At 62.5% G+C, this 115,343-nt stretch carries 89 protein-coding genes, 1 tRNA gene and 1 riboswitch (2 of these 91 cut by a window edge); of the genes, 45 read left to right on the top strand and 45 right to left on the bottom strand.

Annotated features, from left to right (window positions below):
- The 5 genes from QRN54_RS01050 to QRN54_RS01070 form a co-directional block, all read right to left on the bottom strand.
- A protein-coding gene (locus QRN54_RS01050; protein WP_202426978.1) for a GNAT family N-acetyltransferase crosses the window boundary here: on the bottom strand, positions 1 to 760 show its 5' portion. It extends 179 nt beyond the left edge of the window; 760 of the gene's 939 nt are visible here — the first part of the coding sequence; the start codon lies at positions 758 to 760; its stop codon lies beyond the left edge, outside the window.
- A 2-nt stretch (positions 761 to 762) separates the two neighbouring features.
- Positions 763 to 1,857, bottom strand: a complete 1,095-nt coding sequence (locus tag QRN54_RS01055; RefSeq protein WP_285181461.1) for a M20 family metallopeptidase — start codon at positions 1,855 to 1,857, stop codon at positions 763 to 765.
- A gap of 143 nt (positions 1,858 to 2,000) precedes the next feature.
- The gene (locus QRN54_RS01060) at positions 2,001 to 2,858 is read right to left on the bottom strand and encodes a tryptophan 2,3-dioxygenase (protein WP_003945883.1); all 858 of its coding nucleotides are present in this window, start codon (positions 2,856 to 2,858) and stop codon (positions 2,001 to 2,003) included.
- A gap of 14 nt (positions 2,859 to 2,872) precedes the next feature.
- Positions 2,873 to 4,153, bottom strand: a complete 1,281-nt coding sequence (locus QRN54_RS01065) for an MFS transporter (protein WP_285181462.1) — start codon at positions 4,151 to 4,153, stop codon at positions 2,873 to 2,875.
- A 208-nt stretch (positions 4,154 to 4,361) separates the two neighbouring features.
- Positions 4,362 to 5,207, bottom strand: a complete 846-nt coding sequence (locus QRN54_RS01070) for a M55 family metallopeptidase (RefSeq protein WP_007734371.1) — start codon at positions 5,205 to 5,207, stop codon at positions 4,362 to 4,364.
- A gap of 203 nt (positions 5,208 to 5,410) precedes the next feature.
- Here QRN54_RS01070 and QRN54_RS01075 point away from each other — a divergent pair, with 203 nt between their 5' ends.
- Positions 5,411 to 6,886 carry an amidohydrolase family protein gene (locus QRN54_RS01075; protein WP_058039182.1) on the top strand — a complete coding sequence of 492 codons (1,476 nt, stop codon included), beginning with the start codon at positions 5,411 to 5,413 and terminating at the stop codon, positions 6,884 to 6,886.
- Between the two features lie 47 nt (positions 6,887 to 6,933).
- Complete coding sequence (locus QRN54_RS01080; protein ID WP_285181463.1) at positions 6,934 to 8,244, top strand: alanine racemase; 1,311 nt, start codon at positions 6,934 to 6,936, stop codon at positions 8,242 to 8,244.
- Between the two features lie 24 nt (positions 8,245 to 8,268).
- Here QRN54_RS01080 and QRN54_RS01085 read toward each other — a convergent pair whose 3' ends face one another.
- Positions 8,269 to 9,720 (bottom strand): sensor histidine kinase, encoded by a 1,452-nt coding sequence (locus tag QRN54_RS01085; protein ID WP_064111860.1) that lies wholly within the window; start codon positions 9,718 to 9,720, stop codon positions 8,269 to 8,271.
- Positions 9,717 to 10,433 (bottom strand): response regulator transcription factor, encoded by a 717-nt coding sequence (locus QRN54_RS01090; RefSeq protein WP_007734368.1) that lies wholly within the window; start codon positions 10,431 to 10,433, stop codon positions 9,717 to 9,719. Before QRN54_RS01090 ends, QRN54_RS01085 begins: the two co-directional genes overlap by 4 nt.
- A gap of 372 nt (positions 10,434 to 10,805) precedes the next feature.
- Between QRN54_RS01090 and QRN54_RS01095 the strand changes: the two genes are divergently transcribed.
- From QRN54_RS01095 to QRN54_RS01110, 4 genes are all read left to right on the top strand, one after another.
- The gene (locus QRN54_RS01095; protein ID WP_285181464.1) at positions 10,806 to 12,077 is read left to right on the top strand and encodes a hypothetical protein; all 1,272 of its coding nucleotides are present in this window, start codon (positions 10,806 to 10,808) and stop codon (positions 12,075 to 12,077) included.
- Between the two features lie 43 nt (positions 12,078 to 12,120).
- Positions 12,121 to 12,186, top strand: a riboswitch (guanidine-III (ykkC-III) riboswitch).
- A gap of 14 nt (positions 12,187 to 12,200) precedes the next feature.
- A complete protein-coding gene (locus tag QRN54_RS01100) occupies positions 12,201 to 12,515 on the top strand; it encodes a DMT family transporter (RefSeq protein WP_007734365.1) in 315 nt (104 codons plus the stop codon).
- 47 nt (positions 12,516 to 12,562) lie between these two features.
- Positions 12,563 to 13,378, top strand: a complete 816-nt coding sequence (locus tag QRN54_RS01105) for a hypothetical protein (RefSeq protein ID WP_003945831.1) — start codon at positions 12,563 to 12,565, stop codon at positions 13,376 to 13,378.
- A 478-nt stretch (positions 13,379 to 13,856) separates the two neighbouring features.
- Complete coding sequence (locus QRN54_RS01110; RefSeq protein WP_285181465.1) at positions 13,857 to 14,654, top strand: GAF and ANTAR domain-containing protein; 798 nt, start codon at positions 13,857 to 13,859, stop codon at positions 14,652 to 14,654.
- Between the two features lie 1,209 nt (positions 14,655 to 15,863).
- On the opposite strand, the gene QRN54_RS01115 is transcribed toward QRN54_RS01110, so the two are convergent.
- The gene (locus tag QRN54_RS01115) at positions 15,864 to 17,168 is read right to left on the bottom strand and encodes an IS256-like element ISRer3 family transposase (RefSeq protein WP_042927240.1); all 1,305 of its coding nucleotides are present in this window, start codon (positions 17,166 to 17,168) and stop codon (positions 15,864 to 15,866) included.
- A gap of 710 nt (positions 17,169 to 17,878) precedes the next feature.
- Here QRN54_RS01115 and QRN54_RS01120 point away from each other — a divergent pair.
- From QRN54_RS01120 to QRN54_RS33570, 3 genes are all read left to right on the top strand, one after another.
- A complete protein-coding gene (locus tag QRN54_RS01120) occupies positions 17,879 to 19,492 on the top strand; it encodes a hypothetical protein (RefSeq protein ID WP_285181466.1) in 1,614 nt (537 codons plus the stop codon).
- Between the two features lie 395 nt (positions 19,493 to 19,887).
- Positions 19,888 to 20,355 (top strand): AMP-binding enzyme, encoded by a 468-nt coding sequence (locus QRN54_RS01125; RefSeq protein WP_285181467.1) that lies wholly within the window; start codon positions 19,888 to 19,890, stop codon positions 20,353 to 20,355.
- Between the two features lie 35 nt (positions 20,356 to 20,390).
- The gene (locus QRN54_RS33570) at positions 20,391 to 20,516 is read left to right on the top strand and encodes an acyl carrier protein (RefSeq protein ID WP_350318866.1); all 126 of its coding nucleotides are present in this window, start codon (positions 20,391 to 20,393) and stop codon (positions 20,514 to 20,516) included.
- 430 nt (positions 20,517 to 20,946) lie between these two features.
- Here the strand turns inward: QRN54_RS33570 and QRN54_RS01130 are convergent, their stop codons facing one another.
- On the bottom strand, positions 20,947 to 22,233 hold the full coding sequence (locus tag QRN54_RS01130; RefSeq protein WP_285181468.1) for a sigma-70 family RNA polymerase sigma factor: 1,287 nt from the start codon (positions 22,231 to 22,233) through the stop codon (positions 20,947 to 20,949).
- On the opposite strand from QRN54_RS01130, the gene QRN54_RS01135 reads away from it, so the two are divergent.
- Genes QRN54_RS01135 through QRN54_RS01155 form a run of 5 tightly spaced genes read left to right on the top strand, consistent with a single transcriptional unit; the run spans position 22,217 to position 31,473 of the window.
- On the top strand, positions 22,217 to 23,935 hold the full coding sequence (locus QRN54_RS01135; protein ID WP_285181469.1) for a nuclease-related domain-containing DEAD/DEAH box helicase: 1,719 nt from the start codon (positions 22,217 to 22,219) through the stop codon (positions 23,933 to 23,935). The two genes, QRN54_RS01130 and QRN54_RS01135, sit on opposite strands and share 17 nt — an antisense overlap.
- Positions 23,932 to 27,168: a helicase-related protein gene (locus tag QRN54_RS01140; RefSeq protein ID WP_285181470.1), complete on the top strand. Its 3,237-nt coding sequence runs from the start codon at positions 23,932 to 23,934 to the stop codon at positions 27,166 to 27,168. The genes QRN54_RS01135 and QRN54_RS01140 overlap by 4 nt, the downstream gene beginning before the upstream one ends.
- Positions 27,168 to 29,042 carry an MrfA Zn-binding domain-containing protein gene (drmB, locus tag QRN54_RS01145; protein ID WP_285181544.1) on the top strand — a complete coding sequence of 625 codons (1,875 nt, stop codon included), beginning with the start codon at positions 27,168 to 27,170 and terminating at the stop codon, positions 29,040 to 29,042. The genes QRN54_RS01140 and drmB overlap by 1 nt, the downstream gene beginning before the upstream one ends.
- 20 nt (positions 29,043 to 29,062) lie before the next feature.
- Positions 29,063 to 30,133 carry a 3'-5' exonuclease gene (locus QRN54_RS01150; protein WP_285181471.1) on the top strand — a complete coding sequence of 357 codons (1,071 nt, stop codon included), beginning with the start codon at positions 29,063 to 29,065 and terminating at the stop codon, positions 30,131 to 30,133.
- Positions 30,130 to 31,473 carry a hypothetical protein gene (locus QRN54_RS01155; protein WP_285181472.1) on the top strand — a complete coding sequence of 448 codons (1,344 nt, stop codon included), beginning with the start codon at positions 30,130 to 30,132 and terminating at the stop codon, positions 31,471 to 31,473. The genes QRN54_RS01150 and QRN54_RS01155 overlap by 4 nt, the downstream gene beginning before the upstream one ends.
- A 329-nt stretch (positions 31,474 to 31,802) precedes the next feature.
- Here QRN54_RS01155 and QRN54_RS01160 read toward each other — a convergent pair.
- Positions 31,803 to 31,877: transfer RNA gene (locus tag QRN54_RS01160), tRNA-Thr, on the bottom strand.
- Between the two features lie 122 nt (positions 31,878 to 31,999).
- Here QRN54_RS01160 and QRN54_RS01165 point away from each other — a divergent pair.
- Positions 32,000 to 33,427: a threonine/serine exporter family protein gene (locus tag QRN54_RS01165; RefSeq protein ID WP_007734361.1), complete on the top strand. Its 1,428-nt coding sequence runs from the start codon at positions 32,000 to 32,002 to the stop codon at positions 33,425 to 33,427.
- Between the two features lie 83 nt (positions 33,428 to 33,510).
- On the opposite strand, the gene QRN54_RS01170 is transcribed toward QRN54_RS01165, so the two are convergent.
- From QRN54_RS01170 to QRN54_RS01185, 4 genes are all read right to left on the bottom strand, one after another.
- A complete protein-coding gene (locus QRN54_RS01170) occupies positions 33,511 to 33,759 on the bottom strand; it encodes an MbtH family protein (RefSeq protein ID WP_003945538.1) in 249 nt (82 codons plus the stop codon).
- The gene (locus QRN54_RS01175) at positions 33,756 to 35,102 is read right to left on the bottom strand and encodes a lysine N(6)-hydroxylase/L-ornithine N(5)-oxygenase family protein (protein WP_007734359.1); all 1,347 of its coding nucleotides are present in this window, start codon (positions 35,100 to 35,102) and stop codon (positions 33,756 to 33,758) included. Before QRN54_RS01175 ends, QRN54_RS01170 begins: the two co-directional genes overlap by 4 nt.
- A gap of 150 nt (positions 35,103 to 35,252) precedes the next feature.
- A complete protein-coding gene (locus QRN54_RS01180; protein ID WP_502944038.1) occupies positions 35,253 to 51,962 on the bottom strand; it encodes an amino acid adenylation domain-containing protein in 16,710 nt (5,569 codons plus the stop codon).
- 85 nt (positions 51,963 to 52,047) lie between these two features.
- Entirely contained in the window at positions 52,048 to 52,632 is a 585-nt protein-coding gene (locus QRN54_RS01185; RefSeq protein WP_003945672.1) for a class I SAM-dependent methyltransferase, read from the bottom strand.
- A 143-nt stretch (positions 52,633 to 52,775) separates the two neighbouring features.
- On the opposite strand from QRN54_RS01185, the gene QRN54_RS01190 reads away from it, so the two are divergent.
- The 3 genes from QRN54_RS01190 to QRN54_RS01200 all read left to right on the top strand — a co-directional run bounded on the left by QRN54_RS01190 (position 52,776) and on the right by QRN54_RS01200 (position 55,797).
- Positions 52,776 to 54,923, top strand: coding sequence for an MMPL family transporter (locus QRN54_RS01190; RefSeq protein WP_285181474.1), 2,148 nt, complete (start codon positions 52,776 to 52,778; stop codon positions 54,921 to 54,923).
- Between the two features lie 103 nt (positions 54,924 to 55,026).
- Positions 55,027 to 55,437 (top strand): DUF302 domain-containing protein, encoded by a 411-nt coding sequence (locus QRN54_RS01195; protein WP_003945447.1) that lies wholly within the window; start codon positions 55,027 to 55,029, stop codon positions 55,435 to 55,437.
- A gap of 90 nt (positions 55,438 to 55,527) precedes the next feature.
- Positions 55,528 to 55,797, top strand: coding sequence for a metal-sensitive transcriptional regulator (locus QRN54_RS01200; RefSeq protein WP_007734349.1), 270 nt, complete (start codon positions 55,528 to 55,530; stop codon positions 55,795 to 55,797).
- A gap of 59 nt (positions 55,798 to 55,856) precedes the next feature.
- Here QRN54_RS01200 and QRN54_RS01205 read toward each other — a convergent pair whose 3' ends face one another.
- Positions 55,857 to 56,660, bottom strand: a complete 804-nt coding sequence (locus QRN54_RS01205) for an alpha/beta fold hydrolase (RefSeq protein WP_003945829.1) — start codon at positions 56,658 to 56,660, stop codon at positions 55,857 to 55,859.
- 110 nt (positions 56,661 to 56,770) lie between these two features.
- Between QRN54_RS01205 and QRN54_RS01210 the strand changes: the two genes are divergently transcribed.
- Positions 56,771 to 57,706, top strand: a complete 936-nt coding sequence (locus QRN54_RS01210) for a methionyl-tRNA formyltransferase (protein WP_007734348.1) — start codon at positions 56,771 to 56,773, stop codon at positions 57,704 to 57,706.
- A gap of 44 nt (positions 57,707 to 57,750) precedes the next feature.
- On the opposite strand, the gene QRN54_RS01215 is transcribed toward QRN54_RS01210, so the two are convergent.
- Together QRN54_RS01215 and QRN54_RS01220 are read right to left on the bottom strand one after the other, a co-directional pair.
- Positions 57,751 to 59,538 (bottom strand): ABC transporter ATP-binding protein, encoded by a 1,788-nt coding sequence (locus tag QRN54_RS01215; protein ID WP_374104630.1) that lies wholly within the window; start codon positions 59,536 to 59,538, stop codon positions 57,751 to 57,753.
- 11 nt (positions 59,539 to 59,549) lie between these two features.
- Positions 59,550 to 61,304, bottom strand: coding sequence for an ABC transporter ATP-binding protein (locus tag QRN54_RS01220; protein WP_285181475.1), 1,755 nt, complete (start codon positions 61,302 to 61,304; stop codon positions 59,550 to 59,552).
- Between the two features lie 156 nt (positions 61,305 to 61,460).
- Here QRN54_RS01220 and QRN54_RS01225 point away from each other — a divergent pair, with 156 nt between their 5' ends.
- Both QRN54_RS01225 and QRN54_RS01230 read left to right on the top strand, forming a co-directional pair.
- Positions 61,461 to 61,634, top strand: a complete 174-nt coding sequence (locus QRN54_RS01225; protein ID WP_164490548.1) for a hypothetical protein — start codon at positions 61,461 to 61,463, stop codon at positions 61,632 to 61,634.
- A gap of 103 nt (positions 61,635 to 61,737) precedes the next feature.
- Complete coding sequence (locus tag QRN54_RS01230) at positions 61,738 to 63,201, top strand: alpha,alpha-trehalose-phosphate synthase (UDP-forming) (protein ID WP_085989962.1); 1,464 nt, start codon at positions 61,738 to 61,740, stop codon at positions 63,199 to 63,201.
- An 88-nt stretch (positions 63,202 to 63,289) separates the two neighbouring features.
- Here the strand turns inward: QRN54_RS01230 and QRN54_RS01235 are convergent, their stop codons facing one another.
- From QRN54_RS01235 to QRN54_RS01290, 12 genes are all read right to left on the bottom strand, one after another.
- Entirely contained in the window at positions 63,290 to 63,838 is a 549-nt protein-coding gene (locus QRN54_RS01235; RefSeq protein WP_285181476.1) for a twin-arginine translocation pathway signal, read from the bottom strand.
- Complete coding sequence (locus QRN54_RS01240; RefSeq protein WP_083059395.1) at positions 63,835 to 64,653, bottom strand: Rv1363c family protein; 819 nt, start codon at positions 64,651 to 64,653, stop codon at positions 63,835 to 63,837. Before QRN54_RS01240 ends, QRN54_RS01235 begins: the two co-directional genes overlap by 4 nt.
- The gene (locus QRN54_RS01245; RefSeq protein ID WP_020906318.1) at positions 64,653 to 66,047 is read right to left on the bottom strand and encodes an MCE family protein; all 1,395 of its coding nucleotides are present in this window, start codon (positions 66,045 to 66,047) and stop codon (positions 64,653 to 64,655) included. The genes QRN54_RS01240 and QRN54_RS01245 overlap by 1 nt, the downstream gene beginning before the upstream one ends.
- Positions 66,044 to 67,291, bottom strand: a complete 1,248-nt coding sequence (locus QRN54_RS01250; RefSeq protein WP_285181477.1) for an MCE family protein — start codon at positions 67,289 to 67,291, stop codon at positions 66,044 to 66,046. The genes QRN54_RS01245 and QRN54_RS01250 overlap by 4 nt, the downstream gene beginning before the upstream one ends.
- Positions 67,291 to 68,595, bottom strand: a complete 1,305-nt coding sequence (locus QRN54_RS01255) for an MCE family protein (protein ID WP_007734341.1) — start codon at positions 68,593 to 68,595, stop codon at positions 67,291 to 67,293. Before QRN54_RS01255 ends, QRN54_RS01250 begins: the two co-directional genes overlap by 1 nt.
- Positions 68,592 to 69,650 carry an MCE family protein gene (locus QRN54_RS01260; protein WP_285181478.1) on the bottom strand — a complete coding sequence of 353 codons (1,059 nt, stop codon included), beginning with the start codon at positions 69,648 to 69,650 and terminating at the stop codon, positions 68,592 to 68,594. Before QRN54_RS01260 ends, QRN54_RS01255 begins: the two co-directional genes overlap by 4 nt.
- Positions 69,647 to 70,666: an MCE family protein gene (locus QRN54_RS01265; protein WP_054188084.1), complete on the bottom strand. Its 1,020-nt coding sequence runs from the start codon at positions 70,664 to 70,666 to the stop codon at positions 69,647 to 69,649. The genes QRN54_RS01260 and QRN54_RS01265 overlap by 4 nt, the downstream gene beginning before the upstream one ends.
- Positions 70,666 to 71,850, bottom strand: a complete 1,185-nt coding sequence (locus tag QRN54_RS01270; RefSeq protein ID WP_050655760.1) for an MCE family protein — start codon at positions 71,848 to 71,850, stop codon at positions 70,666 to 70,668. The genes QRN54_RS01265 and QRN54_RS01270 overlap by 1 nt, the downstream gene beginning before the upstream one ends.
- Positions 71,851 to 71,861: 11 nt before the next feature.
- Positions 71,862 to 72,713 (bottom strand): MlaE family ABC transporter permease, encoded by an 852-nt coding sequence (locus tag QRN54_RS01275; RefSeq protein ID WP_003945759.1) that lies wholly within the window; start codon positions 72,711 to 72,713, stop codon positions 71,862 to 71,864.
- A 64-nt stretch (positions 72,714 to 72,777) separates the two neighbouring features.
- Positions 72,778 to 73,542: an MlaE family ABC transporter permease gene (locus QRN54_RS01280; protein WP_003945687.1), complete on the bottom strand. Its 765-nt coding sequence runs from the start codon at positions 73,540 to 73,542 to the stop codon at positions 72,778 to 72,780.
- Positions 73,543 to 74,044: 502 nt separating this feature from the next.
- Positions 74,045 to 74,962, bottom strand: a complete 918-nt coding sequence (locus tag QRN54_RS01285) for a 3-oxoacyl-ACP reductase (RefSeq protein WP_007734334.1) — start codon at positions 74,960 to 74,962, stop codon at positions 74,045 to 74,047.
- A gap of 109 nt (positions 74,963 to 75,071) precedes the next feature.
- On the bottom strand, positions 75,072 to 75,263 hold the full coding sequence (locus QRN54_RS01290; RefSeq protein ID WP_007734330.1) for a ferredoxin: 192 nt from the start codon (positions 75,261 to 75,263) through the stop codon (positions 75,072 to 75,074).
- 265 nt (positions 75,264 to 75,528) lie between these two features.
- Here QRN54_RS01290 and QRN54_RS01295 point away from each other — a divergent pair, with 265 nt between their 5' ends.
- The 3 genes from QRN54_RS01295 (at position 75,529) to QRN54_RS01305 (ending at position 79,537) form a co-directional block, all read left to right on the top strand.
- Positions 75,529 to 76,710 carry an acyl-CoA dehydrogenase family protein gene (locus QRN54_RS01295; RefSeq protein ID WP_003945878.1) on the top strand — a complete coding sequence of 394 codons (1,182 nt, stop codon included), beginning with the start codon at positions 75,529 to 75,531 and terminating at the stop codon, positions 76,708 to 76,710.
- Positions 76,711 to 76,722: 12 nt separating this feature from the next.
- Entirely contained in the window at positions 76,723 to 77,844 is a 1,122-nt protein-coding gene (locus tag QRN54_RS01300; protein ID WP_064443137.1) for an acyl-CoA dehydrogenase family protein, read from the top strand.
- Between the two features lie 61 nt (positions 77,845 to 77,905).
- Positions 77,906 to 79,537 (top strand): long-chain-fatty-acid--CoA ligase, encoded by a 1,632-nt coding sequence (locus QRN54_RS01305; RefSeq protein WP_285181479.1) that lies wholly within the window; start codon positions 77,906 to 77,908, stop codon positions 79,535 to 79,537.
- A gap of 9 nt (positions 79,538 to 79,546) precedes the next feature.
- Here QRN54_RS01305 and nagB read toward each other — a convergent pair whose 3' ends face one another.
- From nagB to QRN54_RS01350, 9 genes are read right to left on the bottom strand one after another with little or no spacing between them, the layout of a single operon-like run.
- Entirely contained in the window at positions 79,547 to 80,326 is a 780-nt protein-coding gene (gene nagB / locus QRN54_RS01310; RefSeq protein WP_081557385.1) for a glucosamine-6-phosphate deaminase, read from the bottom strand.
- Positions 80,327 to 80,337: 11 nt separating this feature from the next.
- Positions 80,338 to 81,522 (bottom strand): N-acetylglucosamine-6-phosphate deacetylase, encoded by a 1,185-nt coding sequence (locus QRN54_RS01315; RefSeq protein WP_285181480.1) that lies wholly within the window; start codon positions 81,520 to 81,522, stop codon positions 80,338 to 80,340.
- Positions 81,519 to 82,211, bottom strand: coding sequence for an SGNH/GDSL hydrolase family protein (locus QRN54_RS01320; protein ID WP_070161473.1), 693 nt, complete (start codon positions 82,209 to 82,211; stop codon positions 81,519 to 81,521). Before QRN54_RS01320 ends, QRN54_RS01315 begins: the two co-directional genes overlap by 4 nt.
- On the bottom strand, positions 82,208 to 82,915 hold the full coding sequence (locus QRN54_RS01325; RefSeq protein WP_063315004.1) for an N-acetylmannosamine-6-phosphate 2-epimerase: 708 nt from the start codon (positions 82,913 to 82,915) through the stop codon (positions 82,208 to 82,210). Before QRN54_RS01325 ends, QRN54_RS01320 begins: the two co-directional genes overlap by 4 nt.
- Positions 82,912 to 83,841, bottom strand: a complete 930-nt coding sequence (locus QRN54_RS01330) for an ROK family protein (RefSeq protein ID WP_007734314.1) — start codon at positions 83,839 to 83,841, stop codon at positions 82,912 to 82,914. The genes QRN54_RS01325 and QRN54_RS01330 overlap by 4 nt, the downstream gene beginning before the upstream one ends.
- A gap of 1 nt (position 83,842) precedes the next feature.
- Complete coding sequence (locus tag QRN54_RS01335) at positions 83,843 to 84,772, bottom strand: dihydrodipicolinate synthase family protein (protein ID WP_285181481.1); 930 nt, start codon at positions 84,770 to 84,772, stop codon at positions 83,843 to 83,845.
- A 46-nt stretch (positions 84,773 to 84,818) separates the two neighbouring features.
- Positions 84,819 to 85,877 (bottom strand): Gfo/Idh/MocA family protein, encoded by a 1,059-nt coding sequence (locus QRN54_RS01340; RefSeq protein WP_285181482.1) that lies wholly within the window; start codon positions 85,875 to 85,877, stop codon positions 84,819 to 84,821.
- On the bottom strand, positions 85,874 to 86,869 hold the full coding sequence (locus QRN54_RS01345) for a Gfo/Idh/MocA family protein (RefSeq protein ID WP_042449501.1): 996 nt from the start codon (positions 86,867 to 86,869) through the stop codon (positions 85,874 to 85,876). Before QRN54_RS01345 ends, QRN54_RS01340 begins: the two co-directional genes overlap by 4 nt.
- Entirely contained in the window at positions 86,866 to 87,924 is a 1,059-nt protein-coding gene (locus QRN54_RS01350; protein ID WP_042449499.1) for a Gfo/Idh/MocA family protein, read from the bottom strand. The genes QRN54_RS01345 and QRN54_RS01350 overlap by 4 nt, the downstream gene beginning before the upstream one ends.
- Positions 87,925 to 88,198: 274 nt before the next feature.
- Here QRN54_RS01350 and QRN54_RS01355 point away from each other — a divergent pair, with 274 nt between their 5' ends.
- The 6 genes from QRN54_RS01355 to QRN54_RS01380 all read left to right on the top strand — a co-directional run bounded on the left by QRN54_RS01355 (position 88,199) and on the right by QRN54_RS01380 (position 94,741).
- Positions 88,199 to 89,824, top strand: coding sequence for an ABC transporter substrate-binding protein (locus tag QRN54_RS01355; protein WP_003945716.1), 1,626 nt, complete (start codon positions 88,199 to 88,201; stop codon positions 89,822 to 89,824).
- Positions 89,825 to 89,867: 43 nt separating this feature from the next.
- Positions 89,868 to 90,827, top strand: a complete 960-nt coding sequence (locus QRN54_RS01360; protein WP_003945671.1) for an ABC transporter permease — start codon at positions 89,868 to 89,870, stop codon at positions 90,825 to 90,827.
- The gene (locus QRN54_RS01365) at positions 90,827 to 92,905 is read left to right on the top strand and encodes a dipeptide/oligopeptide/nickel ABC transporter permease/ATP-binding protein (RefSeq protein ID WP_039973385.1); all 2,079 of its coding nucleotides are present in this window, start codon (positions 90,827 to 90,829) and stop codon (positions 92,903 to 92,905) included. Before QRN54_RS01360 ends, QRN54_RS01365 begins: the two co-directional genes overlap by 1 nt.
- A complete protein-coding gene (locus tag QRN54_RS01370) occupies positions 92,902 to 93,720 on the top strand; it encodes an ABC transporter ATP-binding protein (RefSeq protein ID WP_065456127.1) in 819 nt (272 codons plus the stop codon). Before QRN54_RS01365 ends, QRN54_RS01370 begins: the two co-directional genes overlap by 4 nt.
- 60 nt (positions 93,721 to 93,780) lie before the next feature.
- The gene (locus QRN54_RS01375) at positions 93,781 to 94,518 is read left to right on the top strand and encodes a FadR/GntR family transcriptional regulator (RefSeq protein WP_007734278.1); all 738 of its coding nucleotides are present in this window, start codon (positions 93,781 to 93,783) and stop codon (positions 94,516 to 94,518) included.
- Between the two features lie 67 nt (positions 94,519 to 94,585).
- Complete coding sequence (locus tag QRN54_RS01380) at positions 94,586 to 94,741, top strand: hypothetical protein (RefSeq protein WP_003945810.1); 156 nt, start codon at positions 94,586 to 94,588, stop codon at positions 94,739 to 94,741.
- A gap of 54 nt (positions 94,742 to 94,795) precedes the next feature.
- Here the strand turns inward: QRN54_RS01380 and QRN54_RS01385 are convergent, their stop codons facing one another.
- The gene (locus QRN54_RS01385; RefSeq protein ID WP_003945863.1) at positions 94,796 to 95,911 is read right to left on the bottom strand and encodes an NAD(P)H-dependent flavin oxidoreductase; all 1,116 of its coding nucleotides are present in this window, start codon (positions 95,909 to 95,911) and stop codon (positions 94,796 to 94,798) included.
- Entirely contained in the window at positions 95,911 to 97,584 is a 1,674-nt protein-coding gene (locus QRN54_RS01390) for an acyl-CoA synthetase (protein WP_039973409.1), read from the bottom strand. The genes QRN54_RS01385 and QRN54_RS01390 overlap by 1 nt, the downstream gene beginning before the upstream one ends.
- 79 nt (positions 97,585 to 97,663) lie before the next feature.
- On the opposite strand from QRN54_RS01390, the gene QRN54_RS01395 reads away from it, so the two are divergent.
- On the top strand, positions 97,664 to 98,488 hold the full coding sequence (locus tag QRN54_RS01395; RefSeq protein WP_007734275.1) for a crotonase/enoyl-CoA hydratase family protein: 825 nt from the start codon (positions 97,664 to 97,666) through the stop codon (positions 98,486 to 98,488).
- A 137-nt stretch (positions 98,489 to 98,625) separates the two neighbouring features.
- On the opposite strand, the gene QRN54_RS01400 is transcribed toward QRN54_RS01395, so the two are convergent.
- Entirely contained in the window at positions 98,626 to 99,600 is a 975-nt protein-coding gene (locus QRN54_RS01400; protein WP_285181483.1) for a hypothetical protein, read from the bottom strand.
- 173 nt (positions 99,601 to 99,773) lie between these two features.
- Positions 99,774 to 100,811: an LLM class F420-dependent oxidoreductase gene (locus tag QRN54_RS01405; RefSeq protein WP_019746980.1), complete on the bottom strand. Its 1,038-nt coding sequence runs from the start codon at positions 100,809 to 100,811 to the stop codon at positions 99,774 to 99,776.
- A gap of 73 nt (positions 100,812 to 100,884) precedes the next feature.
- Here QRN54_RS01405 and QRN54_RS01410 point away from each other — a divergent pair, with 73 nt between their 5' ends.
- The 6 genes from QRN54_RS01410 (at position 100,885) to QRN54_RS01435 (ending at position 105,998) form a co-directional block, all read left to right on the top strand.
- On the top strand, positions 100,885 to 101,862 hold the full coding sequence (locus tag QRN54_RS01410; protein ID WP_021342921.1) for a Zn-ribbon domain-containing OB-fold protein: 978 nt from the start codon (positions 100,885 to 100,887) through the stop codon (positions 101,860 to 101,862).
- Between the two features lie 10 nt (positions 101,863 to 101,872).
- Positions 101,873 to 102,943, top strand: coding sequence for a thiolase family protein (locus QRN54_RS01415; RefSeq protein ID WP_007734273.1), 1,071 nt, complete (start codon positions 101,873 to 101,875; stop codon positions 102,941 to 102,943).
- The gene (locus QRN54_RS01420) at positions 102,943 to 104,124 is read left to right on the top strand and encodes a thiolase family protein (RefSeq protein ID WP_007734272.1); all 1,182 of its coding nucleotides are present in this window, start codon (positions 102,943 to 102,945) and stop codon (positions 104,122 to 104,124) included. Before QRN54_RS01415 ends, QRN54_RS01420 begins: the two co-directional genes overlap by 1 nt.
- Positions 104,125 to 104,160: 36 nt before the next feature.
- The gene (locus QRN54_RS01425; RefSeq protein WP_019746978.1) at positions 104,161 to 105,024 is read left to right on the top strand and encodes a TIGR03619 family F420-dependent LLM class oxidoreductase; all 864 of its coding nucleotides are present in this window, start codon (positions 104,161 to 104,163) and stop codon (positions 105,022 to 105,024) included.
- 9 nt (positions 105,025 to 105,033) lie between these two features.
- On the top strand, positions 105,034 to 105,444 hold the full coding sequence (locus tag QRN54_RS01430; protein WP_007734269.1) for a nuclear transport factor 2 family protein: 411 nt from the start codon (positions 105,034 to 105,036) through the stop codon (positions 105,442 to 105,444).
- A gap of 173 nt (positions 105,445 to 105,617) precedes the next feature.
- Positions 105,618 to 105,998, top strand: a complete 381-nt coding sequence (locus QRN54_RS01435; RefSeq protein WP_020906296.1) for a VOC family protein — start codon at positions 105,618 to 105,620, stop codon at positions 105,996 to 105,998.
- Between the two features lie 194 nt (positions 105,999 to 106,192).
- On the opposite strand, the gene QRN54_RS01440 is transcribed toward QRN54_RS01435, so the two are convergent.
- Positions 106,193 to 107,443 carry a cytochrome P450 gene (locus QRN54_RS01440; RefSeq protein ID WP_007734267.1) on the bottom strand — a complete coding sequence of 417 codons (1,251 nt, stop codon included), beginning with the start codon at positions 107,441 to 107,443 and terminating at the stop codon, positions 106,193 to 106,195.
- 174 nt (positions 107,444 to 107,617) lie between these two features.
- Here QRN54_RS01440 and QRN54_RS01445 point away from each other — a divergent pair, with 174 nt between their 5' ends.
- From QRN54_RS01445 to QRN54_RS01460, 4 genes are all read left to right on the top strand, one after another.
- Complete coding sequence (locus tag QRN54_RS01445) at positions 107,618 to 108,781, top strand: steroid 3-ketoacyl-CoA thiolase (RefSeq protein ID WP_003945509.1); 1,164 nt, start codon at positions 107,618 to 107,620, stop codon at positions 108,779 to 108,781.
- Position 108,782: 1 nt separating this feature from the next.
- Positions 108,783 to 109,271 carry a nitroreductase family deazaflavin-dependent oxidoreductase gene (locus tag QRN54_RS01450; RefSeq protein WP_047269597.1) on the top strand — a complete coding sequence of 163 codons (489 nt, stop codon included), beginning with the start codon at positions 108,783 to 108,785 and terminating at the stop codon, positions 109,269 to 109,271.
- A 57-nt stretch (positions 109,272 to 109,328) separates the two neighbouring features.
- Positions 109,329 to 109,742 carry a hypothetical protein gene (locus QRN54_RS01455; protein ID WP_007734258.1) on the top strand — a complete coding sequence of 138 codons (414 nt, stop codon included), beginning with the start codon at positions 109,329 to 109,331 and terminating at the stop codon, positions 109,740 to 109,742.
- 94 nt (positions 109,743 to 109,836) lie between these two features.
- The gene (locus QRN54_RS01460) at positions 109,837 to 110,508 is read left to right on the top strand and encodes a GNAT family N-acetyltransferase (RefSeq protein WP_003945460.1); all 672 of its coding nucleotides are present in this window, start codon (positions 109,837 to 109,839) and stop codon (positions 110,506 to 110,508) included.
- 67 nt (positions 110,509 to 110,575) lie between these two features.
- On the opposite strand, the gene QRN54_RS01465 is transcribed toward QRN54_RS01460, so the two are convergent.
- Positions 110,576 to 111,490, bottom strand: coding sequence for an SDR family oxidoreductase (locus QRN54_RS01465; RefSeq protein ID WP_003945561.1), 915 nt, complete (start codon positions 111,488 to 111,490; stop codon positions 110,576 to 110,578).
- Positions 111,491 to 111,592: 102 nt separating this feature from the next.
- Between QRN54_RS01465 and echA20 the strand changes: the two genes are divergently transcribed.
- The 4 genes from echA20 to QRN54_RS01485 are packed head-to-tail and all read left to right on the top strand — an operon-like array spanning position 111,593 to position 115,095.
- On the top strand, positions 111,593 to 112,369 hold the full coding sequence (gene echA20 / locus QRN54_RS01470) for a (7aS)-7a-methyl-1,5-dioxo-2,3,5,6,7,7a-hexahydro-1H-indene-carboxyl-CoA hydrolase (RefSeq protein ID WP_003945611.1): 777 nt from the start codon (positions 111,593 to 111,595) through the stop codon (positions 112,367 to 112,369).
- A gap of 7 nt (positions 112,370 to 112,376) precedes the next feature.
- A complete protein-coding gene (gene ipdA / locus QRN54_RS01475; protein WP_285181484.1) occupies positions 112,377 to 113,285 on the top strand; it encodes a cholesterol ring-cleaving hydrolase subunit IpdA in 909 nt (302 codons plus the stop codon).
- Positions 113,282 to 114,037: a CoA-transferase subunit beta gene (locus tag QRN54_RS01480; protein WP_003945796.1), complete on the top strand. Its 756-nt coding sequence runs from the start codon at positions 113,282 to 113,284 to the stop codon at positions 114,035 to 114,037. The genes ipdA and QRN54_RS01480 overlap by 4 nt, the downstream gene beginning before the upstream one ends.
- Positions 114,034 to 115,095, top strand: a complete 1,062-nt coding sequence (locus QRN54_RS01485; RefSeq protein ID WP_285181485.1) for an NAD(P)H-dependent flavin oxidoreductase — start codon at positions 114,034 to 114,036, stop codon at positions 115,093 to 115,095. Before QRN54_RS01480 ends, QRN54_RS01485 begins: the two co-directional genes overlap by 4 nt.
- Before the next feature lie 78 nt (positions 115,096 to 115,173).
- Here QRN54_RS01485 and QRN54_RS01490 read toward each other — a convergent pair whose 3' ends face one another.
- Positions 115,174 to 115,343, bottom strand: the 3' portion of a protein-coding gene (locus QRN54_RS01490; protein WP_007734248.1) for an IclR family transcriptional regulator. 550 nt of this gene lie beyond the right edge of the window; the window shows 170 of its 720 coding nt (coding positions 551–720); its start codon lies off the right edge, out of view — the gene reads right to left on this strand; the stop codon is at positions 115,174 to 115,176.

A 115,343-nucleotide genomic window follows, 5' to 3' on the forward strand; every position in this document is an offset into this window, starting at 1 on the left:
TGTACACGTCATTCGGTGTAGCCACCGTGACGAATCGATTCTTGGTCGACTTCAACACGGGCAGGCCGGCTTCGGAGACGGACAGCAGTTCGCTCGCCCCCAAGGACTCGGGAGTCGGGACTTCTCCCGAACCGGCGACGACGTCGGCAACCTTGCTACTACCGATTTCCCAGTCGATCAACAACCGGTCGCTGTCTGCGCCGCCGTTGAGGCTGTCGTTCATCGGCGCGTAGAAACGCGGCAGATACTGGATCGGGAACGCACCGAGTTTCGAGACGTTGAAGTAGGCATTGCGTGCGACGAGCGGGTCGAAAGTCCACCGCACGTGGAGAATTCCCCGTTCCAGTGCCCACGCACGCTGGAACAGTTTCAACGCGAGGCCGATGTGCCCGTTCTGCACGTTCGGGAGGATCCCCGTGATGTGCGAATGCAACGAACGGTGTTGCGGTTCCTCGAAGAATGCAACCGAGCCGCCGATCAGATCCCCGCCACGAAACGCGCCGGCGACGTAGTTACCGGAGTGTGCGAGCGCTTTCATCATGTCCCGATGGACGGGAGGGTTACCGCTCTCCGGCTGCCATACCTTCTCGAACAGACCGAATACCTGTTCCAACTCGGCATGCCCGGTGACGGTTTCGATAGTCACACATGCAAGCAGGGCGGCCTGCTCGGCCTGGCTGATTGCTTGCCGCATCCGTGAAGGCGATACACCTCCGAATGGTTGAACGGTCTTGCGTTGGACATTGTTCGGCGACGTCATAGTCACAGTCCTCCCTCCAGGATTCGAGTCACCAGACCGGCCAACAAGGTGGCGCGCGGGATCATCTGATCTATCTCTACGTGTTCTGTCGCTGCGTGGGCGCCACCGCCGACGGCACCGAGGCCGTCCAACGTGGGAGTTCCTACTGCGGCAGTGAAATTTCCGTCCGATGCACCGCCGACGGCGCAGTCGCGCAGCATCCTCAAACCGCTCTCACTGCTGACCTGGTGAGCGAGAAAGTACAGCTTCTCCGAAGACACTGATTCCAGTGGTCCACGGTTGGGGCCTCCGGACACCGAAATTCGACTTTCGGCCAGCGCCGGTGTCAGTGCACGGATCGAACGGTCGATGCGTTCCTGTTCCTTCGCCGACCACATGCGAACGTCACACCACAGTTGCGCTTGCGCTGCAACAGTATTGGTGGTCGTGCCGCCACTGATCACGGACGGCACCACCGACGTTCCCGCCACCGGGTCCGCGAGCTCCACCACGGCCTGAATCTGGTGTGCGAGCTCCACTACGGCGTTCACACCTCGTTCCGGTTCCAGTCCGGCGTGTGCAGCGCGTCCCTCGATGTCGACGCAGTACAGCGACATACCCTTGCGCGCGGTCTTCACTGCGCCGTCGGCTGCGGCTTCGAGGACCAGCACCGCGTCGACCTGACGTGCTTGCTCCTCGATCAGTGCGCGCGAGGTCGGGGAGCCGATTTCCTCGTCGGAATTGAGGAGCACGACCACCCCGTCGAGCGACGGAAGCGATGCGAGCGCGTGGAAGAGCTGGACGATGCCGGCCTTCATGTCGAAGACTCCGGGTCCGGTGGCGATGTTGTCGGTGACAGACCAGGGCAACTCCGCGAGCGTTCCGAGCGGCCAGACGGTGTCGAAGTGGCCCAGGAGCATCACCTTCGGCTCCGCGCCGAACGACCAACGCAAGTGCTGGCGGCCGTCGATGCGGATACGTTCGGGGGTGCTTCCGAGGTGGCGTTCGCCGATTTCGGCCACCACGTCCGCACATGCATCGACTGCGCCGAGATCGGAACTGGGCGACTCGGCGGTTACCAACGCCGCCAGGTCTGCCACCATTGATTTCTTGTCCACTCCGACGCTCTCCTGTCACCGACTTGCAACTTCGCAGTCAAGCTTGGTCGAAGCGACCCTGTCGGATCTTGTCCAAGACTCCTGTCCTTCGGGCTCGGATTCGTCGTGTGTCACGAACAGCTGGGTGCCATCAAGCAGGTGTGTCAGGTACCGATCTCTGTTCGGGCGGCAAACAGCTCGGGAAAGAAGCTCAACTCCAGCGCACGTTGCAGGAAGCCGGCACCACCACTCGAACCGCCGGTCCCCTTCTTCATGCCGATCACCCGCAGCACGGTCCGAAGGTGCCGGAACCGCCACAGCTGAAAGCTCTCCTCGAGGTCGACCAACTCCTCGAACGCCTCGTACGCCGTCCAGTGCTGTTCGACGTTCTCGTAGATTGCTTTGACCAGCGGAATCAGTTCGTCGTTTCGCACGTAGGGCGCGCTGACGTCTCGTTCGAGAGCCGACGCCGGAACGTCGTACCCCTGCCTGGACAGGTACCGCCAGAACTCGTCGTACAGTGTCGGCTCCCCGAGCAGGGTCTCCAACAATCGATGGGCGGACGGATCCGATTCGAACACCTTCAGCATGCCCGCGTTCTTGTTTCCGAGCACGAATTCCACGGCGCGGTACTGGTACGACTGGAACCCCGATGAGTTGCCGAGAACGCCCCTGAACTCCGCATACTCCGCCGGCGTCAGTGTCGCCAACACCGACCACTGCTCGGTCAAGGTGGCCTGAATATGTTTGACACGTGCGATCCGCTTGAACGCAACCCGAATATCGTCGGCAGCGATCGCTGCTCTGGCCGCCCGAATCTCGTGGAGAAACAGCTTGAGCCACAACTCGCTGGTCTGGTGCTGAATGATGAACAAGAGTTCGTCGTGGTGTTCCGGCTCGCTCACCGGGTGCTGCGAATCCAGGAGGGTGTCGAGTCCGAGGTAGGCCCCGTAACTCATCTTCCCGGAAAAATCGGTGACGACGTCGTCTTCGATCTTTCGTGTGCCGTCCGTTGCCGACATCTTCGGTCTCCTTGTCAGAATTTCGCCGGGGTCTGAGGAACGATCATGGCCACCAATGCGGCAGCGCTCGTCGCTCCGACCAGGACTCCGAATGCAGCCATGTACGAGAACTGGTCCACCATCCATCCCATCACGAGCGGGGTGATGAAACCGGCGAACTGACCACAACCGTTGATCAAACCCATTCCGGAACCGAGGAATTCGGCCGGAAGTGCCCGCAACGGCATCGCGAAGATCGACATCGAACACAGACCGCTGATGCCTAGAGCCAACGTCTCGTAGAACGTGAACATCGCGACGGTGTCAGCGGTGGTCATCAGGAACAAAAGGACTGCCGACGTGGCCATACACGGAACCAGAAGGATCCTGGCCCGGTCGTGGAAGTACTTGTCCACCAACCGCCCGCCCACAATCGTGGCCAGCGCCGTGACGATGAAGGGGATTGCGGCAAAGATTCCCGTGTCGATCAGCGAGAGTCCCTTGTCGTTGAGCAGATAACTCGGCACCCAGGTCATCAGCCCGTACGCGGACATGTTGGCCAGGCAGAACAGAATCGCGAACTTCCACACCGACGCGGACTTGAACACGGCGGCGCGAGAGTGCTCGCTCGCCAGAGGTTGCAAGGCTGCCTCGGGATCTTCCGAGATTTCCGTGTCCAGCGGTGCGGGCAGCACCAACCACACCACCGTGCCGATCACTGCGCCGACGATCGCCACCAGCCAGAACGCGTCACGCCACCCCACGGCCATGAGGACCGGCGCGATGATCAGCGGTGCGATGCCGGGGCCGAGGTTGTTGGCGCCGAGCATGAAACCCATCGCGGTCGCCCTGGTTTTCGGACGCGTCCGCTCAGCCAAAGCCTTGAACGACGCCGCTGGAAAGAGCCCCTGGCTGATGCCGAACATCGCACGCATGACCATCAGCGAGACGAGACCCCACGCGAACCCTGTCAACGCTGTGAACACCGACCACAGGATCAAAGCAACGATCAACAGGGGCCTGGGTCCGAAGCGGTCGGCCAACATTCCGCCGGGGACCTGCCCGAGCATGTAGAAGATCGCGAATACCGAGACCACGCCACCCAACTGCGTACTGCTGAGCGAGAATTCGTCGCCGATCATCGGAAGCGCAAGCCCGATCATGACGCGATCCACCATGTCGATCAACCAGATGGTACTGAGCAGCCCCACCGTAACGGTGGTCGTACGACGAATCGACCTGTTGTCCATCATATTTCGAACCGAACCGTCGCTCGCCCGCGACGGTCCTTCCACTGTGACGCGTTCCGCCTTCATCAAGCCTCCCGAATTGTCTTGTGCCGCATGGACTGGAACATTGAAAAGACTGATGAAGTGTGACAGCGAACACGTCTACCGCATTGGTCCGTTTCACCAATAGCCGAAGCAACGATTGGTCGGTCGGAACATGTTCTGCCCCAAGAGATGACAAATGCCGCCGGCGCACACGGCGTCGGCGGCATTTCGCGATGGAGTCGCTACTTCACTACGTGCGATTGGCGACTGCCACGATCGTCGAGACGCCTGCGGCTGCAAGCCGGGCATTGACAGTGATCAGACCGAGAATGTCGTCGACGCTGCCGAGTGTGTGCGAAATCGTACGATCCGAAATCCGTCGCGAGCCGGGAACAGCCTCGGCGAGTTCAGCTCCCGTGGTGGTGGGGTGAACGATCTCGAGGGTCCATTCGTCACGCAGCTCGACCGGCTTCAGTGTGTCGGCCTTACGCACTGCGCGCTCGGCTCCTGCTCGGATCTGCTCGCACGCCAGCGACGGCGGCAGCGAATTGGTTGCCGACCATCCATGTGCCTTCTTGACCTCGACGGTCTCGGTTGTCGGCGAGGCCGCGTCGACCAAGCCGCAGATGATGTCGTCACCCGTCACCAGGCCGACGGGAACGCCCTGGGTGGCAGCGTAGAGGGTGTTGACGTCGGTCTCCGAGACGGACTTGCCGTCGAGGCGGACGTCGGCGAACAAGCTCGAGAACGTGTGCGCCAGGACGCCGGGCCCACCGGCTGGTGCGTGATAGCCGACAAACAGAGCGACGTCGTGATCGGACGTCAGTCCCTCCGCCATGCACTGCATCTTCGGGGTTCCGAAGATCAGACGCGCCCGTGGATCCAGGTCGGCGTGAAGCAGATTGTCCATCGTTCCGTGGCTGTCGTTGACCAGGACGCTCGTCGCACCGGCGTCGAACGCACCGGCGATCGCGGCATTGGTCTCGGCGGTCATGAGCATCTGCGCACGGTGGTAGCCGCCACCGCCGCGGATCGTCTGATCGAGCGTCGCGATACCCGCGATACCCTCCATGTCCACCGAAATATAGACGTGCATTCCTGTCCTCCATCGATCTCAATCGGCTGAATTGATAACTTCGCTTTCACCTTCACACTCGAGCGCATCCGTTTCTTGTCCGCTCGAACGGTGAGTCGGCCTCCATTTGGGACGTTCACACCAGATTCCGATACCCGAGCCGTGAAACCATCGGGACATTCGCCGGGCCAGGCGGTTCGACCAACGACAGGAGTGCAGCGCTGATGCAGGTCCACGACATCGTGTTCACCGGCGGCCGTGTCGTCGATCCCGCATCGGGGACCGACGAGGTTCGGGGCATCGCGATCACCGACGGCAAGGTCTCGGCGTGGGGTCGCGACGCGATCGAAGCCCGGCAGACGATCGACGTGACCGGTCAGGTCATCTGCCCCGGATTCATCGACCTGCACAGCCACGGACAGGAAATCGCCGAGCAGCGACTTCAGGCATTGGACGGAGTCACGACGGCCCTCGAACTGGAAGCCGGCGTCATTCCTGTTGCAAAGGCATATGCCCGGGCCGGCGCCGAGGGCCGCCCGATCAACTACGGCTACGCGACGTCGTGGGCGCACGCCCGAATGATCGAACTCTCAGGGGCCGATCCCGACGGCGACATCAGAACGCTCCTGCACCATCTCGGTTCCCCGAGCTGGCAGGGCGAGCCCACCGCCTCCCAGCGCGCCCACATTCTCGAACTCCTCGAAAACGATCTGGCCGCAGGCGCTCTCGGCATCGGCGTGGTGGTCGGGTACGCGCCGAAATCCGATCCGGTGGAGTACCTACAGGTGGCGGATCTCGCGGCCCGAGCCGGCGTTCCCACCTATACCCATGCGCGCCCGCTCATCTCGGCCGATCCGTCGAGCCCGGTGGATGGTGCCGTCGAAATCGCCCGTGCAGCAGCCGAAACCGGCGCACACATGCACTACTGCCACGTCAACAGCACCTCGGGAATGCACGTCGACCACGCGCTGTCGGTGGTGGCGCAGGTTCAGGCAGCCGGATCGCGCGTCACGACGGAGGCGTATCCGTACGGTTCCGGGTCGACGGCCGTCGGAGCTGCGTTTCTCGATCCCGACAAGCTGCACCTGATGAATCTGACACCACGGTCGCTGACATTCGTACCCACCGGTGAACGTATCGCGGACCGCAAGCAGCTGGAACATCTTCGGGCCACCGACCCCGGTGGGTTGGTGCTGGTGGAGTTCCTCGACGAGAACGACACCGTGCAGCGCGAATTCCTCGAACGGGCGATGACTTTCGATCGCGCCGCCATCGCGAGCGACGCGATGCCACTGACCTGGCCCGGCCGTTCGCCTGCCGACTCATTGCAGTGGCCACTGCCGGAGAAGGCACTCGGCCACCCCCGCGGCGCAGGCACCTATGCACGTGCGATTCGTACGCTGTACCGCGAGCGTCGGCTGCTGTCGCTGTCGGAGATAATCGCGCGCTGCTCGTTGATCCCTGCGCAGATTCTGGAGGAGTCGGTTCCCTCGATGGCGACGAAAGGTCGGATCAGCCCCGGTAGCGACGCGGACATCCTCGTTTTCGACCCCGAGCGAATCACCGACAACGCCACGTACATCGACGGCACCCGCCCCTCCACCGGTATCAGCCGCGTGCTGGTCGGCGGAGTACCCGTCGTCGAAGACGGTGTCGTGGTCCAGGACGCGTTGCCTGGTCGCCCGGTACGCCGCTCGTAGCCGGATCTCATTCTGACCTGCATAGTTCTGACAGAAAGTCACCACACATGAACACATCGTCTGCAATCAACGGCACAATCGATGCCATGACGGATTTCGCGAACCCCCCGATCGGTTGGCAGCACAAGGCCTTCGGCACCGACCTCGAAGGTCGCGACGGTTCCGACCTCGAGCCGCTGGGGATCTCGGCACTCGACGGCAACCTCCTGCTACCCGTGATGACACTCAACCGTGCAGCGATCGCGCACAATGTCGACCTCATGGCGCAGTTCTGCTCCGACCACGATGTGGATCTGGCGCCTCACGCGAAGACCACGATGAGCCCCGAACTGGTTCGACGGCAACTCGACGCCGGGGCTTGGGCGATGACGGCGGCAACCGTTGCGCAGGCACGCATTCTGCGTGAGTTCGGTGTGGACACCATCATCATCGCCAGCCAGGTTCTCGATCCCGCCGGTATTCGGTGGATCTGCGACGCCCAGGCCACCGACCCCGATTTCTTCGTCACCACCCTCGTGGACTCGGTCGAGAGCGTCCGCCTGATGGAACAGTTGATCGCGAAAGTCTCACCGGCCAGCCGTATCCGGGTTCTCGTCGAACTCGGCTACGACAGCGGACGCGCGGGCGCTCGCACTGTCGAGCAAGCACTCGACGTCGCACGCGCAGCATCGCAGGCACCTTCGTTGATACTCACCGGAGTCGAGGGGTTCGAGGGCATGATGCCCGGAGCCTCGGTAGCAGCCCGCCGTATCTCCGTCGATTCGTATCTCAAATCCGCTCGGGTTTTCACGGAAATCTGTGTGGCCGAGTACCTGTTCGAGAACAACTCCGCGAAGGCTCCCCAGCCACTGGTCACTTTCGGCGGCAGTGCGTTTCACGATCTCGTTGTGCGCGAACTGGCCGGACGGTGGGCACTCGACAACGGTGTACGCATCGTGCTGCGCAGCGGTTGCTATATCACCCATGATCACGGTCTCTATGCCGAAACTTCGCCGTGGGCTGACGGTCCGCGAACTCTGCAGGGAGCCGCAGAGGTCTGGGGTGTAGTGCTCTCCATACCTGAACCCGGACGGGTGATCCTGGGCTTCGGCCGCCGCGATGTCGGTTCCGACGCAGGCTTTCCCATCGTCCTGTGGCGCCGACGCGACGGATCCAACCGATCAGCACGAGAGCTGACGATCACCGCACTCAACGACCAGCACGCGTACGTCGACGTTCCGGCTGACTTCGACGTGAAGGTCGGCGATCTGCTCGGTTGCGGAATCTCGCATCCCTGCACCACATTCGACAAGTGGTCACTGATTCCCGAGGTCGATTCGGATTACCGCGTCGTCGGTACAGTGCACACCTACTTCTGAGGGGCCGGTTGCGGTAATCCGGCGTCAGTCGTCCTTCGGGTCACGCGGCAATTCGACGCGGAACGTCGTCCCCTGCCCGAGGGAGGTCTCGACGCTGACGGTTCCGTCGTGCGCTGCAACCAAAGCCGAAACGATGGACAGGCCGAGACCGGCGCCCCCGGTCTCACGGGTGCGAGAGGTGTCGGCGCGGTAGAAACGCTCGAAGATCCGCGCGGCATCCTCGTCACTCAAACCCTGACCGGTATCCGAAACCTCGACCACCGCGGAGTTCTCGGTCGTACCGACACGAACGGTGACCTGCGCATCCGGCGGAGTGTGTTTGATCGCGTTGCCCACCAGATTGGCAACTACCTGACGCAGCCTGGCCTCGTCACCATGCACTTCGGGCAGGCCTGGGCCGCCGGCCATCTGAAGTTCGACAGTTCGGTCCGGTGCGATCGCTCGTGCCGCCTGTACCGAATCCGCCGCAACTGCAAGCAGATCCACAGGCTTGTTCTCGAGTGGACGCTGTTCGTCGAGTCTTGCCAGCATGAGCAGATCTTCGACCAGAAGTCCCATCCTCGACGCCTCGCCCTCGATCCGGTTCATCAGCGTTTCCGTATCAGTCATGGCGCCTTGGCGATACAACTCGGCGAACCCACGAATAGTCGTCAAGGGTGTGCGCAACTCGTGGCTCGCGTCGCCGACAAACCTACGCATCTTCTCCTCGGAACGCCGGGCCGATTCCTCCGAAGCCTCGGTCGCGGCAAATGCGTGCTGAATCTGCGCGAGCATTCCGTTGAGCGCCACGGACAGTCGACCGACCTCGGTGCGGTCATCGCGCTCCGGAACACGTCGATGAAGGTCGCCGGCGGCAATGGCAGCGGCAGTCTCCTCCACCTCGACAAGCGGACGGAGGCTCCGACGAACCACGAAATACGCTGCGCCGCCGAGGATCAGCAGGACAACCAGGCCGATGCCGAGTTGCAGGCCGACCAAGTCGTCGACGGTCTGCTCGTTATCCGTCAGTCGCACACCGATAGTCGTGGTCGTGCCGTCGCGGACCGTCGTGAGAACCCGCCAGTTCACGTCCGAACCGTCGCTCGATCCGACGGTGATCGGGCCGTTGGTGGAATCTTTCGACAGGTCGGGTTCGGTCGTCGTCGACTTGTCGTTCAGGATGATCACCCGTCCGTCCGGGGTCACGGTCCGAACGAAGAAGGGGCTGGGTGGGCGGGTGCCCGGGCCGACGTCACTGGGCGGCTGCAGATCTCTGCTGTGCGGCTTTGCCCAACCGTCGACCGCTTCGTACAGCGTTTTGTCGGTTCGCTGGGTCAGTGAGTTCTCGAGAGCAGAAGTGACCGCTACACCCGACGCCAACAGACCCAGCGCGGCCAACACCAGCAAGGCCGCAACCAGGGTGAAGCGCAGCGGCAGTGAATGGAGACGGAAACGACCCCGCTTCGGAAGCTGATCGTTTTCCGCGGCGGCGATCATTGCCGCGGTTCACGCATCACGTAGCCGACCCCACGCAATGTGTGAATCAGCGGTGTCTCCCCCGTGTCCACCTTGCGCCGCAGGTAGGAAACGTAGGACTCGACAACTCCGACCTCCCCACCGAAGTCGTAATTCCAGACGTGGTCGAGAATCCGCGGTTTGCTGAGAACCGTCCCGGCGTTGACCATGAAGTATCGGAGCAGTGTGAACTCGGTGGGCGAGAGTGCAACCAACTCGCCCTTCTTCCAGACCTCGCGGGTGTCGTCGTCGAGTTCGATGTCGGCGAACTTCACCCGCGGCGACTGCTCCGGCGCGACACCGCGACCGGCGCGGCGCAGGATGACCCGCAACCGCGTCACGACTTCTTCGAGGCTGAAGGGCTTGGTCACGTAGTCGTCCGCGCCGAGGGTCAGGCCGCTGATCTTGTCGTCGAGCGAATCCTTCGCCGTCAGAAACAGGACGGGCGCGTCCACACCGTCGGCGCGCAGGCGTCGAAGCAGACCGAAGCCGTCCATCCCGGGCATCATGACGTCGAGAACGATCGCGTCGGGACGGAATGTCCGTGCGACGTCCAGGCCTTGGGCGCCGCTCGAAGCAGTTGCCACCTCGAAACCCTGGAATCGGAGGCTCACGGAGAGCAACTCCACGATGGTGGGTTCGTCGTCGACAACGAGGATGCGGGCTTCGGGGGTCTTGTCGGTCACGAGAACCATCTTCTCCCCTGCCACTGGATTCCCGCTGTATGTTCCCTGGGAGCTTCCTGTGAACGGCCGGGTGCAGGTGAAAAGCTGACAGCAGGATCCCGGCAAGGATCCAGGCTTCGATCGGCTGGCAAGGCACACGTGACATCAGCGGATTCAGCTACTTCAACGCACTGTCGATGGAGACTGCATTCGCGGACGCTGCGGTGTGGGTCGCCGACGCAGTTCAGACAAATTTGGCCGGCTACGACTTCGTTCAGTGGCCGAGTCGAGGACGCCATCTGCTGGTTCCTCGACTTCGAGACGGGGAACCGGTGTGGATTGATCCGCACGGCGATGTGACGATAAGTCGTATCGGCGAGTTGTGCAAAAATTCGACGAATTATGCAGCAACGTAGCCCAGTTCAAATCGCTCAGCTCTACGGTCCTGTGGCGTCCGCGCTGGTCGGCGGTGTGGTAGCCGCGTACGCAGTGGCCGAGTCCCGAGTTGACGACTTCTCCTTCTCCGACGCCGGCGTTATCTCGGTGGTGATCACGCCGCAGTGGGCGGGAGCAACTGCCGCTGTGGTTGCGGCCGTCGGCGTAGCGCTACTGCATCGCTGGGGACGTGGCGGTCTCGCGAGTGTCTTCGCTGTAGTCGGCGCCCTCGCCATCGCGCTACCTGCATTCGTCCCCGTCTCCGCCCAGATTTCGGTGACTCTGAACGCAATCGGAGCAGGCGCTTTCCTCGCGGCAGCGGCATTTCCGACGAAGGGTCACCGCGGAGCACAAACCGCTCTCGGACTCGGCGTAACCACGACGACCCTGTACTTCGGCGCAGCGGACTTATGGCGCGATCGCGTCCCCAGGTGGTCGCTCACACTTCCGGGCGATTCCTACCCCGTGCCGTCCACGGTTCCCGTCTGGATTCTGCTCGCCGCAACTCTTCTCGTGGGTGGAGTCGCCGCACTCGCACGACCGAATCAGGAGCCGGGCGACATCGACGCACGCCTGGTGAAGCTGGGAGTTGTTCTGCCCCTGGTATTCACGGCCCTCTATGTGTGGTTGGGCTCGACGACATCACCTGGGTCATGGGTGATCGCGGTGGTATTGGCGGTTGCCGTTACCGTCGCACTGGCTTGGCGGTTGCCGCCACACGACGGTCGTTTCGTACTCGTCGGACTGGCAGTCAGTGCGGTTTCGGTCAGCTCGATTTCCTTTCCATCCGACTGGACCTGGGCGATGCCCGCGGGAGCTGCTGCCCTGGCGTTGGGCGTCGTCGTCGGCTGGAGAAGACCGATGCCGCAACTCGGGCTGGGACTCCTTGCCGTGACTGCACTCTCGGGATTGCTGGATGCCGCCCCGACCACGGTTGCCTACGTCCTCGTCCTCCCGCTTGCGCTGGGACTGGCCGTCACGTCATGCATGCCTGTTGCCGTCGGAGCAGTCTCGAGCGGGTCCGTATTTCCCTTCGCTCTTACCTTGTTCTCGGTTTCACCGACCTTCTTGGACCCGGGCTCGCGGGAATTCGGGTGGTCTACCGGTGTGCTCGTCGAACACGGACCGGCCGCCGTGAACACGCCGATTCCTCTGACTGTTCTCGCTGCGACGGCGACGATCGTGGTGTCCGTGTCGACCATCCATCTGAAGAGAGTTCGAACGGCGGTGGTGACCTAAATCGCCAGCTGATCGGGTCGGAACGCAGAATTCTGTTGCTATGGTTGGGTGGTCAACGACGACATCCGGACGAGCGCACCGTACCCGGCCAGCGAAAAGACGGTGCCTTGGGAGTTGTTCACCATGGCATGGATCGTGCTCGTCATTTCCGGACTTTTCGAAGCTGTCTGGGCTACCGCACTCGGTAAGTCCGACGGATTCAGCAAGATGTCGCCCACCATCGTCTTCGTCCTCGGCCTGATCGTCAGTATGGCCGGCCTCGCGTATGCAATGCGTACCCTTCCCATCGGGACTTCCTACGCGATCTGGGTCGGCATCGGCGCCGCCCTGACCGTGGGATATGCGATGATCACCGGCGCGGAGTCCACGTCGATCGTCAAGATACTGCTGATCCTGGGCATCGTCGGCTGTGTCGTCGGTCTGAAGGTCCTTCACTGACCGGCGATCCTGGTGAGTGTTTGTGTGTTACCGGTTACAGTTAACGCATGAAACTGCTGGAGATGCTCACGCTTCCCCTACGCGCGGGCATTGCAGCCGCAGAGATCAGTTTGGGAATCGCCGAGCTGACGGTCACGACAGTTCGTATCGCCGTCGGTAATACCGGCGCGGTGACGGCGGGTGCTGCCGGCTTGGCAAGCCCCCGCGGACCCATGCAGATGATCCAGCAGTTGTCATCGCTCACCGCTGACGATCGGCCCATCGGGCAGGCCTTGGCCCCCGGTGGGCCACTCGATCGACTTCTCTCTCCCGGCGGCCCGGTCGACAAACTGACTGCACCCGACGGCACTCTCGAACGACTGCTCGCTCCCGGCGGACCACTCGAAAGACTTCTTGCCCCCGGCGGACCGCTGGATAGGGTGCTCGCCGAGAACGGCGCATTGGAACGCTTGCTCGCGCCGGACGGTCTCCTCGACCGAATGATGGCGGAGGACGGTCCGCTGGAACGCCTGACAGCGCAAGACGGTGCCGTCGAACGCCTGACTGCCAAGGACGGTGTCATCGATCGCGCACTGGCCGAGAACGGCATCCTCGAAACACTCCTGGCAGAGAACGGCGCCTTCGAACGGCTCATCGCCGAAGGCGGCCCGCTTGACCAGATCGTTGCACTGTCCGACACCTTGACTTCCCTCGCCCCCAACCTCGAGCGGATGAGCGCGAGCATCGAGGTCCTTCAGGAAACCGTCGGAATCCTCAGCGCTGCAGTCGGTCCACTCGGAGAACTTGCCGGCAAACTTCCCAACCGGTGGCTCAAGAGCAAGAGCGACCGCCCAGGGCCTGACCTTCCGATCGAATCGGCATAACAAACGGTTACTCGACGATTACGCGGTCAGTTGTTGATCACGATGTTGAGGTTGATGATGATTCCGCCGAAAGTCAGGATCGTGTTGGCCAAGCCAACGGTCATTCCACTGTTCAGAGCCGCGATCAGTCCGTTCATCGTCGTATCCCCTTCACTGTCTACGGGTTACGCGTACAAGATTGTGCGCTGGCGCTGACAATAGGCCAAGTTCGTGACCTGCGCGCCATTGCGGAGAAAACTTGTACCCCGGTCGCAGTTTCCACGTTAACTGTTGCAGGACAACATAATTCCAAGATCGGCGCACTACCCGCTAACGGCCGAATCAAACATCACGATTGGGCATACGCAGTCCACTTCACATAACCGTCCGCCCCATCAGACACTTGTCCACCGAAACAGAGTGCACAACAGTTAGTCCGGTGCAACAATAAGACGAATCGGACATGCCTGCGACGTGATGGGGAAGGGTGGTTGAGACAATGACGGCGCCGCGCATCGCCAGAGGACACCGCGGCCCTACCGGGGGCCGAAATTCCGCGTCGCAGGACAGCCTGGACGCCGCCTCGGACGCCCTGCAATCGCTGTACGCGCACCTCGATCCACATGCCCAGGCCGAGCAATTTCTCGAACAAGTCTGCAGGCATGCCGTCGATCTCATCGCCGACGCCGACATGGCCGGAATTACCATCGGCGGTTCGGACACGACATTCCGAACCGTCGCCGCCACCCACCAACTTGTTCGCACCGTCGACTCGATCCAATTCCGACTGGACTACGGACCGAGTGTGACGTCGTCACGCACGGGAACCGTTGTCCGCGCACATGCCAGCGAAGCCCACAGCCGGTGGCCTCAATTCGCAAGCGCGGCAAAGGCAGTCGGCGCCGTCAGCTTCTTGTCCATGCCACTGCCTGGCCGGGAACGCCCGCTCGGAACCCTCAATCTCTACAGCCACGACCTCCGAGGTTTCACCGGCGCCGACGTGGCATTGCTCCAACTGTTCGCCGTAACCTCGGCCTACGCGCTGCACAGCTCGCAGCGCCTCGACATCGCCAGAAAGCACGCAATGGACCTCGAGCGAGCACTCGAATCGAGAGGCGTCATCGAACAGGCCAAGGGCATCATCATGGGCACCCACCGTGTCGACGCCGACCGAGCTTTCCGCATCCTCATCCAGGACTCGCAGCGCAGCAACGTCAAACTGCGAGTGATCGCCCAGCAGTACATCGACGGTGCGATCGACCCGCGCCAGGCTACGAACAAGCCTGAGACCAACTGAACCTGGCAGGCAGCCGAGAGACCTGGCAAACACAGTAAGAGATGGTCCTATGTGAAGGCTTGAGCTACCCTCCCCCTCCCACGGAGCACCGCCTGGGCGAAGCCTGATGTCCGCTTTCAATCGACCAATGCAGAATCCACCCCGGACAACCACCGCCGTCCGATGCCATTCGATGACCAAATTGCGCAATGTGTCCACTGACTTCTTCAACGCTGACGGTTGGCGTGACCGCTAACCATGAGCTTGGACCCAACGCGGCCGATCAGATTGCCGGCGTGCAAGCAGTTTGCCGAGACCTGTTCACGCTCTTGGACCCTGAGTGGCCAGACGCCCCAGTCGGAGGCTGGGAATGTCTTGGAACATGAGAGGGGAGCAATGCGACACCGTTCTCGTGAATCTGGCAGGGGTAATTAGTCAAGTCAGCCGCAATCTCACTCAAAAGTCACAACAGAGGTTTCACGACAAACTCAACTACTGTGACCGACGACAGGCACGACCTTGAACGAAGTCCTCGTAGAACTTGAGGTAGCTGCCGCTCTGACCGGTGCCGCGAGCCCAATCGTTTGAGCCACTGGTTCCGGAGCATCTACTACATGGGACTGCGAACCAACCACCGTCGCCGGACTTTGGACGACTCGCCTAACGATGAGTCGAGCATCGAAGTCGAGGCGCGCGCTCACCTCAGACTCCGATGGTCGCCACTTCCTCACTTCGACAGCGACGACACTATCGACAGGGATGCGCTGACAGCGAGCAAGTCGACCAGTTGACCGTCGGGCCGAGCATCGGCGACGCCATCGCCGTATCTGTCGATCCATGCCTGGAACCACTCGACATCGAGTCAGCATTCAAATCGCTTAGGCAATCTATCGATCGAAAGAATCGGCAGCGCGTTGCAGCCATTCCGCATGTCGCGGCTGTCAGCCTGGACCAAACGAGGATCGGGTGGGACATGCTCAACCCACTGATCGCGACGCTGTTGTGGACCAACCCAAAGTATAGGTGGCTTGCTACGCTGGCCGAAGTAGTAGACACCCGAGTAGTGCCCAGCTACACCGGGGAACGGTTGATGTTCAACATAACCCCGAGGCTCTTCCTGCGATTCCTGCCTCGATGATGCGCGCTGCGGGGCGAAGTACAGTTTCGTCTTCCGTAGCCCCTCTTCAGCCGCGTCCAGAGATATTGTCAAGACCTGTGGATGAGGGTGTTTCAGGCGACCTCCGTTTCGCTTGATTCGTCGGGCTCAGCGGGTGAGATGTCGATGGGTCGTTCGAGCAGCTTGCCTTTGTGGAACACCGCGCCGGCACGGACCAGCGCGACCAGATGGGGGGCGTTGACCGCCCGCCAGCGGGCTTGTGCGGCGTCGATCAGCTTGTAGGCCATGGCAATCCCCGCTGCGCGTGACCCAGGGCCCTTGGTGACCTTGGTTCGCAACCGCACGGTCGCAAACGTCGATTCGATCGGATTCGTAGTGCGCAAGTGGATCCAGTGCTCGGCCGGGTACCGGTAGAACTCCAGGAGCACGTCGGCGTCGTCGACGATCTTGGCGACCGCCTTGGGGTACTTCGCGCCGTAATCTACCTCGAAGGCCTTGATCGCGACCTGGGCCTTGTCGATGTCCTCGGCGTTGTAGATTTCCCGCATCGCCGCGGTCGCACCTGGATGAGCCGACTTGGGCAGCGCAGCAAGCACATTGGCCTGCTTGTGAAACCAGCAGCGCTGTTCACGGGTATCCGGAAACACCTCCCGCAGTGCCTTCCAGAACCCCAGCGCCCCATCACCGACGGCCAGCACCGGGGCGGTCATCCCGCGGCGTCGGCATGAGCGCAGCAGATCAGCCCACGACTCTGTGGACTCCCGGAACCCATCGGTGAGCGCGACGAGCTCCTTGCGGCCGTCGGCGCGGACGCCGATCATCACGAGCAAGCACAGCTTCTCCTGCTCCAGGCGGACCTTGAGATGGATGCCGTCGACCCATAGGTACACGAAATCGGTGCCCGAGAGATCCCGGTCGGCGAAGGCCTTCGCCTCGTCCTGCCATTGCGCGGTCAGCCGGGTGATCGTCGAGGCCGACAGCCCGGCACCAGTGCCGAGGAACTGCTCCAACGCCGCACCGAAGTCGCCGCTGGACAGCCCGTGCAGGTACAGCAGCGGCAACACCTCGGTCATCTGCGGGGACTTGCGTGACCACGCCGGCAGGATCGCCGAGGAAAACCGTTGCCGTTCACCGGTCTCGGCGTCGACACGGCGGTCGTTGACCCGCGGTGCGGTCACCGTCACCGCCCCCGCCGCGGTGAGCACGTCACGCTCGTGGTGATAGCCGTTGCGGACCACCAGCCGCCGGCCGTGCTCATCGAGATGCTCGGCGAACTGCTCGATGTATGCGGCGACTTCGGCGGCCAACGCCGCCGCGAGCATCTGCCGGGCACCGTCGCGAACGATCTCGTCAAGCAACGACCGACCAACACCGCTGTCGTCGTTGGAGGATTGCTGATCCTGAACTACCGTGAGCATGGGCGTACCTTCCCGAACCAGCGCGCCAACGCCGGTCCTGATCAGAGCTGATGGAATTTCAGATCATTCCCGGGAAGGTGCGCCCACTCACGCCGCCTCGCCGAGAACCATCCACAGGTTCTGATCATTGCTCCCGCGTCCAGAACTGATGTCAGTGATGCCTTGACTTTGCGCGGTCACGGGTCCGCGGGTGCGCGAGCGCGTCAGTTCATTGCACAAATGACGTGAAATATGCAAGGTGATTCGGTCAGACTGTTGCAGTGCCGCTAAGTACACAAGTGCGAGTTCGCGCGACCGTCGTGCTAGACCATGCGATCTCTTGCAGGACAGATCCGCCGGTCGGCGCGATCCCCATCGACGACGATCAATGGTCGTTGTTCGTCGGACGGCTGCAAGATGTTCGGGACTCGTTCGTCGCCACGACCGAGGTCGTAGACGCCGCTGTCGAGTCGGAGACCTTCAATGACCTGCGCGCGGCGGCGGAAATGGCAGCGTCAGCACTACTCGCCGCAGACCGCGCATGTTACCCCGGCTTTCTATTCACCCATCCTCACCGAAGCGAATTGATTGCCCTCCATAAACTCATCGGCGAATCTGCGCGCTCCTGGAGCGCATCACTCATCGGCATACACAACGATTCGCTATCTGGTCGACTATCCGGCGAGCCGGCGGCCACTTCGATACACGCACCCACACCGATCGAGGAGGTCTTGCGGCAGCTGCAAGCAACGGGAGAGCACCAGGTCGAAGACTCGTGGATGGCCGCATACAGCGTCGACTCGGACAGCCTCCGTGACTCCAACGGCGCCTTCTCCTCCTCGCTACTCATCGCCCAGTTCCACGGCCGATTCGACGAGTTTCAGCAGCGACTCGACCGCCTCTATGCACCCTTCGGATTCCCCCGGCTCGAACCAATCAAGGCGGTTTCCTTCAGTCGCGTATTCCTTGATCTGAGGGACCCTACCGAAGCAGTGCAGGCAGCCCTCCACGTCGCCGATCTGATCTCGGACCGCTTTGCGAAAGATCCAGACCACACCGCCCTCGTGCTGAGAGGTCTGCTCGACAATGTCGACATCAGCTATGCGAACTCGATCATGATTCAGGACACTCAAGCGCGCATCGGATCCACTGTCCGACTCGATAAGAAAGCGATGCTACATCTGGAAATGTACCGGCGGATGGCCGAGGGGCAGATGAAACCGTGGGCATGGGTACTGGTCTGCCTGCACACTGGCACAGTGGGTGGGGCCCCCACCCTGTCTCAGCTCGGCGACCGGCTGCGCGCTACGAACGACCCAGTTGCTCAATCTTTTGCGGAATGTATTACGGCCGAGCCACGCAACGCGGCAGCCCATGAGGATTACCACTGGGATACACGTCGAAGACGACTGGTCGGCGGCGGGATCGATATCGACCCGGACGCTCTCACCCAACTCACTGTCCGGGGCCACGGGTTGATGTGCGGCGCCGAACTGGGCTGGGCTTTCGCCTGTGCGACCACCCCTGCACTGACGACAGCAATGGGTAAAGCCAGCGACAGGCAGTTCTCATCCATTCTTCAGATCGACGCAGCACTCTCCCGATTCGCGACCAATAACCTGCGCGTAGACGACTGGGAATTCGATCTCGACGAGCTCGCTATCCGGCTGTCGGAGCTCGCACCTGGGGGATACAACCAGTGCGCTCAGGCCATGCTCGAGGCGGGCCTCGCGCTCCCCGAGATCGGACGGTTCTCGGTGCGCGTTCCCTCAATCGACGGTCCTGCGATGGTTGTCGATCGGTACGCTCTCAACGCGATGCTGCCGGCGTGGTTCGAGTCTCAACGGCTTTACAGCGCAACGCCGACGGCGATTTTCGTGCCCGTTATGTTCCAGTCGCGACTCCTGGTCGAGACACCCGAAGAGGCCGTGCGATCTATCCTGTGGTTGGCTCTCAATGAAGCAGTGCTCTTCATCGAGAGCTACCGAAAAAGCCCACCTGCTGATCGGGCCACTGGATTGAACGGCCTCTCCCGAGGACTGGCCATGACCTACTGCGCGTTGGAGACGTGTGTGAACGCCGCCCCCGACCACCGGCCGAGCCTTATCGGACGCGCCTACCGGGCGATACGTGGTGCCGCCACCTACGCGGACGCGGCAGGCTCCGACCCCACACGACTAGGGCAAGCCGGCGCCGAAAATGCATTGGCACGTCTCGAGACCAAGATCTACGCTTTGTGGGAGGACCTTCCTCCGTGCGCTCCCTTCCCCACCCTCAACGCAACTCCTCTACAACTCGCATCGGAGCGAGTGGGCTCCGTGCTTCCTTGGTCCGATCATTACTAGCGGCACACAAACCCTCGGCCGAGGATGGACCCTCCTCCGACGCCTCGGGCTCAACACCCCGGCCTAAAAACCGAGACGAAAGTTGTTGATGACCAACCCACCTGACCGACATCCGGTGTCGATTGACGGAGCAACAAAGCAAAACAAATTGTTGCTGAGGCGTTTACGGCAGCATCAGATCAAGCATCGCAACTAGTCGACGATCGCAATCGTGGAATCCCAGAGAAATTTTAAAACGAAGTCGTCGAATTTGGCGAGACCCTCGAATGGAGAAACGACGAGCTCGGCTTCGAACTGGGTAGCAATCGTTTGACCGCCCGGCCGACGTTGCAGACCGAACTCGACACATTCGTCGGATCATACGAGAGAGAGTTCTACGGCGACCACACGATCGCTTGGCTCAGGCCGACGGCCAGACGACGCTCACCCAGCAGCAGATCAGCACATCCTCGATCGCTGCGGTCATACCTCATCAGTGTCATCTGCTGGGTCAAAAACTCGGCTACGACGTGGCAGTGACTCCGTCGCCGACACCCGGCCTGATGGATCTCGTACACCTACATGCCGACGATTCACCGGACCACACACCACGGACGGTGATATCAGACATCCTCCGACCCACCAGCCACGTCGATGGTTTGTCCGACTACGTCAACGATCCATCGGCTATCGAACTGCCCGCCGAGTTACGCCGGTTCGTTGGTGAACAACTACCGGAATTCATCGTGCCAGCAGCGGTGGTGATAGTGGAGTCGTTGCCGCTGACGGTCAACGGCAAAATCGATCGGCGAGCGTTGCCACCCCAGAGTTCGCAAGTGAGATCAAATATCGGGGAGCACGGGACCGGCGCGAGGAAGTACTGACCTCTGTATATGCCGAAGTCCTGGGCTTGGCGCCGGTGGGCACAGACGACCGCTTGTTCGACCTCGGTGGCCACTCGTTATCGGCTACCCGGCTGGTGGCACGGATCCGGGACGAACTCGGCATATCCCGATACAGGTGGTCTTCGAAGCACCCACGGTAGCCGAACTCAGCAACTGGATTAGGAAGCCCAATTAGTATGTCGATCGTTTGCTGGCACCAGGAGCCTTTTTTGGCGAGTCCAGATTAGCAAACAGACGTTTGATTGATTCCTTCTAATGCTTGACTGAAATGTTCTATTATTGCTGCGCAATTAGCCTATCCACCGGGAGACGCCCACCCACTACACTGTCGCTGAACACAACCGCCCCGACGGACACGCCAGCAGATGCGATTTTGGGAACGCCAGAACTTGTTAACGTCTCCACCACAATCCCCCTATACAGTTGTTTAACATGTACACCTCAATTACTTAACTGGGGATTCCGCCCCCATTTTGGTCTTTTTGATGCACCTCGACGCCTTCCGGTCGCACACCAAATTCTCGCCAACGGCCGCCGGGGACAGTAGCAATTTAGGTAACAGCTGCAGGTTCAACTTTCTCTGCCCCCCTTGTCTGACGCGCGAGTACCGAGGCCTCCCTCTTCCAAGAGCAGGTCACTGTCCATTAAGAGTGGCCGCAGAAACTGCGCCCTCGACGATTCTCTCAATTTTTCTATTGTCTTCTTCTCAATTTGCCGGATCCTTTCCCGGCTGACACCATACGCTTTTCCAATCTCTTCGAGTGTCATTGCATCGTCGCCAGTGAGCCCGAAACGCATAGCAATGACCCCGGCCTCCCGCTCGGTCAGTGTCTCCAGCACCACCTGGACGGCAACCTGGATGTACGCCTCCTCGACCACTCTGTATGGACTCAGCGACGGATCCGCGAGATCGAGAAGGTCAGCGAGGGTGGATTCACCGTCGCCGATGTGCATGTCGAGCGAGGTCAAATTTGGGGGACCCAGTCTCAAACACTCAATGACAGCATCCTCGGTGAGTTCGCATGCGCGCGCCAGCTCGTAAACGGACGGTGGTTGGCCATCTATCGTCAGTGTCTCTCGTTTGGTCCACACCTTTCGGAGCCTCTCGACCATGTGAACTGGAAGCCTAATCAAGCGAGCGTCATTTGCGGCGCCTCTCGTGATGCTCTGACGTATCCACCACGTCGCATAGGTGGAAAACTTGTTCCCCTGCGCCGGGTCGAACATTTCGACTGCCCGGATAAGGCCCACACAACCGTACTGAAATAAGTCATCGTAATCCATCCCTGTTTGCGGGAATTTTCTAGCGATCGAGTGAACCAGTCTTTGGTTATGAAGAAAGAGGCACTCGGCCGCTTCCCTAGCCTTTCCTGCCAGTCGGCCGAACTCACCTTGCGCGAGAGGACCCTCGTGCCTACCCCGAATCAGTAGGCCGAGACCTACCTCTTGCTGCGCCGTTAGCAGCACATTGGCAGGATTTCCAATTATCGAGTCCTCCGTAATTCGCCACTTTGCGTCAGTTACGGCCCGCTTGGCCTCCATAGTTGTGAGCGCTCGCCGCTCACCTTGGAGTGCTTCTTCTGCAGGCGCAATGTAGGATTCGCTATCGTCCTCAGGTCCCCGTTCGTCGTTGGAGGGAGCGGAGGCGGCCATCGACCGAGCGTCGGCCGTCGTGGAGACGTCCTCGGTGATGCGGATACCACCTTTGCACAGCAGCCGTTCAATTTCGGGCCGAACTGCGTCCGCTGGCACCTGTAGTGTCCCGAGGACTCGTTCGAGCCGGGTTCGCTGGATTACACCGTCGCGAGTGAAAGGCCGGAGCCGCATGAGGACACGAGACATGTACTCCAAGTCCATGACTCCTCCTTTCAAAAGCGCGCGGCAGATTCAGACATCCGGCACGATGATCGTGACACTGAGAATACGGAGTAGATCATTGCGGATGGTGCCGACAGAACTCGGAATTGACGAAGTCACGTCCTCCGAGCGCCGAGTCTTCGAGTCCCTGGCGTCGAGCGGGGTTCGCGGTACGGCTCTTCATTCACTCAACCTCCCTGAGCACGCCTACAAGCGCACAGGAGAACTCGACTTCGTGATTGTTCTCGACGACATCGTGCTGGTCGTCGAGGTCAAGGGCGGCCAGGTGTCCTGCCACGATCGCGTATGGACCTACCGAGACAGGGCAGGCAACCACCGAACTTCGCACGAGGGACCGTTCAAACAGGCACAAAGCGGCATGTACGCGCTTCGTGACCGGCTGCGTGAACGCCTTGGCCAAATAGTCAATGACGTTGCGTTCGGCTTTCTGATAGTTACCCCCGACGTCGACATACCGAGTGGCTTCGAGTGGGCAGAAGAGACCTACTGCGGAAGAGGTGCGTACAACCGGGGGATCGACAAGGCTATTCAACGTGCGCGCTCCTATTGGCTAGCCAAGGAACCTCGCCGGTTTTCGATCGACTCAAGCCTCAACTCTCGTCTGATGAACGACCTGCGGCCGTCATTCGACCAGTCACCCTTGCTCGACGCCCGCGCAAGCGCGCTAGATGCGTCCATGGTTCGACTCACCGACGAGCAGTACTCAAGGCTCGATCTCATCAGCGACGAACCGCGCGTAATCTGCAACGGCGGCGCGGGCACTGGCAAAACCTTTCTTGCGGCCGAGGTTGCACGCCGCCAGGCATTGGCCGGGCGTCGTGTCCTTCTTACTTGCCGCAGCAGGGTGTTGGCAGCATTCGTACAGCAGCTGTTGGCCGGAACTGGCGTCGATGTCAAGGCCGTTGAAGAAAGTACGGTCGCCGGTCCTTACGACGTCCTGGTGGTCGACGAAGCTCAAGACGTAATGACGTTTGACATGCTCGACCACCTAGAAAAGGCCATTGACGGCGGGTGGGCCGACGGGCAATGGGTGATGTTCCTTGACCAAAACGCGCAGGCTCACTTTTACGGCGACTTCGACCCGGACGCACTCGGATACATCGATTCTTTCCGGCCAGTCAGGGCAGCTTTGAAGTTCAATTGTCGCAACACCCGGGAGATCGCGTTCCAAACTCGCGCGTACACCGGAGCCGATACGGGCGTCGCAACGGCAGGGGCCGGTCCCGAAGTGGTCTTCGCGAAGGTCGCCGATAAAGAAGCCGAAACGGCCGCGCTCGAAGGTCATCTGCGCTCGCTCCGAGAAAACGACGTTCGCCCAGAGAACATCACGATCGTCTCTCTACGCGGTGACTGGGAATCATCGGCCGCCAAGAATCTTCGGGACACCCGCAAAGGCCGGGTCAGACGACTGACGACCACAGGTGCGGCCGAGTGGCCGGGGAAGAGCATGACCTGGGCCTCGGCTGTGGACATCAAAGGGCTGGAAAACCGGTTCGTATGCGTGATCGACATCGACTCGGTGGTTTCCGAGCTGGAGGCCAACCTGCTTTATGTTGCGCTCAGCAGACCGCGGGCCGGTCTCTGGGTAGCCGTCAGTCCATCGGCGGAAAACCACCTAAACTACCTCTTCAAAAAGCACGGCATTAGCGCGCTGGAGGCTTATCAGAAGGCAAAGGCATGACATCAATAGCAGACGTTCGGGACGACTTCGTCACCTACGTGCGGCGACAACTGGTAGGTCCCTTTGACGGTCCTGCCGAAATTATCCTCGACCCTCCAAACCGCCGCTACCTTATGGGCATCCTGTTCCCACGGCAGGTCTCCTTCGCCGGCTATGTCGAGCAGGAAGGTGAGAAGGTCGACGAGGCGGGAACCGACGCGGGTGAGGAGAACAGGTACAGCGACGACCCTGTTTCGGCAGCGAACGACTTCCTGCCCGCTTCCCAGGGCATGTCGTTTTTCACCACCGCGTCCGAAGTGACGGTGCATGCCAGGGCTGCGCACTACGAGACACTGAGCGGTTCCGCGGCAGAAGCAGCAATCGCAGCCGTCGGGGCGAAAAGTGGTCCAACGGGACCTCCCCAGGACAGTGATACAAAGGGTCAGGCGGTGAGCTCGCGTAAGGTTTGGCGGCGTCGCCAACTCGAAGAAGCGGCAGTCAAACTTACGGCGGGAAGCAAGAGCCAACATGTCTTGGAGAAACGTGCCGAGGTGCACGTCCGCTGGCGCACTTACCCTCACGGGTCCCTGGTGACGGTGACGCTTGTGAACGCCAAAAAGGCTACCGACGAGCATCCTGAGCGGAATTGGGACAGCATGCTGCTCCAGTCGGAGTTTGATGTGACGGTTCCGACCGGGACCTGGGTAATGGAGTACCCGAACGTTGCTCTTTCCTCACACGACCCGGAAGAGGAGGAGCTCCGCCTCATTCACCGAGATGCGCGAGTGTTCGCGATCGGTCACGGTTGCTCGCCTGAGTGGAGGGAGACCGACGGGCGTATCACGAAGCTCATTTCGGAAGTGATGCCCTCGTATGTCGTGCCGAAAGTGAGTGCGAAAGGCGACGCCTCGCAGGCACTCGATATCGCATGGCTTGCGGACTCGTCGGTGCCCTCCGAAGCACTTGTAGCGGAGCTGAACCTGTTCATCGATCAATATGAGGCGTGGATCGGCGCTGTCGAATCGAAGGCGAAGGGCCTGCCTGAACGCTACGAGAATGCATCGGGGCCGGTGATCGCCCGATTGAATCGAGCCAAGAATCGGATGCGGTCCGGAGCCTTGGTATTCGCCGACCATCAGGACCGTGGAAGCATTGTCAAGGCCTTTCGCCTCGCCAACGAGGCGATGCTCTTGCAGATGCGACACAGCAGCAAGGACCTGGCTGGTAGCCGGCACGCCAGAGAGTCGGCACCCGAGATGCCTGCAAGCTACGAAGCCGGCGCGCAGTGGCGCCCGTTCCAACTCGGATTCTTCCTCACCACTCTGCGTGGCCTCGTCGATGACCAACACGAGGACCGCGAGACTGTCGATCTCATTTGGTTTCCGACGGGCGGAGGAAAGACCGAGGCCTATCTTTTGGTCGCGGCATTCGAGATCTTCCGCCGACGGCTCTGCCTCGGAGGCTCGGGGCTCGGGACCGCGGTCATCAGTCGCTACACGCTCTCGCTACTCACCGCCGACCAGTTCAAGCGAACCGCCTCCACAACAGCGGCTTGCGAGTACCTGCGCCGACGCAACCCCGACGAACTGGGCGGTGAACACGTCTCCGTCGGACTGTGGGTAGGAGAAGCAACCTCGCCTAACGACTACGGCAAGGCGAAAGAAAGGTACGACGAGCTACGCGATTCAGGCGAGACCGACGAGCGCTTTCTCCTGGATCGATGCCCCTGGTGCGGCACCGAGATCGTGCCTCGCAAGCACCATGAAGACGACGGTTTGTACGGTATCGCCGCGACCGACTCGTCATTCCGCTTCAATTGTCCCTCGTCCAAATGCGAATTTCACGATTACATTCCGGTCCAAGTAGTCGACGAGGCCCTTTTTGACCACCCACCGACCTTTCTGCTGGGAACCGTCGACAAGTTCGCCCAACTGGCATGGGTTCAGAAGTCAGGAGTGCTGTTCGGGCATGCGATATACCGTCGGCCACCCTCCCTGATCATCCAGGACGAGCTTCATCTCCTTACGGGTCCACTCGGCACCACCGTCGGGCTGTACGAAACTGCGATCAACCTGCTGTGTGAGTACGACGGACGCCCACCCAAAGTGGTGTCGAGCACTGCAACGATCCGCCGCGCCTCGGCACAAGTCATGGGCCTGTTCGGCCGACAGGTCGATCTGTTTCCACCAACGGGAATCGACGCAGACGACTCCTATTTCGCTCGGGTCGACAGGGATTCACCGGGACGATTATATGTCGGCTTGATGGCGCAGGGGCACACCTCTGACACCGCGGTCGTACACACAGGCTCAGCTCTCTTGCAGGCACCGGTTGATCTCGCTCTCGCCGGTGCTGCACAGGATGCGTATTGGACCGTAGTGGCGTACCACAGTTCGCTCAGAGAGCTCGGCCGCACGGTCACGATTGCGCGTGACGATATCAACTCCCGGCTCTCTAGCCTGGTCGTGGACAGACCCCGTCGCGAGTACGAGGTTGAGGAACTGTCGTCCACAGTGCCGAGATCCTTGCAACCCCGACTTCTTGAGCGACTCAACCTGCCTGTGCAGAGCGGCTCCGTCATCGACTTCATCGCGACGACGAACATGCTGTCGGTTGGTGTCGACGTGCCCCGCCTTGGCCTGATGCTGGTCAATGGCCAGCCCAAGGCAACCGCTGAGTATATCCAGGCGACAAGCCGCGTAGGTCGAGACACGGCCCCAGGCCTGATCTTCGGGCTGTTCCGGTCCACCAAGCCTCGGGATAGATCACACTACGAGAACTTCCGTGCATATCACTCCGCGCTCTATCGCCACGTGGAACCAACGAGCGTGACGCCGTTCTCGCCACCGTCTCGTGACCGCGCGCTCCATGCCGCCCTCGTGATTTTGGTACGACACAGGGTCGGGATGTCGAGCGATGGCAGCGCCGGACAGATACTCCAGAGGCGAGCCGAGGTCGAGCAGATGGCCAATAGGCTGGTCGCAACCGTAGGTCGGGTCGAGCCCCGGGAAAAGAAGGGTGCCCAGGCGTACCTCGATCGGTTCATCGAGGACTGGGTAGCGAAAGCCCAGCGGGCGGACGAACAGAAGAAAATCCTCTACTACCGGCCCAACGGCAAGGGACAAGTGAACCTCATCAGGCAATTCCACACCAAGGCTGAGGGCTGGCAAACACTTGGATCCATGCGCAATGTCGATGTCGAGTCGCTCGTCGAGATTGCCAAGAGCGGCGGAACCACAAGGAGTGGTGCGTGATGCAAAGAAAGATCCGCCAGTCACAAACGATCGTTCCATTCGGGGTCGGTGCCATATTCGACATCCAGGGCGAATCATTGGTCGCCTGTGACACTTTCCGATGGGGACCCCGTGGCGAGCGGATTCAAAGTGAACGGCTCGCCTCCGCGCTCGGCGTCGCGGAGTTCCGAGCCGCGCCGGCGGTCGCGAGCAACGCCTGGGCGGCGACGTCGGCTGGCATACCTTACTCACGCTTTCCCAGCTGGCTGTTCTGTCAGCACTGCAGACGCATGACGAGGTGGACGCGCGCCCTCGAACAGGCGGACAAAGCCCCAACCTGTGGATCTTGCCCGGGAAAGAAGCAACTCGTCCCAATGCGCTGGGTGCAAATCTGTCCGATCGGACACATGGACGACATCGATTGGAAGCGGTGGGCGCACTCGCACAACCCCAACCCCGAGGCGAGACAGTGCCAGAAAGAGAACCTCTTCTTCGAGACGGTCACGGCCAAAGGTGCAGGCGGCCTGGATACGCTCCAAGTGCATTGTCATAGTTGCCATAGTCGGCGGAACCTGATGGGAGTCACTTCGCAGGGATCCCTGAAGTCGATTGGCATCAAGTGCTTGGGTCGTCAGCCCTGGCAAAGATGGGATGAGCGGACCGACTGCGACGAAGTCCCGCTCGCAGTCCAACGAGGCGCGAGCAACGTCTACTTTCCGTCGGTTCACTCCTCGATTGAAATCCCGAATCCGTCGCGGGCGGACAGTCAGAGCGATACGGCGCTCGCTGTCAAAGCGGACAATTTGTTCCTCGCCCTTATGGGCATGAACGACAGCGCTCCGATCTACGACCAGATGGTCCAGATGCTCGCGGATGCGCACGACGCCAGCTCAGATTACGTAGCTGCCTTGGTTCGAGATGAAAAGCAGCGAGAAGCTGGCAAGGGGACGACGGTCGAAGCGACGCCCGGTGACCTACTCGGCGAGGAATGGGCCGCATTTCTGACAGAGATGGACACCAAAGATGACCCCTATTTTCAGACCCGCCATGTCGACTTGGTCGCAGGAGCGTCCACCGATGTGACCTCGGCTCTGACCGACAAGTTCCACAAAGTGGTTGTCGCGGACCGGCTGAGGGAGGTGCGCGCATTAGAGGGGTTTCACCGAGTCACGCCCGCGGGCAGAGAGAAGCTTGTTCCGGTTGCACTGAACCACAAGTCCAGCGTCAACTGGCTGCCCGCAATAGACGTTCGCGGCGAGGGGATCTTCCTATCGCTCGACGAAGGGCGTCTCGCGGTGTGGGAGGAGGAGGACCCTGTTCGCAGTAGGGTAGCTGAGCTGGAGAAGCGACTGGACCACTCTTTTATGGCACCACGGCTACGGGAGCGCACCGGGCCAGTCTTGTCCCCTAGATACGTACTACTTCATACGTTCGCGCATCTGCTCATCAGGCGACTGGCGTTCGAGTCCGGATACGCAGCGACAAGTCTGCGCGAACGCATTTACGCTCGCACCACGCCCGGCGTGCCAGTCGCGTCCAAGCAGGCAGGAGTTCTGATATATACGGCAGCCGGTGACTCGGAGGGAACTCTGGGAGGGCTTGTGCGTCAGGGTGAGCCGCCTCAGCTCCGGGGCAGCATCATGGAGGCGTTGCAGGACGCCATGTGGTGCTCGTCCGATCCGCTGTGTAGCGAAAATCTGGCCTCGACGTTCAACAGCTTGAACCTAGCTGCTTGCCATGCCTGCACCCTCCTCGCGGAGACGAGCTGCGAGAGCGGCAATTACCTGCTGGACCGTGCGCTCATCGTCGGCAGTGGTGAGGTCCGTGGCTACTTTCAAGACGTACTGGATGCTGCTGTGTGTGCTGCGGGCGAGGGAGTCAGGGGACTGAATTGAGGCTCCCTGCATTCGAAGACGTGTCTAAAGAACAGGACCTTGTTTACAACCTCGATCTGGACGGCAATTACCTCGTGACCGGCCCGCCTGGAACGGGCAAGTCGGTGATGGCACTCTTCCGTGCGCAAGCGCTCTCGTTCGATGATCGCGAGCCAGCAGTACTGATGTACAACAGAATGCTGCAGCAATACACCGAACAGGCGGCCAACGAGTTAGGGATCGGGGGGTACGTCACGACCTTCTACACCTGGCTCGGCAAATTCTGGTGGTCGAGCTACAAGGAGAAAGTGCCCAGTCTGCATCCTTATGCTCCAGACTGGCCGATCATCTGGCAACGCTTCGTGGCGGAACCCGTGAAGAAGGTAGTCCTTCGAGACGTCTTGGTGGACGAAGGACAGGATCTTGCCCTTGACTTCTACCGTCTGTCGCGTTTTCTATCCAAGAACATCACCGTGTTCGCCGACGAGAACCAGCAACTCTCGGAACAGAGCACGACCATCGACGAGATCGCGAAAGCGATCAAGCCGAAGGAACGGTTGGAGCTGAAGCGGAACTATAGAAATACCGTCGAAATTGCGAGGGTTGCAGCGACTTATTACGCGGGTTCGCCGACCGGTATCCCGGAATTGCCGACGCGGCACGGCGAGCAACCGACCTTGAGGCGGCACGAGAGCGATGAGGCGCTGGCCGATTATGTCGCGCGATATGTCAAGGCCCGTACCAATCTTGCAATAGGCATTGCCTGTGTAAGCAAACGACTTCAGTTCAGGCTCCTTCGGCTGCTGGAAGCAAAGAAGCTGCCACTCCGGGTGCAGATGTACGTCTCCGGCGATAGCCGCTACGACAACGTCAGTTTCGAGACTCCCGCAGTCACGTTGTTGAATCTCCAGTCCCTGAAGGGCCTCGAGTTCGACGCGCTGTTCGTTCCTGAACTACAACAGGCCACACACGATCCGTCCTCAGCCACTACACGAATGCTCTTCTATGTTGTGATGTCGCGCGCGCGAGATGAGCTGCATCTGTCTTACAGCGGCGACGGTGAGGTTCCCGCGATCCTCGGTTCCGTCAAAGGACTGGTTCGGGAGCTATGAAGGAAGATGACGGTTTGCCGTCCGACGGGCCACAACAGAAAACTGCCCCAGAGAAGCTCAGCTCCGCCGCCTCCGGGCAAGGCGCCGGGTCGACAGATGCAAAGACGTCTGAAGCGGACGCGCCTACGGTCCCTCCGGTGCTCTACTTCCTCACCAACCGCATGAATCTCAACGGAATACTCGGCTCCCGCGTTGTCGCCCCGCGAGAGTCATATGGGAAGTACTACTCAGATCTACTCGAACGGGCACCCGGCTGGGTTCCTCTCCTTACACAGCGGCCGTCCGCGGCTCTCATTCAACTTGTCACGGCCGAGCGGGGAGCTGGTGGACCGGTGCTGATCGAATTGGCACCCGACGGCGTAGAGGGACTGAAGCACGACGGCGCCGTGGTCTACGTGTCAGCAGTTGCGCTCTCCAAGGCGGTGGCAATCCACCTCCACGACGAGCGTGAACTACGCGAGCACCGGGTGCGGGCATACAGCAACATTTATCCGCACGAAGGACTGCTTAGGGTTTCACCCGAACTCTTTGCAGGCGCGCCATCTTCAATGGCTGAGCTCAAGCCGCCGACGCGAGATCGTATATTCAGCTGGCGACGTATCGACCGAATTCGAGGGGCTATGAACGCAGCTCTCGCGTCGGTCCAAAGCGGCGAGCAGCTATCAATTGTGGCGGGGTTCCTTGGTGCGTCGCATTCCTCGACCGAGTTCCTGCTGCCCGAGTGGGTAAGTACGACAGAAATAGATGACCACGACCAGACGGTCCCTCGCGATGCTGCGAACACTAACTCGCCGGACCATGCCCTTTTCAGCGCTGCCTACAGCGCCCTAGGAGACCAGGACGCAGCCGAGGCGTGGAGCCCGAATGCCGTGCTGGATGCGGTGACGAGCAACGTGCTGGCATTGGAACTCACCGAACAAGCATCCGGCAAGATCGCTCGAAACCTCCAGAGGGTCAGGGCTATTGTCAACGTCGAGGCCGACTTCGAGCCTTTCCGTCCCACTGATCAGGCCCTCGTTAGCGCTCAGGCACTGCTGCTGGTGCTCTTACGGCCCGATTTGCAGCAGCTTCTTGCGTGGCCCGCCACAGAAACCGCAGCGGACGACCTGACTAGGACTACCGCCGCACTCCTGGCAGGCAGGCTCCGTGGCCTGGCACGGGAAGCGACGGAAGTCCGCTCTGTTGAGTTCGATGACATCACCGCAGAGTGGGCGGTACGCGCCGCACAAGGCCAGGCGGGGCCGATCGGCAACGTCCATTTAGCTATGAACAGTCGCGGAACGACGCTATCGCTTGACGGTATCGAGCTCGCAACCGCAGGTCCCGTTGAGCCAAACTAGCTGCCTCGTAAGCTAACTCACCGAAAGTCGTGCAAATTCGCTGTCGGACGCGGTCAGCTGATGTGCGACCCGCGGCAGAAGTAGAAACTGACCGCAGCCACCACAAGCGACTACCCAGGTGAGCTCCGTGAGGACTACAGCTGGGGCACTGGGGCACCTCACGAGCCGATCGAAGATGGTTCGCGGGTCGCTTGAGTGGCCAGTCCTCAAGGATCACAACCGGGGTCACGAGCACACCGCGAACGGCGCCGGTCACCCCGCCGCCCGCGCCGGAGCAGCATCAGTACCTGGAGGGCTACCAGCAAGGCCAGTTCAGAGCCCATTTTCAGTGGAGCCTCCTGTCGGGATTGAACCGACGACCTTTCGCTTACAAGGCGAGTGCTCTACCACTGAGCTAAGGAGGCGAAGACCGACGCGTTGCCGCGACTGACTTTGCGGAGCCATCATATCCAAGCCGTCGCGGTGGCCGCGCGCGGGTCACGTTAGATAGCGTGGGCCCCATGCGCAACTCCCACTCCGCCCCCTGATGGCGAAATTCACCGAAGTACTCACACGCCTGACGGGAAACCGGCAAGCCACCGTCGACACGGTCACGTCAGCTCCCGCACCGCTTCAACCGATCGACCTGACAGACGACGCCGTCGTCGCAGAGGTCCTGGACCTCGCGGTTCGGGTGGGCGAAGTCCTCCTCGCATCCGGAACCGCGGCCATGGACACCGCTGAGCAGGTGCAGTTCATCGCCGCCACGTACGGCCTTGCCCAGTGTGACGTCGACGTCACTTACAACTCGATTGTGCTCTCTGCCTATCGCGGCCCGACGCGACCGCCGGCGAGCACGATGCGCATCGTCCACTACCGCTCGATGGACTTCACGCGGCTGGCGGCCGTCGACCGTCTGACACGTCGTATCCGCCGTGAGGCGATCACACCGGACCAAGCGCACGACGCGCTCACAGCCATCACGACGGCGCCGCACCCGTACAACCGATGGACCGCGACCATGGCCTGGGCTGCGATGGCGGCTTCGGTCTCCGTCCTGCTCGGCGGCGGGTTCCTCGTTGCTACAGTCGCGTTTCTGACGACGATGGTCATCGATCGAGTCAACCGCGTACTGAACCGGTTCGGATTACCGTTCTTCTTCCAGCAGGTTGTCGGTGGTCTCATCGCGGCTGCGCCCGCCGCCACGCTCTATACATTTCAGGACCAGCTGGGGATCAGTATCCGGCCGTCGTTGGTCATCGCGGCCGGAGTGGTCGTTCTACTGTCCGGGCTGTCGTTGGTGGGCTCGGTCCAGGACGCGATCATGGGTGCACCCATTACAGCTGTCGCGCGATTCTTCGAAGTGGTGATGATGACGGGCGGCATCATCGCGGGCGTCGCAATCTCGTTGAGAATGACCGGGATGTTGGGTTCGACGCTTCCACCGATCAATGTGGAAGTCTCCACCATCACGCAGTTGCCGATCCTCATGCTCTCCGGCGCGTGTGCGTCGGTGTTCTACGCGCTCGCCTGCTACGCCGAGAGGCGTGCACTCACCGCGGCGTTCCTGGGCGGTGCGGCAGGCAGTGGTGTGTCGATCTTCGTGCAGACACTCGACGTCGGTCCCGTGATCGCCGCCGCAATCGCCGCAACCGTGGTCGGTCTTGCCGGTGGTCTGATGGCTCGCCGCGCACTGACGCCTCCGCTGGTTGTCGCGGTCGCAGGCATCACTCCGCTGCTCCCCGGTCTGTCGCTGTACCGAGGCCTGTACGCGCTGCTCAACGACCAGGTACTGATCGGATTGACTGCCTTGCTGTCGGCCTTCGGCATCGGCTGCGCCCTGGCCGCGGGCGTCACGCTCGGCGAATGGGGAGCGCGCACGCTGCGTCGTCCACGGATTCTGATGCGCGTGGACTCGCTACGTCGCCCGATGGTCCGCAAGCGCAGGCGTCGAGTTCCCGTCACCGAGAAGTAGGCGTCGTTCAAGCAGAAAGAGCTGGGCACCTGACGGTGCCCAGCTCTTTTCTGTTCACTCGGGGGTTCCGAGCGGTGAGAGAATCAGCTCTCGACTGCGTGCTTTCCACCGGCAGCCTGATCGGCTTCCATCGCCTCGCGCAGGCTCTTCGGACGCATGTCGGTCCAGTTCGCCTCGACGTATTCGAGGCACGCCTTGCGGCTGTCTTCGCCGAACACCACGCGCCAGCCGGCGGGGACCTCGGAAAACGTGGGCCACAGCGAGTGCTGGTCCTCGTCGTTCACCAGCACGTAGAAGCGGCCGTCTTCGTCATCGAAAGGGTTAGTGCTCATCTCGCCTCACTCGTTACGTACGTGTCTTGTGCGCCCAGACTAGCAAGCGCACCAGTTCGGTTCTGGTGGCTCAGCACCGACGCCAGAATCTCCCCCGCCCGCACTGCCACGTTCGACAGCAGCGACGACGTCAATCCGTGAGTCTGTTCTGTCCCACCCTGCAGATAGATACCGCCTGTCACGTCCTCCGTTACAGCCAGTCGATAATCCCGACTGACGTTACGCGGAACGGACGAATCCGGCACGAGTTCACCCAACAAATCGTCCAGAGGTGCCGGGGTGAAACCCGTGGCCAGAATGAGTGCGTCGCACGCCAGCGTGTCGGTCAAGCCGTCGAGATTGCTACGGACAGCCAGTTCGATGCCGGATTCGGTCTCCACGGCACTCGTGATCTCCGAGGCCCGACGCATGAACAGTCGCCGCGGCCCACGAACCATTTCCTGATACTCGGTGGCATACAGCTTGTTGATCAGTTCGATGTCGACGACCGAGTAATTGGTACTGCGGTGCAAATCGAGAAGTCGGCGTCGTTCCGCGGCGTCTGCACCGTGCAGCTGATCGACGGCTTCGGGATCGAAGATGCGGTTCGCGTACGGGCTGTCGTCTGCCGGGCTGTAGCCGTAGCGGGCAAAAACACTGTGAACTTCGGCGTTCGGGTAGTTCGCGTGCAGGTAGTCCACGATCTCCGCGGCACTCTGGCCGGCGCCGAGAACGACGAACCGGTTGTGTACGGGCTCCGGCATTGCTTCGAGATGGAAGAGGAACTGGTGATTGTGGAAGCACCGCGACGAAGGCGTCGCCCACTCCGGGATCCGCTCTTTCAGTCCGGCTCCGACAACGATGTTGCGCGCGATCACCGTTTCACCGTCGGCGGTGCGAACCGCAAAGCGATCGACAACGCCGTCGGAGTTCTTGATGCCCTCGACCCCGTCGACGGTTGTACCGAACTGCACGTCCGCGTCGACTCGTCGAGCTGCCCAGCACAGGTAGTCGTTGAATTCGTGGCGCGTGGGGAAGAAGGTCTGGTGGTTGACGAAGTCGACCAGTCGACCCTGCTCGAACAGATACGAGAAGAAGCTGTATCCGCTCTGTGGATTCCGGAACGTCACCAGGTCCTTCGGAAACGCGATCTGCATGGTGGCACCGTCGAGCAGCATCCCGGGATGCCACGCGAACTGAGACTGCTTTTCGAAGAACCGCGCGTTCACCCGATCAACGGCCGCACAATTTGCATTGTGTTCTTCGACAGCAATGGCCAACGCGAGGTTGGCCGGACCGAACCCGACGCCGACGATGTCGACAATGGCAGGTTCGGCGCTGGAGTCTCTTGGTGATTCACTCATTACAGGTAGTCCATCCCCGACGGAACGACCTGGTACGGCCGCCAATCGATGTCCCGAAGTAAGTAGCAAAGGCTACCCTTAATGAGGTGAGGGTATCAACACTGTGAGCCCCCGTATAGCGGTCGACCCCACGGAGCGATGCGACGTATGTCATAGTTTCGCCCCCTCGCTCGCGTCATCCCCTTCGGCGGCAACTGCAGCCTCGATCACGTCGACCAACTGACCTGCCCATACGCGGACTGCACCCGCATCGACGCGGTCGGCACGGAACCCGAGAGTTGCAAAGACAGGCCCATCGCCCACCGGCTCGTAAAAACTCAACGTCACATCCACATGGGGCACTCCCACCGGAATCGGTACGAGAGAACCGAAGTCGCCGAGCCCGTCCAAATCCGCCTGCTGGTGATGGATCACCATCACCTGAGGTCTCATGGACGCCGGATTACCCAGCGCCTGCTCGACATACACATATGAGACGTCCTGATTGCTCAGCGCTTCCAGATTGTTTTCCCGGATGCGAGCCAGCAATTCTGCAAACGTCGGACTACCGGACGTATCCGTGCGCAGGAGAACAACATTGAAGAACGATCCGATCATCGGTTCGAGACGGGGATCCGACCTGCCCGCAACCAATGAACCGATGGGAAGATCAGTACCCGCGCCGGCCTTCGTGAGAACGCTGGCCAGTGCGGCCTGCAGGACCATGAACATACTCGTGCCGGTGCGCGCAGCCAGGGCGTCGATTCCGGCGTGCAGACCCGCGTCGATGTCGACGGCGATCACGTCACCTCGAGGCTCCGAGTCACCTTCCGGCAACGGAAGATTCACACTGGTCGGTATTCCGTCGAGCGCATCCCGCCAATATGCAAGTTGCTTCGACGCACGGCTGTCGACGTCTCGGGGGTCTCCCAACAGCTCGTCCGACCACACGGTGTAATCGGCGTACGTCAATGCAAGCTCGTCCCAAACCGGTTGATCTCCCTGCGACCGGGCTGCATAAGCAGAGACCAGATCTCCCAGCAGCGGCACTACGGACCACTCGTCGACGGCGATGTAGTGCATGACGAGAAGCAGTGTCCTAGAGCCGTCTTCACCAAGCACCAGATGAACCCGCAACGGTGATTGCTCACGCAGATCCATCGGAAGTTGAGCCAGTTCGAACACCACTCGACCCACATCGCCGGCGCCGACATCGACCACATCGACAGTCGGACGCACCGATTCTCTTGCCACGACGATGCCGTCGACCTCGACGAAGGTGGTCCGCAGGGGTTCGTGCCGCGAAGTCACATCGTCCAAGGCGTGCCCGAGAATCTCCGGATCGATCTTCGATTTCAGGGTCAGCGCCAGAGCGTGGCTTGCTTGCGGTTGTGCGCCGGACGCGCGGAACAACTCCCATTGACGACGTTGCGGCGCAGACAGACCCATCGTCTCGGGACGTTTCACCGCCGGCGCCAGGATCGGACGCCCACCTTCCGAACGCGCGACGACGGCCGCCAACTCCGCAACACTCGGCGCGTCGAATACGTCTCGAATACTGACGTCCACGCCGAACGCTTCACGAATGCGACCGACCAGTTTCATCGAAGCCATCGAATGGCCGCCGAGTTCGAAGAAACTGTCGTGGACTCCGACGCTCGGTAACTGCAGGATTTCCGCGAACGCAGCCGCAACCGTGGACTCCACTGCCGTGCGAGGAGCAACATCACCCGCCAGCTCCGACCAGTCCGGAGTGGGCAACGACTTGCGGTCGAGCTTTCCGTTGGGCGTCAACGGCAGCGGACCGTCAAGGGCGACAACCATGGTCGGAACCATGTAGTCGGGCAACGACAGTGCCGCGAGGTTCCGCACTGCCGTCGTGTCGACGACGACACCGGGTTCCGGTGACACGTAACCGACCAGGCGCGTGATTTCGCCCTGCCGATCCGCGACGACCGTTGCCTGCTTCACCGAAGGATGGGCACTGAGAGCTCCGATGATTTCGCCCAACTCGATTCGGAAACCGCGGATCTTGACCTGATCGTCGACGCGGCCGAGGAAGTCGATGTTCCCGTCAGTGCGCCACCGCGCGCGGTCCCCGGTGCGATACATGCGATCGCCCGCGGTGAAGGGATCGGCGATGAATCTCTGCGCCGTCAGATCGAATCGGCCCAGATAGCCTCTCGCCAGGCCGCGTCCCGCGATGTACAGCTCGCCGGATACTCCCGGCGGAACCGGACGGAGTTGATCGTCGAGCACGTACGCCTGTTCGTTGGGGTCAGGGATTCCGATGGGCACGGGACCGTTCCAACCGGGTTCCGCCTGCCACAGTGTGTTGTTCACCGTGGCTTCGGTGAGTCCGTACGCGGCAAGCAAATTCAGCCGCTCCGCCCATCGCCCGATCAGCTCCGGTGGCACCGTCTCGGTTCCGACCAACACGGTGCAGCCCTGCGGCACTTCACATCCTGCCGGCAGAGCGGCCAGCAACGAGGGAGGGATGATCGCGTGGGTGACACGATTGCTCGTCATGAAATCGGTCAGCGCCGGACCGGCAACTCGTGCATTCTGCGGCACGATCACCAGGGTGCTGCTCGTGCACAGTGCCATCGCCAGCTCGAATACCGCGACGTCGAAGCCGACCGAAGCGAACTGCATCACCACCGAACCCGATACCAGTCGCATCCGAACCTCGGCTGTGGCAACAAGACTCGGAATACCGTCATGGGAGAGGACGGCTCCCTTCGGCTTTCCGGTCGATCCCGAGGTGTAGATGACATAGGCAGCGTGGCTGACGCCAACTGGTGGCCGGGGAGTTTCGACGATCACTGCCTCGTCCAGTTCCGCACGGATCAGCGGATCGTCCAGGAGAATTCGCTCGACGCCGACCACATCCTCGATCCGCGAGCTTTCCTCCGCAGTGGACAGAAGTACCGAGGCGCGGGAATCGGTGAGCATGTATGTGATGCGCTCGCTCGGGTGACTCAAATCCAGGGGTAGATACGCGGCCCCCAGCTTGAGCACGGCGAGGACCGACGCGACCATTTCCACCGAGCGCGGGACGGCAAGCCCCACCACGTCTTCGACCGACACTCCGCGGCGATACAGCACGCCGGCGATCCGATCACACTGCTCGGAGAGTTCGCGGTACGTGGCCTGCCCCGCCTCGTCGCGCACCGCAATCGCCTCGGGCGTAGCAACGACTCCACGCGCGAAAGCGTCGTAGAACGTCTCTTCCGGCACGTCGACGGCGGTGTCGTTGAACGAGGTGACAACCTGTTCGAGTTCGCCTGGCAAGAAGATGTCGATATCACCGATCTCGATGTCGGCCGATTCCACGACGGCCGCGATCACCGATTCCAATCGGTTCGAAATTCGCTGTGCCGTTTCGCGATCGAAGAGGTCGCTGCCGTACTCGAGCCGGACGTCGATGCAGCCTTCGTCGCCGAGGTACTCGGTGAAGTTGAACACCAGATCGAACTTGGCTGTGTACTCCTCGAGTTCGAACGAATCGCCGCCCATCTCCTCGCGGCTGTGATAGCCGACCATGACCTGGAACAGCGGATTACGTGCCAAAGTACGCGACGGATTGAGGCGCTCCACCACCGTTTCGAAGGGAACGTCGGCGTTGGCGAAGGCCTCGAGATCTCCCTCGCGAACGCGATCCACCAACTCCCGGAACGTCGGATTACCTGACGTATCCGTGCGCAGCACAATCGTATTGACGAAGAAGCCGACCAGTTCGTCGAGTCCATGCTCACTACGTCCGGCGACGGGAGCGCCGAGGGGAAGGTCCTCACCCGCTCCGAGCGCAGTCAGCAACGCCGCCGACGCCGCGTGCAGAACCATGAACATCGAACTCCGGCTCTCGCGCGCCAGATCTCGCAGTGCAGCAGTTGTCTCCACGCCCAACCGTGTCACCACTGCACCACCGGAGAAACTCGGTCTGGCCGGTCGACTCCGGTCGGCGGGAAGCAGCAGTTCTTCGGGGGCTCCGTCCAAACTCTTCGCCCAGAAGTCCAACTGCGTGCTCAGGATGCTCGACGGATCGTCGGCGCTGCCGAGTAATTCCCGTTGCCACAGAGTGTAATCCGCGTACTGAACCGGAAGCGGTTCGAAAATTGGATCTTCGCCCTGGATCCGAGAGGAGTAGGCCGACATCAGATCGCGCAGGAATGGCCGATCGGACCATTCGTCCGTTGTGATGTGATGCAGGACGATCACGACCACTACGGCACCGTCCACCTCGGCACCGTCCACCCGGATCAGACGTGCGCGGATCGGAATCTCGTCAGACAGGTCGAACGGACGACCCACTGCCACGGCAATTTCACCGGCGACACCGGATTCGTCTCGATGAACTGTCTCGACCGGAATCGTCGCCGATTCGAGAATTATCTGCTCCGGCGATCCGTCCACCAACCGGAACACCGTACGCAGGGATTCGTGTCGTTCCACGACGTCGCCGAGCGCCGCGGCGAAGACGTCCGCGTCCAGTGCGCCGTCCAAACGGAGCACGATCGGGAAATTGTAGGCCGCGGAGTTCTCCTCCATCTGTCCGATCAGCCACAATCGCTGTTGAGCGGCAGAAAGAGGAAGGTGGTCCGGCCGCGGCTTCGCTACCAGTACCGGTCGCGTCGATCCCTGCTCGGCCGCAATACGTTCCGCGAGTTCCGCCACCGTCGGCGCTTCGAAGAGATCACGCATGGTCAGACTGTTCGGAATGGCGATCCGAGCTCGACTGATCAGCTTGGTGGCCAGAAGCGAGTGCCCACCGAGGTCGAAGAAGTTGTCGTCGACCCCGATATCGTCCACATCGAGTACGTCGGAGAAGAGGTCGCAGAGGACCTCTTCCGTGTGGTTACGCGGTGCGATCGACTCCCCACTCCGCTCCCCCAGCACCGAATCGGCGGTGGGCAGTGCCTTGACGTCGAGCTTGCCGTTGACGGTCATCGGTAGTGTCTCCACCTCGATCACCACGGCCGGAACCATGTAGTCGGGTAGGAGAACTCGCGCCTGCGCGCGGTAGTCGTGCCCGGCGCCGAGTCGCACGGGTGTCACGTAGCCGACGAGCCTCTTGACTCCACCTGCCCCGACGTCGACCACCACTGCCGCTTGCCGCACATGTTCGTCGGATTCGAGAACGGAGACGATTTCGCTCGGCTCGATGCGGTGACCTCTGATCTTCACCTGATCGTCGGTGCGGCCGAGGAAATCCAGGTTGCCGTCACCGCGTCGCCGCACGAGATCCCCGGTGCGGTACATACGTTCTCCGGTCCCAGCCGGATCTGCGACGAAGCGCTCGGACGTGAGCGCGAAGCGTCCGAGGTAGCCGCGAGCCAAACCGGCTCCGGCAATGTACAGTTCGCCGGCAACTCCATCGGGGACCGGGCGCAGCCAGCCGTCGAGAATATGCGCGGCCGTGTTCCAGATCGGTTTGCCGACGGTCGGGGTGTCGCTGTCGAACGTTCCGCCACCGAGCGTGTTGATCGTGTATTCCGTCGGACCGTAGAGGTTGTAGCCCACGGTTCCCTCGGTGTCGCGCAGCCTGTTCCACACCGAATCCGGAACGGCTTCACCGCCGAGCAGGACCAACGGCGGGCGGTGGTGTCCCACACCGTCGTCGAGAAGCCCGCTGTCGATCAGGTGCGTCGCGTAGGTCGGTGTCACGTTGACGACGTCGATGTCCAGTGCGTCGCAGTATGCAACGAGTGCCTCGGCATCACGACGCAGATCTTCGTCGCAAATGTGCACCTCGTGGCCTTCCACGAGCCACAGAAGTTCCTCCCACGACATGTCGAAGGCGAAGGACACGGTGTGCGCGATCCGCAGGCGCCGGCCCGCCGCGGCGATCACGGGTTCGAAAATCGCCTCGCGGTGGTTGAACTGCATGTTCGTCAAGCCGCGGTAACCGGTGACCACGCCCTTGGGCTTGCCGGTCGAACCGGAGGTGTAGATGACGTACGCGGGGTGGTCGAGTCGATGCGGTGCCCCCGGGGCGAATGCTCCGAGTTCCGACGCGGAGAGTGCCCGCGCCGAGATCGTCAGTCTCCTTGCTGCTGTATCAGGTTCGTCGATCACGATAGTGCGGACGTCCGCACCTTCGAACCTCGGTGAGGCCGAAACGGTTGTCAGCAACACGACAGGATCCGCGTCGTCGATCATCACGGCCAACCGTTCGGCCGGATGGTCGAGTTCGAGGGGTAGGTAGGCAGCACCCGTGCGCAATACCGCGAAGAGCGCGACGACCATGTCCACAGAACGTGGTAGGCCAAGAGCGACAATCTTTTCCGGGCCGGCGCCGCAATTGATCAGCAACCGCGCCATCCGGTTGATCTCGCCGTCGAGATCGGCGTAGGTCATCCGGCGCTTCCCGAACACGAGTGCCGTGTCGTCCGGTTGCGCCGACGCGACTTCTTCGAACAGGTCGGCAATGGTGCGCTCCGGCAACTCCCGGATCTGCGTCTGCTGCGCTACTGCGGGAACCGGAGACGCAACAACCGATCCCGTCATGTCCTGCGACCAACTCTGCAGCAGGTCGACGAAGTGACCCAGTAGGTCCTCGGCCCGGCGCGCGGTCACCAGATGCGGATGGAACTCGAACTTGACGTTGACGGTGGCACCCGGTGTGACCACGACAGTCAGCGGATAGTGCGTGTGATCGATACTGTCGCTTCCACTCACGTCGTGAGCGGCGTTGAGCGCGTGGACTTGCCTCTCGTCCACGAAGTTCTGCAAGACCATCAGCACGTCGAAGAGTTGACGATGCTCGGAAACACGCTGGATCGATGCCAAACCGAGGTAGTCGAAGGGCATCAGCGAAAGTCGATCCGCCTGTGTCCGACGAAGAAGTTCCTCGACGCTCTCGTTCGGATCCAGTTGCAGCCGAACGGGAACGGTGTTGAGGAACATGCCCACCACGGTGTCGATTTCCGGTACCTCCGGCGGCCGTCCGGCAACCGTGGAGCCGAAGACGACGTCCTGTCGACCGGTGGCCGACGCCAGCACGAGGGCCAGCGCTGCATTCAGTACCGTGTTGAACGTGACGCCGGACGCGGCAGCGCGCTCACGCAACGCACGCGAAAGCGTTTCCGACAGAACCGCATCGCGGCGATCCGGAAGCTGAACTTCGACGCCGGGCGCAGGCTCGGCAACAAGCGTCGGCTCCTCGAGTCCTGCGAGCGCTCCGCGCCACCCCTCGTCGGCGGCTGCACCGTCGCGATCGGCCAACCAGGCGAGGTATGTCTCGAACGACCCCTCGGGTTCGCCGAATGCGCTGTCGTCGCCGCCGGTATCGTAAAGCGCCAGAAGCTGACTGACGACAAGGCCGTTGGACCAGCCGTCCCACAGCAGGAACTGCCTGTTGATCACCAGACGATCCTGGCCGCCAGGCAGATGCAGCACACTCATACGCCACAGCGGCGGCGCGGTCAGGTCGAATGGCGTCACTCGGTCTTGGGCGGCGACGGCCTCGGCACGCTCACGAGCAACCGAGTCGTCGAGTTCACGGAGATCGTGGACGACGACCGGAACATCGAGTCCAGCGCTGAAGAACTGCACCGGCTCGTTCAGCCCTTCGCTCACGAAACCCGCTCGCAACGTGGGATTTCGTCGTTGAAGTGTCCGGGCGGCCGCAGCCAATCTGTCGACATCGAGGGTGTGCCCGAAGTCCATCGAGAACTGTGCCGTGTAGATGTCCCCACCACTGCTGCTGTCGCTGCTGCCCGCGTAGCCGGCTTGGAAGTACAGGCCTTCCTGCAACGGTGAGAGTGGGAGGATGCTGCTGACACCTGCCGGACTCGCATCGGCTATCGCGTCGATCTCGGTCTGACTCAGGTCGAGCAACGTCACATCGGACGGGGTCAGAATGGGAGGCCCGGCGTGACGCGCGGCCGCAGCCGCCAGATCGCCGAGGGCCGAAACCCAGCCGTCGGAGAGTGACTGCGCGTCCTCCTCGGACAAATCTTCACTTGCCCAGGCAAACTCGGCGCGGAGCCCCGAATCCACGCTGACGACATTCACGATCAGTCGGTACGGGCCTCCCATGTCTGCGTCGGGATCGGTGGACAAGGCTTCGGATTCCGCTGCCAAGGACCATGCTGTCGATCCAGCTGTCGTCGTACGTCCGAGATAGTTGAACAGGATCTGAGATTCGGAGCGCCCCGCCAATGTCGATGCCGTGCGGGCATTCACGTATCGCAGCATCCCGTAGCCGATACCGCCGTCCGGAGCCGCCCGCAGGCTCTCCTTCACCTCGCATAGCGTGTCCACCGGGTCGATTCCGCCGTGCAGTCGCATCGGGGCAATCGTGGTGAACCAGCCGACTGTTCGCGACAGATCGATGCCCGCCACCACCTCCTCCCGGCCGTGCCTTTCCAGATCGACCAGCAATTCGTGCTCACTGCGGCCGGTGGAGCGGCGCCAGCGATCGACGGACATCGTCAGCGCTGCCAACAGAACATCCGTTCCCTCGGCACCCACCATTGCCGCAACCGATCCAAGTGCTGCCTCGGAGATTGCTCCGTCCACCGTGACCGTGCGCCTCGAGCCTCCGGATACGACGGCATCGCCCGCGGCGTCGGGGATCAACTGCGCGCCCGGAGCGGTCACGGTCAGCCAGTGATCGAGTTCGGCGAATCGATGAGCACTGTATGCGTGTTCGGCCACCGTACGGGAGAAGGTACGCAGCGAAGTTCCGACGGCATCCAGTGCGGCGGGCTCTCCGGCTTCGACTGCCACCCAGGCCATCGCGAGATCCTCGAGCAGGGTTCCCCAGGAAACCCCGTCCACGACCAGGTGGTGCGCGACTATCGCGAGTCGGCCCAGACTCTCAGCGCCGCAATCGAACCAGACCACCGAGACCATCCGCCCTGCAGACGGATCCAATCGACTGGTCGCAGTGTCAGAGTGCTCAGTGACGAGTCTTCGCAACTCGGAGTCATCCAGTCCCCGAGCATCAACGCGTTCGACCAGGTTCGCTGCCCGGACACTACCGGGTTCCTCGATCCGCGCCGACCACATCCCGCGGTCATGTCGGATCAAGGTTTGGCGAAGTCCGTCGTGGTGATCGAGCACGGCCTGCAATGCGCCGGTGATCGAACCGAGAGATGTTGCCGGAGAGTGGATCAGAACTGCCTGGTTGAAGCGGTCGGTACCACCCGTCCATTCGGACAAGCGGTGAACCACCGGCAGCGGAACCAGCTCACCCACGCCGATGTCGGCCGTGACGGTGGCATCCGAGGTGGCGACATCACCCACCGCTGCAGCGATCGCAGCGGGAGTGCGCAATTCGAAGATCTGACGCGGGGTCAGCACTACCGAATCACGACGAGCCAGGTTGACCAGTCGGATCGCCAGGATACTGTCGCCGCCGAGAGTGAAGAAATCGTCGCGCACCCCGACACGGGGCAGTCCGAGAACCGTCGCGAAATGCCCGGCGAGGAGGTCTGCAACGCCCGAGGAAACCACTCCCGTCAAGTCGCCCACCTGTGCCGCAAAATCCGGTGCAGGTAGTGCTTTTCGGTCGAGCTTGCCACTCGGGCTCAGCGGCAGCGACTCGAGCCGCACGAAGGCACTTGGCACCATGAACTCCGGTAGCACTGACAACAACTGAGCTCGAACCGCAACATCATCAGCATCTCCGACCAGGTAGGCGACCACCTGTGCGCGGTTGCTCGGACCGTCGGTTCGGACGATCACGGCACTTGCCGTGACTCCGGGGCACAGCGCCAATTGCGCGTCGATTTCGCCGAGTTCGATTCGGAATCCACGAACCTTCACCTGCTCGTCGGCACGGCCGAGGTACTCGAGAACGCCGTCGGCATTCCACCGCACGATGTCACCGGTCCGGTACATCCGCGAGCCGCCGTCGCTGTACGGATTCGCCACGAATCGTTCGGAGGTCAATCCCCCACGTCCGTGGTAACCACGTGCCAGTTGTGGCCCTGCCAGATAGAGCTCACCGGTGGCACCGGCCGGGACGTTCTGCAGGTAGGGATCGAGAACCAACAGGCCGGTGTTGGCGGCAGGTGCGCCGATCGGGACGCTGACGGCGTCTGCCGGAGTTTCCTGCACCGACGGCTGCCAACTGACGTCGACGGCGGCCTCGGTGGGGCCGTAGAGGTTGTCCACCAGAGTATTCGGCAGGATCTCGGAGACCTTGCGTGCAACGTGAACGGGCAGTGCCTCACCGCTGCAGTTGACGATCTCGAGCGAAGAGCACAGTGCTGCTTTCGGCTCCGCGAGAAACACGTCGAGCATCGACGGAACAAAATGCACTCGGGTCACGGAATGTTCGACGATGACGTCGGCCAGATAGCCAGGGTCCTTGTGCCCGTCCGGCTCGGCCATCACGAGAGTTGCCCCCACCAGGAACGGCCAGAAGAATTCGGGAACGGAGACGTCGAAGCTCGACGGGGTCTTCTGCAGCATCCGGTCGGAGACGTCCATCGGACGTATCTGCTGTGCCCAGAGCAATCGGTTGACCACACCCTCGTGGTTGACCACAACGCCTTTGGGGCGACCGGTCGAACCCGAAGTGTAGATCATGTACGCGGCATCCGCGGGCGATCCTGGCACACTCAGCGGATCGGCGGGGAACTGCGCCGACTCCGATACCGTCACCCGCGGAACCGAACCCGAATCGCGTGAAGAGTCTTCCGACACCACGACGCACACAGGATCGGCGTCACCCAGCATGTACGTCAGCCGCTCCGCCGGGTAGCCGGTGTCGAGGGGAACGTATGCTCCCCCGGCCTTTCCGATGCCGAGTATCGCGACCATCAGATCAAGAGAGCGAGGCAAGGCAACCGCTACCAACGATTCGCGTCCGACGCCACGTTCGCGCAGCAGATGCGCAAAACGATCAGCACGAGAGTGAAGTTCGGCGTAGGTCAACGACTCTTCACGGAAGATCACTGCGGTGGCTTCGGGCGTACGCCCGGCTTGATCCTTCAGCAGCTCGGTCAGCGTTGCGCGCGGCCGATCCAAGGCCGTGCCGACGCTCCCCGGCTGTGCGGGTGCCAGCGCGATCCGGCCGATGACCTGATCGAGATCGCGCGAGAGCTCGGTGAGTACGACTGCGAGAGTTTCGGCCAGCGACGCAGCGGCATCGCCGTCCACCTGAGCAGCGTCGTACTTGAGCTCCAACGCCAATCGATCGCCGGGGACGACGATCAGGGTCAACGGGTAGGCCGGTCGCTCGTCGAATCGAATTCCCGTCAGTCGCACCGAGTTCGTCGGATCAGCGATTGCCGTGTCACCGAGTGGATAGTTCTCGAACACGACGAGTGATTCGAAGTCCTGCTCCAGTCCGCCGGTCCGTCGCAGTTCGGGTAACCCCAGGTACTGATGGTCGAGTAGTTCCGATTGTTCCCTCTGCCAACGGGAAAGCGCTTGCGCGGCTGTCTCTGCCGGATCGAACCGCAACCGAGCCGGCACGGTGTTGATGAACAAGCCCACCATGGACTCGATGCCGGGCAGGTCTCCACCGCGTCCCGATACGGTCGATCCGAACAGCACGTCTGTTCGGCCGGTCATTCGGCCGAGCACCAGCCCCCAGGCGCCGTGCACGAGCGTACTCAGCGTCAGGCCATGGGAGCGTCCGTTGATCGCCAGTGCGCGAGTATCACTGTCGGACAGCTCGACTCGGGTGGCACAGACGCCGCTGCTGCCCGCGCTCGGCGCGGGAAGTTCGACCGCGGGCCCGGGAGAGTTCAGCGCTTCTCTCCACACCGCTGCCGAGGCCTCGTGATCGTGGCGGGCCAACCATTCGAGATAGCTGCGGTACGGCGCCGGAGTCGGGAGCACCACGCCGGAGTCGCCAACGCTGTACGACGCCATCAGCTCCCGCAGCATCACCGGAACCGACCATCCGTCTGCGACCGCATGGTGAATCGACTGCAGCAGAAGGTACTTCTCCGAAGAGGCACGGACAAGCGTGTAACGGACGAGCGGCGGTTGCGCCAGGTCGAACCCGCGCGCGCGGTCGGCGGAAAGCAGTTCATCGACATCGGCGCCGGCCACCTCGACTACCGCCATCTCCACGACAGCGCTCGGGTGCACCACCTGCACGACCCGGCCGTCACCCAGGACCGAGAATCCGGTGCGCAGCGCCTCATGCCGATCGACGACGGATTGCAGCGCGCGGTGCAGCGCCGCACTGTCCACGGCTCCGGTCAGTTCCACAACCTGTTGCACGACATACTGATCGGCCCCCGGATCGGCAAACGCCGAATGGAAGTAGATCCCTTCCTGCAGCGGAGTGAGTGGGAGAATCTCTTCAGCCTTCGGTAACCCGTCCACGTCTGCCTGAGCGAGCGCCACCAGAGGGTAGTCCGAGGGTGTGGCTCCGCCGAAGGCTGCGAGCCCGGACACGGCCTCGAGCGAGTCCAGCCACAACCGCGCAAACCTGTCGATGTCGCTACGCAGGAAGATGTTCGACGCCCAGGTCAGGGTGGCTCGCAGGCGTGGTCCACCGGCGGCGTCCTCGGCTACGACGTCGACAGACAACGCGTGACCCATCGGCATGGACGGATCGGCAGCACCGTCCATCGACACCGGGAACCAGTCCCCCTCCGCTGCGGCAGTGCGTCCCAGATAGTTGAGCACCACCTCCGGCGCTGCGAAACTACGCAACTGATCCGAGCCGCCGAGGTATCGCAATGCTCCGTACCCGAAGCCGGCGTTCGGGACCCGTCGAAGTTGCTCCTTGACGCTCTTGAGAACCCCCGCCAACTCGCCGCTCGCATCGAGATCGGGAGCGGCTGTACCGATCTCGAGCGCCACCGGAAACACTGTGGTGAACCATCCGACGGTACGAGTCAGGTCGACGTGCGCATCGCCGTCACCGCGAACGATGTCTTCGTCGCGTCCGTGCCCCTCCAGGTCGATCGTCACCGATCCGGCACCGCTCCAACGGGTCAGCGCCACGGCAAGTGCGGTGACCAGCACTTCGCTCACATCGGCTCCGAACGCCCGTGGGACACTGCCCAACAGCTGATCTGCAAGTTCTGGAGGTAGGGTGATCGACCGCGCCGCAGCGGTGCGCGCGAGGTCAACTGCCGGGTCGAGTGCCCGACGGCCGAGAGATGCCCGTTGTGCGGACGTCACCGAGTCCCAGAACTCGATTTCCGAGTCCAGTCGCCCGGCTCCGACCGCCTCCGAGACGAGTTCGGCGTACCTTCGCACCGACGTGCCGACCGGAGCGAGTGCGGGTTCGTCGCCATTCATCGCTGCGATGCCGGCGCGCGCGAGGTCCTCGAGGATGATGCGCCACGAGACGCCGTCGACCACCGCGTGGTGGATGACCAGCAACAGCCGTCCGGGACCGGTCACAGGGCGGAACAGAACAGCGCTGACCATCGTGCCGTCGGCTGGATTCAGACGGCCGACAGCTCGCTCGGTCTCGGCGACGATCAACGGTCCGCATTCTTCGAGCGGTGCCGGTGTTGCACGGGTCTCGAAGACCACAGCCACTTCGTTTGTCTCCGGGACGAGCAGTCTTCCTTCGGGCGTCAACGTCGCACGAAGTGCATCGTGGCGCGCCACCAGGGCGTCGAGCGCCGCCTGGACATGCTCGGACGTCAAGGCTGACGGCGTCTGAATCAGCGCTCGCTGGTGGAAGGTTCGTACTGCGTCCGACACTCCGAGAACCCTGGCGGCAATCGGCGTCGTGGCTACGTGGCCGATCGGTTGGTCCGCGTGGTCGACGATCTCAGCCACTCGGGAGGACTGGGCACGCGCCATAGCCTCGGCGGTGCGCAGTTGGAACACCTCGCGAGGACTGATCGACAAACCGGCAGCACGAGCCGCGGTCACGAGTGAGATCGCGACGATGCTGTCGCCGCCCAGTGCAAAGAAGTCGTCGGTAACGCCGACCGAATCGAGGCCGACTGCCGACGCGATCAACGTGCAGAACTGTTGTTCGACTTCGTTTCTCGCAGCGACATGTGCACTCAGTTCGGCGAGATCGGGCTCGGGTAGCGCGCGACGGTCGAGTTTGCCGTTTGCCGTGAGCGGAAACTTGTCGAGGACGGTGACGGTGGTCGGGACCATGTAGTCGGGCAGCTTGCTCGCAGCCCACTCGCGAAGCTCACGTGAGTCGATCGCGAGGTTCGTCCCCGACGCTGCGCTCACGTAGGCGGCGAGATACTTTGCACCTGTTGGTGCTTGGCGCACCAGAACTGCCACGTGACGCACTGCGGGGTGCGAAATCACGGCGGCTTCGACATCCTCGAGTTCCAGGCGCATGCCGCGGATCTTCACCTGATTGTCCGTGCGTCCGAGGAAGTCGAGGGTGCCGTCGGCGGTCCATCTGGCCAAGTCACCGGTGCGATACATGCGGGATCCGGCCAGATCACCTGAGACGAAGGGATCCGCGACAAAACGAGATGCGGTCAGTGCCGAAGCACCCACGTATCCGCGTCCCAGCAGGAAGCCCGCGGCGTAGAGTTCGCCGCCGGTGCCGATCGGAACCGGCTGCAGGTCGCCGTCCAACACGTACAGACGAGTGTTGGGGTTCGGGCGACCGATGGATGTGGCGATTCGTTCCGCGTCCTCGCGGTAGATCACATGGGAGACACCGATGGTCGCTTCGGCCGGGCCGTAGCCGTGATACAGCGTCGTGGACAGTTGGGCACGGAACCGGTCGAAGAGTTCAGGCGTGAGAACCTCACCGCCGCACCACACGTGCTTCAACGAATCGAGCTGATCGGTCCCGTTCGCCAGATCCAGAAGGATGTCGAGCATCGACGAGACCAGGTAGACGAAAGTGACCGATTCTCCGGCGATCAGGTCGAGCAGGTATTGCGGGTCGCGTTCCCCCTCGGGCTTCGCGATCACCAATCGACCGCCGGAGACGAGTGGGAGCAGGATCTCGTTGATCGAGATGTCGAACGAGAGTGGGGCTTTGAACAGTGAGGCATCGCCGGACCCGAACCCGAGAATCCGCTCCCGCTGCCACAGCAACCTTGCGCAGATTGCCTCGTGGCGGATCATGGCGCCCTTCGGACGTCCGGTCGAACCGGACGTGAAGATGACGTATGCGAGTTGGGCACCGTGACTACGAATGTCGGAGGTCATTGTCTCGGATAGGTCCGAGGGCCCGTCCTCGTACGCCCACGCGGAGAGATCGACCGGAACGGAGTCGTCTACACCGTCCGAGGTGAGCACCAGTGTGGCGCCCGCGTCGGCAAGTACCGATTCGCGGCGTTCGGCAGGCCATGACGGATCCAGCGGCACGAAGGCACCACCGGCACACATGACGGCCAACAACCCCACCACCATCTCGGCGGATCTCGGAAGGCCGATCGCCACAACGGTTTCGGGTGCGACACCGCGCGAGATCAAATGCGCGGCGAGCTGCGATACCCGACTTTCGAGCTCGCCGTAGGTCAGCCGGATATCGCCGTCGACCACGGCGACGGCGCCCCGATCGGCAGAGAAGCTGCTGCGCAACAAATCCGGCACCGTCGTCACGGGTTGCGGTTCTGCGGTGTCGTTCCACCCGTGGAGCACGAGTTCACGCTCCGCGAGCGACATGGGGTCGAGTGCCGAGATCGGAAGCTGCGGCTCGGCTACGAATCGATCGAGGAACTGTTCGATTCTCGCGGTGTGATCGGCCAACTCCCTGTCGAATCCGGCCGGGGCGCGGACGTCGATCTCGATCGGCTCCCCGTCCTGACCACCGCGCACACTCAGATCCAGGTCACTGACTCGACCGGTTACCGAATTACGCACGCGCACCGGGCATCCGCCGAAGGTGAGTGTGTGTTCGAACATCATCGAGTTGATGCCGGGGCCGAAGACCTGACGGTCGGGATCGATCGCCCGAATGTCGCGAGCAAGATCCTCACCTCGGTACCGCCCGTGCTTGAGAATCGAGACCAGGGCGGTGTCGAGACGAGTTGCCAACTGGCCGATGCTTTCCGAGCGTTCTACCCGAATACTCAGCGGCAAAATCGTCGACGCCATCGAAGGAGTGCGACGCATGTCGCGCCCCACCCGAGCGGCCATCGGTACCGAGACGACAACGTCGTGCTGTCCCGTGGTTCGTGCGATGTACGCGATCAGCGCAGCCATGGGGAGACGAGTTCGTCGAATCCCGGCGTCGGCCGCATAGCGATAGAGCTGTGCCGCGCGATCAGCGTCGAGCGTGAGCATCGCTGAGATCGGCGGCAGCGAATCATCCACCTGCCCATGCAGAATCCGCGTCGCTTCCGGTCCGGATTCAACGCGCTCGGCCCAGTACTGACGGTCGGTCTGGAATCGCGGAGAGTTCCGGTAATCCAGATCGGCTGCAACCACGGCGTCGAGTGACCACTGCGGCGCGGCAGTCCCGAGATTCGGATCGTCGTATCGCTCGGCGACGTCGGCGACGATGAGCGAGATGCCGTACCCGTCGATCACGCTGTGGTGATAGCGCTGATACCAGATGACTCGGTCGTCAGCGGTCAGCAGAAGCACCTGGCGGAACAGCAGATCGTCCGGACCGAAGACCCGAGCCATGTCGGTGTCCATCCACGACTGCGCAGTCGAATCGGGATCCGCCTCGGCCCGAAGGTCGAGAATTTCCACGTCCCAGCGCGCATCCGGAATCGGCACCTGGATCAGCTGGTTGTCGGCATCGACCTCGAAGTGCACGAACAGCGCTTCGACGCGTCCGACGCTGGCCTCGATCGCCGCTGCCGCGCGCTCGATGTCGATCGTGCCGTCGACCTCGACGACAAGTCCGATGTTGTAGACCGGACTGCTCGGATCGACGTTCTGAGCAACCCACACCTCACGCTGAGCGGCCGTCGCCGGGAGCGCTGCGTCCAGATCGGCACCGCCCGATACCGCCGGGTGAGCTACCTGAGAGTGGTCAGACATCAAGAATCCGATCATCGTCGTTCATGCTCATCGAACGACGAACACCCTCGCAAGTTTAGGGTAGGCTACCCAGGAACGTGAAGGTGCGCTCCCGCCCTGGTCAGACCTGTTCCCACGGACCGAATTCGAGCAAAACGTCAATTGCCGTCTTACCGTCCTGCGGCCGAACGACATGTTCGAGGGCATAGACCCTCGATCCCTCCGCAGCGCGAGCGAGATCGGAAATACCGGGCAGAATGGTCGGTTCGGGTGGACCGCCCACACCACGATGGAAGTTCTCGATGGAATGCCCCAAATAGAGGACCCGTCCGCCGGGCGTCAGCCACTCCCCGACGCGCTTCAAGGTTGCGGCCAGATGGTCGACCTCGAGGTGAAGAAAGCTGACCAACACCAGGTCGACCAGCCCTTCCGGCTGCCACTCGGTCGCGTCGCCGACCTGCCAGTCGACAGCCTTGTCCCCGTCACTCGCCCGTGCCAGATCGATCGCCACCGACGAGTAGTCGACCGCAGTCACCGACCAACCTTGCCCAGCCATCCACCGCGCGTGACGGCCGTCGCCGCAGGCCAGATCGATCGCGGTGCCTGGTCTCAGATCGGAAATTCTTGTTGCGACGGTTCCCGCCGGGTCGACTCCCCATGGCTCCGTCACCGCTCGGTATCGCTCGTCCCAGTCGCGTGCGTCCATGATTGCTCTCCCATATCCGTTTCACCGTTTCAGATCGGACGGTGCCCCCAGCAGCATAGAGAACCCTCGAATGTGACAGATCGATACCCCTGGGGGTATACAGGTGACGAACAGGAATACCCCCACCCGTATCAGGAGTGAAGATGTCAGCGACCAGAACAGTCACCGCGGACCCACCCACCCGAGCCGACGGCATACTTGCGCGTCTCGGTCGATCGATGGCGACTCACACCCGCCTCGTCGTCGGCGTCTGGTTGATCGCGTTGATCGCACTCGGCGCCGCAGCACCCAGCGTCTTCACCTCTCTGGCCGGCGCGGGTTGGCAGGCAAACGGATCCGAATCCGTGCAAGTTCGCGAGTTGGCCGAGCAGCATTTCGGTGGAAATTCCTCCGCCGCAGTACAGGTGGTCGTTCACTCGGATTCTCTACCCATCACGGATCCGTCGATGCAGCAAACCCTGGCCGCGGCAACGGAAATCTTTTCCGCGGACCCTCGCTTCGGCGAAGTGATCGCCCCGCAGCCCGGTATGACCATCAGCCCGGACGGACATACCGGCATCATGGTCGCGGGCGCCAACGCGAGTACCGACGAGATGGTCAGCGCGGTAGACGAACTCGGCAAGAAGCTCACGGGCTTGTCCACCGACACGATCGAGGTGTACCCGACGGGTGCGTCGGCGTTGTGGAGCGATTTCAACAAGGCCAATCACGAAGCCATGATCAAAGCCGAAATGATGTCGTGGCCCGTCACTCTCGCGATCATGGTGTTGGCCTTCGGCTCCCTGGTTGCCGCGGGTCTACCACTACTGCTGACGCTTGCGGGCCTGGTCGCTTCGGCGGGCGGGCTTGTAATCCTCAACGAGATCACGCCGATTTCCGTGTGGGCCATGAACTTCGCGATGATGTTCGCTCTCGCGCTGGGCATCGACTACGCACTCTTCCTCGTCGCCAGGTTCCGGGATGCATTGCGAGCCGATCCGGATCCAAGGGCCGCCGTGGCTCAAACCATGGACACCGCCGGCAAGGCTGTGGTCCTTTCCGGCCTCACAGTTCTGGTCAGTTTGTCTGCGGTTCTCATCGTTCCAGCCCCGGCCGTACGCACGATGGCTGTCGGAATCATGCTCGCTGTGATCTTCGTTCTCGCCGCAACACTCACCCTGTTGCCTGCCGTGCTCGGCAGGATCGGCGCGAAGGTCAACGGCGGTTCTCTACCGTATGCAAAGCGCCAGCAGCACCGCTCCCCGATGTTCGCAGGTTGGGCATCATTGCTGCACAAGCACCCGTGGCCATTCGGCTTCGGCGCCTTACTCATCCTGATCGCACTCGTTGTTCCGGTCTTCGGACTGAAGGTGGCAATGCCCTCCATCGCCGTGGTTCCCGAGGACGCCCCGGTTCGCCAGGGCTATGAACTGGTGCAGCAGCAATTCGGGGACGGCGCCCCGGGGATGTTGCAGATCGTCACGTCCGCCGACGATGCAGCCGACACCTCACGTATTGCCATGAGCGTTGACGGCGTGGCCATGGTCACCCCAGCGCAACAAGCTGCCGACGGGTCCGATCTTGTTATGCTGCAAGCAGTTCCCACCGTCGACCCGTCAGATCCTGCGATGGAAACCATCCTTGCCGACCTTCGGTCGCAACTGCCGGAATCGGCGCTCGTCGGCGGCGCTCCGGCCGAAAATCTCGACCTTCAGCAGGCACTCGACGACTACCTTCCCATCGTCGTGGTCGTGATTCTGACGCTCGGATTCCTGTTGCTGCTGATCGCCCTCCAGGCGCCTTTGATCGCCTTGATCGGCACGCTGGTCAGCCTGCTGTCCACTGGGGCCGCATTCGGAATCGCGAAGCTGATCTTCCAGGACGGTCACGGAGCAGGCCTACTCGGCTTCACCCCCCAGGGTTTCCTCAACGGGTGGGGTCCGGTCTTCTTCTTCGCCATGATCTTTGCGATCGCGATGGACTACACCGTATTCCTGCTTTCGAGTGCCAAGGAGCACTACGAACGCACAGGCGACCCCGCGATCGCACACATCGACGGCCTCGCGTATTCGGGTCGGGTCATTGCGGCGGCAGCAGCGGTGATGGTTGCGGTCTTCTTCACTTTTGCGCTCGCAGATCCCTTGCCACCCAAGGAAATGGGCATCATTCTCGGCGTAGCTGTCCTCCTGGACGCAGTGCTCGTCCGCTTGGTGCTGCTGCCCGTTCTCCTACGCCTCACCGGCCGGGCAGCCTGGTGGGCGCCGGCATGGCTGCGTCGCGTCCTGCCGAACATCAGCTTCTCGCATGGCTGATCGTGTACCCGACATCACTGTCCTACTGATACCCCCAGGGGTATGATGGGGACAAGAGAAATCAAAGCCGGCGACAGTGACAGCCCACGACGAGGAGTGCGCAATGACAACACCCACAGAACCGATAGCGATCGCAACCAAGGTCACCGGAACCTTCGACGACGTCGTCACCCGCACGCGTGGCGCTCTCGCCGAGCAGGGCTTCGGCATCCTGACCGAGATCGACATGCAGGCAACACTCAAGGCGAAGCTGGACGAGGACATGGAAAAGTACCTGATCCTGGGTGCCTGTAACCCGCCGTTGGCCCATCGGGCAGTTTCGGTGGATCGTCAGATCGGCCTCCTGCTGCCGTGCAACGTCGTCGTCCGCGAAGATACGACTACCGAGAATTCGTTCTTCGTCGAAGCGATGAACCCTGCTCTCATGGTTCAGGTTTCCGGCGAACCCGGCCTCGAGTCCGTGGCAGCCGACGCAGCCGTCAAGTTGCGCGCGGCCGTCGACTCGCTGATCTGACACCGCAGTCGGATCAAACACTGAATCAAGCAGTGACATGCCCCCAGGGGTACCCTTGACCGCAGCACGAACACTCGAGAAGGGGCCACCATGACCGGCGACGAAGAGAGCATTGCGCTCGTATTGAACAGACTGCGTCGTGCCCACGGCCAACTTGCCGGGGTCATCTCGATGATCGAGAACGGCCGCGACTGCAAGGACGTCGTCACGCAACTCGCCGCCGTGTCCAAGGCGCTGGACCGAGCAGGGTTCAAGATCGTCGCTTCCGGGCTGCGTGAATGCCTGAGCGGTGACAGCGCGGAAGGTCAGGAACCGATGACCGAGGCCGAACTCGAGAAGCTGTTCCTGGCACTGGCCTGAAACATGAGAAGGGCCTGACCTGCAGTTAGCAGGTCAGGCCCTTTCTCGCGTGCGGAAAACTACTTCGCCAGGAAGTCGATCAGCACCTTGTTCACGGCCTCCGGACGCTCGAGGTAGCCGTAGTGCCCGGCGTCGGGAATCTCTTCGTACGACGCCGTCGCGATGCAGTCCGCCACCTCGCGGGAGAGGTAGGGCGGGATCATGCGGTCGTCGGCGAAAGCGACGGACAGGCACGGGCGCATGATCGACTTGTACGCACCCCGTCGATCGAAGGCGCGGTCCATACCGAGCTGTGCGCGAACACCCGGTGACGTTGCGCCGCCGGTGAACTCGAAGATATCCATCCAGTCGCGCGCCGAGTGATCGTCTGCCAGCGTGGCCGGCGAAAGGTTCATCACCGCGGTCACTGCGGCACGGTACTTGGCCGGCAGAGCGACGCCACTGTCGAACAACTGGCGCTCGCCCTCGGTCAGGACCTGCTGGAAATGATCCATCCGGGCGTGGCCGGCGAGGAACACTGCTTTGCGAACCAGATCGGGCCTGGCGAGCGTCAGTTCCTGCGCCACCCGGGCGCCCATCGAGGTGCCGATGACATGGGCCGGACCGCCACCGAGGTGCTCGATCAGTCCGGCGGTGTCTGCGACCATGTCGGGCATCGTGATGCCGCCGAGGCTCTCGCCGGACGGTGCGATTCCGCGGTTGTCGAAGGTGCAGACTCGGTAGCCGGCGGCCACCAGCGCCGGGGTCTGGTGCAGATCCCAGACGCGGCCGGGGCTGCCGGTCCCCATGATGAGCACCACCAGATCTCCATCACCCTTGACCTGGTAATTGATGGGGATTCCGTTGATTGTGGCGACCGTCATGTCAGCCTTCCTCCTCGTACGTGTGATCAACAATTTTGGTTGGATAGCCTAAGCTGATGGGCGGTCGTGTGACCGCAACCCCAGCCCATGCTCGTCCAGGAGGACCCCCGTTGAGAGTCGCTACGCTCGGATACCAAACCTGGGGCCACCGTACCCTGCAGGCCTTGATCGACTCCGATCACGAGGTCGTGCTGGCAATCACACACCCGAAGAGCGAACACGTCTACGAACAGATGTGGGCGGACTCGGTTGCAGATCTGGCGGCCGAGAACGGTGTACCCGTTCACGTGGCGAACAAGCCTGACGACGCCTTCAAAGCCGCGCTGGCCGAAGCAGCTCCCGACATCATCGTCGCCAACAACTGGCGTACCTGGTTGCCTGCGGAGGTCTTCGACGCACCCAAGTACGGCACCCTCAACATCCACGATTCGCTGCTGCCCAAGTACACGGGATTCTCCCCGCTCATCTGGGCTCTGATCAACGGCGAAGAAGAAGTCGGGCTCACGGCGCACCTGATGGACGAGGAACTCGATGCGGGCGACATCGTGCTGCAGCGTTCGACGACGGTCGGCCCGACCGACACCGTCACCGATCTGTTCCACCGCACGATCGACATGATCGGCCCCATCACACTCGACGCCCTGGATCTGATCGCGTCCGGCCGTACCGACTGGACGCCGCAGGACCGATCGCAGGCCACGTTCTTCCACAAGCGCGCACCGCAGGACAGCCACGTCGACTGGTCCTGGCCCGCCGAGGTCATCGAGCGTTTCGTCCGGGCACAGTCCGATCCGTACCCCAACGCTTTCGCCGAGTTCAAGGGCCAGCGCATCCGCATCCTGAAGGCGTCCGTCTCACGCGGGCACTACGGCGGAACCCCCGGCCGAGTGTTCATCCAGGAAGACGACGGCATGGTGATCGTCGCGGGCCCCGACGCGTGGTCGGGCAAGAACAAGGGACTGCGGATCGAGCGCGTCCGACTCGACGACGGCAGCGAGTACACCGCCGCCGAGTTCTTCCCCCACGGCGGCGGGTACCTCACCTGATCGCCGGATCAGACCCCCTCAGTACAAAACCCAGTACAAACCCCTCAGTCGCGACCTTCCCAGGCCGCCCACAGTTGTGCGTAACGCCCGCCCGCGGACACCAGTTCGCGGTGCGGGCCTTCTTCTACGATCTGTCCGTGTTCGAGCACGATCACTCGGTCGGCGCCCGCAGCCTGCGTAAGCCGGTGTGCGACAACCAGAGTGGTGCGGCCCTCCGTAGCGGCGTCGGCAGTCGCTTCCAGTTCCCGCGCTCCGGCGCTGCCCGCCTCCGCTGTTGCCTCGTCCAGTACGGCGACGGCGGGATCGGCCAACACCAGTCTCGCCAAAGCCAACTGCTGCGCCTGCGCCGCTGTCATCTCGTGTCCGCCTTCGCCGACGACGGTCAGCATTCCCTCGTCGAGAGCCTCCACCCACTCGTACGCGCCGACCGTCCGCAGTGCCGCGGCAACGTCCTCGTCCGAGGATTCGGGAGCCGCCAATCTCAGATCCTCGATCAGGGGTCCGGCAAAGACATGGACCTCCTGACTCACGATCGCGATGTGGCGTCGTAGGTCGTCGAGGTCGGCAAGCGGGACACCGCCGATCGACACCCGGCCCGACGTCGGAGTGATCGAACCGGCAGCGATCGCCGCGAGCGTCGTCTTTCCGGCTCCGGTCGAACCGACGAGCGCCACGCGCTCCCCCGCTCGCAGTGTGAGGCTCACTCCGTGGAGAACCTCATGACCACCGTCGTAGCTGTGCCGAATGTCATCCAGACGCAGCGAACCGTCGGCCGGAACGGAACCTGCATCCGTCGAAGGCTCCGTTTCCTCGATCTCGACGACGCCGACCAGTCGCGCGAGGCTTGCGCCGGCCGACTGCACTTCGTCGAAGGTGTAGAGCAGTGAGCCGATCGGGTTGAACAGGCGATGGAACAGCAGGGCAGCAGTCGTCGTCTGGCCGACTGTCACGACGTCCTCACGGACCAGCAGGAATCCGACGACGAGAATCATGGACAGGCCCACGAATTCGGCGCGGTTACCTCGACCGGCGAACCTCGTGAACAGGCCGAACACTCCGACTGCCAGATCGCGCGCTTTTGCCGACGCCGCATCGATCTGCCCGAGGTGTTCCTTCTCGAGGCTGTACGCGCGGACCGTCTTCGCACCCTGGAGACTGCTGATCAGCGCTTGTGAACGAGCGCCCATCGCTACCCGCTCGGCTGCGTAAACAGGAGCCGAGCGTGGCAGGTACCACTTGAGCGCCAGCGCGTACATCGGCAGCGCGACCATTCCGGCCAGACCGAGTCGCCAGTCGAGTCCGAGCATGGTCACCATGCTCAGAGCCACGAGCAGAACCGCCGCGATCATGCCGGGAACCACGTCGGACACGGCCTTGGCGATCACCGACACGTCGTCGCCGACACGCGAGAGCAGATCGCCCTTACCGACCTTCTCGACGGTCTGGATCGGCAGTCGCAGTGCCCGGTCCACGGTCCGCTCTCGCAGATCCGCCAGGATCGTCTCACCGAGCCGCTTGATCAGATAGGCAGCCACACCGGTGAACACACCGCCCACGATTGCGGCAGCGGCGATGATCACGACCACCCCGACGATCGTCGACGTGGGCGCGTTCTCCCGGACCCGGTCGACCAGGACACCGAAGACGTAAATCGGCACCAAGGCCATCGCCGACGCCGAAGCCGCGACGATCAGGACCAGCAGGCTCTGCATCCGGTGTTCGGCCAACGCCGCCCGCAACCACCTCCAGGTCTGGCGACCACTCGCGATCGGCAACAACTCGCGCTCTGTCACCTTCTCTGCGTTCTCCCCGGCCGGCATTTCGGTTGTCATGTCCGTGGCCGTCACCGCAGCACCGCTCCTCGGTAGTTCGCGTCGCCGCGAGAGAGTTCGGAATGTGTGCCCGTCGAGGCGATCACTCCGTCGTTCAACACGATCACCCGATCCGTCACGGCCAGCAAGGCGGGGCTGCTGGTGATCAATACCGTCGTGTGGATGCCACCGGCACCCTCGTGCCGCAGTTCTGCGATTCCTTCGGCGATCGACGCCTCGGTCACCGCGTCCACCGCCGTCGTCGGATCGTGCAGGACCATCACGGGTGCCTGTGCCACCAGGGCGCGCGCGAGGGCGACGCGTTGCCGCTGGCCTCCCGACAAACTGGCGCCCCGATCGGTCACTTCGAGGTCGAGACCGTCCGGATGTGCGTCGACGACATCCGCCGCTGCCGACGCCACGAGAGCACTCTGGATGTCGAGAGCAGCGCCATCACCGGCGCCCGCGGTGACGTTCGACGCAAGCGACCCGGAGAACAGATCGGTGATGTGCGGCTCCACCAGCACCGTCCGACGTGCCAATCGCAAGTCCATGTCGGACAGGCTGATTCCGCCAACCCTCACCACTCCGCGATACGCGTCCTGCGCCAGCTGACCGGACAGGACCGCGACAAGAGCGTCGGCGTCCTGCGGCTGGTAAGCCACGACGCCCAGCAGTTCTCCCGCAGGCAGGTGCAAGTCGATGCCCTTGAGCGACTTGTACTCGACTCCGTCGAGAGTCAGGTCGGTGCCTTCGAGTTCGGTCTGCGAACCCGCGCCCCGCAGTGGCTCCGCGTCCAAGACCAATGCCAGTCGATCCGACGATGCCCGCGCCACCGCGAAGTATCCGGGAATGGACGCAAGCAATCCGAGCGGTTCGATGATGAACTGCGCAAGCCCCACCACGGTGATCAGTTCACCGACCGTGATCCGGCCCTGCAAAGCGAAGTATCCGGCGAAGCCCGCAACACCGACTGCGAGCAACGCACTGACGGTCGCGGCAACGCCGGTGTAGATACCGGTCGCCTTGGCCGTGCCGATCGTCGATGCGAGCGCTTGACGGCTGACCGTGCGGTAGCGCGCCGACGCGGTCTTCTCGCCGCCGACACCGCGCAGCGGACGCAATCCGCTGACCAGATCCGTAGCCATCGCCGACGCCCGAGCGATCGACGCCTGCTGACCGGTAGCCCTCGACGTGATGAGAGGCGCCGCCAATTGCAGCAGACCGAGAATGACCGGCGTTCCGATCAGAACGGCCAGCCCCAGCCAGAGGTCGATCCACACCAACGCCACCGCCGACGCCACCGCAGCTGTCAGGGCCGCAGCGGCGCGCGGGACGATGTCCGCGATCCACGAAGTCTGCTCGGCATCGGATGTCGAGACTGTCAGCAATTCACCCGAACGCAGATCGGTGCGCACCCCACGCGGATCGAGGACGCGGTGCGCCACCTCGAGCCGGAGGCGATGAGCCTCCTGCTGCATCGCGGTGACGATGAAGCGTGCGCCGAAGCGCCACGCGGCCGTCAGAACGAGAAACAGAGCCGCGAGACCGACGATGGAGACGATCAGGGCCGTGGTGTCCGAAGTCTCCACCGCACGGTCGATGATCACACCGATGGAGATCGGCACCGCCGTCTCGGTCAGTTGGTGCAGACAGACCAGAACCGTGCCGATGGCGAGCGGGCCACGGTTACGGACGAGGACACGTCGCAAAATCGCAGAACCGCTTTGATTGCCACTATCCGGCTCGTCCGAGTCGACGGTCACACTCGAGGGGGTCGAACTCATGGAACTCCAAGCATCGATGGAAGCGATAAAGTTGAGTACAGAGATAAGTAAGTCGACCCTAATACATGAGCAACTAGCGTCGACACGCCCAGTTCTCATAGAGTCGCGAGTAAGAACCATTGCTTGCGCCGTGCAGGCAAGCACGAGAGGAACATGATGGCTGAGAACACGACCGTCGAAACCGAGATCGCGGACGAGGACCTCGAGCCCGTAGCGGACGAAACTGCTCGTCAGGCACAGCGCGTCGTCGCTGCCTACGCGGAAGATGCCGACGAGTGCAGGATGCTGCTCTCGATGCTCGGTATCTCCCCCGCCGCCAAGCTCGACTGAATCTTTCCCTCACCGACCGAGAAGGAACCACGTGCCTGTCAGTCCGGATTCGACCAGTTCAACCCTTTCTGACAGCGCACCTGCTTCTTCGACCGGTGAAGCCGTGTCCGGGCAGGCTGAGTTCGTTGTCGTAGCGAACCGCCTGCCCGTCGACTTGGAACGGCTTCCCGACGGCACCACCCGCTGGAAGCGAAGCCCCGGCGGACTGGTCACCGCTCTCGAGCCGATCCTGCGCAGCAATCAGGGCGCGTGGGTGGGCTGGGCGGGGGTGGCGGACGCCGAACTCGACCCCATCGTCGAAGACGGACTCGAGCTCTACCCCGTGCCGCTGAGCGCCGAGGAGATCAACGAGTACTACGAAGGATTCTCCAACGCCACCCTCTGGCCGCTCTATCACGACGTCATCGTCAAACCCGAGTACCACCGCGAATGGTGGAACGCCTACGTCGAGGTGAACCGGCGATTCGCCGAAGCCACCTCCAAGGCAGCAGCACAGGGCGCGACAGTCTGGATCCAGGACTACCAGCTGCAGTTGGTACCGAAGATGCTGCGGATGCTGCGCCCCGACCTGACCATCGGCTTCTTCCTGCACATTCCGTTTCCCCCGGTCGAGCTGTTCATGCAGATGCCGTGGCGCACCGAGATCGTCGAAGGCCTCCTCGGCGCCGACCTCATCGGCTTCCACCTTCCGGGTGGCGCACAGAACTTCCTGTACCTGGCCAGACGCCTTGCCGGGCAACAGACTTCACGTGGAACCGTCGGCGTCCGCTCCAAACTCGGTGTGGTGCAAGTAGGTTTCCGTAGCGTCCGCGTCGGCGCCTTCCCTATCTCCATCGACTCCGGCAAGCTCGACGAGCTCTCGCGCACCAAGGCAATTCGAGACCGCGCCAAGCAGATTCGCAAAGAACTCGGAAACCCCAAGCACATCATGCTGGGCGTCGACCGCCTCGACTACACCAAAGGCATCGACGTCAGGCTCGCTGCGCTCCACGAACTTCTCATGGAGAAGCGCATCGATCCCGCCGACACCGTCATGGTGCAGTTGGCGACCCCGAGCCGCGAACGCGTCGAAAGCTACGTACAGATGCGCGGAGACATCGAGCAGAAGGTCTCCCGGATCAACGGCGAGTTCAGCGAAGTCGGCCGCCCCGTCGTCCATTACATCCATCGGCCGATCCCACGCGACGAACTGGTCGCGTTCTTCGTCGCCGCCGATCTCATGCTCGTCACGCCGCTGCGTGACGGCATGAACCTCGTCGCGAAGGAATACGTCGCCTGCCGCAGTGATCTGGGTGGTGCATTGCTGCTCAGCGAATTCACCGGTGCCGCAGCAGAACTCCGCCAGGCATTCCTGTGCAATCCTCACGACCTCGACGACGTCAAGGATTCGATGGAGAAGGCCCTCAATCAACCGCGCGAGGACGGCCGGCGCCACATGCGTGCGCTACGTCGTCAGGTCCTGACGCACGACGTCGACCGCTGGGCGCGCTCGTTCCTCGACGCGCTCGCACACGGCGGTGCCGCAGGCCCGGCGCTGATCGCCCCGGCCGAAGCACAAGACCACTGAGGACAGTGCACAAAGGCTGAGGCCGCGGAGAGTGAATCTCCGCGGCCCCAGCCTCTTTCGTACCCGACTCCAGCCTTCGTGTGTTTGATCAGAAGGGTTGGACGTTGTTCACGAGCCAACGCCCGTCCTGCTTCTCCAGACTCATCTTCACGCGACTGCCACTGGCAACGGCTTCGGGCGATTCCGAAGACGTCGTGATCTGATTGAGGAACAGCATCGTCGTCGCGCTGTCCACCTCCGCGTCGAGAACCGCGGCACCCTGGACGACTACCTGAACGGTCAGCGACTTTTCCTTGGCTCCCGGAATGATCACCGATTCGATCAGGTTGGTGAACGTGCCCTGGAAATCGCCCGTCAAACCGTCTGTGGCCGCGTGCAACTGCTGATCGACGTTGTTGTAGTCGTACTGGAACATCGCAACCGCCTGATCGGAAGAGGCCTGTGCCACTTCGTCTCTGGTCTGATCGATCGCTGCGGTGTCACGCGTTCCGTCCGGACCGAAGTAGAGATACGCCGACACTGCCGCCAACGCGATGGCCACTGCACTGATGACGCACAGGATGATGGCGAGCGGTGAGGCGCGCTTCGGCTTCGGCGAAACTTGCTTGGACGTCTCGGGGTTCACTTCTGGGGTCATGGCACAAACTCCACATTCGAGGCAAGCAACTGCCCGTCGACGTCGCACATGGTGATTCGGAGTCGGTAGTTGCGTTCAGCGGGCGCTTCGTCGCCGTTCTTCTGCATCGCACGCACCGCGACCAATGAAGTCCCGCAATCGCCGTCGGATTTCTCGAACCCGGCTTCGAGCACCTCGCCGTCGGTCTGAACTCCGGCCTGCCCGAGGACGTTGACAAACGAATCCTTGCGTCCGTCGAACTGCGACTTGAACTCGTCGGTGGTGCCGGCGAGGAACTTGTCGAGGTCGGCAGCCGCTGTATCCGCGTGCAGTGTCGTCAGATTCAGTGCGGTGGTCCGGGCACCGGCCACGTAGCGGGCTCGGTCCTCGTCGGCATTGGACGCCTTGTTCCGGTCGACGAGAAGAAACACCGTCAGGGCCGCAAGAGCAACAGCGATCACCGAAGCAACGGCGATCCCGACTACCAGCCCGGCCTTGGGCTTCGAACGAACAGGGGTGTCCACAGCAGTTTCTGCGGGGGTTTCGGCGGTACCGGTCGGCTCAGCCTCGGTCGTGACCTGATCACCGCTGACGACCTTCTCAGGTGGAGTATCGGGCTTGCCCAAAGCAACTGGCGCCGCCGCCTTCTGCTCAGCTGGCTTCTGCTCGGCCGGCTTCTGCTCGGCCGCCTTCTGCTCGGCTGGCTTCTGTTCGGCCGACTTCTTTTCGGTGGGCACTACTACCGCGGCAGCGTCTGCATCCGCACCCGTGGGTCCGGCGCTGCGGGACGCGCGACGGCGCACCCGCTGCCCGGCCTGTGGATCTTCGTCTGTCATCAACCCTGCTGACCCTTCATGAACTGTTCGAGACTGACGTCGCCGCCACCGAGGTTCGGTTGCGAGTACGTCCTTCCGTCCGGCCCGATGTACGTGCCTGTAATCGGATCGTACCGACGAGCCGAGACCGAAGGCGTCGACGTGTACGAGCTCGGGGTCGCGGTAATCGGTTCCGGAGGCCCGGATTGCGGGTTCGTGCCCATCGGTACGTAGCCGGAACGGCACTGTTCGACCGTCGGCGCACGACGTCCCGGATACTCCTCGCAGGGAAGGTTTCTCGCGCCGCGCACGGCGATCGGCGAATCCTGGGCAACCTGGCAGAAGAGATCCGACGGCGTCTCGATCGGTGATTCGTCCTTCGGACTGCGCCACTGCTCTGCGGGCAGGAATCCTGTAGTGCACGGCGGCGGGTCGTTGACCTCCATGTGGAAGTCCACCAGTGCACCATCCGCAGCCGGGCCGGAGCCTGCCACCGTGACCAGCGCCGCGGCCAGCGGCGGGTAGATGACCAGAATCTGCTCGATCGCGTTGTTGTAGATCACGCCGACCTGTCCGACGGACACGAGGTTCGCCAGAAGAATCGGCAATGTCGGCTGCATGTCTTGCAGAAGAGCATTCGCCTCCGCCGCTGCCGCCGGCCCCTTCTGGATGACGGCACGCAGATCAGGGTCGCTGGCTCGGAGCTGATCGGTGAACGTCACCAGATTGCTTGTCCAGGAACGGATGGCGTCGCTGCTGACCACCTGGGTGTCCAGGAGTGGACCGGCCTGCTCGATCAGGGTCTTGGTCGCGTCGGAGTTGTTGTTCGCCTCCTCGACGAACAGCCGAGCCGAGTCGATCAGCTTCTGCAGATCCGGGCCGGCACCGTTGAACGCCTTGAAGGATTCGTCGATGACAGTCTTGAGCTTGGTGTCGGAAATGCTCTGCAGCAACAGATCTGCCTGATCGAGCATCGCGCCGACATCCTGCGGAATGCTGGTTCGGTCTTCGGGAATCACCGATCCGTTTTCCAGATGCCCGTCGACCACGATCGCTCCGGAGCTGTCGGTGTGCGGAATCAGATCGACGAACTGCTCGCCGATCGCCGACACACTCTTGACCGCAGCGTCGACGTCCGAGGGCACCTTGACGCCGCTCTCGAGGGACAGACGCGCATTCACGCCCGTTTCCGACAACTCCACCGCGTTCACGACGCCGATGGTCTGACCGCGGTAGGTGACATTCGAGTTCTTGTACAGCCCACCGGTGGCGGGCAATTCGACGGTGACGTCGTATCGGCCGATACCGACCATAGCGGGAACACGCACGTACTGAGTGGCCATCACTATCAAACCGACGACCGTCAAGACGGCGAAGATGATGAGCTGGATGCGGACGAACTTTGTGAGCATCATGGTGCCGGTGCCCCCTGAGGAAGTCCTGGAATGTTGATCGGCGGAAGTCCCGGAATCTGAATGGTATTCGGATCCGCTGCCGGGGCCTGCGCAGCGGGAGCCTGTCCGGCGGGAGCTTGGGCCGGCGGTGCGGCAGGCTTGAGCGGATCGCTCAACGGGTTGCCTGTCTGTCCGGCGAGCCCGGCCTGCTTACCCAACACACCTTCCGGGCCGGAGAGTGTTCCGGCCAACTGAGTTCCGGTGAGGAAGTTCGCGTCGAGTCGGGGCAGCGAGATGTCGATGGTCATCGCCAGGTTGGCATAGTCACCGCGGATGACGTTGTCGATTCCGTTCTGTGGGAACGGGAACGTCAAGAGGACTCCGAGAACCTGAGTGAGAGCGTTACCGGAATCCGCCAAGGCCTTCAGAGTCGGCGAAAGAGCCCGAACGTTGGTCGCGAAATCGTCGCCGCTCTCCTGGATGACACGGCTCGCCACCTCGCTGAGACCACCGAGGGAGGTCAACGCGTTGGTTATGTCCTGACGCTGAGCGACAAGAATCTCGAGTGCCGGCGGAATACCTTCGAGCGCTTTGTTCAAGGTGTCGTGCTGTGCCTGGACGGTCGAGGACAGTCGATCGAGTCCTTCCATCGCCGAAACGATGTCGCCTCGTTGCTTGTCCAGACTTCCGACCAGCTGATCGAGCTGAGGCAGGAGGTCTCGAACGGAATCTTCACGCCCACCGAGAGCGGCGTTGAGTTCCTTCGTGATGTCCTGAACCTGAGCGAGACCGCCGCCGTTCAGTACCACCGACAGCGACGACAGCGTCTGTTCCGTCGTCGGGTAAGCGCCCGCCCGCTCGATCGGAATCAGGTCACCGGCTTCGAGTCGGCCCTCGGGCTCTTCTCCAACCGGCGGCGCCAACTCGATGTGCTGAGAGCCGAGCAAGCTGGTCTGACCGATTTTTGCCGTCGCGTTGGCCGGCAACTGAACCTCGGGATTCAGCGACACCGTCACCAGAGCGTGCCAGCCTTGAACCTCGATGTTCGAAACGCTTCCCACTGCCACGTCATCCACCCGGACGGGCGAATTCTGCGACAGCGTAGTCACGTTCGGCATCTCGATCTGAACCTCGTATGCGCCTTCGCCCCGGCCTTGAGTGCCTGGCATCGGCACCGAGTTGAGACCGTTCCATTCACAACCGCTGGCGCCGAGAGCCACTGCCGTGGCCAACACCGCAACCGTGGTCTTGCGAGCTACCCGCATCAGTTCCCTCCGCCCATGTTGAAGAGTTCGGCGAGATCCTTGGGAACACTCGTCATGGGAGCACCCGACATCGGTCCTGCGACGGTTTCCGGCTGATTCTGACTTGCCGCTTCCAATCCCGGTTCGGTGTAGACGATCTGATCCGGGAAAGCCTGCACGCCCGCGACCGGGTTGAACAGGAATCCGGGGTAGTTGCCGATCATCGTGCTGAGCACCGGCCCGAGGTACTGCTTACACAGGTCGGCACTGTTCTGGGAGTTACCACTCTCGATACCTTCGATGGAACCACAGATCCACTGGATCGGATTCTTGAAGTTACTCAGTGCAATTGCGCCGGTCATACTGCCCTGAGCCGGCTTGTAGATCTGATAGAAGTTGGCAAGCGACGTCGGTCCGGAGTGCAGAACCTGCTCGATCTCCGGGCGCTTGTCCGTCAGTACCTGAGTGGCATCGGCGAGACGCGCAACCGATTCGCTCAGTCCCTCGCTGTTGTCCTTGACGAACCGCTGGACGTCGCCGACGGCCAGGTCGAGATCACTGAGGGCTGTACCCAACTCGTCGGAGCTGCTTGCGAGAACGCTTGTCACCGAAGCGAGGTGACCGCTGAACTGCACGATCTGCTCGTTGCTCGAGGACAACGCAGTGACAAACGCCTGCAGGTTCCGAATGGTGGAGAACAAATCGGTCCGGCCTTCGGACAGCGTGTGCATCGTGGCCGAGAGTTCGCGCAGCGTCGACCGAATCGACTCACCGTTACCGTCGAGGTTCGTTCCCACGGTGTCGATGAATCGACCGAGGGAACCCTGATCGTCCAGACCCTCCGGTCCGAGTGCGTCCGACAGTTTGGTCAGTTCGGTCTTGATCTCGTCCCACTCCACCGGAACGGCGGTGCGCTCGATCGGGATCTCGCCGCCGTTGGGCATCTGTTCCCCGCCGGAGTACACGGGGGTCAATTGCACGAAGCGTGCGGACACGAGGCTTTGAGCAACGATGAGCGCCTTGGCATCTGCCGGAACGTCGACGCTCGAATCGATCTTCATCTCGACGTAGGTGTCCCGATCACGCGGTTCGATCTTGGTCACCTTGCCGACGTTGACACCGAGCACTCGCACGACATCGCCCTCGTAGAGACCGGTGGTCGAGACGAAGTGCGCGGAGATCTTGGTCTTGCCCAGGCCTGGGATGAAGAGGTAGGCCGCACCGGCGACGAGCAGCGCGACCAGCACACCCGCTCCGATCAGCACCCACTTCTTGCGTGGGTTGGTGGAGCCCTGTGGATCCTGTGAAGTCATGGTCTCGGTCATTCTCCCGGCCCCCTGATCGTCGGTGGAATACCGGGGAAGAAGTCTTCCAGGTCGCCCGGAACCTGCTCGGGCGCGACGCTGGTGTCCACCAGGGTCTTCCACCAGTTGCTCGGCAGAATGTTGATGATGAAGGCGTCGAAGAACGGGCCGCTGGCCACGGTCTCACCGAGCGCGGTGATGTACGGTCCGAGTCCGTCGAGCGCTCCCGCGATGTTGTCCTTGTTCTGCTGGAGAACCTCGGCGACCGAATTCAGCTTCTCGAGGGTCGGCCCCATCTGAGCCTCGTTCTCCTGCACCAGCGCTGACAGTTGACGTGAGACTGCGCCGGTGTTGACGATCAGTTCGCTGATCGCGTCACGCCGCAAGCTCAGTTCGGCAAACAACTTGTTGCCGTCGACCAGCAACGAATCGATCTGACCGCTTCTGTCGGAAAGGATCTTGGTGACATCTTCGGCCCGCGAGAGCAATTGGAGCAGGCTCTCGTCGCGTGAGTTGATGCTCTGCGAAAGCCGCGTCATTCCGTCCAACGCGGTGCGCAGTTCGGGCGGAGTATCGGCCAGCGTGTCCGAGATCGCGTTGAGCGAATCGTTGATCTGTTCCGTGTCGAGTTCGGACACCGTTGTCCCGAGGTCACCCAGAGCGTCGTTGAGCGAGTACGGGGAGTTGGTGCGCGCGATAGGAATCGGCGTGTCCGTCCGCAACAGTCCGGATCCTTCCGGCCGTACCGCCAACGACTTTCGCCCGAGAACCGTGTTGGTCTTGATATCAGCCGCTGTCTGCTCGCCCAGGGCGACACCGTCCTGAACGGTGAAGGTGACCAACACCTTCTGGTCGTCGAGTTCGACGTCGCTGACCTTGCCGACCTTCACGCCGGCCATGGTCACGTCGTCGCCGGTGACCAGGCCGCCGGCATCTTGGAAGTACGCCGAGTAGCGAATGCCACCGTTGATGAACTGGAGTTGATCGTATTGAAGCGCGGCACCGACGGTTGCCACCGCCAGGACGAGACCGATGACACCGATCTGTACCGGATTACGTTCACGGGTTGGGGTCATGAGACTTTTGCGCACCTTCCCGTGTCCTGAACTGCCGTGGGCAAGATGATCGTCGTCCCGTCGGGTCCGGAGAACTTGAAAGTGTTGGCGCACAGATAGAACTGGAAGAACGCTCCGTACGTGCCCACTCGGATCAGCTTCCGGTAGTCGGACGGCAGACGATCGAGAGCGGTGTTGATGTCGTCCTTGCCCAGGTCCAGCTGCGTCATCGTTCGGTTGGTCTCCCCGATCAGCGTCTGGATGTCCGGACGTGTCGCCTGCAGCAACGACGCGAGATCTCCCGTGGCACCGGCGATCTCGGTGATCGAATTACCGATCGGGCCACTGTCCTTCGCCAATCCACTGACCAACTGCTGGAGCTGATCGATCGTGGTAGAGAACTGATCGCCCTTGTCGTTGATGGTGCCGAGTACGTCGTTGAGATTGGTGATGACGTCCCCGATCAGCTGGTCTCGGTCCGCCAACGTGCTGGTGAACGAACTGGTGTTTCCCAGCAACGAAACCAGCGTTCCGCCCTGGCCCTGGAGTACCTGCAGCAGGGCCCCGGAGAGGTCGTTGACCTGCTGCGGGTCGAGCGAACGAAGCAGCGGCTTGAATCCGCCGAGCAGCAGATCCAGATCGAGAGCGGGCGACGTCTGATCGACCGGAATGGATCCACCTGACGAAAGCGTCTCGGTGGAACCGGCGCCCTCGAGCAGTTCCATGTAGCGATCGCCCACCAGGTTCTCGTAGCGCACAGTCGCTTTGGTGCTCTTCATCAGCGAGTACTTGGTGTCGACGTCGAACTCGACCTCGGCCTGGTTGGAGTCACCGATGGACACTCCGGTGACCGACCCGACCGGAACACCGGCGATACGTACCTTGTCGCCGGACTTGAGTCCCGAGACGTCCGAGAAAGTGGCGTGAAATCCGTTGCTGCTGCTGAAGCGCACCTGACTGAAGACGATCGCCAGTCCGGCGAAGATGACCGCCATGACGACGGTGAAAATCAGCAGCTTGACCGTGGTCGGTCTCATCACTTCCCGTCTTCCTGCTCGTAGGAGTCACCGAAGAGATACTGGAAAATGGTCGGCACGGTAACGCGCAGTTCGGTGTTGGGAACGAAAGGCACGTTGCCGGTGTTGGTGACTGCGAACGGTGCATGCCCGTCGACCTTCGGATCGAATTCGGGCAGACCATAACAATTGGGTCCACCGGAGGCCGCGACCTTGGGGAGAGATTGCGGATTCTGGTACGCCTCGGCGCCGTACATGAAGCTCGCACTCAGCATCAGCGCCGCTTTGTCCCCGGTGCCTGCCAGTGGCTCGAACTTGATCCGACCGTCGTTCAACCCGACGATGAAGCACGTCAGACCCGACGAGTACTTGTCGAGCAGGGTCGTCGTCGCGGTCAGAGTGTCGAGGGCGGTGGTCAGGTTCTGCTCGTTGTCGGTCAACAACGCGTTGCCGGTGTCCGCGAGGCCGGTGACGTTGAGCAACAGCAAGTCGAGGTTTGCCTGCTCGGCCACGATCGATCCGCTTGTCGCGGTGGCATTGTCGAGGATGCGCATCAGATCCGGTGCCACGTCGGCGTACAGATTAGTGACATCGGCGGCGCCGACCAAGTCTTCCTGGAGCTGCGGCAGAACCGGATTCATCTTCTTCAGATAGTTGTCACCGAGCTCGAGAACCTCACCCAGCGACTCGCCGCGCCCGTTGAGTGCAGTGGAGATCGCGCCGAGTGTGGCGTTGAGCTTTTCCGGTTCGATCTTCGCGAGCACGTCCGAAAGATGTTCGAAGACACTGTTGAACTCGACGGTGACGCTGTCCGAAGCGATGACAGCACCCTCCTGGATCGGCTGGGTCGACGGATCGTCGGGAATCACGATGTTGACGTACTTCGCACCGAACACCGTGGTGGTCTTGATCTCCACCCGGGCGTTCGACGGAATCTTCGACATCTGGCCCGGATCCATCGCCAACTTCAGGTTTGCCTGGTCCCCAACGAGTGAGATCGACTCGACGCGGCCGACCTGCACTCCGCGCAACTTCACCTTCGCATTCGGTTCCATGACCAGGCCGGCACGCGTGGACGTCACGGTGATGGGCGTGCTCTTGGTGAACCCACCCGAGAACATGGTGAGAGCAACGGCGACGATCGCCACGAGTCCGAGGACCAGGCCGGCTGCGGCCAACTTCTTGTGCCATCTGGGTACGGTCATCGCTTGCCCGCCTATCCCGACAGGTTGAAGTTGCCGGACCCGCCGTAGATGGCGAGTGAGATGAGCAGGGTGACCGTGACGACCGCGATCAACGAGGCGCGCACTGCGTTACCCACCGCGACACCGACGCCGACCGGGCCACCGGTTGCGTTGAAGCCGTAGTAGGTGTGGATGAGCATGACGGCCAGCGCCATGACTATCGCCTGGGCGAACGACCACAGTATGTCCGTGGGTATCAGGAAGGTCGTGAAGTAGTGGTCGTACACGCCGCCGGACTGGTTGTAGAGGAACACCGTCGCAAAGCGGCTGGCGACGAACGACGCGATGACCGCCAGTGAGTACAGCGGGATGATCGCGATCATGCCGGCCATGACGCGGGTGCTGACCAGATACGGAATCGACGGGATCGCCATCGTCTCCAGCGCGTCGATCTCTTCGGAGACGCGCATCGCACCGAGCTGCGCGGTGGAGCCGGCGCCGATGGTCGCGGCGAGGCCGATTCCGGCGATGACCGGCGCTGCGATGCGAACGTTGATGAAGGCGGCGAAGAAGCCCGTCAGTGCTTCGACGCCGATGTTGCCCAGCGAGCTGTAGCCCTGAACGGCGATGGTGCCACCGGTGAACAGTGTCAGGAATCCGACGATCACGACGGTGCCACCGATGACGGCGAGCGCACCGGTGCCCATGCTGATCTCGGCGATCAGTCGCAGAGTTTCACGTGGATAGCGCATCAGCGCCTTGGGAGCGTGACCGAGAGCCTTCGCGAAGAACAGCGCTTGATCACCGATGCTGTCGATACTGCGAGAGATCGAGCCGATCTGTCGACGTGTGCGCGGGAAGCGTCCCGCTGCGGCCAACGCCATCAGATCTCCTCCCGTCTGTCGTTTGTCGTTCTGTCCACTTCGATCTCTCCGACTGCCGTGGGCCTCATCCGGCCGTCAACTTGATACCGATGGTCGTGATGAGCACGTTGACGACGAAGAGCGCCATGAACGCGAACACGACGGTCTGGTTGACCGCGTCACCGACGCTCTTGGCGCCGCCTTTGACGTTGAGTCCGAGGTAGGCCGCAACCAGGCCGGCGATCATGCCGAACAGCCCTGCTTTGACCATGGAGAGCATGAGCTCACCGAATCCGGTGAGCAGTGTGATGCCGTTGACGAACGCGCCGGGGTTCACGTCCTGGATGAACACGGAGAAGACGAAACCGCCGAGGATGCCGATGGTGCAGACCAGTCCGTTGAGGAGCAGCGCCACTCCCGTCGACGCGAGCACCCGGGGAACGACCAACCGGTGGATCGGATTGATCCCGAGCACCTTCATGGCGTCGATCTCTTCGCGAATGGTTCTGGCCGAGAGGTCCGCGCAGATGGCGGTTGCGCCGGCGCCGGCGACGATCAGCACGGTGACGATGGGGCCGACCTGTGTGACGGTACCGAGCGCAGCGCCGGCACCGCTGAGGTCGGCTGCACCGATCTCGCGCAAGAGAATGTTGATGGTGAAGCTGACCAGCACAGTGAACGGGATTGCGACCAGCACCGTCGGCACCATCGAGACTCGGGCCACGAACCAGGCCTGATCGATGAACTCTTGCCGCTGGAAAGGGCGGGAGAAGACTGCCCTCAAGGTTTGGGCGGACATCTGAAAGAAGCCACCGACCGCTCGTAATGGCACCTCGACGAGGTCTACCATTCGCCCTCCTCGTCCTTGGTTGCCGCAGTACTGTCTGTTCTCATAGTCCAGCCCCCGACAGCTTGTGACTCAGGTCATATTAACTAGAACGTGTTCACCTGTCAAAAACAAGTGTCCAACTCTAAGGAGTAGCCTCACGGCGCCGATCCGAAACCGGAAGATCGGAGACATGGGAAGCATCCCTTTTCGATGCGATTTTCGCCGAAATATCCTGGAAATTAATACTTTTGAATGATCGGCGCCTTTCGGCGCCAGGTTCGAAATTCAGCCATGCGAGAGCCTTGACTGGGCACGCCGATCGAATATCGCATCGTTCGCAGGAATGCAAAATTGGAACACAGTCCAGTTTTTTCGAGACCGTTGGTCTCGTTACAGAACGCAGGCAAACTGCCGCGCCCACCGACTCGTGAACACGCTATTTCTACCAGGAAGTGGACACGTAGACCGTCTGAGTGTGAACAACGGTTCTACGTGTCGCGCACCCGAGAATCAGCGCCGTCGATCAGCCCAACGCGCGCAGGGCCGCCGATGCCGAGAACATCTTTGCCGGGTCACGGTCAGCGAAGTAGTCACCCATCACCGCGGACAGCGTTTCCGGCGACCAAGAATCTCCCTCGGCGTCGAACCGCTGCTCGACGACGGGCGCCGCCATCAGCGCAACCATCGGTCCGTACACCACGAATACCTGACCGTTGACGGCGTCGGCCGCCGGTGACGCCAGGTACGAGACGAGCGATGCCACATGCTCGGGCGAGAGCGGATCGATGCCGTCGGCCGGCGCGTCACCGAACACACCTTCGGTCATCGACGTCCGTGCCCGCGGGCAGATCGCGTTGGCCCGAACGCCGTAGCGCGAGAGCCCACGTGCGGCCGACAACGTCAGCGCCGTGATTCCGGCTTTTGCAGCGCCGTAGTTGGGCTGCCCTTCCGGTCCGAGAAGGCCCGCCTCCGAAGAAGTGTTGACGATGCGCCCGTACACCGGCGCCCCGGCTTCCTTGGATTTCGCCCGCCAGTAGGCAGCGGCGTTGCGGCACAGGAGGAAATGGCCGCGAAGATGAACTTCGAGTACCAGATCCCAGTCTTCGTCGGACATGTTGAACAGCATCCGGTCGCGTACGACCCCTGCATTGTTGACGACGATGTCGACACTGCCGAACTGCCCCTGCGCTGCTTCCATCAGAGCGTCGGCGGTAGAACGCTCACCGACGTTGCCTGCCACGAATTCGACCTTGGCGCCGAGACCACGGATTTCCTCGAGCGTCGCTTCGACGGCCTCGTTCGGGGCCAGATCGTTGACGACCAACGAAGCACCGGCCTTCGCCAGACCGATGGCCTCGAACTTTCCAAGCCCCGATCCGGCACCGGTCACGATGGCGACCTTGCCTTCGAGACTGGTTTCTGGGCTGTTCACAGCATTCATCGAAGCGCTCTCCCGGTTCTCTGCGGTCGTGTGTCGAGTTACCCGGCTCGATTGCCGTGACCCACGAGTTCGCAACTTTAGAACGTGTTCTTGTTTTGGGCAACCATCGTCATGGATGTTCGGTCAGTGCCGCGCGCGGGCACTGAGCGATCGCGGAACGGACATCCTCCCAGCGATCCTCCGGTGGGCGCACAGAACTGATCACGAGCTCCTCGTTGTCGTCGAGGTCGAAAATATCGGGCGCGATCCCGACGCACACACCGTTTGCCTCGCAACGGTCCAGATCAACCCTGACCTCCATGGCGATTCCTCTTCTCTACTCACAACTGCTCACACGAACACGGATACGAAACGAGTGCCGCAGGGCTGTGCCGCACACCGTTCCTGGCGATAACACTAGAACCTGTTTCAGTCGTGTGCAATGATTCGAAAAAGTACCGAGAACGGACGTCGAACGATCCGCCGGCGACGGCGAGGGCGCCCCTTGTCGCCGATGTACGCATCGATAGAACCTGTGTCAATCGAATGGTTGACGCTTTGATTCGTATCTCTATGGAGAGGTAACCATGCACATCACCTACACCCCTGAGCAGCAACAGCTCCAGGAGGAGTTGCGTGCCTACTTCGCACAACTGATGACTCCCGAGCGGCGTGAAGCGCTCGCCGCCACGACGGGTGAGTACGGCGAAGGCAATGTGTACCGCGAAGTCGTCGCGCAGATGGGCCAGGACGGCTGGCTCACCCTGGGTTGGCCGAAAGAGTACGGCGGACAGGAACGCTCCGCGATGGACCAGCTGATCTTCACCGACGAAGCCGCCATCGCCGGTGCGCCGGTGCCGTTCCTGACGATCAATTCGGTAGCGCCGACAATCATGCATTTCGGTACGGACGAGCAGAAGGCCTTCTTCCTGCCCAAGATCTCTCGCGGTGAGCTCCACTTCGCGATCGGCTACTCCGAGCCCGAGGCCGGCACCGACCTGGCCTCTCTGCGCACGTCGGCGGTCCGTGACGGTGACGATTACGTCATCAACGGGCAGAAGATGTGGACCAGCCTGATCCAGTACGCCGACTACGTGTGGTTGGCGTGCCGCACCGATCCGGAAGCCAAGAAGCACAAGGGAATCAGCATGCTGATCGTCCCCACCACGGCAGAAGGCTTCTCCTACACACCGGTTCACACCATGGCCGGCCCCGACACCAGCGCCACCTACTACCAGGACGTGCGGGTCCCGGCGTCGTCGATCGTGGGTCAGGAACACGGCGGCTGGGCACTGATCACCAATCAGCTCAACCACGAGCGCGTTGCCCTCACCTCGGCCGGACCGATTCTGACCGCGCAGCGTGAGGTCCGCGAGTGGGCACAGAACACCAAGCTGCCCGACGGCCGACGCATGATCGACCAGGAATGGGTGCAGATCAATCTGGCTCGCGTGCATGCCAAAGCCGAGTACCTGAAGTTGATGAACTGGGAAATCGCCTCCGCAACCGATCACGCTCCCGGCCCCGAAGCTGCGTCCGCCAACAAGGTGTTCGGTACCGAATTCGCCACCGAGGCTTACCGCTTGCTGATGGAAATCCTCGGATCCTCCGCCACGATCAGGCAGAACTCCCCCGGAGCCCTTCTGCGCGGCCGCATCGAACGTATGCATCGTTCTTCGCTGATCCTGACGTTCGGCGGCGGTACCAACGAAGTGCAACGCGACATCATCGGAATGACAGCTCTGCGGCTTCCCGCATCGAAGCGATAAGGACCCACGATCATGGAATTCACCCTTACCGAAGCCCAGCAGGACCTGTCCGGCCTGACACGATCCGTAGTCACCGAACTGGTCACCAACGATCGCCTTCGTGAACTCGACGCCGCGGAAGACCGCTTCGACGCCATCTTGTGGAACGCTCTGGCCTCGGCCGGCGTCCTCGGTGCGGCCCTTCCGGAGTCGGTCGGCGGAGACGGATTCGGGGTCCTCGAGCAGTGCAGCATCCTGGCCGAACTCGGACGCGGTGTTTCAGCCGTTCCGTTCCTGACGTCCATCGTCGGATCCGCCGCAGCGATAGCGGAATTCGGCTCGGACAAGCAGCGAGACGAATGGGCGAGCGCCGCCGCCGCCGGCGAGAAGATACTCACCGCGGCCCTCGCCGAGGAATACAACGACGACCCGGCCCACCCCGTCACGCGTGCCGAGAAGACCGCCGAAGGTTGGCGCATCGACGGAGCCAAGATCACCGTCGACAGTGCACCGCTCGCAGATCTGTTCCTCGTCCCCGCCATCACCGAGGACGGCGTCGCGGTCTTCCTCGTCGAACCGTCGGACGCGGGCGTGAGCATTACCAGGCAATCGACCACAGATTTCTCGAGCGCGGGTCTCGTCGAATTCGATTCGGTGCAGATCCCGGCCGATCGTGTTCTCGGCTCGGTTGCCCAGGGATCGGACATCGCGGCGTGGATCGTCGAGCGAATTCAGCTCGGTTCGACCGCCTACCAGTACGGAGTGCTCGATCAAGCGTTGAAGCTGACCGCCGAATATGCCACCGAGCGTGTGCAGTTCGGTCGACCGATCGGTAGTTTCCAGGCAGTGGCCCAGCGCCTCGCAGACGGATACATCGACGTCAAGGGTGTCCGTCTGACTCTGTGGGCTGCCGCGTGGCGTCTGAGCGAAGGACTTCCTTCCGACGGCGCTGTACAGACGGCCAAGTTCTGGGCTGCAGATGCGGGACACCGTGTCGGGCACACTGCGGTTCACGTTCACGGCGGTGTCGGTCTGGACGAGGACCATCCGGTTCACCGCTACTTCCTCGCGGCCAAGCATCACGAGTTCCTGCTCGGCAACGCAACGGATCAGCTTCGCGCGCTCGGCAAGGTACTTGCCGCAGTCCCTGCCTGAGTGCGTCCCACCGAGTGGAAATCCATGACCTGGTCCGAGACGAATCGATGATGATGCAGCTATGAGTCAGAGCCCCACTGTTTCCGATCTACTCCTCGGAGTCAGCGAGATCGACGACCGCGGTATCCGTTTCGAGGACCAGGTCATCACCTGGCGCGAGCACGTTCAAGGCTCGTTCGATCGAGCGGCGCTGCTGGACACGCTGCTCGATCGAACGCGCCCCAGGCATTTCGGACTTCTGATGGAGAACGTCCCCGAGTTCTCGCTGCTGCTCGGAGCGGCATCGTTCTCGGGTTCGGCCGCCGCCGGGCTGAACACGACCAGGCGCGGCCCGGCATTGGCGCGAGACATTGCGCTCTCCGACTGCCAGGTCATCTTCACCGAGAACAACCAGGCACATCTACTCGACGACGTCGATCTCGGCGACGTCCGGGTGATCAACGTGGATTCTCCGGCCTGGGCGGAATTGTTGGCGCCCTTCGCCGATACGCCGGCCTACGCATCTACGGCGCAGCCCGACGATCTGTTGATGCTCATCTTCACTTCCGGAACCAGCGGTGATCCCAAAGCGGTTCGGTGCACGCACCACAAGTTGGCCTCTCCCGGGGTCATGCTTGCCGATCGTTTCGGGCTCGGCGCCGACGACGTCGTCTACATGGCGATGCCCATGTTCCATTCCAACGCGATGATGGCGGCGTGGACGGTCGCGCTGCACGCTCGTGCGGGAATTGCCATGCGACGCAAGTTCTCCGCTTCGGGTTTTCTACCCGACGTTCACAAGTACGGAATCACGTACTCCAACTACGTCGGAAAGCCGTTGTCCTTCATCGCTTCCACCCCCGAGGTGCCGAACGAGCGGGACAACACCTTGAAGATCATGTACGGCAACGAGGGTTCGGCGCCCGCCGTCGCCACCTTCGTCCGGCGCTTCGACGCTCGCGTCATCGACGGGTTCGGTTCCACCGAGGGCGGCATTTCGATCTCCGCGGCACCGGTTCCCCGGCCAGGCGCCCTCGGACTGCTCCCGGACGGCGTCAAGATCCTCGATCCCGAGACCGGAGCGCCATGCCCGCCTGCAGTCTTCGATGCCGACGGCCGGATCACCAACGCCGATGAGGCAACTGGTGAACTGGTCAATGTCACCGGCCCAGGCACGTTCGCCGGGTACTACAAGAACCCGGACGCCGACGCCGAGCGAATGCGCAACGGCCAGTACTGGAGTGGCGATCTGGCGTACACCGACGTCGACGGTTACGTCTATTTCGCGGGACGCAGTTCCGGTTGGCTGCGAGTGGACGGCGAGAACATCGGTGCCGCACCCATCGAACGCTCCCTGGTCGGTTACCCGGGCTTCGCGCAGGTGTCCGTGTACGCGGTCCCCGACAGCGACATCGGCGACCGCGTCATGGCGTCGGTGATTCCGGTCGGCGATGTCGACAACTTCGACCCGGCAGCCGTAGCCGAATACATCGATTCCCGGCCGGAACTCGGGCCGAAGCAGAAGCCGACCTTGATCCGAGTGTGCAGTGAGTTCCCGAGAACGGCGACGTTCAAGGTGGTCACTCGAACGCAGAGCGCCGAACGCTGGAACACCTCCGATCCGGTGTGGATCCGACGGCGTGGAGAATCCGACTTCCAATTACTCACTCCCGAAATGGCACTCGGCCTCGAGAAGACGCGAGAGCCCGTCTAGCCCGAATTCTCAGTAGTGCTGAGCAAGCGGTTTGTGCGCCGACACCGTCTTGTAGAACTCGGTGAGCCGAAGCTGTGACGCCGCTGCCTCGTCGATCACCACTGTCGCGTGTGGATGCAGTTGGAGGACCGATGCCGGGCACACCGCGGCCAGCGGCCCCTCGACGGCAGCGGCAATCGCAGCGGCCTTGTGCTCGCCGGTCGCGATCATCACCAGATGCTTTGCTTCGCAGATAGTTCCGAGGCCCTGGGTGATCACATGCCGTGGTACGTCGCCCGGACTCTCGAAGAACCGGGCGTTGTCGGTTCGAGTCTGTTCCGTCAGCGTCTTGACCCTGGTCCTCGAATTCAGTGAGGACGTCGGTTCGTTGAAACCGATATGACCGTTGCCGCCGATGCCCAGAAGTTGAACGTCCACCGGACCATTCGACGCAATCGCCCGGTCGTAGGCCGCCGCGGCGGCAAATGGATCCGGCGCGGTTCCGTCGGGGCTGAATACCCTTGCCGCGTCCAGGTCCAGGTGATTCACCAGCTCGGTGCGGATCACCTGGGCATACGACTCCGGATGGCCTTCCGGCAGGCCGACGTATTCGTCCAACAGGAACGCCTGCACGCCGGCAAAACTCAACCCTTCCTCGCGGTGACGGCGCGCGAGTTCGCGGTACACCGAGAGCGGTGAAGATCCTGTCGCCAGGCCCAAAGTCCGTGCACCTGAATGCACCGCGTGTTCGAAGATGTCGGCAACAACGGTGCCGGCCGCCTCCGCACTGTCGACAATGACAATTTCCATCGGTTGATTCCTCAGCTTTCGGTGTAGTTCATGAGCCAGTTCCCAGCGGCCATGACGGCGCGGGTTTCGAGTTCTGGACCGGTGACGATCAGATCGGCCCGGCAACCCGGCACGAGATCGCCGACTATTCCGGCCAGCCCCATCAGCGCAGCAGGCGTTGCCGTCGCTGCGATGACAGCCGAAAGCAGATCGACGCCCGCGTGATTGACGGCTCTGCGGACAATGTCCATCAACCGACTCGTCCCGCCGGCAATGGCCGTGTCCCCCTGGCCGGCCAGCCGCGCCACGCCACCGACCACGTCGACGTCGAGAGGTCCGAGTGGGTAGCGCCCGTCGGGCATTCCCGCCGCAGCCATCGCGTCGGAGACCAACGCGATCTGATGCGGACCGACCAGATCGAACACCGTCGCCACCGTCTCGTCGGCGAGATGTACTCCGTCCCCGATCAACTCGACCACCATCTGTCCTTTCGCGGCCGCGGCAAGACACGCCGCCACTGCGCCGGGAGCGCGATGATGCATCGGAGCCATACCGTTGAACAGGTGAGTGGCACTGAGCGGTGCATGCGCCGAGTGTGCGATCGAACGTGTCGCAATCGGGTTGGACGCATCGGTGTGTCCGATACTCACGACGGCACCGTGACGCTCCAGCAATGAGGCAAGTTCGCCGAAGTGTGCTGTCTCCGGAGCGATCGTCATCGAGCGGATGTGCCCGCGGCCGGCTTCGAGCAGCGACTCGAGCAGAGCCGGGTCGCCGTCGAGAATGCTGTCGGGATCCTGGGCGCCACAACGGAGTACCGACAGGAATGGACCTTCCAGGTGAATTCCGGCCAGCGTACCCTCGTCCACCAGTCCTGCCAGGAGCTCGATGCGACTGCGCAGGATCTGCGGCGGCGCGGAGACGAGCGAGCCGATCACCGAGGTCGTGCCGTTCGTCCGGTGGTGATCGGCAGCCACGGTGGATCCGAACTCGTCTGCCTCGGGGAAACCGAATCCGCCGGCGCCGTGGCAGTGAACGTCCACCAACCCCGGGATGATCGTTGTACCCGCAGCTGCCCGTTCGGGTAACGGGTCGGTTCGCTGCGACGCGGGCCCGGCCCACACCACACGATCACCGGAAATCTCGACGACACCGTCCGGAAGCAGTTGCCCACCGGTCACCAGTTGTCCACGAAGAATTTGTCCACGATGTATCACGACATCACCTGCGGTACAACGGGAACTTCGGTATCCGCGATCGACAACTCACGGAGCACGGCGTCCGCGAGCACGTAGTGCCCTTGTTCGTTCGGATGGAACGCGTCAGCCAGGAGAGCCGGCGGTGGGCCCTCGGGAGAATGGGCCGTCCACTGCGCGTAGTGGTCGACGAACACAACGCGCGTCGAGGCGGCAACCTGCCGCACGACCTCGACGTACTGAACCAATCCCGCTCTGGTGGGCGCATTCTCGACGTCGATCGGTGGCGGCGTCTGCAGGATCGGCACCGCACCGATCGCTCGCGTCCGGAAAATCATGTCCGAGAGGTCGTCTCGAAACCGCTCCAGTCCTTCTTCGCCATCCAATGCGTCATTCGTACCGAGCATGATCAACACCACCGAGGGTTCGAACACTTCGATGCGGTGTGCGAAACCCGCACGCACGTCGGAGGATCGATTGCCGCTCACCCCGGTGTTGACAAGGACGTGGTTGAACAAGGAAAGTTCACCACGGACGCGCTCGGCGCAGTGTTCGACGTAACTTCGATGACCGTCGGTGTGCGTCAATCCCTGAGTGATGCTGTCGCCGGTGAAGACCCACCGTATCGGCGTCGAGGAGTCTACGAGCAAAGTCTCCAGTCGAATCCGTTCAGCAGTCCTGGACTTCAAAGCCTTCGACGTCGGGGTCACACCCTCGACCTTTCGGCGCCCGATACTGCGGCTGCGAATTTCGACGTGATGAACGCCGGATCCGTGATTGCGGTTCCGACAACCACCGAGTCTGCACCCAGGGCGATGGCGCGTGCCGCATCCTCCGGGCTGTGGTATCGCCCCTCGGCAATGAGGACTGCATCTGGAAGTGCCTGCCGCAGTTCCGAGATCAGTTCCAGGTCCGGGCCGGCCAGCCGTCGGCTGTTCTCGGTGTATCCCGCCAGTGTGCTGGAGATGACGTCGGCGCCCGCCGCGGCGGCAGCGACGCCGTCCTCGAGTGTTCCACAGTCGGCCATGACGAGGCCGCCGCGATCATGGACCGCGTCGACGGTGTCGGCAAAGGTCAGCCCATCCGGACGAGGTCGCAGCGTGGCGTCGGCAGCCACGATCTGCGCACCCGAATCCACGACTTCGAGGGCTGATTCCCTTGTCGGCGTGATGAACACGCCCTCCGAGCCGATCTTCGTCAAACCGATCACCGGTACCTTCACTGCCGACACGACTGCTGCGACATCCGGGGTTCCGCCCACACCGCCGCAGCGGATAGCCACCGCTCCCCCGTCGACCGCAGCGCGGGCCATCCTCTCGATGGTCCCGGTGTCGCGCAGGGCATGGCCGTGTCCGGCCTGACAGGACACGATCAGCTTCCCGCTGATGATCGTGAGCAATTCTTCGACAGTCACGGTGTTACCTCGATTCGTGTTGCGGCGGCCAGGAGCGCAGCGCCGACGAGCGGCGCATCGGTGCCCAAACGAGCAGGAAGAATGGCGGTTTCGGCAATGGGGCCCATCGCTTCCACCCGGAAAGCGGACGTCAGCGGAGACAGGAGGTCGGCTCCGATCTGGGCTGCGCCGCCGCCGATGACGATCACCTCGGGATCGAATGCAGTCGCGATGCCGGCCAGGACGCGGCCCAGCAGAGTACCGGCGTCGGAGACCACGGCACGGGCGATCGGATCGCCCGAGTGCATGAGCGCCACCACTGCCTGTAACGGTTGAGTGGGCACACCCGCCCGCGCTGCGTACTCGGCTGCCATCGCCGGGCCAGACGCGACTGCCTCGAGGTGATCGGTTCTGCCGCAACCGCAACCTATCGCCCCGGAGACCGGAACCAACAGATGCGCGAGCTCGCCGGCTGTTCCGTGGGCACCGTGGTACAGCTGACCGCCCACGGTCAACGCGCCACCGATTCCGGTACCGATCGAGACGAACAGTGCAGAGGTTCGACCGCGACCGGCGCCGATCATGTTCTCGCCGTGAGCCATCGCGCGCACGTCGTTGTCCACCGTCACCGGTAGGCCTGAGTGTGCCTCGAGTTCTCCGCGCACCTCGGCGCCACTCCATCCAGACAGAATGTCGGAGGCGAAGACGACGCGGCCACGCACCCGATCGATGATTCCCGGTGCACCGACTCCGATTCCGGCTACCGTGTGATTCGCCCTCAGACGGTCGATCAACGCGGTAGCGGTCCCGAGAACGGCTTCCCTACCCGCCGTCGGTGTTGCCGCACGAACGGTGTCGATCACGTCTCCGTCGGACGTCACCACCGCGGCAGCCACTTTGGTGCCGCCGATGTCGATACCGATCCATCGCTTCTGCCCAGATGTCATGTCAGAGGAGCCCGGCCTGTTCCAGAACGACCTTGATCGTTGCGGTCTCGGACTCGTCGAACGAGAGCATCGGCGCGCACATCGTGTTGCCGGTGATGACGCCGCGCAGGGCCAGAGCCGTCTTGAACGCGCCCAGACCCGCGGCACCGGCACTGACGCGACCCGGTGTCGGCGCCTCGACGATGGAGAACAGATCGGTGAGTCGATCCTGCTCGGCCTTCGCTGCGGCCCAGTCTCCTGCCTGCGCAGCGCGCCACAGTCGTACGTAGCCGTGCGGGTCCACGTTGGCCAGGCCGGGCACTGCGCCCGAAGCACCCATCAGCAGGCATCCGTCGACGACTACCTCGTGCCCGGTGAAGACGGCGAAGTTTTCGAGCCCGGCCGACTGACGGAGCAACATACGGAAACTGACGTCGTCGCCGCTCGAATCCTTCACGCCGGCGATGACTCCCTCGCGACCGAGCTCGACCAGCATTGCCGGGCTGAGCTTGCTGTGGACACGAACCGGGACGTCGTAGGCGAACAACGGAAGATCCACTGCGGCGTGGATGGAGCGGAAATGCGTTGCCGTCTCGGCTGCGTCGGTGATCGCATAGAACGGCGCCGTCGCGACGATGGCATCCGCACCAGCCTCGCGCGCCTGCTCGGCGACGGCGATGACCCGGTTGGTGGTCATGTCGTTCACTCCGACGAGGACCGGTACCTGGCCGCCGACGTGACCGATGGCCGTCTGCACCACCTGGGCGCGCTGAGCGTCGGTGAGGTAACCGACCTCACCCGAGGAACCGAGGACGAACAAGCCGTCGACTCCGGCTTCGATCTGCAGTGAGAGCAGGCGTTCGAGCGACGTGGTGTCGATCTCGCCCTCGAGCGTCAGTGGTGTGACGATCGGCGGGACGATTCCGCTGAAGGTGGTGGTTTCCGTGCTCATGGGGTCTCCATATGTTGGTTGTCGGATTGAGTTGTGGGTGCGACTGTCAGGGAGAAACGGAGACCGGCTGACCGCTCGACGCGGACAGATAGACAGCATCGATCACGCGCATCGACGCTCGGGCGTCTGCCACGGTGTAGTCGGGTTCGGTCCGTGTGGGAAGTCGATCGAGCACGTGAGAGAGAAAGCTCGACACCGCGTTGTCGGAACCGAAGCCGCCGATGGGTAGTGCGGTCACGTCTCCCGAGGATGCGAAGTGGGTCACCGCTGGTTTGTCGTCGTCGGAACTCGCGTATCCGTGGGAACCGAGGACCCGAACCGTCGCGGTATTCGCGCCGAAACCCGGTGCTGCGGGGATTCTTCCGACGGTCACCGTCGCGGTGACTCCGTTTTCCAGGGCGAGCGAGACCAACCCCGTGTCTTCGACGCCGAACTGCTGGTGGGCCCCGCCGTACAGTGTGCTCGTCTCGGCGTACACCTCGGTGACGTCCAGGCCGGTGAGGTATCTGAGGTAGTCGGCGGCGTAACCGGCGAAGTTCACTACTTCTCCCCCGCCGGAAAGCGCGGGATCCACCACCAGTTCGGGACGCTCGACGGACGTCGCGAAATGTGTTCCGCTTGCGAGGAACTCGATGTCCACGTGGCGCGGCAGTCCGAGATTTCCGGCGTCGATCCAGCGGCGCAGTCGCCGGAGCGCAGGTGAATGAGTGCGGTTCACCACCGTACAGATTCGCCCGTTCGACCGTGCCGCTTCCTCGACCGCCGCGGCCTCCGACTCGTCGATACCCACCGGCTTGTCCACCAGGACGTCGAGTCCCGCGTTCAGTGCGGAAATCGCAAGCCGTGCATGCCTGGTCGGCTCACTGCAGATGATCGCCAGGTCTATCCGTTCGGGGTCGAGCAGCTCGCCGAGTTCGTCGATCCACTCGATGTCTGCGGCCTTTGCCATCGCGATTCCGTCCTCACGAATCCAATCGGGGACCGAGGATTCGTCGGAGGCCCCGACCAGGCTCACTCGAGGATCGGAACGCAACAGGTCTGCATAGGAGCCGGCATGCCTTACGCCGCTGACAAATCCGACGCGGATCGAAGCGGTGCCGGTCATTGGTGTTCTCCGATCGAGATCGCGCGGCCGGTGTCGAGTGATTGCTGTGCAGCGATGGCCGTAGCGAGAGCTGCACGCACCTGCCAGTTCTCGACTATCGGGGTCGCTGAACCGTCGAGAGTGGCGATCCAGTGGCGCATCTGATGCGACATCGCGTCCTCGATCGACGACGGCGGCGCGTTGGTCGTGTCCGTCATCAGTCCCGGGTCGTCGCCGGTGTCGTGCGCGAGCGTGCCGGAAGTCCCCGACACCACGATCCGGCGTACCATCTTTCCCGATTGTGGTAGCGCGTAGGCCAATTCGATGAGAGCCAGCGATCCGTCCTCGAAGCGAACGGTCAGATGGAAGCTGTCGTGCACGGGCATCCCCGCCGCGAAGGTGGGGAAACTACGAGCGAACACACGGGTCGGACGACGACCGATCAGCCACGTCACCAGATCGAGTGCGTGGGTTCCGTTGTGAACGGGGTGACCACCCGAACGTTCCTTGTCGTGTTGCCAGCCTCGCCAGCCCCCTGGCCAGACATGGCCGGTGTACCAACTGAGATGGATCAACCGGGGGTCGCCGATGGCACCTTGTGCAACCGAGTTTCCGATCGAGGTGATCGACGGCTGGAATCGTACGGTCTGTCCGACCATCAGTGAGGTGCCGCCACCTTCGGTGGCCTCGACCATGGCGTCGAAGTCCGCGACTGTCAGCGCGGCCGGCTTCTCCACGTGCACATGCTTTCCCGCGCGGCCCGCGGCTATCGTCACGGGTGCGTGGTCGGGAGTGGCCCCGACGACGTTGACCGCCTGCACGCTCGGGTCGGCGAGAATCTTCGCCAGATCGGTACTGGCCTTCGCGCCCGGCGCCAACGCCGCAACCGATGCGGCCCGGTCCAAGTCACTGCCGAATACGTAGGCGACTTCGACGGACGGGATGCGCGCCAAGGCGCTGACGTGGTCCCGCGCGATTCCGCCACTACCGATGACGGCTACACGCACCGTCACTTGGCACTTCCCGAGAGCGCTGCCGGTTCGCCGCCACCGAGTCGCACCTGTTCGGCGACGACGAGTGCGCGTTCACGTGCGTACGTCAACGGCGAGTCGGGATCAGCCTTGCCGTCGAGAACTGCTGCCATCTCGTCGATTTCGTGACGAATCGCAGCCTGCATCCACAGCGAGGATCCTCCGTTTCCCGAGTTGTACTTCTGCGTCCTGCTCGCAGCGTCGATCAACGATTGGTTCTCGGCGTCGACGTCGAAGATCGGCCACGACTCTACGACCTGTCCCCCGCGCAGTCTGCTGACCCGGCCGGTGTGGAAGTCCGCGTGGACCGAACCTTCGGTGGCATCGACGGTCAGCTGCCACGACGAAGTGTGTGACCGCGTCGAAATGGTGTGTCTGCCGATCGCGCCGCCGGCGAACGACACCACTGTGTTGCGGAAGCCGTCGTCCGCGGTGGCGATGCTCGACACGGCAGTCACCTCGCCGCCGAGCCAGCACATCAGGTCCAGTTCGTGAATCTCGTGAGTCAGTTCTCCACCCGTTCGGCTCTTGTCGAGCTTCCACCACTGTGGATCTGCGCCGTCGGTGTCGATCCAGCGTGAGCGAGACGTTTCGATCGCAGCGACCTCGCCGAGCTCCCCCGACGCCAGCAGGTCCGCCAGACGTCGTACACCCGGCATCATCCGCATGATGTGCCCGACCATCAACGGCGAACCGCTCGCGTCGGCGCTCGCGATCATGTTCTGCGCATCGACCAGTTCGACGGCGAGTGGCTTCTCGACAAAAACTGCCTTGCCGTGTTCGAGCGCCGCGATGGCAGGTTCGGCGTGCGCGTGATTGGGCGTCGCGACGACGACGAGGGCCAACTCCGGGTGAGCGGCCACCGCGTCGTGATCGTCTGTCGGGGTTGCCGAGAACTCTGCGGCGACGTCCTTGGCCCGCTCGAAGTCACGGTCGCACAGCATCGTCAGTTCGAAACGTGGATGGGCAGCCAGCTCGCGAGCGAGGGAACTACCGAAGAATCCGCAACCGACCACACCGACTTTGTATCGGGTCATGAAGTCTCCAAAGATTGGATGAGGGATGTCCTATGTTATACGGCCAGCGTCATCGCTCGTCAATTCGACGCCGGTAACACAGTCTTCATCTATGCAGCTGAGCGCACTATTTTTGGCTCGAATCCGGCGAAACGTCGAAGTTCGGCGCCGCCAGTTCCGAAGATTCTCTAGACGCTTTCTGATCCACAATGTAAGTTACGCAACATCGGACGTCGAACATAGGACATCCCCTATCCACTCCCTTGATGTCCCGCTCCCCGCCTTGGAGGCCGCCTTGAAGAACGAACGACCGCTGAGCTCCGCGTTCACCCGCCGAGACCTGTTCCGGTACACCGGGCTACTGGGAGCTGCAGCAGGTATCACCGCGACTCTCGCGGCCTGTGGCGGCGGGCCGTCGTCGACCTCGGTTGTCGGCGGTTCCGCGAGCACCGGCGATCTGACCACCGCCATCGGATACGGAAACGACCAGAGCTTCGACCCGATGCAGACTGCATCCGGTTTCCTCATGGCAGCGGTCAACCACGTCTACGAGGGACTGCTCGAAAACGATCCAGGCACCGGTGAGACGTATGCGGCGCTCGCACAGGCCGTCCCGACCGACGCCACCGCCTCGAGCTGGACCATGAAAATCCGCGAGGGAGCAACCTGGCACGACGGCACTCCGGTCACCTCGGACGACGTCGTCTTCACCTTCGATCGCATCCTCGATCCACAGCAGAACGTACTGATCCGCTCCTTCTTCTCCTCCTGGCTGCAGTCCGTCACCAAGGTCGACGACCAAACGGTGACCCTGAACTTCAACTACCCGTTCAGCGCTGCCGCACAGCGTCTCTCGATCGCCAAGATCATGCCCAAGCACGTCTTCGACGGCCACTGGGACGAGGCCAAGTCCGGAGCGCTGGTCGTCGGTTCCGGTCCGTACAAGCTCAAGAGCCACACCCCCAAGAGCAACACAGCTTTCGAGGCCTTCGAGGCGTACAACGGGCCGCGTCCGGCCAACTTCGCGACCATGAACTGGCTCTCCATCGTCGACACCTCCTCACGCATCGCGCGCGTCTCGGGCAACAATGCCGGTGCACAACTCGCCGACAACATCCCCGTCGCCAACGTCCCCACTCTGACCTCCGGTGGGCGCACCGTCGAGGGCAACCCGGGCATGAACCTCATGTACCTGCTCTTCGACACCACTCAGGCACCGTTCGACGACGTTCGTGTTCGCCAGGCGATGTTCTACGCGATCAACACCCCGAAGATGATCGAGATCGCCCTCGGCGGCAAGGCAGCACCGGCCACGAGCTACCTGTACGAGCGCAACCCCGACTACGCGCGAGCGTCCACCGTCTACTCGTACGATCCGGACAAGGCCCGCTCGCTCCTCGCTGCCGCCGGTGTCAGTGGCCTCGACCTGACGCTGCTCTCCACCAACGTCAGCTGGTTGGCCGACTGCTTGCCGACCATCAAAGAGTCTTGGGACGCAGTCGGATTCAACACGACACTCGAACCGCAGGACACCAGCGCCATGGTGAGCAAGCTCAACAGCGGCCAGAAGTTCCAGATCGCCGCCGGTACGTCCAACCCGCAGGCATTCGGCAGCGACGTCGACCTTCTCGTCCGCTACACGTACAGCAAGGGCGGCTTGTGGACGAAGACCTACGCCAAGTGGGACGACACCCCCGAAGCGCAGAAGATCTACGCCACCATGGACGAAGCCACCCGCGAGACCGACCCGGCAAAGCGCAGCACCCTCGTGCAGTCGTACCTGAACCAGATCGCCGAAAATGCTGTCTACTACCCGGTTCTCCATCAGGAGCTCCTGACTGCGTGGGATCCGAAGAAGATCGCCGACGTCACTCCGCTGCCGTACCCCGGCGTCAACCTGCTTCAGGCGAAGCCGGCCTGATACCCGCCCGCTCGGCCGTTTCCCACAACTGAGAGATCCCCCGATGGCAAGAGTCCTCCCCATGCTGATCAGGCGATTACTGATACTGATCCCCCTGATCCTCGGCATCATCGCGTTCGTCTTCATCGTGATGCAGTTCGCGCCCACCGATCCCGCAACCGCGGCGTTCAACGGTGGCAACCCGACTGCGGAACAGTTGCAGCAGTTCAAGGAAGAGAACGGACTGCTCGATCCGCTTCCGCTGCAATACGTTCACTTCGTGACCGATCTGGTCAGCGGCAACATGGGTGACAGTCTGATTTCCGGTACCCCGGTGTTGGATTCGATCTCCACCGCTCTGCCACTGACCATTCAGCTCACGGTTCTCGGACTGGTGATCGCCATCGTGCTCTCGCTGATCTTCGGCGTCACCAGCGCACTGTTCCGCGATCGTTGGCCGGATCAGGTCATCCGAGTGATCTCCCTCGGTGGTGTGGCGGCACCGTCATTCTGGTTGGCACTGCTGATGATTCAGTATCTGGCTGTTCAACTCGGATGGTTCCCCACCGGTGGCTACGTCAATCCGAGCGACTCCGTCAGCGACTGGCTCTGGTACATGGCGCTCCCGGCACTGTCCCTGTCACTGCCCGTCGCAGCACAACTCACGCGCATCATCCGCACGTCGATGGTCGAGGAGTTGGACAAAGACTACGTCCGGACCGCGATCGGCAGCGGCCTGCCCTATCACGTGGTGATCGGACGGAATGTGTTGCGTAACGCGCTGATCAACCCGCTCACCGTCCTGGGCCTCCGTGTCGGTTACCTCCTCGGTGGCGCTGTGGTCATCGAGCAGATCTTCGGCCTGCCCGGCATGGGTCAGCTCATGATCAACGGCGTCACCAACGGTGACCCCGCAGTCGTTCAGGGAGTTGTCATCGTCATCGCGGTCGGCTTCGTCGTCGTCAACCTCGCCGTCGACATCCTCTACCTGCTCGTCAATCCACGACTTCGGAGCGCAGCATGATGAGAAGAAAACTCACCGAGAAGCTTTCGCGACCCGGCATCACCTTTTCTCGCTTCCCCCTCTCGGCCTGGCTGTCGATGGCGGTTCTCGCGATCATCGTGCTCGCCTGCCTCTTCGCGCCGCTGATCACGCAGTACACCCCGCTCGAACAGGCGGTGGGTACCGCGGGCCCCAGCGCCGAGCACTGGTTCGGGCAGGACAGTCTCGGTCGAGATCTGTTCAGCCGCTTGCTCTACGGCGGACGCTGGTCGCTGACCATCGGTCTCGGTTCCACCTTCCTCGCACTGTGCGCCGGCGCTCTCATCGGATCGGTGGCCGCAACGAGCCGAAAAGGCGTCGACGAGACCATCATGCGAGTGCTCGACGTGGTCATGGCGTTCCCGGGCATTGCGCTCGCTGCCGTACTCGTCGCGGCCTTCGGTGGTTCGATCCCGGTTCTGATCGTCACTATCGCGTTCCTCTACACACCGATGGTGGCTCGCGTCGTTCGCGCGAACGTTCTCGCTCAGTACGGTGAGGACTACGTCGCGGCCGAAAAGGTCATCGGCGCAAGAACTTCACACATCGTCGTCAAGCACGTCGTAGCCAACTGTGCTGCGCCCGTTCTCGTCTTCTGCACTGTCATGGTCGCCGACGCCATCGTGCTCGAGGCCAGCCTGTCGTTCATCGGAGCAGGTGTCCGTCCCCCGGATCCGTCGTGGGGATCGGTGATCGCCGACGGCAAGAACATGGTCCTTCTCGGTGGTTGGTGGGCAACGGTGTTCCCCGGTCTGCTGATTCTTCTGACGGTGCTATCCCTCAACGTGCTCGCCGAGGGCCTGACGGACGCGATGGCCGATCCGAGTCTGAAGAAGACCAAGAAGACGCCCTCCGCACTCCAAGCAGCGCAGACCGCCGCAGCGGAGGAGACCTCCAACGAGCTCATTCTGGAGGACGAAGCCGCATCGGTCACCGACACTCCGGGGTTGATAGACGACTTCGCCGATCCGAGCGTCGTGAAAGATGTTCTCGAGCCGGCCGCCGAGCCGACTCCTCTCGAAACGCACCTGAAGATCCTGGCGGAAACCGAGCGGTCCCGCTCCGATCGTCTTGTGTACGAGGGCGATGCCGCGCCACTCCTCGAGGTCCGCAATCTCACGATCCGGTTCCCGGAACGCTACGGAGACACCGCGATCGTCGACAACGTGAGCTTCACCGTCCGCCCGAACGAGACGATGGCACTCGTCGGCGAGTCCGGTTGCGGAAAATCGCTCACGTCGCTGGCGATCATGGGTCTGCTACCCAAGACGGCAGTGGTGACCGGCGAGATCCTGTTCGACGGAGTCAACGTCCTCGAGCTGAACAACCGAGAGCGAAACAAGCTGCGCGGGCACGACATGGCCATGATCTACCAGGACGCGCTGAGTTCACTGAATCCGGCGATGCTGATCCGCGCGCAGTTCAAGCAGCTCACCAAGCGCGGCGGTACCCGCACAGCCGAGGAACTGCTCGAACTCGTCGGACTCGATCCGGTGCGCACTCTCTCCAGCTACCCACACGAGCTTTCCGGTGGTCAGCGTCAGCGCGTTCTGATCGCCATGTCGCTCACCCGCAGTCCGCGGTTGATCGTCGCGGACGAGCCCACCACCGCTCTCGACGTCACCGTCCAGGCCCAGGTCGTGGACTTGCTCAACGATCTTCGGGAAAAGCTGGGGTTTGCCATGGTTTTCGTGAGCCACGATCTTGCACTCGTTGCTTCACTCGCTCACAAGATCACGGTGATGTACGCCGGTCAGGTCGTCGAGTCGGCGCCCACGAGTGATCTGCTCGTCGATCCCCGCCACGAATACACCCAGGGCCTTCTCGGTGCCGTTCTCTCTATCGAGGACGAAGCGCCGCGACTGCATCAGATTCAGGGAACTGTTCCCTCGCCCGGAAACTTCGCGCCGGGTGACCGTTTCGCCGAGCGTTCCACTCGCCCGGACTCCGACCCCCTCCGAAAGCCGGAGATGGTCCGGGTCGACGGGACCGAGCATTGGTTCGCCGACCAGTCCGCGACTCCCGTACGTACAGAATCGGAATTGGAGAGCGTGCGATGACTACAGCTGAAGCACCCATCCTGGAACTGAAGAACATTCACGTCGTCCACAAGACCCGTTCGGGATCACTGTTCAAACCGGGCACAGTTCACGCGGTCAACGATGTCAGTATCGACGTACGACGAGGGACGACGATCGGCATCGTGGGCGAGTCGGGTTGTGGCAAGTCCACTCTGGCCAAAGTCATGGTCGGACTGCAGAAACCGACGTCGGGCGACGTGGTCTTTCGCGGCCGAAGCGCTCTGACCCGGTCGGCCGGCGTGCGCAAGGAGTTCGGCCGGGCGATTTCGATCGTCTTCCAGGATCCGGCTACCGCGCTCAATCCCCGAATGACGGTGGCCGACATCCTCACCGATCCACTCGACGTCCACGGAATCGGCAACCGCGCGAGCCGAACCGCCCGAGTTCGCGAGCTGGTCGGTTTGGTCGGACTCCCCCAATCTGCGCTCGAAGTCATCCCGAGCCAGATCTCCGGCGGTCAGCGGCAACGTGTCGCGATCGCGCGTGCACTCGCGCTCGAACCTGACGTCATCGTGGCCGACGAGCCGACGTCGGCGCTCGACGTCTCGGTGCGAGCGCAGATCCTGAATCTGCTCAGCGACATCAAGGCTCGGTTGGGGCTCGGCATGGTGTTCATCTCGCACGACATACAGACGGTGCGGTACGTCTCCGACACCATCGTCGTCATGAACGCCGGGCGGATCGTCGAGCAGGGAACGGCCGAGGAAGTATTCGACAGCCCGTCCGATGCGTACACGGCCAAACTGCTGGGTGCGGCGCCCAGCCTCCTGCAACGCACCGTTGACGTGGGTTGACCAATGGAGCGGATGACCGGACATAGGATGAAGGACGTTCGTATCAGAAAAGGGGAATCGATGTCTGTCCGGAGTGGCACACAGGGCGCTCGTTTCAGCGCGCAAAACCGCATGCGCGCACTTCAGACGGACATCATGAACTTGATCCTCGAACGCAGGCTCTCCCCCGGCGACCCGATGCCCACCGAGGCCGAACTGTCCGAGGAATTGGGTATCGGCCGAAACACGCTCCGGGAGGCGCTCAAGGTTCTGCAGGCCTTGGGTGTCGTCGAGATCCGTCACGGCTTCGGAATGTTCGTCGCCCCTAGCAACTTCGACGCTCTCGCCGACGGCCTGACCTTCCGTGGCCGGTTGTCCTTGCAGGGCACCGGGCACGAGGCGATGGAACTGGTCGACATTCGTCAGGCACTCGAGACCGGACTGATCGGTGCGGCGATGGCCGAGATGACGTCGGCCGACCACGCCGACCTCGACGAACTCGTCACCGGCATGGAGGTCCGTGCCGCAGCCGGGAAGAACTTCTCCGACATCGACGCGACCTTCCACTCCCGCCTGTACTCCCCGCTGGACAACCAGGTCCTCGCTCAATTGATGGACGTCTTCTGGCAGGTGTACAGCGAGATCCAGCAGGCCATCGGGCATTCGGATACGCCACTGATCGACATCGCGTCGAAGCACCGTGCGATTCTCGACGCGATCCGTACGGGTGATGCAGTCGAGGCGGCGCACACTCTCGATGTGCACTTCGGTGGCCTGCGCGAGCGGATCGCGAGTCTCCATGCGTCGGAAGCGCAGTAATTTCGAAACACGTGATTTTGCTCCGCTGGCTCACCATCGCGCCCGTTCTTCCGGCAAAATTACGGGTATGAAGAACCCGAACCTGACGCCTTCGCGCGTTCTCGCAGTTGTCCTCGCTGCCGCCCTGGTCATTTTCGTGATCGCACGCCGCCGCGACGACGGCGCCCTCAGCCGCGGAGAATGGTTGTCGGACACCGTCGGACCGGACGACCTCGCCGGCTGAACGACGTGTGCCCTCGGCCGAAACTCGGCCGAGGGCACACGCACGTGTCATCTACTACTTCATCGAATCCAGTCGGGTTCGCGCGTCCTCGAACCCGGACACCAGCTCTGCCATGACCTCGGCGACCGGGCGGATCTCGTTCATCCGTCCCACGATCTGACCGACGGGCATTGCCACAACTTCCGGGTTCTCCGATGCAGCGATTCTCTGATGAGCGTCGCTGACCAGAAGGTTCTGCAGCGGCATCGGCAAGGGCGCCGGTGCTCCCGGGTTCGACCAGGCTTCCGTCCACTTGGTCTTGAGCAACCGAGCGGGCTTACCCGAGTAGATGCGCGAACGAACGGTGTCGGCCGACGTCGCGCCCAACAGTGCACGCTGAATAGCGGACGGGCCCTCACCCGATGCACTGCCGAGTTTGTATTCGGACGTGGTGAGCCAGTACGAGCCCATCCACACTCCGGACGCACCGAGTGCAAGTGCGGCAGCCACCTGACGGCCGCTGCCTATACCGCCGGCAGCCAGTACGGCAGCTGAATCACCCAGTGCATCAACGATTTCCGGAACGAGAACCATCGACGCAATTTCGCCGGTGTGACCGCCTGCCTCGTAGCCCTGCGCGATCACGATGTCGACACCGTTCTCGACGTGACGACGTGCATGCTCGACGGCGCCGGCCAGCGCTGCTACCGGTACGCCCTTCTCGTGCGCCTGATCGATGACGTCCTTCGGCGGTGATCCCAGTGCATTCGCAATCAACGCGATCCGGTGTCCCAGAGCAACATCGACGTGAGACCGCGCCACCGAGTGAAGCCATCCCAATACGCCGGTCGCATGCTCGACGTCGTCGGAAAGCGGCGGCACACCGAGCTCGTCGAGCGTGCGGTTGACGAAGGCGCGGTGCTCCTCCGGAATCAGCTTGTCGAGATCGACGGCGCCGCCCTCTGTCGGCACCTTGGCCGGCATGACGATGTCGACGCCGTACGGCTTACCGTCGGTGTTCTCGTCCATCCACGTCAGTGCGGCTTCGAGCTCTTCCGGGTCGTTGAACCGGACGCAACCGAGCACGCCCAGACCTCCCGCGCGGCTGATCGCGGCCGCGACGTGCTCGGAAGGAGTGAATCCGAAAATCGGGTATTCGATGCCGAACTTGTCGGCGAGATCCGAACGCATCAGGCTTCCACGCTTTCGTTTGCGGACGCCACAGGAGCGCCGTTTCCGTTGTGATCATCGGCCTCGCGCGATTCCGTTTCGGCCTTCGCCCAGCGGTAGTCGGGCTTGCCTGCCGGGTTGCGCTTGATCTGGTCCACGAACCACACGCTGCGCGGAACCTTGTATCCGGCAATCTCTTTGCGTGCTGCGGTGGCGATGTCGTGCAGCGTCGGCGACGTGCCTTCGCGTACCTGGACCACTGCGGCAACGCGCTGACCGAAGCGCTCGTCGGGGATACCGACCACCAGGACGTCGAAGATGTCCGGGTGCGCCTTCAAAGCGCCTTCGACCTCTTCCGGGTACACCTTCTCGCCGCCGCTGTTGATCGACACCGAACCGCGGCCGAGCATCGTGACCGTGCCGTCGGCTTCGACCTGCGCATAGTCGCCGGGGATCGAGTAGCGAACGCCGTTGATGGTGCGGAAGGTTTCGGCGGTCTTGACCTCGTCCTTGTAGTAGCCGAGCGGGATGTTGCCCTTGCGAGCGAGCATGCCGCGCTTGCCCGATCCGGGTTCGACCTCGTTGCCGTCGTCGTCGAGAACCGTTGTGGAGGCGTCGATCTTGACCGTCGGACCGCCAGTGTGCTTCTGCCCCTTGCTCAGCACGGCCAGTCCGCCGAAGCCGGTCTCGGATGCTCCGATGGAGTCCGTCAGCAGGCGGTTGGGCAACAGTTCGAGGAACTGCTCCTGGATACTCGGAGAGAAGAGTGCAGCACTGCTGGCCATCACGTAGAGCGTCGAAAGATCGTACGGCTCACCGGTCTCCGGGTTTCCGGCGATGAGTGCGTCGAGCATCGGACGGCCCATCGCGTCACCCGTGATGAAGATCAGGTTGACCTTGTGCTTGTCGATGTTCTGCCACACCTCGTGGGCGTCGAATTCCGGGTGCATCAAACAGGTTCCACCGCCGAAGAGGCTGTGGAATACCGCCGACTGCGAACCGCCGTGAATCATCGGGGGGATCGGGTAGCGGATCATGCTCGGGTTGGCGGCGCCGACCTTCGCCATCTCGTACTCGTCCTCGACCGGAACTCCGGTGACGAAGTTGATGCCTCCGCCGAGAACACGCCACCAGTCCTCGTGACGCCACATGACGCCCTTGGGACTTCCGGTGGTGCCGCCGGTGTAGAGCATGAAGATGTCGTCGTTGCTGCGCTCTTCGAAATCACGCTCACCCGAACTCTGCGCGAGTGCGTCCTCGTAGCCGATGCCGAAAGCACTGAAGTCCAGATCGGTGCCGTCCTCGACCACGATGACGGACTTGACCTTGGGAGTGTTCGGCAGGACGTTCGCGACCTTGTCCGAGTAGCGGCGCTCGTGAATGAGGGCAACCATGTCGGAGTTGTCGAAGATGTACTGCAACTCGTTCTCGACGTACCGGTAATTGATGTTGACCATCACGGCCCGGATCTTGAAAACCGCGACCATGGCCTCGATCGCCTCGATGACGTTCCGGCAGTAGATGCCGACCTTGTCACCCGGCTGAACGCCATGTTCACGCAGGTAGTGACCGAGGCGGTTTGCTCGGTCCTCCAACTGTGCATAAGTCATCTCGCGGTTGTCCGAGACCAGCGCAACGCGGTCCGGAACGAGGTCGATTGCGTGCTCTACGAAGTCTGCGATGTTAAGGGCCACGAGTTCAAAGTAGAACGTGTTACCGTTTCTGGCAAGACCCAATTTGAGAGCCAGCTCACAGACCCGCCAGGAGCCATCAGTGTCCACTTCGACGACCGAAAAATCAGACATTTCGGAAACCGCGCCGCATTGCCTCGTGGAGAAGCGTGGCCACGTTCTCATCGTGACCATGAATCGCCCCGAGCGTAAGAACGCCATCACCGGCGAGATGATGGCGATCATGGTCGACGCCTGGGATCAGGTCGACAACGACCCCGAAATCCGTGTCGCCATCCTCACCGGTGCGGGCGGCGACTTCTGCGCCGGCGCCGACCTCAAGAACATGTCCGCCAAGCCGCCGGGAGATTCCTTCGCGGGCGGTGGCGTCGACATGTCCAAGATCGAAGGCCTCCTCAAGGGCCGTCGGTTGACCAAGCCACTGATCGCCGCCGTCGAGGGTGCAGCTATCGCCGGCGGAACCGAAATCCTGCAGGGCACCGACATCCGCGTCGCGGGTGAGAGCGCCAAGTTCGGCGTCTCCGAAGCCAAGTGGGGGCTCTTCCCGCTCGGCGGTTCCGCAGTGCGTCTGGTGCGACAGATTCCGTACACGATCGCGGCGGACATCCTGCTCACCGGTCGTCACATCAAGGCTCCGGAGGCCAAGGAGATCGGGCTCATCGGCCACGTGGTCCCGGACGGCCAAGCCCTCGACAAGGCGCTGGAGCTCGCGGACCTGATCAGTGCCAACGGCCCCCTCGCCGTGCAGGCGATTCTCAAGACCATCCGCGACACCGAGGGCATGCACGAGGAAGAGGCCTTCCAGATCGACGCACAGCTGGGCATGAAGGTGTTCATGAGCGCCGACGCCAAGGAGGGCCCGCGGGCTTTCGGTGAGAAGCGGGCGCCCCAGTTCAAGGGTGTCTGACCCACCCCTGTCTGAGCCACCCCCGTCTGACCGACCCCCGCCTGAGCCCCCTTTCCCGTCCGCTCTCGGTCCCACCCACCCCCTTTTCGAGCGAACGTACCTTTCGGCGCCTTCAGTGCGCCGAAAGGCACTTTCGCTCAGCCGGTTTCGTCCAATTTCACCCATCTCGACCTCGCGAACACCTGCGGCCGGGGACGTGACTGCGCCAATCTGTAGTGCGCACGCAGGTCCTCGATCACGCGATCAGGGTCCGTTCGCAGTGCACTGGGCACCGTCGGCAACACGATGATTCCCGCATTCTGCATACGCGTCCGACGCTCCACCGTGCGCTTGTAGTCCGTCGGCGCGGCATGCCATTCCAAGGAGTCGATGTCCCACGCGAAGGCAACCGAATCGATCCATCCGTCCGGAACTGCGATGAAGTCCCCGTTGGCATCCCGGATCTCATGGTTGAACAACATTTCCGGCAGCCCGCTCCGCTGCCACAATTTTCGCGCGTGAACCTCCGGAACCGAGTGGACGTTCGCGTTCACTTCGCGCAACACGACCCGAGGTAGCGCGGAACCCCGACTGCTACCCGCTTCGAGTTCCTTCGCAAGTTCGCGCACCGAGACATCGCCGCGCTGAACAGCCTCAGCGATGAGTGCCCGTGTGGGATCGAGCGCCTTGCACCGCCTCGCAGCGTCGAGTAACGCTCGCGGCAGCGGAGCACAGCGCAGACCGTTCCGAATCTCCGGCTCGGGCAGTCGAACAGTGCGCTCCACCGTGACGAACCCAACCGATTGAACTCGACGGTCGATGGGGATGAGCACCTGCACATCCCCCGAGTGCGTTCGATATCCGTACTCCGACATGGCTGATCGCCCGGTCAGCAGGGAATCGTCACCGCTCAACATGAGCGCAGCGATCGAGCGTTGACGTGGCGTCGGTTGACCGTTTCTGAGCAGAATGACCCCCGGCAATATGCGCTGCCACGGTCCACCTACCCGACACCGGGTGTGCACTGCGGAGTTGGACACGCCCAATCGCGCCAACTCCGCCGTTCGGATCACTCCGCTTCGACTGACGCGGTAAATCGCGTCCAGATCATCGCCCCACGTTCCTCGCCGCATGGTTGCAGCATGACTCGAGCATCAGCGCGGGCCCCGGCGGCGAACTGGGGTTTCGGTGCGCCTGTGGATAACTTTGGGCGAGCGAAAGGTACGTTCAGCGCCTCAGATGCGCTGAACGTGCCGTTCGCTCGAAAAAAGGGGGGTACCGCTCGAAAAAAAGGGGGGTGCCCCGCTCAACCACCCACCGCGGCCGCGAGCTCTCGCACATGGTCGGCGTCGCGGCAGGTCACCAGCAGCATCGTGACTCCGGCTTCCTCCCAACGCTTCACGTCTGCGCGCACCTCGTCGACGTTGCCGATGATCATGGTCTCGGTGACCATCTCGTCGGGGACGACGGCAGCAGCTTCGTCCTTGCGGCCCGACATGAAGAGGCGACCGATCTCGTCGACCTCCTTCTCGTAGCCCATCCGCTTGTAGACCTGCGCGTGAAAGTTCAACTCCGGGGCGCCCATTCCGCCGACGTAGAGGGCGGTCATCGGCTTGAGAGCGGCGATGGCAGCGGCGCGATCGTCAGTCACGATGACCTGGCACGTGGCGGCCACCTCGAAGTCTTCGCGACTGCGACGGGCCCCGGCGCGCGCGAACCCTTCGTCGAGCCACTTGTTGTACATCGGGGCCAGGCGCGGGGTGTAGTAGATCGCCAGCCAGCCGTCGGCGATTTCACCGGCGAGCGCGACGTTCTTCGGCCCTTCGGCGCCGAGCCAGATCGGGATGTCCGCACGCAGCGGGTGCGTAATGGGCTTGAGCGGCTTGCCAAGTCCCGAACTGCCCGGTCCCGCATACGGCAGAGGGTAGTGGGGACCGGGACTGGTGACGGGCGCTTCACGGGCGAGGACCTGGCGCACGATCGAGACGTATTCGCGGGTGCGCGCGAGCGGCTTCTCGAACGGCTGGCCGTACCAACCTTCGACGACCTGCGGTCCGGATACGCCGAGCCCGAGGATCGTTCGCCCACCGTTGAGGTGATCGAGAGTGAGCGCGTGCATGGCACAGCTGGTTGGTGTTCGCGCCGAAATCTGTACGACGGAGGTGCCGAGACGGACGTTCTCGGTGCGCGATCCCCACCAGGCGAGCGGGGTGAATGCGTCCGAGCCCCACGACTCCGCCGCGAAGACCGCGTCGAATCCCGCGCCTTCCGCGGCCTCGATCAGTTCCGGGGCGTTTGCCGGCGGCTGCGCGCCCCAGTATCCGAGTTGCAACCCAAGCTTCATCGCAGGCCTCCACATTGCCGGTGATCAGAAGTGACTCTTGCCACAATCTCTAGAACCTGTTCTACTCGATCTTGTGACCATCGGAAAGAGCGGGGTGGCCGACAAGCCCCTGAGCGCACCATTGAATCTCCATTTCGACTACACCAGATCGACGGGACCGACCATCGGCGCGTTCGTGACTGCCCTGCGTGATCGCAAGGTGATCGGCGCACGTGGGTCGAACGGTCGTGTCTTCGTGCCGCCACCGGAATTCGATCCGGATACGGCCGAACCACTGACCGACTTCGTCGGAGTCTCCGACGGCGGAACGGTCGTGAGTTGGACGTGGATGCCCGAACCCATCGAGGGTCAACCCCTGACGAAGCCTTTCGCGTGGGCCCTGATCAAGCTCGACGGCGCGGACACGTCCATGCTCCACGCAGTCGACGTCGACTCCCCCGACGACATCAGCACCGGCCTGCGGGTCCGTGCTCGCTGGGCGTCGGAGCGGATCGGGCAGATCAAGGACATCGAGTGCTTCGAACCAGGTGAGAGCGAAAATGGAATCGCGACAGTCGATTCCACCGCCGATCCTGTCACCATGATCACGACGCCTGTCGACCTGCACTTCATGCATTCCGCTTCGGCCGAGGAGAGTTTCTACCTCCGCGGTCTCGCAGAAGGCAAGCTCATCGGTGGTCGCAGCGGACCCGAAGACAAGATCTACATCCCACCGCGCGGCGCCAATCCCACCAACGGGAAGCCGACGAGCGAGCAGATCGAACTGCCGGACAAGGGAATTGTCACCACCTTCTGCATCGTCAACGTCCCGTTCCTCGGGCAGCGAATCAAACCGCCCTACGTGGCCGCCTACGTGCTTCTCGACGGGGCCGACATTCCGTTCCTGCACTTGATTCTCGAATGTGATGCCGCGGACGTACGGATGGGCATGCGCGTCGAAGCCAAGTGGAAGCCTCGCGAAGAGTGGGGTTACACCCTCGAGAACATCGAATACTTCCGGCCGACAGGTGAACCCGACGCCGAGTACTCCACCTTCCAACACCACCTGTGAGGCTCCTGAAATGACTTCTGCAGACATCGCAGTCGTGGGCTTTGCTCAGGCACCCCACGTCCGCGAAACCAACGGCACCACCAACGGCGTCGAGATGCTCGTCCCGTGCTTCCAGCAGCTCTACAGCGATCTGGGAATCACCAAGTCAGACATCGGCTTCTGGTGCTCCGGATCTTCCGACTACCTGGCCGGACGAGCGTTCTCCTTCATCTCGGCCATCGACTCCATCGGAGCGGTCCCGCCGATCAACGAATCTCACGTCGAGATGGACGCTGCGTGGGCCTTCTACGAAGCGTGGATCAAGATCTTGACCGGTGAGGTCGAGACCGCGCTGGTGTACGGATTCGGCAAGTCCTCCGCCGGGCACCTGCGCAAGATCCTGTCCATGCAGCTCGATCCGTACCTCGTCACTCCGCTGTGGCCGGACTCCGTCTCGATCGCCGGACTTCAAGCCCGACTCGGACTCGACGCGGGTAAGTGGACGCACGAGGACATGGCGGAGGTTGCCGCTCGTAGCCGTCGTCACGCGCTGAGCAATCCGAAGGCTCAGCTCGCAGGCGAGGTCGACATCGAGGCCCTTCTCGCCAGCCCCTTCCTCGCAGATCCGTTGCGCGCACACGATTGTGCGCCCATCACCGACGGCGCGGCAGCAATCGTCCTGGCCTCGGGTAACCGCGCCCGCGATCTCTGCGAGCGGCCGGCGTGGATCACCGGACTCGAGCATCGCATCGACTCCCCCAACCTGGGTGCACGTGACCTGACCACCTCACCGTCCACTACGTCCGCAGCCAAGGCGGCAACGGGCGGCGAGGTCGGCAACATCGACGTCGCCGAACTGCACGCACCGTTCACTCACCAGGAATTGATCTTGAAGGAAGCGATCGGCCTGACCGACGCCACCACGATCAATCCGTCCGGCGGTCCGCTCAGCGGCAACCCACTGTTCGCCGGTGGTCTGGAACGAATCGGCCACGCCGCCAAGGCAATCTTCGACGGCCAGGCGAATCGCGCTCTGGCCCATGCAACAAGCGGCCCTGTGCTGCAGCAGAACCTGGTAGCAGTCTTGGAGGGACGGAACTGATGGCCGGAACGCCTCAACTCGCGGCCGTGCTCGGCACCGGCCAAACTCACTACGTCGCAAAGCGTCACGATGTCTCGATGGCGGGCTTGGTTCGTGAAGCCATCGACGCCGCGATGCTCGACGCCAACGTCGGCTGGGACGACATCGACGCCGTCGTCATCGGAAAGGCCCCCGACCTGTTCGAGGGTTCGATGATGCCCGAACTCGCCATGTCGGATGCTCTGGGCGCAAACGGAAAGCCGTTGCTGCGTGTTCACACTGCCGGATCGGTGGGCGGTTCGACGGCTATCGTCGCCTCCAGCCTGGTCAAATCCGGTGTCCACAAGCGGGTTCTGACGGTTTCCTGGGAGAAGCAGTCCGAGTCGAACGCCATGTGGGCGCTGTCCGTACCGGTTCCGTTCAACATGCCCGTCGGCGCCGGTGCCGGTGGATACTTCGCCCCGCACGTCCGTTCGTACATTCGTCGATCGGGCGCACCGGAGCACATCGGCTACCTCGTCGCTGTGAAGGATCGACTCAACGGCAGCCTCAATCCGTATGCGCACTTGCGGCAGCCGGACATCACTCTCGAATCGGTACAGGCATCTCAGATGCTCTGGGATCCGATCCGCTACGACGAGACCTGCCCGTCCTCGGATGGCGCGTGCGCTCTGGTGATCGGCAACGAGGAAGCGGCCGCACAGGTCGAGGCCGAGGGTCGTTCGGTCGCGTGGATCCACGCGACGGCGATGCGCACCGAGCCGACCTTCTATGCCGGACGCGATCAGGTCAATCCGCAGGCCGGCCGTGACGCTGCAGCAGCACTGTGGAAGTCAGCGGGTATCACCGATCCGCTCAACGAGATCGACTGCGCCGAAATCTATGTCCCGTTCTCGTGGTTCGAGCCGATGTGGCTCGAGAACCTCGGCTTCGCGGAGGAAGGCCAGGGCTGGAAGCTCACCGAGGCGGGTGAAACCGCGATCGGCGGCAAGCTCCCGGTCAATGCCTCGGGCGGTGTTCTCTCCTCCAACCCGATCGGCGCCTCGGGCATGATCCGTTTTGCCGAGTCGGCGATGCAGGTCATGCACCGCGCCGGCGATCACCAGGTAGCCGATGCTCGCAAGGCTCTCGGCCATGCCTACGGCGGTGGCTCGCAGTACTTCTCGATGTGGGTCGTCGGCTCCGAACGTCCCACCACGTAAGCAGCAGCACACACGCCGATCAGGAAGAGGCCGAAGATGAAGTACACCGTCGGGGTTGCCATGAACCCCTTGGACCAGTTAGCCGGTATCGCCAAAACTGCCGAGGAATGCGGCTTTTCGTCGATCGCTCTCCCCGATTCACTGTTCTTCATGGAAACGCAGGCGGCGGATTACCCGTACACCCCGGACGGGTCTCGGATGTGGAATGCCGAGACCCCCTGGGTCGATCCGCTCATCGCCGCGGCTGCAATGGGCGCGGTGACCGAGAAGATCGAGTTCTACACCCAGGTGCTCAAGCTGGGTAGCCGCAATCCCGTCCTGCTCGCGCGGCAGGTCGGTTCCGTGGCCGCATTGACGAACAACCGTTTCGGCTTCGGCGTCGGAATCGGTTGGGCTCCGGAAGAGTTCGAGTGGTGCGGCGCTCCGTACAAGCGTCGGGGCGCACGTGTGGACGAGATGATCGACGTCCTCAAACTGATCCTCGGCGGCGGCATGGTCGAGTATCACGGTGAGTTCTTCGATTTCGATCGCCTGCAGATGAGCCCGGCCCCCACCAAGCCGGTTCCGTTCTACGTCGGCGGCCACACCGAGGTCGCACTCAAGCGTGCTGCGCGAGTCGGCGACGGTTGGACCTCGGCGATGATCAAGTTCGACGACCTGGTGGGTGTGATCGCACGACTACGCGAACTGCGCGCCGAGTACGGCCGCGAGAACGAGCCGTTCGAAATCCAGACGGTGTGCATCGACCGTTTCGGCAAGGACGGTTACGCAGAGCTCGAAGATGCCGGTGTCACGGACATCATCACCGTGCCTTGGGTTTTCGACGGAATCGGATTCGATGCCCCGCTGGAGGCAAAGCAGGATTCGATGCGCAAATTCGCCGAGCAGTACATCAACTGAGGAGCCGCGATGACCGACGAACACCCCGCCCGCGTCGCGGGTAACGCTTCGCGCGCCGCAGCGAGTGGCAAGAACAAGGAAGCCTGGCTGGACCTCTTCGCCGAGGACGGTTGGGTGGAAGATCCGGTCGGGCCTTCGGGCTTCGATCCCGAAGGCAAAGGCCATCACGGGCGCGAAGCGATCTCCAAGTTCTACGACATGACGATCGCGAACGCGGACAAGCTCGAATTTCTGATCGACGATTCCCTGGTGTGCGGCAACGAGAACGTCAACATCGGCAAGATCCGAACCACCATCGGCGGCTCGATCATCGACGCCGAGGGCGTGTTCGTCTACCGGGTGAACGACGACGGCAAGATCGCGTCGCTTCGAGCATTCTGGGAAGTGGACCGTGCGATGAAGACGGCACGCAAAGCCTGAGAACCCACAGTACGAGCGCGGCCCCGGTCATCGACCGGGGCCGCGCTCGTCGTATTCGAATCAGCCTGTCGTACTTGCACCGAGAACCTCGAAATGGTTTCCTGGTTCCCAACGTCGCGTGTCGATGACGGACTGCGTCAGGCATGGAGGCGTCGTACCGCAAGGGGTCACTCATGACCATTTCGTTCAATCACACCATCATCGCCGCAAAAGACCGACAAGAGTCTGCGTGGTTCTTCACTCACATGTTCGGTCTTCCAGGCCCAGTCGAAGCCGGCTACTTTCTCGGCGTTGAACTCGAGCACGGCGTGACGTTGGACTTCGCACAGGTGGAAGAAGGCGCCGAGGTTGCGTCTCAGCACTATGCCTTCCTCGTCTCCGAGGATGACTTCGACGGCATCTACCAGCGGATACAGGCGTTGAAACTGGATCACTGGGCCGATCCGCGCCAGTCGAGTACCGGCTTCAACACCAACGACGGTGGGCGTGGGGTCTACTTCCTCGACCCGTCGGGACATTTCCTGGAAGCCATCACCAAACCGTACGGCGGCTGAATTGGAGATTGAACTACAAACGGCGGCGCCTACGGGAGATGAGGGATCCCGCAGACGCCGCCGCAGTTCCAGGTTGCCAACAAGTGGCTTCCCGGAACGTCTACTGTAGTTCTGCGTGTTCGAGAGTGCAGAGGCAACTCCCGAAAACCTACACAGAACCTACTCGCCGGTTACCAGGTCAGTATATGTCCGGATCAGTGTTTGACCGGGCAGCCCGATGTCTTGTAATCAACCTGAAACTCTTTGATGCCGTTGAGCCAGCCCGAGCGAAGGCGTCGGGGATCCCCGAGCCTGGTGATGTCGGGTAGGTGATCGGCGATCGCATTGAAGATCAGATCGATTTCCAGACGGGCCAAGTTGGCGCCGATGCAGTAGTGCGCACCGGTGCCGCCGAATCCGAGGTGCGGATTGGGGTCACGCATGATGTCGAACTTCGTCGGGTTCTCGAAGACGTCCTCGTCGAAGTTGGCCGACGCGTACATCATCACGACGCGATCGCCCTTCTTTATCTTCTGTCCGCCGAGTTCGGTGTCTTCGAGCGCGGTGCGCTGGAAGGAAGTCACCGGGGTCGCCCAACGAACGATCTCGTCGGCCGCCGTCTTGGGGCGTTCCTTCTTGTACAGCTCCCACTGGTCGGGATTGTCGAGGAAGGCAACCATGCCGTGTGTGATGGCATTGCGAGTGGTCTCGTTACCCGCGACCGCAAGCAGGATCACGAAGAAGCCGAATTCCTCTGGGGAGAGCTCATTTCCGTCGATGTCAGCTTCGATGAGCTTGGTGACGATGTCATCGGCGGGACACTTCTTGCGCTGATCCGCCATCTGGTACGCGTATCCCAGAATCTCCATCGACGCTGCCTGCGGGTCGATGTCGAACTCGGGATCGTCGTACGACGTCATCTGGTTGGACCAGTCGAAGAGCTTCATTCGATCTTCCTGCGGCACACCGAGAAGCTCGGCGATTGCCTGCAGCGGAAGTTCGGACGCGACCTGAACCACGAAGTCACCGGCACCGCCGGCAGCCGCGGTCGTGACGATCTTTTCGGCACGCTCGGTCAGTTCCTCGCGCAGGCTGTTGATGGCGCGCGGGGTGAATCCACGAGATACCAGCTTGCGCAGCTTGGTGTGCTCCGGAGCGTCCTTGTTGATGAGAATGAATCGCTGCATCTCGACGTTCTCACGCGGGATGTCGTCGGCGAAGCGAGGAATCGCAGTGTTCTCGTGGGTCGAGAAGATGTCGCTTCGCTGCGAAACTTCCTTGACCTCTTCATGACGGGTGACCACCCAGAAGCCCTCGTCCTGGAATCCACCGATTTCCGGGGGCTGCGGATTCCACCACACGGGGGCCGTCTTCCGGAGTTCGGCGAACTCCTCGAACGGCATGCGTTCCGCGTAGATGTCGGGGTCCGTGAAGTCGATTCCCTCGGGGAATGCGGGCTGTGCCACTGATGTCTCCTGCCCTAAGCCTTTTCATCACAGGGGTGATGGGGATCCGTGATGTGTAACACGTTCTACTCTCATTGAAACACAAGCCTGCTTACTAGGAAAGGAAACGTCGGCAGGTCTTGCTTCCCGCAGAGAACCTGTTCTACTTTTTCATTACAAGGAAAGGAGCCCGCTGTGGGCACACCAGTAATCGTCGAGGCTGTCCGTACACCGATCGGCAAGCGCGGAGGTTGGCTCGCCGGTCTGCACGCCGCCGAGATCCTCGGAGCTGCACAAAAGGGAGTTCTCGACCGGTCGGGAATCGACCCGTTGCTGATCGAGCAGGTGATCGGCGGCTGCGTCACCCAGGCCGGCGCTCAGTCCAACAACATCACGCGCACGGCCTGGCTGCACGCCGGACTTCCGTGGCAGACCGGCGCAACCACCGTGGACTGCCAGTGCGGTTCGGCCCAGCAGGCGAACCATCTGATCGCCGGTCTGATCGCCACCGGCGCCATCGACGCCGGTATCGCCTGCGGCATCGAAGCCATGAGCCAGGTTCCCCTCGGCGCCAACGTCGGCGATCAGGCCGGACCGCGCCGACCCGCGACGTGGGACATCGACATGCCCAACCAATTCGAAGCTGCAGAACGCATCGCGCGTCGACGCGGACTGACCCGCGACGACGTCGAAGCCCTCGGCGTCCGCTCGCAGGCGCTGGCCAAGCAGGCTTGGGAGGAAGGACGTTTCGACCGCGAGGTTCTCGAACTCTCGGCACCCCAGGTCGACAAGGAAGGAAACCTCACGGGCGAGACCAAGGTCGTCAATCGCGATCAGGGCCTGCGCGATACGACGGCGGAGTCCCTTGCCCGACTGAAGCCCGTCCTCGAAGGCGGGATTCACACGGCCGGAACGTCTTCCCAGATCTCCGACGGAGCGGCCGCAGTCCTGCTCATGGACGAGGACAAGGCTCGCGCGCTCGGATTGAAGCCGCGAGCCCGCATCATCGCCCAGGCGCTGGTCGGCTCGGAACCGGAATTCCACCTCGACGGACCGGTGCAGGCAACCAGCCGTGTCCTGGAGAAGAGCGGAATGAAGATCGGCGATCTCGATCTGTTCGAGATCAACGAAGCATTCGCATCCGTCGCACTGTCCTGGGCTCAGGTTCACGAACCTGACTTCGACAACGTCAATGTCAACGGCGGCGCGCTCGCTCTCGGCCATCCGGTCGGCAGCACGGGATCTCGCCTGATCACCACCGCACTGCACGAACTCGAGCGTCGCAACGGCTCGACGGCTCTGATCACGATGTGCGCCGGCGGCGCACTGGCCACCGGAACCATCATCGAGCGTATCTGAGATGACTACTCCCCCAGCCAAACCCAAGGGACTCGACGCTCCGGCGACGGTCAAGATCATCAAGTGGATGTCGAAGGCGAACGTCGCGATGTATCGCGCCACCGACGGGCGGCTGGGTAGCAAGTGGCGGGTCGGCAGCGCGTTCCCTCGCGGGCTGCCGATCTGCCTGCTGACCACCACCGGTCGCAAATCCGGCGAGGAGCGGATCAGCCCGCTGCTGTTCCTCGAGGACGGCGAGAACGTGATTCTGGTGGCGTCGCAAGGCGGTCTTCCGAAGAACCCGATGTGGTACCTCAACATCAAGGCAGACCCGGTGGTGACGGTGCAGATCAAGTCTCGGATCCGCTCGATGAAAGCCCGCGTCGCGGCCGAGGACGAGCGCGCTCGGCTGTGGCCGATGTTGAGGGCGATGTATCCGGATTTCGACAACTATCAGGCCTGGACCGACCGGGTCATTCCCGTCATCGTGTGCGAGCCACTGGAGAGTTAAACGAACTGTTTACAACAAAACGTTTACATTGACCCGGGTTCGTGCCACCCTGGGTTCATGACCGATGACCAGTTCAGACCGATCGATTCCGGCCGCGAACGCGCACATCGCGAGTACGCCGGACTCTTTCGAATCAGCGAGCGCCACGGCGCGACCCCAAGCCAGCGCGCGCGGCAATCTCATCCGGAGATGCTCGAGCCCTACGGCGCGGTGCGCGTCGTGGCTCGTCTTGCGGGTGGCACCGACACACCGCAGCCGAACGAACCCGAGGTCGACGATGCCGACGTCATGGCCGCGTTGACTCTGATCCCCAAGGCCCGAGCCGAAATGGAACAGCTGGAAGCACTGTTCCTCGGGATTGCCCGCGAACGGGGCATGACCTGGCAGGACATCGCTTTCGGGCTGGGACTCGGAAGCACTCAAGCCGCCCGCCAGCGCTACGAACGGCTCGTTCGCCGCACCGGAGGCTGAACGCGTGCCATAACCGGCGAGTTGGAGCACTATTGACTCGTACGGTCCGCACGGCGTTTCGACAGAGCCTCGAACACAGCAAGGAGTCGCATATATGACGACGCATATTCAAGATCAAATCCTGGACCGACGCGAGATCACCTCAGCCCTCGTGCGTGCGCTGGAGCGTCGCCACGAGGTGCTGGACGCAGTGGTCGACAGCAAGGACCACCAGGAGGCACTGACCACCGTCGCGGAACTCCTCGGCACGTCGGAAGCAAATGCCGAAGCAGTTCTGAGCCTCAAGTTCAGCGCACTGACCAAGGCAGCGCGCGATCGCATCCAGGGCGAGCTGGAGAATCTCGACGCCACTCTCGAATGGACGACGCTCGATCGTCCCGCGAGCAGCGGGCAGAACTTCACCCTGCGTCCGTTCAGCGACAGCGCAGAAGACAAGGCACTGTTCACGATTCGCTCGGCCGAGCAGCTCGGCGAAGACGGCAAGCCGTGGAGCGAGGATCGGATCGAAGCCGAGCGCGTCGGCGGTCTCGGTCGGATCGACGACGAGAGCGCTGCCTGGTTCGTCGCCGAGGACGTCTCCGGTGACGGCCCGAAGAGCGTCGGCCTGGTATTCGGCGAACTCGACGGCCAAGAGGTGAACGTGGCGATCTGGATCGCGCCGGAATCTCGCAAGAAGGGCTACGGCACAGCCTGCGTGAAGCATTCGCGGCGCGAACTCGCAGCTGAGTTCCCCGGCACCGTGTTGGTGGTTCGGGCGCCCGCGTAGGCGGCACGCCGCCTGTGAGTGGTTGAGGAGTTCCTGCACTCCTTAACCACTCACGGGGCCGGAGGCCCTACGCCCCGTACACCGGCGTCGGAATCTCCGCCTTCTCCAACAGCGTTGCCACGACGGGCCCGATCTCCTTCGGGTCCCAGCGATCTCCCTTGTCCTCGCTCGGGCCGTGACGCCAGCCCTCCGCGACGGTGATCTTTCCGCCCTCTACCTCGAACACCCGGCCCGTGACGTCCTTGGACTCGGCGCTACCGAGCCAGACGACCAGCGGCGAGATGTTCTCGGGAGCCATGGCGTCGAAGCCCTCTTCCGGAGCTGCCATCGCTTCTGCCATCGCCCCGCCCGCGCCGACAGTCATGCGTGTGCGCGCAGCAGGCGCGATCGCGTTGACACTGACTCCGTAATTCTTGAGCTCGGCGGCGGCCTGGATGGTCATCTCGGCGATGCCGGCCTTGGCCGCGGCGTAGTTGCCCTGGCCGATCGAACCCTGCAGTCCTGCACCCGAACTGGTGTTGATGATGCGTGCGTCGACGGTCTTGCCTGCCTTGGCCTCGGCGCGCCAGTAGGCAGCTGCGTGACGGAGCGGCGCGAAGTGCCCCTTGAGGTGCACGCGGATCACCGCGTCCCACTCGCCCTCGCTCATACCGACCAGCATGCGGTCCCGCAGGAAGCCTGCGTTGTTCACGAGTACGTCCAGGCCACCGAAGGTGTCGATCGCGGTCTTGATCAGATTCTCGGCGCCCGCCCAGTCGGCGACGTCGTCTCCGTTGACCACTGCTTGGCCACCGGCGGCGATGATCTCCGCGACAACCTGCTCGGCCGGACTCTCACCGGTCGCGGAACCGTCGGCACCCGCACCGATGTCGTTGACGACAACCTTGGCGCCCTCGGCAGCAAATGCCAATGCATGCGCACGTCCGATACCGCGGCCAGCCCCGGTGATGATGACTACGCGTCCGTCGACCAATCCACTCATATTTGTCTCCTAATGCACTCTGCTCGGGCTTGTCGGCTCCGCTTGTGTGCTAACTTACCAAGCAATCGCTTGGTTTGGTACACAGACGTAAGGAATCCCGATATGGGCATCAGCACCTCCTCCGACGGAACCGGCATCACCACGGTCACCATCGACTACGCGCCGGTCAATGCAATCCCGTCCAAGGGATGGTTCGAGCTTGCCGACGCCATCCTCGACGCGGGCAAGGATCTCAACACTCACGTAGTGATCCTGCGAGCCGAGGGACGCGGATTCAACGCCGGCGTCGACATCAAGGAGATGCAGGCCACCGAGGGATTCGACGCGCTGGTCGCCGCCAACCGCGGTTGCGCCGCGGCCTTCGCGGCCGTCTACGACTGTGCTGTACCCGTCGTCGTGGCCGTCAACGGATTCTGTGTCGGCGGCGGCATCGGACTCGTCGGCAACGCGGACGTGATCGTCGCTTCCGACGACGCGATCTTCTCCCTCCCCGAGGTCGACCGCGGCGCACTCGGCGCTGCCACACACCTCTCGAGGCTGGTGCCACAGCACATGATGCGCACGCTCTACTACACCGCACAGAGCGTCGACGCGCACACACTCAAGCAGTTCGGCAGCGTCTACGACGTGGTCCCGCGCGAGAAGCTCGACGAGTGCGCTCGCGAGATCGCCGCGAAGATCGCCGCCAAGGACACCCGCATCATCCGGTGCGCCAAGGAAGCCATCAACGGCATCGACCCGGTGGACGTCAAGGGCAGCTACCGCCTCGAGCAGGGCTACACCTTCGAACTCAACCTCCTCGGCGTGTCCGACGAACACCGCGACGAGTTCGTCGCCACCGGCAAGCCGCGCGAGAACGCAACCCAGAAGGAAGGCTGAGACAAACATGGCTAGCAAGCGTGACAAGACGAAGTCGCTCGACGAGGTAGTCGGCGAACTCCGCAGCGGAATGACGATCGGCTTGGGCGGCTGGGGATCTCGCCGCAAGCCGATGGCCTTCGTTCGTGCGATTGTGCGTTCGGACGTCAAAGACCTGACCGTGGTCACCTACGGCGGACCGGATCTCGGACTGCTGTGCTCGGCAGGCAAGGTCAAGAAGGCGTACTACGGTTTCGTGTCCCTCGACTCCGCGCCGTTCTACGACCCGTGGTTTGCCAAGGCACGCACCGCCGGTGAGATCGAAGTCCGCGAGATGGACGAAGGCATGGTCAAATGTGGCCTCGAAGCAGCTGCCGCTCGCCTTCCCTTCCTCCCGATCCGCGCCGGCCTGGGTTCGGATGTCCGCAACTTCTGGGGCGACGAACTCAAGACCGTCACCTCCCCGTACCCCGAGGCCGACGGCCGCTCCGAGACCTTGATCGCGATGCCTGCGCTCAACCTCGATGCGTCGTTCGTTCATCTCAATCTCGGTGACAAGCACGGCAATGCCGCGTACAACGGCGTCGACCCGTACTTCGACGACCTGTACTGCATGGCCGCCGAAAAGCGATACGTCTCCGTCGAACGCATCGTCGAGACCGAGGAACTGGTCAAATCCGTTCCACTGCAGAACCTTCTGCTCAACCGCATGATGGTCGACGCCGTCGTCGAGGCACCCAATGGTGCGCACTTCACGTTGGCCGGCGAAAGCTACGGCCGCGACGAGAAGTTCCAGCGTCACTACGCCGAGTCCGCCAAGACCCCCGAGTCGTGGCAGGCGTTCGTCGACACCTTCCTCTCCGGCAGCGAAGAGGACTACCAAGCCGCAGTAAAGAAGTTTGCCGATTCATCAAAGGCAGGGGAGCAGGCAAAATGAGCGAATCCACCGTCACCCGCGCAGAGTACGTTGTTCTCGCTTGCGCTGAAATCTTCTCCGGTGCAGGCGAAATCATGGCCAGCCCGATGTCGACGTCGTCCACCATCGGCGCTCGCCTGGCTCGACTCACCACCGAACCCGACCTGCTGATCACCGATGGTGAAGCCCTCATTCTCGAGGACACTCCGGCCGTCGGAACAAAGGGCCCCGTCGAAGGATGGATGCCTTTCCGCAAGGTGTTCGACGTCGTCGCTTCCGGCCGCCGTCACGTAGTCATGGGCGCCAATCAGCTCGATCGCCACGGCAACCAGAACCTCTCCGCCTTCGGCCCGCTTCAGCAGCCGACGCGTCAGATGTTCGGTGTGCGCGGCGCCCCGGGTAACACCATCAACCACGCGACGAGCTACTTCGTCCCCAAGCACTCCAAGCGAGTGTTCGTCGACAAGGTCGACGTGGTGTGCGGTGTCGGCTACGACCAGATCGATCCCGAGAATCCGGCTTACAAGTACCTGAACATCCCCCGCGTTGTCACCAACCTCGGTGTCTTCGACTTCGGCGGACCGGGAAACACTTTCCGCGCGTTGAGCCTTCACCCCGGCGTCACCGCCGAAGAGGTAGCCGAGAACACCTCGTTCGAGGTTGCCGGACTCGCCGAGGCCGGTATCACCCGTGACCCCACCGCCGAAGAACTTCACCTCATCCGCGAAACCCTCGATCCGCGCAACCTCCGGGACCGTGAGGTCTCGGCATGACCCCCACCCTGAAGACCGCGCTGACCGAACTGGTCGGTGTCGAGTACCCGATCGTGCAGACGGGTATGGGCTGGGTTTCCGGTCCCGCTCTCACGTCGGCAACGGCCAACGCGGGCGGTCTCGGCATCCTGGCTTCGGCCACGATGACGTACGACGAGCTCGAGCACGCGATCAAGAAGACGAAGCAGCTCACGGACAAGCCGTTCGGCGTCAACATGCGTGCCGACGCCACTGACGCCCCGCAACGCGCGGATCTGCTGATCCGTGAAGGCGTCAAGGTCGCGTCGTTTGCGTTGGCTCCCAAGAAGGAACTGATCGCCAAGCTCAAGGACCACGGCATCGTCGTCGTGCCCTCGATCGGTGCCGCGAAGCACGCGGTCAAGGTTGCAACCTGGGGCGCGGACGCCGTCATCGTCCAGGGCGGCGAAGGTGGTGGCCATACCGGCGGTGTGGCCACGACATTGCTTCTCCCCTCGGTTCTCGACGCGGTCGATATTCCGGTCATCGCCGGTGGCGGATTCTTCGACGGCCGCGGGCTGGCTGCCGCACTGGCGTACGGCGCTGCCGGTGTCGCGATGGGAACGCGATTCCTTCTCACCAGCGACTCTTCGGTGCCCGATTCCGTCAAACAGGAGTATCTCAAGCGCGGACTGACGGATACGACTGTCTCCCGCAAGGTCGATGGCATGCCTCATCGTGTGCTCAACACCGACCTGGTCAACAGCCTCGAAGGTTCCAGCTATGCAACCGGTTTGATCGCCGCGGCCAAGAATGCCACAAAGTTCAAGGCCATGACGGGCATGAAGTGGTCGACCCTCGCCAAGGACGGTCTCGCGATGAAGCGGTCGGGTGACCGCACGCTGATGCAGATCATCATGGCAGCCAACACCCCGATGTTGCTCAAGGCCGGACTGGTCGAGGGCAATACGGAAGCCGGTGTTCTTGCTTCGGGTCAGGTTGTCGGCATGATCAACGATCTGCCCAGCTGCAAGGAACTGATCGAAAGCATCATGGAAGGTGCCGCGGGGCGTATCGACGCGCTTGCGGCTCTTCGCTGACACAGCTCTATCCGAGTGCGTCTCCCCCACTGCGCTTTACGCGTAGTGGGGGGAGGCGCACTCTTTGCGTTTGTCGGACTATCCCGTCTTCTCCTGCTCGAACCCGTCGATCATTCCGAAATACTGCGAGATCGCTGCTGCCGCCATCTGTACGGGAGCGGCGTTCCGCTTGTCTATCGTGCCGCGAATCAAGGGCCCACAAATCGAGAGACCTACTGGCATGTGGTCGAGCACCCCGATTCGCGCAC

Source organism: Rhodococcus sp. MEB032 (assembly GCF_030208925.1).
GTDB classification, from domain to species: domain Bacteria; phylum Actinomycetota; class Actinomycetes; order Mycobacteriales; family Mycobacteriaceae; genus Rhodococcus_F; species Rhodococcus_F qingshengii.

Bases quoted from the DNA above. Each gene is read 5' to 3' on its own strand.
- nagB (WP_081557385.1), bottom strand. From the start codon at position 80,326: ATGGAAATTGTCATTGTCGACAGTGCGGAGGCGGCCGGCACCGTTGTT.
- QRN54_RS01070 (WP_007734371.1), bottom strand. From the start codon at position 5,207: ATGCACGTCTATATTTCGGTGGACATGGAGGGTATCGCGGGTATCGCG.
- QRN54_RS01175 (WP_007734359.1), bottom strand. From the start codon at position 35,102: ATGAGTGAATCACCAAGAGACTCCAGCGCCGAACCTGCCATTGTCGAC.
- QRN54_RS01250 (WP_285181477.1), bottom strand. From the start codon at position 67,291: ATGCGGGTAGCTCGCAAGACCACGGTTGCGGTGTTGGCCACGGCAGTG.
- QRN54_RS01185 (WP_003945672.1), bottom strand. From the start codon at position 52,632: ATGGACGCACGCGACTGGGACGAGCGATACCGAGCGGTGACGGAGCCA.
- QRN54_RS01095 (WP_285181464.1), top strand. From the start codon at position 10,806: ATGCAGCAACGTAGCCCAGTTCAAATCGCTCAGCTCTACGGTCCTGTG.
- QRN54_RS01480 (WP_003945796.1), top strand. From the start codon at position 113,282: ATGAGCGAATCCACCGTCACCCGCGCAGAGTACGTTGTTCTCGCTTGC.
- QRN54_RS01235 (WP_285181476.1), bottom strand. From the start codon at position 63,838: ATGACCCCAGAAGTGAACCCCGAGACGTCCAAGCAAGTTTCGCCGAAG.
- QRN54_RS01170 (WP_003945538.1), bottom strand. From the start codon at position 33,759: ATGAGCACTAACCCTTTCGATGACGAAGACGGCCGCTTCTACGTGCTG.
- QRN54_RS01365 (WP_039973385.1), top strand. From the start codon at position 90,827: ATGAGAAGAAAACTCACCGAGAAGCTTTCGCGACCCGGCATCACCTTT.
- QRN54_RS01290 (WP_007734330.1), bottom strand. From the start codon at position 75,263: ATGGAGGTCAGGGTTGATCTGGACCGTTGCGAGGCAAACGGTGTGTGC.
- QRN54_RS01060 (WP_003945883.1), bottom strand. From the start codon at position 2,858: ATGTCGGCAACGGACGGCACACGAAAGATCGAAGACGACGTCGTCACC.
- QRN54_RS01425 (WP_019746978.1), top strand. From the start codon at position 104,161: ATGAAGTACACCGTCGGGGTTGCCATGAACCCCTTGGACCAGTTAGCC.
- QRN54_RS01455 (WP_007734258.1), top strand. From the start codon at position 109,329: ATGACCGATGACCAGTTCAGACCGATCGATTCCGGCCGCGAACGCGCA.
- QRN54_RS01085 (WP_064111860.1), bottom strand. From the start codon at position 9,720: ATGATCGCCGCCGCGGAAAACGATCAGCTTCCGAAGCGGGGTCGTTTC.
- QRN54_RS01195 (WP_003945447.1), top strand. From the start codon at position 55,027: ATGACAACACCCACAGAACCGATAGCGATCGCAACCAAGGTCACCGGA.
- QRN54_RS01450 (WP_047269597.1), top strand. From the start codon at position 108,783: ATGACTACTCCCCCAGCCAAACCCAAGGGACTCGACGCTCCGGCGACG.
- QRN54_RS01420 (WP_007734272.1), top strand. From the start codon at position 102,943: ATGGCCGGAACGCCTCAACTCGCGGCCGTGCTCGGCACCGGCCAAACT.
- QRN54_RS01065 (WP_285181462.1), bottom strand. From the start codon at position 4,153: ATGAAGGCGGAACGCGTCACAGTGGAAGGACCGTCGCGGGCGAGCGAC.
- QRN54_RS01415 (WP_007734273.1), top strand. From the start codon at position 101,873: ATGACTTCTGCAGACATCGCAGTCGTGGGCTTTGCTCAGGCACCCCAC.
- QRN54_RS01485 (WP_285181485.1), top strand. From the start codon at position 114,034: ATGACCCCCACCCTGAAGACCGCGCTGACCGAACTGGTCGGTGTCGAG.
- QRN54_RS01180 (WP_502944038.1), bottom strand. From the start codon at position 51,962: ATGATCGGATTCTTGATGTCTGACCACTCTCAGGTAGCTCACCCGGCG.
- QRN54_RS01075 (WP_058039182.1), top strand. From the start codon at position 5,411: ATGCAGGTCCACGACATCGTGTTCACCGGCGGCCGTGTCGTCGATCCC.
- QRN54_RS01240 (WP_083059395.1), bottom strand. From the start codon at position 64,653: ATGACAGACGAAGATCCACAGGCCGGGCAGCGGGTGCGCCGTCGCGCG.
- QRN54_RS01400 (WP_285181483.1), bottom strand. From the start codon at position 99,600: ATGCGGCGAGGAACGTGGGGCGATGATCTGGACGCGATTTACCGCGTC.
- QRN54_RS01130 (WP_285181468.1), bottom strand. From the start codon at position 22,233: ATGGACTTGGAGTACATGTCTCGTGTCCTCATGCGGCTCCGGCCTTTC.
- drmB (WP_285181544.1), top strand. From the start codon at position 27,168: ATGCAAAGAAAGATCCGCCAGTCACAAACGATCGTTCCATTCGGGGTC.
- QRN54_RS01295 (WP_003945878.1), top strand. From the start codon at position 75,529: ATGCACATCACCTACACCCCTGAGCAGCAACAGCTCCAGGAGGAGTTG.
- QRN54_RS01285 (WP_007734334.1), bottom strand. From the start codon at position 74,962: ATGAATGCTGTGAACAGCCCAGAAACCAGTCTCGAAGGCAAGGTCGCC.
- QRN54_RS01335 (WP_285181481.1), bottom strand. From the start codon at position 84,772: ATGAGCACGGAAACCACCACCTTCAGCGGAATCGTCCCGCCGATCGTC.
- QRN54_RS01380 (WP_003945810.1), top strand. From the start codon at position 94,586: ATGAAGAACCCGAACCTGACGCCTTCGCGCGTTCTCGCAGTTGTCCTC.
- QRN54_RS01460 (WP_003945460.1), top strand. From the start codon at position 109,837: ATGACGACGCATATTCAAGATCAAATCCTGGACCGACGCGAGATCACC.
- QRN54_RS01465 (WP_003945561.1), bottom strand. From the start codon at position 111,490: ATGAGTGGATTGGTCGACGGACGCGTAGTCATCATCACCGGGGCTGGC.
- QRN54_RS01190 (WP_285181474.1), top strand. From the start codon at position 52,776: ATGTCAGCGACCAGAACAGTCACCGCGGACCCACCCACCCGAGCCGAC.
- QRN54_RS01135 (WP_285181469.1), top strand. From the start codon at position 22,217: ATGTACTCCAAGTCCATGACTCCTCCTTTCAAAAGCGCGCGGCAGATT.
- QRN54_RS01300 (WP_064443137.1), top strand. From the start codon at position 76,723: ATGGAATTCACCCTTACCGAAGCCCAGCAGGACCTGTCCGGCCTGACA.
- QRN54_RS01215 (WP_374104630.1), bottom strand. From the start codon at position 59,538: ATGACAACCGAAATGCCGGCCGGGGAGAACGCAGAGAAGGTGACAGAG.
- QRN54_RS01270 (WP_050655760.1), bottom strand. From the start codon at position 71,850: ATGACCGTACCCAGATGGCACAAGAAGTTGGCCGCAGCCGGCCTGGTC.
- QRN54_RS01370 (WP_065456127.1), top strand. From the start codon at position 92,902: ATGACTACAGCTGAAGCACCCATCCTGGAACTGAAGAACATTCACGTC.
- QRN54_RS01200 (WP_007734349.1), top strand. From the start codon at position 55,528: ATGACCGGCGACGAAGAGAGCATTGCGCTCGTATTGAACAGACTGCGT.
- QRN54_RS01340 (WP_285181482.1), bottom strand. From the start codon at position 85,877: ATGACCGGCACCGCTTCGATCCGCGTCGGATTTGTCAGCGGCGTAAGG.
- QRN54_RS01305 (WP_285181479.1), top strand. From the start codon at position 77,906: ATGAGTCAGAGCCCCACTGTTTCCGATCTACTCCTCGGAGTCAGCGAG.
- QRN54_RS01385 (WP_003945863.1), bottom strand. From the start codon at position 95,911: ATGCGTTCGGATCTCGCCGACAAGTTCGGCATCGAATACCCGATTTTC.
- QRN54_RS01260 (WP_285181478.1), bottom strand. From the start codon at position 69,650: ATGACCCCAACCCGTGAACGTAATCCGGTACAGATCGGTGTCATCGGT.
- QRN54_RS01375 (WP_007734278.1), top strand. From the start codon at position 93,781: ATGTCTGTCCGGAGTGGCACACAGGGCGCTCGTTTCAGCGCGCAAAAC.
- QRN54_RS01090 (WP_007734368.1), bottom strand. From the start codon at position 10,433: ATGGTTCTCGTGACCGACAAGACCCCCGAAGCCCGCATCCTCGTTGTC.
- ipdA (WP_285181484.1), top strand. From the start codon at position 112,377: ATGGCTAGCAAGCGTGACAAGACGAAGTCGCTCGACGAGGTAGTCGGC.
- QRN54_RS01100 (WP_007734365.1), top strand. From the start codon at position 12,201: ATGGCATGGATCGTGCTCGTCATTTCCGGACTTTTCGAAGCTGTCTGG.
- QRN54_RS01155 (WP_285181472.1), top strand. From the start codon at position 30,130: ATGAAGGAAGATGACGGTTTGCCGTCCGACGGGCCACAACAGAAAACT.
- QRN54_RS01405 (WP_019746980.1), bottom strand. From the start codon at position 100,811: ATGAAGCTTGGGTTGCAACTCGGATACTGGGGCGCGCAGCCGCCGGCA.
- QRN54_RS01205 (WP_003945829.1), bottom strand. From the start codon at position 56,660: ATGACGGTCGCCACAATCAACGGAATCCCCATCAATTACCAGGTCAAG.
- QRN54_RS01165 (WP_007734361.1), top strand. From the start codon at position 32,000: ATGGCGAAATTCACCGAAGTACTCACACGCCTGACGGGAAACCGGCAA.
- QRN54_RS01080 (WP_285181463.1), top strand. From the start codon at position 6,934: ATGAACACATCGTCTGCAATCAACGGCACAATCGATGCCATGACGGAT.
- QRN54_RS01105 (WP_003945831.1), top strand. From the start codon at position 12,563: ATGAAACTGCTGGAGATGCTCACGCTTCCCCTACGCGCGGGCATTGCA.
- QRN54_RS01435 (WP_020906296.1), top strand. From the start codon at position 105,618: ATGACCATTTCGTTCAATCACACCATCATCGCCGCAAAAGACCGACAA.
- QRN54_RS01275 (WP_003945759.1), bottom strand. From the start codon at position 72,713: ATGGCGTTGGCCGCAGCGGGACGCTTCCCGCGCACACGTCGACAGATC.
- QRN54_RS01140 (WP_285181470.1), top strand. From the start codon at position 23,932: ATGACATCAATAGCAGACGTTCGGGACGACTTCGTCACCTACGTGCGG.
- QRN54_RS01350 (WP_042449499.1), bottom strand. From the start codon at position 87,924: ATGACCCGATACAAAGTCGGTGTGGTCGGTTGCGGATTCTTCGGTAGT.
- QRN54_RS01265 (WP_054188084.1), bottom strand. From the start codon at position 70,666: ATGAGACCGACCACGGTCAAGCTGCTGATTTTCACCGTCGTCATGGCG.
- QRN54_RS01115 (WP_042927240.1), bottom strand. From the start codon at position 17,168: ATGCTCACGGTAGTTCAGGATCAGCAATCCTCCAACGACGACAGCGGT.
- QRN54_RS01110 (WP_285181465.1), top strand. From the start codon at position 13,857: ATGACGGCGCCGCGCATCGCCAGAGGACACCGCGGCCCTACCGGGGGC.
- QRN54_RS01280 (WP_003945687.1), bottom strand. From the start codon at position 73,542: ATGGTAGACCTCGTCGAGGTGCCATTACGAGCGGTCGGTGGCTTCTTT.
- QRN54_RS01430 (WP_007734269.1), top strand. From the start codon at position 105,034: ATGACCGACGAACACCCCGCCCGCGTCGCGGGTAACGCTTCGCGCGCC.
- echA20 (WP_003945611.1), top strand. From the start codon at position 111,593: ATGGGCATCAGCACCTCCTCCGACGGAACCGGCATCACCACGGTCACC.
- QRN54_RS01225 (WP_164490548.1), top strand. From the start codon at position 61,461: ATGGCTGAGAACACGACCGTCGAAACCGAGATCGCGGACGAGGACCTC.
- QRN54_RS01255 (WP_007734341.1), bottom strand. From the start codon at position 68,595: ATGACCGAGACCATGACTTCACAGGATCCACAGGGCTCCACCAACCCA.
- QRN54_RS01360 (WP_003945671.1), top strand. From the start codon at position 89,868: ATGGCAAGAGTCCTCCCCATGCTGATCAGGCGATTACTGATACTGATC.
- QRN54_RS01330 (WP_007734314.1), bottom strand. From the start codon at position 83,841: ATGACATCTGGGCAGAAGCGATGGATCGGTATCGACATCGGCGGCACC.
- QRN54_RS01245 (WP_020906318.1), bottom strand. From the start codon at position 66,047: ATGATGCTCACAAAGTTCGTCCGCATCCAGCTCATCATCTTCGCCGTC.
- QRN54_RS01220 (WP_285181475.1), bottom strand. From the start codon at position 61,304: ATGAGTTCGACCCCCTCGAGTGTGACCGTCGACTCGGACGAGCCGGAT.